This is a genomic window from Hyphomicrobium sp. 802 (genome assembly GCF_000526135.1).
Taxonomy (GTDB): domain Bacteria; phylum Pseudomonadota; class Alphaproteobacteria; order Rhizobiales; family Hyphomicrobiaceae; genus Hyphomicrobium_B.
Window position 1 is genome coordinate 3,755,670 of record NZ_JAFM01000001.1, and the last position, 115,343, is coordinate 3,871,012.

The 115,343-nt window shown below is 60.5% G+C and carries 101 protein-coding genes, 1 pseudogene and 1 riboswitch (2 of these 103 cut by a window edge); of the genes and pseudogenes, 47 read left to right on the forward strand and 55 right to left on the reverse strand.

The annotated features are described in order from the left end of the window. From cydD to cydX, 5 genes are all read left to right on the forward strand, one after another. Positions 1-472, forward strand: the end of a protein-coding gene (gene cydD, locus HYP802_RS0119165; RefSeq protein ID WP_024276347.1) for a thiol reductant ABC exporter subunit CydD. Its footprint begins 1,238 nt before the window's first position; only the last 472 of its 1,710 coding nucleotides appear in the window; the start codon falls outside the window, past its left edge; the stop codon is at positions 470-472. Next, positions 469-2,157, forward strand: coding sequence for an amino acid ABC transporter ATP-binding/permease protein (locus tag HYP802_RS0119170; RefSeq protein ID WP_013949336.1), 1,689 nt, complete (start codon positions 469-471; stop codon positions 2,155-2,157). The genes cydD and HYP802_RS0119170 overlap by 4 nt, the downstream gene beginning before the upstream one ends. A 73-nt stretch (positions 2,158-2,230) precedes the next feature. Next, complete coding sequence (locus HYP802_RS0119175) at positions 2,231-3,808, forward strand: cytochrome ubiquinol oxidase subunit I (RefSeq protein ID WP_013949337.1); 1,578 nt, start codon at positions 2,231-2,233, stop codon at positions 3,806-3,808. A gap of 4 nt (positions 3,809-3,812) precedes the next feature. Further along, positions 3,813-4,970: a cytochrome d ubiquinol oxidase subunit II gene (gene cydB, locus HYP802_RS0119180; RefSeq protein ID WP_013949338.1), complete on the forward strand. Its 1,158-nt coding sequence runs from the start codon at positions 3,813-3,815 to the stop codon at positions 4,968-4,970. A 24-nt stretch (positions 4,971-4,994) separates the two neighbouring features. Further along, positions 4,995-5,138, forward strand: a complete 144-nt coding sequence (cydX, locus tag HYP802_RS23365) for a cytochrome bd-I oxidase subunit CydX (protein WP_081741001.1) — start codon at positions 4,995-4,997, stop codon at positions 5,136-5,138. Here the strand turns inward: cydX and HYP802_RS0119190 are convergent. The 6 genes from HYP802_RS0119190 to efeU form a co-directional block, all read right to left on the reverse strand. After that, positions 5,126-6,217, reverse strand: a complete 1,092-nt coding sequence (locus HYP802_RS0119190) for a TonB family protein (RefSeq protein WP_013949339.1) — start codon at positions 6,215-6,217, stop codon at positions 5,126-5,128. The two genes, cydX and HYP802_RS0119190, sit on opposite strands and share 13 nt — an antisense overlap. Before the next feature lie 105 nt (positions 6,218-6,322). Then, positions 6,323-8,626 (reverse strand): TonB-dependent receptor, encoded by a 2,304-nt coding sequence (locus HYP802_RS0119195; protein WP_013949340.1) that lies wholly within the window; start codon positions 8,624-8,626, stop codon positions 6,323-6,325. A gap of 319 nt (positions 8,627-8,945) precedes the next feature. Next, complete coding sequence (gene efeO / locus HYP802_RS0119200) at positions 8,946-9,767, reverse strand: iron uptake system protein EfeO (RefSeq protein ID WP_013949342.1); 822 nt, start codon at positions 9,765-9,767, stop codon at positions 8,946-8,948. Positions 9,768-9,805: 38 nt separating this feature from the next. Next, the gene (gene efeB / locus HYP802_RS0119205; protein ID WP_013949343.1) at positions 9,806-11,137 is read right to left on the reverse strand and encodes an iron uptake transporter deferrochelatase/peroxidase subunit; all 1,332 of its coding nucleotides are present in this window, start codon (positions 11,135-11,137) and stop codon (positions 9,806-9,808) included. Next, positions 11,127-12,329, reverse strand: coding sequence for an iron uptake system protein EfeO (efeO, locus tag HYP802_RS0119210; protein WP_013949344.1), 1,203 nt, complete (start codon positions 12,327-12,329; stop codon positions 11,127-11,129). Before efeO (HYP802_RS0119210) ends, efeB begins: the two co-directional genes overlap by 11 nt. Further along, positions 12,316-13,173 carry an iron uptake transporter permease EfeU gene (efeU, locus tag HYP802_RS0119215; protein ID WP_013949345.1) on the reverse strand — a complete coding sequence of 286 codons (858 nt, stop codon included), beginning with the start codon at positions 13,171-13,173 and terminating at the stop codon, positions 12,316-12,318. The genes efeO (HYP802_RS0119210) and efeU overlap by 14 nt, the downstream gene beginning before the upstream one ends. A 508-nt stretch (positions 13,174-13,681) precedes the next feature. On the opposite strand from efeU, the gene HYP802_RS0119225 reads away from it, so the two are divergent. Genes HYP802_RS0119225 through HYP802_RS0119235 form a run of 3 tightly spaced genes read left to right on the forward strand, consistent with a single transcriptional unit; the run spans position 13,682 to position 16,217 of the window. Continuing rightward, positions 13,682-14,434 carry a metal ABC transporter ATP-binding protein gene (locus tag HYP802_RS0119225; protein ID WP_013949346.1) on the forward strand — a complete coding sequence of 251 codons (753 nt, stop codon included), beginning with the start codon at positions 13,682-13,684 and terminating at the stop codon, positions 14,432-14,434. Beyond that, positions 14,431-15,303: a metal ABC transporter permease gene (locus HYP802_RS0119230; protein WP_013949347.1), complete on the forward strand. Its 873-nt coding sequence runs from the start codon at positions 14,431-14,433 to the stop codon at positions 15,301-15,303. Before HYP802_RS0119225 ends, HYP802_RS0119230 begins: the two co-directional genes overlap by 4 nt. A 14-nt stretch (positions 15,304-15,317) precedes the next feature. Next, entirely contained in the window at positions 15,318-16,217 is a 900-nt protein-coding gene (locus HYP802_RS0119235; RefSeq protein WP_024276348.1) for a metal ABC transporter substrate-binding protein, read from the forward strand. 61 nt (positions 16,218-16,278) lie between these two features. On the opposite strand, the gene HYP802_RS0119240 is transcribed toward HYP802_RS0119235, so the two are convergent. Then, positions 16,279-16,788 carry a hypothetical protein gene (locus HYP802_RS0119240; RefSeq protein ID WP_024276349.1) on the reverse strand — a complete coding sequence of 170 codons (510 nt, stop codon included), beginning with the start codon at positions 16,786-16,788 and terminating at the stop codon, positions 16,279-16,281. 161 nt (positions 16,789-16,949) lie between these two features. Here HYP802_RS0119240 and HYP802_RS22610 point away from each other — a divergent pair, with 161 nt between their 5' ends. Both HYP802_RS22610 and HYP802_RS23055 read left to right on the forward strand, forming a co-directional pair. Beyond that, positions 16,950-18,137, forward strand: a complete 1,188-nt coding sequence (locus tag HYP802_RS22610) for a nickel/cobalt transporter (protein WP_024276350.1) — start codon at positions 16,950-16,952, stop codon at positions 18,135-18,137. A 91-nt stretch (positions 18,138-18,228) separates the two neighbouring features. Continuing rightward, positions 18,229-19,158 (forward strand): ankyrin repeat domain-containing protein, encoded by a 930-nt coding sequence (locus tag HYP802_RS23055; protein ID WP_013949351.1) that lies wholly within the window; start codon positions 18,229-18,231, stop codon positions 19,156-19,158. 15 nt (positions 19,159-19,173) lie between these two features. On the opposite strand, the gene HYP802_RS0119255 is transcribed toward HYP802_RS23055, so the two are convergent. From HYP802_RS0119255 to HYP802_RS0119265, 3 genes are all read right to left on the reverse strand, one after another. Then, on the reverse strand, positions 19,174-19,773 hold the full coding sequence (locus HYP802_RS0119255; RefSeq protein ID WP_013949352.1) for a c-type cytochrome: 600 nt from the start codon (positions 19,771-19,773) through the stop codon (positions 19,174-19,176). Positions 19,774-19,855: 82 nt separating this feature from the next. Further along, positions 19,856-21,574, reverse strand: a complete 1,719-nt coding sequence (locus HYP802_RS0119260; protein ID WP_024276352.1) for a PQQ-dependent dehydrogenase, methanol/ethanol family — start codon at positions 21,572-21,574, stop codon at positions 19,856-19,858. A 263-nt stretch (positions 21,575-21,837) separates the two neighbouring features. Then, on the reverse strand, positions 21,838-22,398 hold the full coding sequence (locus HYP802_RS0119265) for a histidine phosphatase family protein (RefSeq protein WP_024276353.1): 561 nt from the start codon (positions 22,396-22,398) through the stop codon (positions 21,838-21,840). A 26-nt stretch (positions 22,399-22,424) separates the two neighbouring features. After that, a riboswitch (cobalamin riboswitch) is annotated at positions 22,425-22,565 on the forward strand. A 38-nt stretch (positions 22,566-22,603) separates the two neighbouring features. On the opposite strand from HYP802_RS0119265, the gene HYP802_RS0119270 reads away from it, so the two are divergent. From HYP802_RS0119270 to HYP802_RS0119285, 4 genes are all read left to right on the forward strand, one after another. Next, on the forward strand, positions 22,604-22,831 hold the full coding sequence (locus HYP802_RS0119270; RefSeq protein WP_013949355.1) for a CbtB-domain containing protein: 228 nt from the start codon (positions 22,604-22,606) through the stop codon (positions 22,829-22,831). A gap of 21 nt (positions 22,832-22,852) precedes the next feature. Further along, the gene (locus HYP802_RS0119275; RefSeq protein WP_024276354.1) at positions 22,853-23,569 is read left to right on the forward strand and encodes a CbtA family protein; all 717 of its coding nucleotides are present in this window, start codon (positions 22,853-22,855) and stop codon (positions 23,567-23,569) included. 96 nt (positions 23,570-23,665) lie between these two features. After that, positions 23,666-24,535, forward strand: coding sequence for a DUF1289 domain-containing protein (locus tag HYP802_RS0119280; protein ID WP_013949357.1), 870 nt, complete (start codon positions 23,666-23,668; stop codon positions 24,533-24,535). Between the two features lie 148 nt (positions 24,536-24,683). Then, positions 24,684-25,109: a hypothetical protein gene (locus HYP802_RS0119285; protein ID WP_013949359.1), complete on the forward strand. Its 426-nt coding sequence runs from the start codon at positions 24,684-24,686 to the stop codon at positions 25,107-25,109. Between the two features lie 3 nt (positions 25,110-25,112). Here the strand turns inward: HYP802_RS0119285 and HYP802_RS0119290 are convergent, their stop codons facing one another. Beyond that, a complete protein-coding gene (locus tag HYP802_RS0119290; protein WP_013949360.1) occupies positions 25,113-26,033 on the reverse strand; it encodes a LysR family transcriptional regulator in 921 nt (306 codons plus the stop codon). Between the two features lie 118 nt (positions 26,034-26,151). On the opposite strand from HYP802_RS0119290, the gene HYP802_RS0119295 reads away from it, so the two are divergent. From HYP802_RS0119295 to HYP802_RS0119305, 3 genes are all read left to right on the forward strand, one after another. Beyond that, positions 26,152-26,709, forward strand: coding sequence for a peroxidase-related enzyme (locus tag HYP802_RS0119295; protein ID WP_013949361.1), 558 nt, complete (start codon positions 26,152-26,154; stop codon positions 26,707-26,709). A 241-nt stretch (positions 26,710-26,950) separates the two neighbouring features. Then, the gene (locus HYP802_RS0119300) at positions 26,951-27,199 is read left to right on the forward strand and encodes a hypothetical protein (protein ID WP_013949362.1); all 249 of its coding nucleotides are present in this window, start codon (positions 26,951-26,953) and stop codon (positions 27,197-27,199) included. A gap of 74 nt (positions 27,200-27,273) precedes the next feature. Continuing rightward, a complete protein-coding gene (locus HYP802_RS0119305) occupies positions 27,274-27,522 on the forward strand; it encodes a hypothetical protein (protein ID WP_244420917.1) in 249 nt (82 codons plus the stop codon). Positions 27,523-27,580: 58 nt separating this feature from the next. On the opposite strand, the gene dxs is transcribed toward HYP802_RS0119305, so the two are convergent. Next, entirely contained in the window at positions 27,581-29,527 is a 1,947-nt protein-coding gene (gene dxs, locus HYP802_RS0119310) for a 1-deoxy-D-xylulose-5-phosphate synthase (protein ID WP_013949364.1), read from the reverse strand. A gap of 244 nt (positions 29,528-29,771) precedes the next feature. Here dxs and HYP802_RS0119315 point away from each other — a divergent pair, with 244 nt between their 5' ends. Continuing rightward, entirely contained in the window at positions 29,772-30,407 is a 636-nt protein-coding gene (locus tag HYP802_RS0119315; RefSeq protein WP_013949365.1) for an ABC transporter substrate-binding protein, read from the forward strand. A gap of 260 nt (positions 30,408-30,667) precedes the next feature. Here the strand turns inward: HYP802_RS0119315 and HYP802_RS0119320 are convergent, their stop codons facing one another. Next, a complete protein-coding gene (locus HYP802_RS0119320) occupies positions 30,668-31,711 on the reverse strand; it encodes a VacJ family lipoprotein (protein WP_013949366.1) in 1,044 nt (347 codons plus the stop codon). A gap of 132 nt (positions 31,712-31,843) precedes the next feature. Here HYP802_RS0119320 and hpnI point away from each other — a divergent pair, with 132 nt between their 5' ends. Beyond that, positions 31,844-32,977: a bacteriohopanetetrol glucosamine biosynthesis glycosyltransferase HpnI gene (hpnI, locus tag HYP802_RS0119325; protein ID WP_013949367.1), complete on the forward strand. Its 1,134-nt coding sequence runs from the start codon at positions 31,844-31,846 to the stop codon at positions 32,975-32,977. Between the two features lie 11 nt (positions 32,978-32,988). Next, positions 32,989-34,416, forward strand: coding sequence for a hopanoid biosynthesis associated radical SAM protein HpnJ (hpnJ, locus tag HYP802_RS0119330; protein WP_024276356.1), 1,428 nt, complete (start codon positions 32,989-32,991; stop codon positions 34,414-34,416). A 7-nt stretch (positions 34,417-34,423) separates the two neighbouring features. On the opposite strand, the gene HYP802_RS0119335 is transcribed toward hpnJ, so the two are convergent. Next, positions 34,424-37,048 (reverse strand): MMPL family transporter, encoded by a 2,625-nt coding sequence (locus tag HYP802_RS0119335; RefSeq protein ID WP_024276357.1) that lies wholly within the window; start codon positions 37,046-37,048, stop codon positions 34,424-34,426. Between the two features lie 351 nt (positions 37,049-37,399). Between HYP802_RS0119335 and ispH the strand changes: the two genes are divergently transcribed. After that, a complete protein-coding gene (ispH, locus tag HYP802_RS0119340; protein ID WP_013949371.1) occupies positions 37,400-38,329 on the forward strand; it encodes a 4-hydroxy-3-methylbut-2-enyl diphosphate reductase in 930 nt (309 codons plus the stop codon). A gap of 46 nt (positions 38,330-38,375) precedes the next feature. Then, positions 38,376-39,524, forward strand: coding sequence for an adenosyl-hopene transferase HpnH (gene hpnH / locus HYP802_RS0119345; RefSeq protein ID WP_013949372.1), 1,149 nt, complete (start codon positions 38,376-38,378; stop codon positions 39,522-39,524). On the opposite strand, the gene HYP802_RS0119350 is transcribed toward hpnH, so the two are convergent. From HYP802_RS0119350 to HYP802_RS0119390, 9 genes are all read right to left on the reverse strand, one after another. Further along, on the reverse strand, positions 39,468-40,151 hold the full coding sequence (locus tag HYP802_RS0119350) for a phosphorylase (protein WP_024276358.1): 684 nt from the start codon (positions 40,149-40,151) through the stop codon (positions 39,468-39,470). The genes hpnH and HYP802_RS0119350 overlap by 57 nt on opposite strands. 1 nt (position 40,152) lies before the next feature. Beyond that, positions 40,153-42,153 (reverse strand): squalene--hopene cyclase, encoded by a 2,001-nt coding sequence (shc, locus tag HYP802_RS0119355; RefSeq protein WP_013949374.1) that lies wholly within the window; start codon positions 42,151-42,153, stop codon positions 40,153-40,155. A gap of 30 nt (positions 42,154-42,183) precedes the next feature. Further along, positions 42,184-43,437, reverse strand: a complete 1,254-nt coding sequence (gene hpnE / locus HYP802_RS0119360) for a hydroxysqualene dehydroxylase HpnE (protein ID WP_024276359.1) — start codon at positions 43,435-43,437, stop codon at positions 42,184-42,186. Continuing rightward, positions 43,438-44,280 (reverse strand): presqualene diphosphate synthase HpnD, encoded by an 843-nt coding sequence (gene hpnD / locus HYP802_RS0119365; RefSeq protein WP_024276360.1) that lies wholly within the window; start codon positions 44,278-44,280, stop codon positions 43,438-43,440. Then, positions 44,270-45,160 carry a squalene synthase HpnC gene (gene hpnC, locus HYP802_RS0119370; RefSeq protein ID WP_024276361.1) on the reverse strand — a complete coding sequence of 297 codons (891 nt, stop codon included), beginning with the start codon at positions 45,158-45,160 and terminating at the stop codon, positions 44,270-44,272. Before hpnC ends, hpnD begins: the two co-directional genes overlap by 11 nt. After that, complete coding sequence (locus tag HYP802_RS0119375) at positions 45,157-46,320, reverse strand: glycosyltransferase (RefSeq protein ID WP_024276362.1); 1,164 nt, start codon at positions 46,318-46,320, stop codon at positions 45,157-45,159. The genes hpnC and HYP802_RS0119375 overlap by 4 nt, the downstream gene beginning before the upstream one ends. Next, entirely contained in the window at positions 46,317-47,318 is a 1,002-nt protein-coding gene (gene hpnA, locus HYP802_RS0119380) for a hopanoid-associated sugar epimerase (protein ID WP_024276363.1), read from the reverse strand. Before hpnA ends, HYP802_RS0119375 begins: the two co-directional genes overlap by 4 nt. Before the next feature lie 35 nt (positions 47,319-47,353). Beyond that, positions 47,354-48,655 (reverse strand): PQQ-dependent sugar dehydrogenase, encoded by a 1,302-nt coding sequence (locus tag HYP802_RS0119385; RefSeq protein ID WP_013949380.1) that lies wholly within the window; start codon positions 48,653-48,655, stop codon positions 47,354-47,356. A 110-nt stretch (positions 48,656-48,765) separates the two neighbouring features. Next, the gene (locus HYP802_RS0119390) at positions 48,766-49,356 is read right to left on the reverse strand and encodes a TetR/AcrR family transcriptional regulator (protein WP_029671113.1); all 591 of its coding nucleotides are present in this window, start codon (positions 49,354-49,356) and stop codon (positions 48,766-48,768) included. 490 nt (positions 49,357-49,846) lie between these two features. On the opposite strand from HYP802_RS0119390, the gene HYP802_RS0119395 reads away from it, so the two are divergent. From HYP802_RS0119395 to HYP802_RS0119415, 5 genes are all read left to right on the forward strand, one after another. Continuing rightward, positions 49,847-51,049 carry an efflux RND transporter periplasmic adaptor subunit gene (locus HYP802_RS0119395; protein ID WP_013949382.1) on the forward strand — a complete coding sequence of 401 codons (1,203 nt, stop codon included), beginning with the start codon at positions 49,847-49,849 and terminating at the stop codon, positions 51,047-51,049. A gap of 48 nt (positions 51,050-51,097) precedes the next feature. Then, positions 51,098-54,313, forward strand: a complete 3,216-nt coding sequence (locus HYP802_RS0119400) for an efflux RND transporter permease subunit (protein WP_013949383.1) — start codon at positions 51,098-51,100, stop codon at positions 54,311-54,313. Between the two features lie 51 nt (positions 54,314-54,364). Further along, positions 54,365-55,114, forward strand: coding sequence for a glucose 1-dehydrogenase (locus HYP802_RS0119405; protein WP_013949384.1), 750 nt, complete (start codon positions 54,365-54,367; stop codon positions 55,112-55,114). Between the two features lie 67 nt (positions 55,115-55,181). Continuing rightward, entirely contained in the window at positions 55,182-56,108 is a 927-nt protein-coding gene (locus HYP802_RS0119410) for an ABC transporter ATP-binding protein (protein ID WP_024276364.1), read from the forward strand. Then, positions 56,105-56,866 (forward strand): ABC transporter permease, encoded by a 762-nt coding sequence (locus HYP802_RS0119415; protein WP_013949386.1) that lies wholly within the window; start codon positions 56,105-56,107, stop codon positions 56,864-56,866. The genes HYP802_RS0119410 and HYP802_RS0119415 overlap by 4 nt, the downstream gene beginning before the upstream one ends. A gap of 12 nt (positions 56,867-56,878) precedes the next feature. Here HYP802_RS0119415 and HYP802_RS0119420 read toward each other — a convergent pair whose 3' ends face one another. Then, on the reverse strand, positions 56,879-58,351 hold the full coding sequence (locus HYP802_RS0119420; protein ID WP_024276365.1) for an aldehyde dehydrogenase family protein: 1,473 nt from the start codon (positions 58,349-58,351) through the stop codon (positions 56,879-56,881). Between the two features lie 35 nt (positions 58,352-58,386). Continuing rightward, complete coding sequence (locus HYP802_RS0119425) at positions 58,387-59,724, reverse strand: aminotransferase class III-fold pyridoxal phosphate-dependent enzyme (RefSeq protein ID WP_013949388.1); 1,338 nt, start codon at positions 59,722-59,724, stop codon at positions 58,387-58,389. Between the two features lie 247 nt (positions 59,725-59,971). Here HYP802_RS0119425 and HYP802_RS0119430 point away from each other — a divergent pair, with 247 nt between their 5' ends. The 5 genes from HYP802_RS0119430 to fabG all read left to right on the forward strand — a co-directional run bounded on the left by HYP802_RS0119430 (position 59,972) and on the right by fabG (position 66,016). Continuing rightward, the gene (locus HYP802_RS0119430) at positions 59,972-62,254 is read left to right on the forward strand and encodes a propanediol/glycerol family dehydratase large subunit (protein ID WP_013949389.1); all 2,283 of its coding nucleotides are present in this window, start codon (positions 59,972-59,974) and stop codon (positions 62,252-62,254) included. Continuing rightward, complete coding sequence (locus HYP802_RS0119435) at positions 62,251-62,679, forward strand: diol dehydratase small subunit (protein ID WP_024276366.1); 429 nt, start codon at positions 62,251-62,253, stop codon at positions 62,677-62,679. Before HYP802_RS0119430 ends, HYP802_RS0119435 begins: the two co-directional genes overlap by 4 nt. A 10-nt stretch (positions 62,680-62,689) precedes the next feature. Continuing rightward, positions 62,690-63,385 (forward strand): cysteine hydrolase family protein, encoded by a 696-nt coding sequence (locus HYP802_RS0119440; protein WP_024276367.1) that lies wholly within the window; start codon positions 62,690-62,692, stop codon positions 63,383-63,385. A 203-nt stretch (positions 63,386-63,588) separates the two neighbouring features. Beyond that, positions 63,589-65,136: an APC family permease gene (locus tag HYP802_RS0119445; protein ID WP_024276368.1), complete on the forward strand. Its 1,548-nt coding sequence runs from the start codon at positions 63,589-63,591 to the stop codon at positions 65,134-65,136. Positions 65,137-65,236: 100 nt separating this feature from the next. Then, the gene (gene fabG, locus HYP802_RS0119455; RefSeq protein WP_024276369.1) at positions 65,237-66,016 is read left to right on the forward strand and encodes a 3-oxoacyl-ACP reductase FabG; all 780 of its coding nucleotides are present in this window, start codon (positions 65,237-65,239) and stop codon (positions 66,014-66,016) included. 45 nt (positions 66,017-66,061) lie between these two features. On the opposite strand, the gene HYP802_RS0119460 is transcribed toward fabG, so the two are convergent. From HYP802_RS0119460 to HYP802_RS0119490, 7 genes are all read right to left on the reverse strand, one after another. Continuing rightward, a complete protein-coding gene (locus HYP802_RS0119460) occupies positions 66,062-67,141 on the reverse strand; it encodes an AraC family transcriptional regulator (RefSeq protein WP_013949394.1) in 1,080 nt (359 codons plus the stop codon). A 129-nt stretch (positions 67,142-67,270) separates the two neighbouring features. Continuing rightward, the gene (locus HYP802_RS0119465) at positions 67,271-68,338 is read right to left on the reverse strand and encodes a phosphotransferase (RefSeq protein ID WP_024276370.1); all 1,068 of its coding nucleotides are present in this window, start codon (positions 68,336-68,338) and stop codon (positions 67,271-67,273) included. Positions 68,339-68,498: 160 nt separating this feature from the next. Beyond that, a complete protein-coding gene (locus HYP802_RS0119470) occupies positions 68,499-69,926 on the reverse strand; it encodes a gamma-aminobutyraldehyde dehydrogenase (protein WP_013949396.1) in 1,428 nt (475 codons plus the stop codon). Positions 69,927-69,958: 32 nt separating this feature from the next. Next, a complete protein-coding gene (locus HYP802_RS0119475; protein WP_013949397.1) occupies positions 69,959-70,777 on the reverse strand; it encodes an ABC transporter permease in 819 nt (272 codons plus the stop codon). Further along, positions 70,767-71,705 (reverse strand): ABC transporter permease, encoded by a 939-nt coding sequence (locus tag HYP802_RS0119480; RefSeq protein WP_013949398.1) that lies wholly within the window; start codon positions 71,703-71,705, stop codon positions 70,767-70,769. Before HYP802_RS0119480 ends, HYP802_RS0119475 begins: the two co-directional genes overlap by 11 nt. Beyond that, complete coding sequence (locus HYP802_RS0119485) at positions 71,702-72,712, reverse strand: ABC transporter ATP-binding protein (RefSeq protein ID WP_013949399.1); 1,011 nt, start codon at positions 72,710-72,712, stop codon at positions 71,702-71,704. The genes HYP802_RS0119480 and HYP802_RS0119485 overlap by 4 nt, the downstream gene beginning before the upstream one ends. Positions 72,713-72,771: 59 nt before the next feature. Further along, on the reverse strand, positions 72,772-73,926 hold the full coding sequence (locus HYP802_RS0119490; protein ID WP_013949400.1) for an ABC transporter substrate-binding protein: 1,155 nt from the start codon (positions 73,924-73,926) through the stop codon (positions 72,772-72,774). Positions 73,927-74,219: 293 nt separating this feature from the next. On the opposite strand from HYP802_RS0119490, the gene HYP802_RS0119495 reads away from it, so the two are divergent. Then, entirely contained in the window at positions 74,220-74,612 is a 393-nt protein-coding gene (locus HYP802_RS0119495) for a LysR family transcriptional regulator (RefSeq protein WP_013949402.1), read from the forward strand. A 7-nt stretch (positions 74,613-74,619) separates the two neighbouring features. Here HYP802_RS0119495 and modC read toward each other — a convergent pair whose 3' ends face one another. The 5 genes from modC to HYP802_RS0119520 all read right to left on the reverse strand — a co-directional run bounded on the left by modC (position 74,620) and on the right by HYP802_RS0119520 (position 79,595). Next, positions 74,620-75,306: a molybdenum ABC transporter ATP-binding protein gene (gene modC, locus HYP802_RS0119500; RefSeq protein WP_013949403.1), complete on the reverse strand. Its 687-nt coding sequence runs from the start codon at positions 75,304-75,306 to the stop codon at positions 74,620-74,622. After that, entirely contained in the window at positions 75,303-76,001 is a 699-nt protein-coding gene (gene modB, locus HYP802_RS0119505; protein WP_013949404.1) for a molybdate ABC transporter permease subunit, read from the reverse strand. The genes modC and modB overlap by 4 nt, the downstream gene beginning before the upstream one ends. Before the next feature lie 39 nt (positions 76,002-76,040). Continuing rightward, a complete protein-coding gene (gene modA / locus HYP802_RS0119510) occupies positions 76,041-76,793 on the reverse strand; it encodes a molybdate ABC transporter substrate-binding protein (protein WP_244421062.1) in 753 nt (250 codons plus the stop codon). Between the two features lie 229 nt (positions 76,794-77,022). Beyond that, positions 77,023-78,150: a bifunctional DNA-binding transcriptional regulator/O6-methylguanine-DNA methyltransferase Ada gene (gene ada / locus HYP802_RS0119515; protein ID WP_085941695.1), complete on the reverse strand. Its 1,128-nt coding sequence runs from the start codon at positions 78,148-78,150 to the stop codon at positions 77,023-77,025. A gap of 59 nt (positions 78,151-78,209) precedes the next feature. Then, a complete protein-coding gene (locus HYP802_RS0119520) occupies positions 78,210-79,595 on the reverse strand; it encodes a PLP-dependent aminotransferase family protein (RefSeq protein WP_013949407.1) in 1,386 nt (461 codons plus the stop codon). 255 nt (positions 79,596-79,850) lie between these two features. On the opposite strand from HYP802_RS0119520, the gene HYP802_RS0119525 reads away from it, so the two are divergent. From HYP802_RS0119525 to recQ, 3 genes are all read left to right on the forward strand, one after another. Beyond that, positions 79,851-80,252: a DUF983 domain-containing protein gene (locus tag HYP802_RS0119525; protein ID WP_013949408.1), complete on the forward strand. Its 402-nt coding sequence runs from the start codon at positions 79,851-79,853 to the stop codon at positions 80,250-80,252. A 75-nt stretch (positions 80,253-80,327) separates the two neighbouring features. Then, positions 80,328-80,984 carry a peptidase C15 pyroglutamyl peptidase I gene (locus tag HYP802_RS0119530; RefSeq protein WP_013949409.1) on the forward strand — a complete coding sequence of 219 codons (657 nt, stop codon included), beginning with the start codon at positions 80,328-80,330 and terminating at the stop codon, positions 80,982-80,984. A gap of 322 nt (positions 80,985-81,306) precedes the next feature. Then, on the forward strand, positions 81,307-83,490 hold the full coding sequence (recQ, locus tag HYP802_RS0119535) for a DNA helicase RecQ (protein ID WP_013949410.1): 2,184 nt from the start codon (positions 81,307-81,309) through the stop codon (positions 83,488-83,490). A gap of 27 nt (positions 83,491-83,517) precedes the next feature. Here the strand turns inward: recQ and hisG are convergent, their stop codons facing one another. The 11 genes from hisG to HYP802_RS0119595 form a co-directional block, all read right to left on the reverse strand. Further along, entirely contained in the window at positions 83,518-84,240 is a 723-nt protein-coding gene (hisG, locus tag HYP802_RS0119540) for an ATP phosphoribosyltransferase (protein ID WP_013949411.1), read from the reverse strand. Then, positions 84,237-85,415 carry an ATP phosphoribosyltransferase regulatory subunit gene (locus HYP802_RS0119545; protein WP_013949412.1) on the reverse strand — a complete coding sequence of 393 codons (1,179 nt, stop codon included), beginning with the start codon at positions 85,413-85,415 and terminating at the stop codon, positions 84,237-84,239. The genes hisG and HYP802_RS0119545 overlap by 4 nt, the downstream gene beginning before the upstream one ends. A 214-nt stretch (positions 85,416-85,629) precedes the next feature. Continuing rightward, the gene (hisS, locus tag HYP802_RS0119550; protein ID WP_024276372.1) at positions 85,630-87,099 is read right to left on the reverse strand and encodes a histidine--tRNA ligase; all 1,470 of its coding nucleotides are present in this window, start codon (positions 87,097-87,099) and stop codon (positions 85,630-85,632) included. A 129-nt stretch (positions 87,100-87,228) separates the two neighbouring features. Then, positions 87,229-88,422 carry a GNAT family N-acetyltransferase gene (locus HYP802_RS0119555; RefSeq protein WP_024276373.1) on the reverse strand — a complete coding sequence of 398 codons (1,194 nt, stop codon included), beginning with the start codon at positions 88,420-88,422 and terminating at the stop codon, positions 87,229-87,231. Between the two features lie 149 nt (positions 88,423-88,571). Continuing rightward, on the reverse strand, positions 88,572-89,339 hold the full coding sequence (gene cobS / locus HYP802_RS0119560; protein WP_024276374.1) for an adenosylcobinamide-GDP ribazoletransferase: 768 nt from the start codon (positions 89,337-89,339) through the stop codon (positions 88,572-88,574). After that, the gene (gene cobT, locus HYP802_RS0119565; protein WP_024276375.1) at positions 89,336-90,382 is read right to left on the reverse strand and encodes a nicotinate-nucleotide--dimethylbenzimidazole phosphoribosyltransferase; all 1,047 of its coding nucleotides are present in this window, start codon (positions 90,380-90,382) and stop codon (positions 89,336-89,338) included. The genes cobS and cobT overlap by 4 nt, the downstream gene beginning before the upstream one ends. Beyond that, positions 90,379-91,743: a glycolate oxidase subunit GlcF gene (gene glcF / locus HYP802_RS0119570; protein ID WP_024276376.1), complete on the reverse strand. Its 1,365-nt coding sequence runs from the start codon at positions 91,741-91,743 to the stop codon at positions 90,379-90,381. Before glcF ends, cobT begins: the two co-directional genes overlap by 4 nt. Positions 91,744-91,769: 26 nt before the next feature. Then, a complete protein-coding gene (locus HYP802_RS0119575) occupies positions 91,770-92,993 on the reverse strand; it encodes an FAD-binding protein (RefSeq protein WP_024276377.1) in 1,224 nt (407 codons plus the stop codon). A 13-nt stretch (positions 92,994-93,006) separates the two neighbouring features. Continuing rightward, positions 93,007-94,479, reverse strand: coding sequence for an FAD-linked oxidase C-terminal domain-containing protein (locus tag HYP802_RS0119580; RefSeq protein WP_013949420.1), 1,473 nt, complete (start codon positions 94,477-94,479; stop codon positions 93,007-93,009). Positions 94,480-95,142: 663 nt separating this feature from the next. Beyond that, a complete protein-coding gene (locus HYP802_RS0119590; protein ID WP_024276379.1) occupies positions 95,143-96,525 on the reverse strand; it encodes a glutamate--cysteine ligase in 1,383 nt (460 codons plus the stop codon). A 100-nt stretch (positions 96,526-96,625) separates the two neighbouring features. After that, positions 96,626-97,372 carry a 16S rRNA (uracil(1498)-N(3))-methyltransferase gene (locus tag HYP802_RS0119595; protein ID WP_024276380.1) on the reverse strand — a complete coding sequence of 249 codons (747 nt, stop codon included), beginning with the start codon at positions 97,370-97,372 and terminating at the stop codon, positions 96,626-96,628. A gap of 122 nt (positions 97,373-97,494) precedes the next feature. On the opposite strand from HYP802_RS0119595, the gene ubiA reads away from it, so the two are divergent. From ubiA to HYP802_RS0119610, 3 genes are all read left to right on the forward strand, one after another. Then, positions 97,495-98,457, forward strand: a complete 963-nt coding sequence (gene ubiA / locus HYP802_RS0119600; protein ID WP_024276381.1) for a 4-hydroxybenzoate octaprenyltransferase — start codon at positions 97,495-97,497, stop codon at positions 98,455-98,457. Positions 98,458-98,727: 270 nt separating this feature from the next. After that, entirely contained in the window at positions 98,728-98,991 is a 264-nt protein-coding gene (locus tag HYP802_RS0119605) for a DUF4170 domain-containing protein (RefSeq protein ID WP_013949425.1), read from the forward strand. Beyond that, positions 98,988-100,799, forward strand: coding sequence for an ABC transporter transmembrane domain-containing protein (locus tag HYP802_RS0119610; RefSeq protein WP_013949426.1), 1,812 nt, complete (start codon positions 98,988-98,990; stop codon positions 100,797-100,799). Before HYP802_RS0119605 ends, HYP802_RS0119610 begins: the two co-directional genes overlap by 4 nt. A 33-nt stretch (positions 100,800-100,832) precedes the next feature. Here the strand turns inward: HYP802_RS0119610 and HYP802_RS0119615 are convergent, their stop codons facing one another. Further along, positions 100,833-101,573, reverse strand: a complete 741-nt coding sequence (locus HYP802_RS0119615) for a sulfur transferase domain-containing protein (RefSeq protein WP_013949427.1) — start codon at positions 101,571-101,573, stop codon at positions 100,833-100,835. A 229-nt stretch (positions 101,574-101,802) separates the two neighbouring features. On the opposite strand from HYP802_RS0119615, the gene HYP802_RS23060 reads away from it, so the two are divergent. Beyond that, a complete protein-coding gene (locus tag HYP802_RS23060) occupies positions 101,803-103,806 on the forward strand; it encodes a glycosyltransferase N-terminal domain-containing protein (RefSeq protein ID WP_013949429.1) in 2,004 nt (667 codons plus the stop codon). Between the two features lie 3 nt (positions 103,807-103,809). After that, the gene (lpxK, locus tag HYP802_RS0119625) at positions 103,810-104,838 is read left to right on the forward strand and encodes a tetraacyldisaccharide 4'-kinase (protein WP_013949430.1); all 1,029 of its coding nucleotides are present in this window, start codon (positions 103,810-103,812) and stop codon (positions 104,836-104,838) included. A 108-nt stretch (positions 104,839-104,946) separates the two neighbouring features. Here lpxK and HYP802_RS0119630 read toward each other — a convergent pair whose 3' ends face one another. Both HYP802_RS0119630 and xseA read right to left on the reverse strand, forming a co-directional pair. Next, positions 104,947-105,192 carry a DUF2093 domain-containing protein gene (locus HYP802_RS0119630; RefSeq protein ID WP_013949431.1) on the reverse strand — a complete coding sequence of 82 codons (246 nt, stop codon included), beginning with the start codon at positions 105,190-105,192 and terminating at the stop codon, positions 104,947-104,949. Between the two features lie 91 nt (positions 105,193-105,283). Then, positions 105,284-106,762, reverse strand: coding sequence for an exodeoxyribonuclease VII large subunit (gene xseA / locus HYP802_RS0119635; RefSeq protein WP_024276382.1), 1,479 nt, complete (start codon positions 106,760-106,762; stop codon positions 105,284-105,286). A gap of 93 nt (positions 106,763-106,855) precedes the next feature. Here xseA and purD point away from each other — a divergent pair, with 93 nt between their 5' ends. Both purD and HYP802_RS0119645 read left to right on the forward strand, forming a co-directional pair. Further along, the gene (gene purD / locus HYP802_RS0119640; RefSeq protein ID WP_013949433.1) at positions 106,856-108,133 is read left to right on the forward strand and encodes a phosphoribosylamine--glycine ligase; all 1,278 of its coding nucleotides are present in this window, start codon (positions 106,856-106,858) and stop codon (positions 108,131-108,133) included. Positions 108,134-108,156: 23 nt separating this feature from the next. After that, positions 108,157-109,137, forward strand: a complete 981-nt coding sequence (locus tag HYP802_RS0119645) for a patatin-like phospholipase family protein (protein ID WP_013949434.1) — start codon at positions 108,157-108,159, stop codon at positions 109,135-109,137. 139 nt (positions 109,138-109,276) lie between these two features. On the opposite strand, the gene HYP802_RS0119650 is transcribed toward HYP802_RS0119645, so the two are convergent. Then, entirely contained in the window at positions 109,277-109,738 is a 462-nt protein-coding gene (locus tag HYP802_RS0119650; RefSeq protein WP_013949435.1) for a nucleoside deaminase, read from the reverse strand. 104 nt (positions 109,739-109,842) lie between these two features. Between HYP802_RS0119650 and HYP802_RS0119660 the strand changes: the two are divergent. Together HYP802_RS0119660 and rsmD are read left to right on the forward strand one after the other, a co-directional pair. Further along, positions 109,843-110,640 (forward strand): annotated as a pseudogene (locus HYP802_RS0119660) (pseudouridine synthase); the annotation flags it as partial. Between the two features lie 89 nt (positions 110,641-110,729). Then, a complete protein-coding gene (gene rsmD / locus HYP802_RS0119665) occupies positions 110,730-111,296 on the forward strand; it encodes a 16S rRNA (guanine(966)-N(2))-methyltransferase RsmD (protein ID WP_013949437.1) in 567 nt (188 codons plus the stop codon). A gap of 4 nt (positions 111,297-111,300) precedes the next feature. Here rsmD and HYP802_RS0119670 read toward each other — a convergent pair whose 3' ends face one another. Both HYP802_RS0119670 and HYP802_RS0119675 read right to left on the reverse strand, forming a co-directional pair. After that, the gene (locus HYP802_RS0119670) at positions 111,301-111,861 is read right to left on the reverse strand and encodes a DUF2239 family protein (protein WP_013949438.1); all 561 of its coding nucleotides are present in this window, start codon (positions 111,859-111,861) and stop codon (positions 111,301-111,303) included. A gap of 72 nt (positions 111,862-111,933) precedes the next feature. Then, positions 111,934-113,226: a sugar MFS transporter gene (locus tag HYP802_RS0119675; protein WP_024276386.1), complete on the reverse strand. Its 1,293-nt coding sequence runs from the start codon at positions 113,224-113,226 to the stop codon at positions 111,934-111,936. Positions 113,227-113,542: 316 nt separating this feature from the next. Between HYP802_RS0119675 and HYP802_RS0119680 the strand changes: the two genes are divergently transcribed. After that, complete coding sequence (locus HYP802_RS0119680; RefSeq protein ID WP_013949442.1) at positions 113,543-113,878, forward strand: hypothetical protein; 336 nt, start codon at positions 113,543-113,545, stop codon at positions 113,876-113,878. Positions 113,879-114,031: 153 nt separating this feature from the next. Next, entirely contained in the window at positions 114,032-114,520 is a 489-nt protein-coding gene (bfr, locus tag HYP802_RS0119685) for a bacterioferritin (protein WP_013949443.1), read from the forward strand. 239 nt (positions 114,521-114,759) lie between these two features. On the opposite strand, the gene mutL is transcribed toward bfr, so the two are convergent. Continuing rightward, on the reverse strand, positions 114,760-115,343 hold the 3' end of the coding sequence (gene mutL, locus HYP802_RS0119690) for a DNA mismatch repair endonuclease MutL (protein ID WP_024276387.1). It continues 1,243 nt past the right edge of the window; the window shows 584 of its 1,827 coding nt (coding positions 1,244-1,827); the start codon falls outside the window, past its right edge — the gene reads right to left on this strand; the stop codon is at positions 114,760-114,762.

Here is a 115,343-nt window from a genome sequence, read left to right on the forward strand (position 1 = left end):
ATTGATCGACGGCCAAGGTCTTACCGACAATACCGCCGCAAACCTGCGCTCCGGTATGGCCTGGATCGGTCAGCGGCCGCACATCTTCGCCGGAACGCTGGCAAGCAACGTCGCGCTCGGCCGGAAGATTGATAGGGCGCACATCGCCGACGCATTGAAATTCGCAAAGCTCGGCGCGCTCGCCGTCGCGCGGGGCGCACATGCCATCGGCGAGAACGGCGTCGGCCTTTCCGGCGGCGAAGCTCTCCGGCTCGCCATTGCCCGGATCGCCGCTCGCCCTAATGCCGGGATCATCCTTGCCGACGAGCCGACGGCGCATCTCGACGCCGAAACAGCAAACGACATAGCGGACAGCCTGATCGCACTTGGCCGCGGCAAGACAATGATCATCGCGACACATGATCTGACATTGGCGCGGCGCATGGATCGCATCGTGCGCTTGGGTAACCGGCCGCTGGAGAGAGCGGCATGAGCAGAGTTTCGCGGGACCTAGCGCCTATACTTTCGCTTTTCTGGCGTGGACCGCGTGGCAAGCTTCTGTTCGGCTTGGGCCTCAACGCCGCAACCACATTGTGCGGTCTGGCGCTGCTTAGTCTTTCCGGCTGGTTCATCACGGCAACGGCGATTGCTGGACTGAGTGCAGCGACCGCTTTGGCCTTCGACGTCTTTTCGCCCTCTGCCGGCATCCGGTTCTTCGCATTGGCGCGGACGGTGAGCCGATATGGCGAACGCCTCGTTACGCACGACGCGACGCTCAGCGTTTTGGCGGAACTTCGCGAACGGCTCTTCCGCGGCTCAGCGGCCATGCGGGAGGCGGAAAAGTTGCGTATGCGCCCTGCGGCACTCTTGTTTCGTCTGACGCAAGATATCGATGCGCTCGATTCTCTTTATCTACGCGTGGTCGTTCCGGCCGCCGCCGCCATCGCCGCCGCATTGGCTATCGGCTTGTGCTTCGGCGCGATCCTGCCCGCCGTCGGCATTGGTTTTGCCGTCTTTCTTGCCATGGCCGGGCTCGGCATTCCGCTGATCGCCGCGCGCGTTGCCGAACGCCCCGCACAACGGCGCGTTCTTGCGCTTGAAGCGCTGCGATCTCGCGTTATCGATTTGGTCTTGGGGCAAACCGACCTCGTCATGTCCGGGCGGATTGGAGCACAGCGCCGTGCCATCGCCGAGGCGGATCGGAAGCTCTCGGATGCCGACAGCGAGCTTAATCTCGCTGAGGTCGCGTCCGGTGCAGCGCTTGGCATCGTCAGCGCCACTCTCATCGCCTCGGCGCTTTTCGTCACGCTTCAGCTTGCCCGGCATGCCGAAATCGGTGCGCCCATAATGGCGCTCGCTGTCCTTGTCACGATCGGGGCTCTTGAGCCGTTCGCTGCCTTGCGTCGGGGTGCCATCGAGCTTGGACGGACCTGCGTTGCCGCGCGCCGTGTCGCAGTTCGCCTCGAACCGCCTCCCCATGCTTCTGTGGCATCGCCACCGTCAGGCACCGCATGCGCGCTAGATACGGCCTCGGTCCATTACGGGCATGCGGACCGGCCTGCGATCCAAAATATCACCCTATCACTCCGGGTTGGCGAACGCGTTGCTCTGATCGGGAGCAGCGGATCTGGAAAATCGACTTTGATATTCGTCATAGCGGGCGAACTTTCTCCCGATCATGGTGCGGTTCGAAGTGTCCCTTCGACGCTTCTCACACAACGCACCGAACTTTTCACCGATACCCTTCGCAACAATCTTCGACTTGCGAATGCCACCGCCGATGATGATTGCCTGAGACGCGCCATGATGTCCGCCGGACTAAAGCCTTATCTCGACGCCCTTCCGAACGGTCTCGACACGCGCCTAGGCGAGGACGGTCTCGGGCTTTCGGGCGGCGAGGGGCGCCGCTTGGCGTTGGCGCGGCTTTTTCTTCGGAAAACACCACTTTGGCTTTTGGACGAACCGACCGAAGGCCTTGATGACGCGACGGCACGTGACGTCCTTGGGCGGCTGTCGGCAAACGCGGCGCAATGCACACTGCTCATTGCGACGCATATCCGCAGGGAAGCCGAAATCGCCGATCGTCTTATTGCAATGAAGGACGGACGGGTGATCGGTCAGGCATCGCGCGGAGATTCTCAATTCGAAGCCCTGCTCTCAACCCTGAGACAGGACTGACGACAATTGTTCCGGCGGCGTTTCTTCAGCGCCGTCATTTCGGAAGGAGGCCGACCGGGAGTCGGGAAAGCAGATGGAACTTGACATAGTGGCGCTCTCGCGCCTGCAATTTGCGACGACGGCGCTTTATCACTTCTTGTTCGTCCCGTTGACGCTTGGACTTTCGATCATCGTCGCGATCATGGAGACGGTCTATGTGATGACCGGCCGCCATATCTGGCGACAGATGACGAAATTCTGGGGCACGCTGTTCGGCATCAACTTCGTTGTCGGCGTCGCGACCGGGCTTGTCATGGAATTCCAGTTCGGAATGAACTGGAGCTATTACAGCCACTACGTCGGCGATATCTTCGGCGCGCCTCTCGCGATCGAGGGCCTGATGGCCTTCTTCCTGGAAGCGACATTCGTCGGTCTCTTCTTCTTCGGCTGGGACCGCATGTCTAAGGTCGGCCACCTTGTCGCGACGTGGTGCGTCGCAGCCGGATCGAATTTCTCGGCGCTTTGGATTTTGATTGCAAACGGCTGGATGCAGAATCCTGTCGGCGCGGCATTCAATCCGCAGACGATGCGCATGGAAGTCACGAACTTCTTCGATGTCGTCTTCAATCCGGTGGCGCAAGCAAAATTCGTGCACACGGTTTCGGCGGGCTACGTGACGGCTTCCGTCTTCGTTCTCGGTGTCTCCGCTTGGTACCTGTACAATCGTCGCCATGTCGCGCTCGCCAAGCGATCCATGACGGTCGCTGCTTCGTTCGGTCTGGCGGCGGCGCTTTCGGTCGTCGTCCTGGGCGATGAAAGCGGCTACCTATCGAGCGAACATCAGAAGATGAAGCTCGCAGCCATCGAAGCGATGTGGGAAACTGAGCCCGCTCCCGCGGCCTTCACGCTGTTCGGCTTCCCCGACCAGAAAGCCCGCGAGACCCACTTTGCCGTCCGGATCCCGTGGGTCATGGGCCTGATCGGCACCCGCTCTCTGACGACGCAAATTCCGGGCATCGACGCACTCGTCAACAGCGCCAAAACGCGGATCCGCAATGGCATCCTGGCTTACGATGCAGTTCAGCAAATACGCGCGGCTGGAGATCCGTCCAAGATTCCCCCGGCAGCGCGCGACGCACTTGAGAAGAACGGCAACGATCTGGGTTATGCGCTTCTGCTGAAGCGCTATGTCGATGATCCTCGCAAAGCGACCGATGCGCAGATCGAACAAGCCGCCATTGATACGATACCAAGCGTGCCGACCTTGTTCTGGGCGTTCCGCGTTATGGTCGGTTTGGGCTTCTTCTTCATCGCGTTGATGGCGACGTTCTTCTACCTGTCGGCGCGCAGGCGGCTTGACCATTACCCCTGGCTGCTTCGCATCGCGACCTTCGCCATCCCGCTGCCGTGGATCGCGGCGGAATTCGGATGGGTCGTTGCCGAGTTCGGGCGGCAACCATGGATCATCGAAGGTATCCTGCCGACCGCCGCCGCCGTTTCGAGCCTCGGTGCATTCACCGTACTCCTGACGCTTCTTGGCTTCATTGCGGTCTACTCGGTTCTCTTCATCATCGAGATGGGCCTGATGATCCGTGCGATTCGTTCCGGTCCTCAACCTGACGACGAGCCGGAAGCTATTCTTGTTTCTCCCAATCTCGTCGCTGCGGAGTAGATCAATGATCCTGCATCAGTTCATAGATTACGATACGCTTCGTATCATTTGGTGGCTGCTGCTCGGCATTCTGCTGATCGGTTTTGCCGTCATGGACGGTTTCGATCTCGGCGCCGCGGCTTTGTTGCCGTTCGTCGCCAAAACAGACGTTGAACGCCGTGTGGTGATCAACAGCATCGGACCGACTTGGGAAGGTAACCAGGTCTGGCTGATCCTCGGAGGCGGTGCAATCTTCGCCGCTTGGCCGCCGCTCTACGCGGTTTCGTTCTCCGGCTTCTATCTTGCGATGTTCGCCATTCTGTTCGCGCTGATCTTGCGGCCGGTCGGCTTCAAGTACCGCTCGAAACTCGAAGGTACGAGATGGCGCGAAACGTGGGATTGGGCGCTGTTTGTCGGCGGTGCCGTTCCGGCGTTGATCTTCGGCGTCGCGGTCGGCAATGTCCTGCGCGGCGTGCCGTTCCACTTCAACAGCGATCTTCGGATCTTCTACGACGGCACGACGCTGTTCGAACTTCTCAATCCGTTTGCCCTGCTCTGCGGATTGGTCTCCGTCGCCATGCTCGTAATGCACGGGGCCGGGTGGATCATATTGAAGTCGGAGGGTCCGGTCGCTGACCGTGCCCGCAGCTTTGGAAGCGCCGCCGCACTTGCGACCATTGCTCTCTTCATTATCGGCGGTGTCGTGCTGTGGCTCGGAATCGATGGTTATCAGATCACGAGCACGGTCAATCCAGTAGGACCGTCTAACCCGCTGGCAAAGACCGTCGCCAAAGCGTCGGGGGCGTGGTTCACTAACTATGGCTCGTATCCGCTTACGATCCTAGCGCCCGTACTTGGAATAATCGGCGCCGGCGCTACCTACGTCTTCATGAACGCCCGACGGGAAATCGCGACGATTTTGGCGTCGTCACTCTCCATCGCGGGAATCATTACGACGGTTGGCGTTTCGATATTCCCATTTCTTCTGCCGTCTTCGATCGACCCGCGGTCGAGCTTGACGGTTTGGGATGCATCGTCGAGCCACCTGACGCTCTTCATCATGCTCGTCTGCGCGGTGATCTTCGTGCCGATCATCATTGCATACACGACGTGGGTCTATCACGTGATGTGGGGAAAGGTTGACGAGAAAGCGATCCGTGACGACCACGGCCACGCTTACTGAGCCACTGGAAAGGAGAGAACTATCATGTGGTATTTCGCTTGGCTTCTCGGCCTTCCGCTGGCAGCCGCTTTCGCCGTTCTCAACGCCATGTGGTACGAGCTGATGGAAGATTCAGCCGCCGCTCGTGCGCAGACGGCGCCGGCCAAAGGATCGGCTCAGCGGAAATAAAACGGAATGACGTAGGCGAGCTGCGTTGGCGTCAAATCCGCCGGCGGCTCGCCGAACGGCGCCGATTTACGAATAACAGTCAGCGCGGCGGCATCGAGTGTTGCGCTGCCTGAAGACTCCGAAATCTTGAGATATCGAATGCCGCCGTCAGCGGCGATACCGAATGAAACGCGGACCGTGCCGCGGACGCCAATGCTTGTTGGCTTATTGCGCGCCAGTTGTGCGCGGACACGCGCACCATAGCTTAAAGCATTTCCCCGGCTCGCCGAGACCCGGCCACTTACCGAAGCTTGAGATGCATTAGAGCGCGAAGTGGAACTGCCAGCGACCTGCGCATGCGACTCCTGCTGCGGGGTCTTCTTTTCCTTTTCGACTTCCTTTTTCTTTTCTGCCTTCGCGGGGCTGTCGTCTTTCGTTTCGACCGCCTCCGGCATTTCCTTGACCTCGATCTCAGCGATCTGATCGGCCTTGATCTCGCTTACCGCTTGCTCGATACCCCCACCGCGAATAACCGGCAGCGGATCGTCCGTCGGCGTCAGCGCGGTCGGCGTGACGTCGGCAACATCAATCGGCTTCGGCGGCGGTTCATCTGAAAGCGGATCGTTCTCCAACTCCGCAAGCTCTTGCGGTTTCGATTCCGCGGCTTGGACGCTCCCGGCCTGAGACGCCGCTGCAGAGGCTGATGCCATCTGCACGCTTTCCGTCGAGATCGACTCGAGAACGACCGACTGCTCCATTGAGAGGCTGAAGGTGTCGGTGTTATCCAAAAGCGTGCCGAATTGCTCGCCAGAGTTTCCCATAAACATCGAGGCAATGACTCCACCGTGCAATACAGTCGAAATTGCGATGGCTGCAACGAGAAGCTTTTGGGAAGCACTCTTTGCCGTGTCCAATGGCTTTTCGATCTTGAACGGCGGAAGCACCACCGCTCGTCTGGCGACGTTTTCCGCCCGACTGAGCGCCTTGGCAAAGTCGAACGCGACGATATTGGATCCGGCCGAGGCATCGAGCGCGCGGCCCCCACCCGTTCGCGAACGTTCATCGCGGCGCGGGTGGTCATTGCGTTCGATGAGCGTCACGTTCGCTCGCCTCCGGTTACAACAAACTGGCTTTTGTCATGATGGCGTCGGCGAATTCCTCCGCCGACGCCCGAACTTCTTCTCCGTGCGATCGCGCCCCGTGGTCTAGAACCTCGCCTTTGTCGTGAGCAGGAACGTGCGGCCGCGACCTGTTTCGACCGGCGCATCGCCAGTGGCAGGAGCACTGAGCGCAGGCGTGTAGGCGACGTCCGTGAGATTTGTCACGTTGAGAGAGACGTCGATGTCGTCGGTGACCTTGTAGCTCGAGAAGAGATCGTAGGTCGTATAGCCCTCGTAAGTCAGCACGCCGTCGGAACCAACGTTCACATCGGCCTTCTGACTGTCGGAAACGATATTCGCTCTTGCACCGACCGTCAGACGCTCAGCAAAGAAGCGAAGGCCACCGGTGACGGTCGCAAGATCGCCAGGCAGATAGCTGTGCAGTCCCAGGCCATCCATCTGCGACGGAAGCGTCGTATGGTTATGGCTATAGCTCAGACCCGCGAAGAGATAACCCGCATCGTACGTGCCTTGCAGTTCGACACCTTCGACTTTCGAAGTGCCTTGGTTGTTTATGAACGTGCAGATAATTCCGAAGTCGTCGCACGCGGCCGTAATGTAGTTGTCCACGTCCATCGTGTAGTAATCGCCTTTGAAGCGGAACTGATCGCCGGACTGGAAGATATTGTTGATCTTTGAATTGAAGCCAAACTCCCACCCCTTCTGTGATTCAGGCTGAAGAAGAGGATTTGGCAAAAAGTTGGGCTCGAAGACACTGCCTGGATGCGTGCCGTCGAGAAGCGTTTCCGAGATGGTTGGAGCGCGGAACGAATTCGACCAGGTCACATACGGCTGGAACCATTCGACCGGCTTTGCGGCAAGCGTCAACTTCGGACTGAAACCACCGTCGCTTTTGTCGACCTGGTACGGTCCGAGCGAAAGACCATTCGGTAGCGCCGGCGTGTATCCAGGCGGCAGGTAGGGAAGCAAGTATGGCGGAATATGGGGCTCCGTCACGTCCCCGTGGCCGTTCAAGTTATAGTCGTCGTAGCGCAGACCAACGATAAAATCGAAGATGCTTTTTGAGAAGGTTGTTTCAGAAAACGCGCCACGGATCGTTGAATTGCCGGACGGATTGACACCGCCACCAGCGCTCGGATCTAGCGCGTTTGAGGCGTCAACTTTGTCATGAAAGTATTCGTAGCCGTAGTTCGATTTGACGTGGATGCCACCAAGATCAAATAGCGACGTATTCTGCAGGGTGAAGCCCAGACCAAGATCATTGATCTTACGGCCTTCGGCAGCAGAGGCGCCATCGATACCGCTCCCGTACTTCATCGTCAGGTCGCTGCCAGAGAAATTGGCGCGAAAATGTACGAAATCATTGCCGATGGGGTCGTAGGAATACTGGGCAGTGTAGATCTTCGAATCGATATTCTGATTGTAGGAATTTGCGGTGAAGTCGTTGTTGTATAGCACTGTGCCGAACGACAACCGCTGTTCCGGATCGATCTGGATGTGTACTTTTGCCAAACCAGAGATCAGGTCTTGATCGGTGTAGGGCACGCGCTGACCCAAACCGTTATCGTAATCGTCCTGATCGTGCTTGCTGATGGCGCCGATAACGCTGATCGCCCCGCTGCGGATGGCTCCCGCACCCATCTCGGAGAATCCGACGCCATTACTTCCCCACGAGGAAAGGACTGTCGCGCCGTAGTTGCTCCCCGGCTTCAGCACATCATCGACATCAAGCGTTCGCATGTCCGCTGTACCAGCGAGAGCGCCTGCACCGCCCGCTGTCGAAACCGAGCCGCGCTGTACCTCGATGCTCGCCAGAAGTAATGGATCGACATAGGCAAAACCCGATGCCGTATGGCCAGTGAATCTGAAATTCTGCCGCACACCGTCGATCGTCATATTCACGCGGCCTTCGCCTTCGAAGCCGCGTATGTTGACTGCGATGCCGGGATTGTTCGGATCGTCGCCGGTCGAGACCCCGGACATCGAACGAAACACATCTTGAAGATTGGTCTGCCCGAACGTCTGAATTTCGCTTTGACCCGCGACGCTCACACCAGCCGGCGTGCTATAGGGCGAGTCAATCAATCCGGCTTGATTGCCGCCTTCGCTCGCCGCCGGCGGAGGCGTCGCCGAATTAGCAGTCTTCTGGACTGGAGCAGCCTGTGGCTTCTTTTTCGGAGCGCTGCTTTTCTTCGCTTGCGCGGATTGAACGTCGATGCCCGGCAGCGGTGTTTCTTGTGCGAATGCCGTTCCGGCCAACGTCAGCGCTGCGGCCGACACGGTCAGCGCCAAGGCCGCCTTGCCAAAGCTTTTGCAAGCGGGAACCTGATGCAATCCCACCGCGATCAAACGCGCATTACTCGAATCATCAACGCCGCGCACAGCCATCCTATCGTCCCCCGTTATTCCGTGTTGATACGGGGCTGGCTGGCTAGGCGCTTAAGCGCACAATGGCGGGCTTGCCTCCTCTTTGCGAAACCCTCCCCCGGAGGTGATCGCAATGAAGATCCCGACGTTTGCCGGGTATACGACTGAGAATATGAAAGTCTACATTATTAGTCAACAATAAGACGCCGTTTAGTTGTGTCTTTTCAGCGACAAACATGCCGAGTTTCGCAGAAATGAATGCAATTACGGCCCCGGTCGCAAATCCGCACGAGGCGAACGTCGACCGAGGCCGTAGTCAGATCAAAGCGACCGGCGCTTTTCAGTTCAAACCGAGCTTGCCGCGAAGCGTTGAAAGTTCGGTCGCCAGAGCGTTGACCTTGGCTGACAGAACCTTGCGGTCTTCGTCCGACAGCTTGTCGTAAAGCTCGTAGCCGTCAGCCGTCTTGTACTTCTCCAGCGTGTCGTCGACGACCTTGAAGTCACCGTCGACCTTCTTCACGAAGTCAGGGTGATCCTTCTCGATGAGCGGCCGGACAAGATCGTAGATCTTCTTCGAGCCGTCGAAGTTCGCTTTGAAGTCCCACAGGTCGGTATGGCTGTAGCGATCTTCTTCGCCCGAAATCTTGGTCGCGGCTACCTCTTCCATCAGGGCTGCAGCACCGCCGACAACGGTCTCCGGCGGGAACGTCAGATTCTCGATGCGGTGATTGAGATCTTTGACGTCAGCAAGAAGCTGATCGGCATAAGGGGCGACGTCCTTCGTGCTTTTCTGTTCCCAAAGGCCGTATTCGATGCGGTGGAAGCCCGAAAATTTCGGATCTTTTTCCTTGGCCTCGAAGTCATCCGCGCGAGCGTCGATCGTGTGATCGAGATCGGAGAAGAGTTCGGCGATCGGTTCGATCGTTTCATAGTCCATGCGCGTCGGCGCGTAGAGTGCCTTGGCTTTGGCAATGTCGCCAGCCTTGACGGCCTCGGTGAACTTCGTCGTGTTTTCGAGAAGTTTCTCTGTGTGATCGGCCACAAAGCTCTTGTATGCGGCGAGCGGCTCAACGAGTTTTGAATCGTCGTCTTCGGCATATGCCAAGCCAGCATATCCAAACGCCGCTGCGAGCGCAGTCGCAGCCAACAAGTGTCGTTTCATCGGTCGTCCCTCCGGTGCTTAATTGGGTAAGGGGTTTTCTAGGAACGTGTCGACGGATCCGCCGTCGCGGCCTCGGCCAACTTTCGGCCCAGATAGTCGCCAGCTTCCCGCGCCCCTGGAAGAACGAAGAAATAACCGCCACCGATTGGCTTGATGTATTCCTCTAACGGCTCGCCATCGAGCCGCGACTGCACGGCAATGAACCCCTTTTCGAGGTCTGATTGGTAGGCAATGAACAGCAGCCCCTGGTCGAGCTGGCCGTTCTTGGTGATGCCGTTCGAATAGTTGAACGGCCGGCGTAGTATAAGGTTCTTTCGCGTTTCGGAAGTTCGTGGATTGGCAAGCCGGATGTGCGCATCAAGGCGCGTGATTTTTCCATCCGGATCTTTCGTGTAATTGGGGACGTCGGTCTCCTTGACACCATCCATCGGCGCACCGGACATCTTCTTGCGACCGAAGATGCGCTGTTGCTCGCCAAGTGGGGTGCGATCCCAGCGTTCCACGAAGTTACGGATGATGCGGACGGCCTGATACGTGCCGCCGACAGCCCACTCAGGCTCATCGTGACCTTGGCCGACCCAGACGATCTCGTCCATCATCGGCTTGTCATTGGAATTCGGGTTGGCCGAGCCGTCCCGGAAACCCAAGAAGTTGCGTGCGCTCGGTATCGATCCATCCGCTTCGGGCAGTACAGTTGGAACGCTACCTTCCTGCTTCCAGCGCGGAACGAGGTATTCGGGCATGTTTTTCAGAATGTCGCGCAGCGCATGAATGTTCGTATCGGCCGTGTTCGAGCAGAACTGCAGTGAGAGATCGCCGTGGCACAGCTCAGCGTCGAGAGCATCATTCTTGAATTGAGTCATCTGCTGGAGATGACGCGGCTTCAGGCGTTTGAGCCAGGGGCGCGTCTCGAACATTGAGTTGCCTAGGCCGACCGTGATCGTCAAATTGTCGGGCTGAATTTCAGGACCAAGAATGCCTGAATCGGCCGGCGGCAGTTTGGGGTCTAATTCCGGTGGGGTGCCACCCTGCGTCAGAAACACGATGCGTTCGGTCAGCTTACGCATCATTTTCTCGAAGTCGGCAGGAGTATCGGTGATCACGTCGAGTGAAACCAACATGCCATTGGCCGGCCGCGGCGTGACAACGCCAGCCTGGTGGAGGCCGTAGAACGGAACTCTCTGCTCGACGTCTGTGCGATGACTTTCGGGCGCGTCAGTCACCTGCTTGTCGTTCGCGCGCGCTTCCTGAACGGCGAGGCCTGATGTCAACGCGCCGCCAGCAGCAACACCGAGACCGAGCAGAATTTTCCGGCGGTCGGTGCTTACGGATCTGTGCTGATCAGTCGGGCTTTTTTGATCATGTACCATTGGAATTCATCCCAATAGCGGACGGTAACTCATTGAGTGCGTCCGCGAGGTTTGTGAAAGCCGCCGTCAGCTCCTTGCGTTGACCCGGGCTGGCAGACGTCGAAGAGGCCGTCGCGGCGTCGCTCTTCTGTTTGGCGACTTCGTCTTTCGTGGCGGTCAAAGTAGCGTCGATCTTGTGAGCGAGGTCCGGATTGACCGGCTTCACAACCGGCCGAAGCAAACCGACGATCTTGTCGATGCCATCAAGGTTGGCTTCGAGATCGGTCATGTCGGTTTCGGCAATGCTGTCGTTTTTCGCGGGCAGGCGATCACGCGATAGCTGCGTGGTGAAATTGCCCGCGCTATCGATGAGAATGCCCGGCGTCATTTTCATCGCCTTCAGACGCTCATTGAGCGTCGTGAGATCGGCGACGAGACGGTCGGCAATGGGGCTAAGACCATCCAGGCTTTTCGTGACGAAGAGCCCGCGTTCGATGCGATGATATCCAACGAATGCCGGATCGTTCTCGCGCTTCTCGAAATAGTCTGCGACCGGGTCGATCGTATTCTGCAAATCCGCAAAGCGATGCACGACCGGTTCGATGCGCTTATAGGGCTGCCGCGCTATGATATAGAGAGACTGGGCCTTGGCGAGGTCGCCGGTCTTGATGGCGTCGGCAAGTTCCTGGGCATCGCGCAATGCCGCCGAACTCTGACGGCCGAGGTAAAATTTATACTCGCCCATCGGCCCAAGAAGCGCGCGCATCGTCGCCTTCGGAGGCTCGGCGTTCGCTTCCTGCGATGGGGTGACATGCAAAGTCCCACGCGGGTTCGACAGTAGTCCGCAGGTGACTTCGTAGGTGCCCGGGGCAAGACGCACTTTCAGCGTCTGCTTGAAGCCCGGCGCAATGTTTTCCCGCTCTGCCAGGACCATCACGCCGTCAAGGACTTCCCATTCGACGGGACGTTCCGACTTGTTTGAAATCTCGAACGTTCGCTCGCCGGCGGGAACCGAAAGCGAATTGGGCTCACATGCTTTCGACGTCACGGCAACGGACACGGCAGCGACGTTATCGTGGCGGGTTTGCTTGGTCGCCACGTAAAACGCAGCACCCGCGACGAGTACGAGAACCGTCGCCCCGGCAACACCAAGATACATAATGCCGGACGATGGGGCTTTCGGCTTTCCTTGGCGGGTCTCAGGCGCGGACATTTTTATTGTTACCCTGGTATGCTTCGACTGAGACGCTGCCCGGACGAACAGGCCGCAAATAGAGATAGAGAACGATCGCCAGGAACCCGAGGTAGACGATGACCTCGCCGACTGTCGGATTTTCCTGATAGCTGAAGACGCCGGAAAGAATGGTTCCGAGGACACTCGAGATCGGCAAGACCGCGCTCATATCGTAGGCGGGCTGCTGCAGGCCGTTCCAAAGTCCGGCTTCATGCAAGGCGCCGACCGATGAAGAGAGGATGCCGGCGGCGACGAAAATGATGAAGACGCCAGTCCATTGGAAGAAGCGACGGAGATCGAGCCGAACGCCGCCGACATAGATGATCAAGCCGACGACAACAGCGGCCGCGATACCCGCAAGAGCGCCAAGCGGAGCTTCCAGGCCGTTGCTCTGCTGAAAGATCGCAAGCAGAAAAAAGATCGACTCGAGCCCTTCGCGAGCGACTGCGAAGAATACAAGACCAATGAGCCCCCACGTCCCACCGTGCGACGAATGAAAGGCCGCTTCGACGGAATGCTGCAGCTCGCTCTTGATAGAGCGTGCGGCCTTGCGCATCCAGAACACCATCGAGATCAGCACCGCGACAGCAATGAAGCCAACGATCGCCTCGAACAGCTCTTGCGCCTTCTGGGGAAACTCGGCGCTGACGAATAGAAGCGCGGCACCGGCGAAAAGAGAGACGGCTACAGCCAGCAGCACACCCATCCACACCGCAGGCATCCATTCGGATCGCCCCGTCTGAGCGAGATAGGTTGCAACGATACCGGTGATGAGCGCTGCTTCGATGCCTTCGCGAAGCATGATCAGAAACGGAGCGAGCACGCTCTCTTCCCTTCACTTTTGGTCTCAGGGTATTGCCGCTTGAAATAGGAAACTTGACTTCTAAAATCAAGTTTCCATATGTCGCAATCGCCCTTGATCAAAATCAATTTTTCGCAATGTTTGCCGCGCGTGACGGGCGGCATAGGCCACTTGGCTAAGCCATTGCTTTTCCTATTCGTGTGAGCGGCGCCGCGCTCTCAAATTCCCCACGACCTTATCCCGCGACGGCCGTTTCGCACGGCCGCACGCGCCATCCTCTCCGTCATGCCGGCAACCCCACCTCTTGATATCCACCCAACCAAATCCGAGACCCACAATTCCGCCGTAGTCATTCGGCATTAAATGTTATAATATACGTTCTGGTGCGAGGCGGATAAATCACGACCATGTCGAACAGAAATCCATTCGAGCGCTCCTTGATGGCGCAGCCCGCTTACCGACGGCTGATCGGCACGGGCGGCGTCCTGGTTGTGCTGTGGATCGCAATTTTTTGGGCGGTGGCTCTTCCATGAGGCAACCATTGATCAAGCTTCGAGACGTGACGGTGGCCTATGCGCGTCACCCGGCGCTCCATCATGTATCGGGAACGTTCGACGAAGGCAGTATGACGGCTATCACCGGCCCTAACGGCGCGGGTAAGTCGACACTGTTAAAGGCGATCATGGGTGAGCTGCCTCTAGCAGAAGGCGCCATCGAGCGGCCGGGTCTCGCAGCATGCGATTTCGGGTATCTGCCGCAAGCCGCCGAGATCGACCGGCAATTTCCGATGTCTGTCGCCGACACGGTGATGCTCGGCGCTTGGCACCGAAGCGGTTCATTCCGACGCGTCGATTCCGATGCGACGGAGAAAGCACGAAAAGCGTTGACGGCTGTTGGCTTGGACGGCTTTGGCGGCCGCATCATAGGCTCGCTCTCGGCAGGGCAATTCCAGCGCGTGTTGTTCGCGCGGCTATTGCTTCAGGATGCGAAGATCATCGTTCTCGATGAACCGTTTACTGCGATCGACGCACGCACCACGCGCGACCTCTTGGATATCGTCTGCCGCTGGCACAAGGAGGGACGGACGATCATCGCCGTCTTGCACGATTTCGATCAGGTCCGCGCCCACTTTCCCGACACTCTTCTTCTCGCCCGCGAGGCCATCGGGTGGGGGCCTACAAGCGTCGCGATGTCGTCGCGGAACCTGCTGCGCGCCCGAGCGATGGCGGAAAGCTGGGACGAAGGCGCTGAGGTTTGCGAGAAGGATACGGCCGCCGCATGAGTCTGCATGCCATTTTCATCTCGCCGTTCGTCGATTATGGCTTCATGCGCCGCGCGCTCGTTGCGTGCTTTGCCCTGGCGCTCGGCTCGGGGCCTGTCGGCGTGCTTTTAATGCTCAGGCGCATGAGCCTTGTCGGCGATGCCATGAGCCATGCGATCCTTCCCGGCGCGGCGGTCGGCTTCTTGATTGCTGGCGGTCTTTCTCTGCCGGCGATGGGCTTCGGCGGCCTGGTGGCAGGATTGAGCATCGCGCTTCTATCCGGCGTTATCAGCAGGACGACCTCGCTTCGTGAAGATGCGAGTTTCGCTAGTTTCTATCTGACATCGCTCGCGCTTGGCGTTTTGATCGTTTCGCTGCGAGGCTCGAACATCGACCTGCTGCATGTCCTGTTCGGGACGATCCTGGCGATCGATTCGAATGCGCTTTATCTCGTTGGCGGCATTGCCTCGCTGACAATCATTATCCTCGCGGTCGTGTACCGGCCACTCGTCGCCGAATGCTTCGATCCCGGATTTCTGCGGGCCGTTGGGGGCCACGGCTCCCTCTTTCACTTTCTGTTTTTGCTGCTCGTCGTGATCAATCTGGTCGCGAGCTTCGAAGCGCTTGGAACGCTGATGGCCGTTGGCCTGATGATGCTCCCCGCGGCCGTCGCGCGTCTTTGGGCACAATCACTTCCGGCCATGTTCGCCGTCGCGGCGGGGACGGCCGTCGTCTCAGGCTATCTCGGTTTGGTCGCGTCGTTCCATTTCGCCGTGGCCTCCGGGCCGACGATCATCCTTACCGCAAGCTGCATCTACGGCGTCTCGCTCATTCTCAGCCCTTCGGGCATGGCGCGGCGTCTCTATTCGCGTCCTCACCTCAAAGCATAGACAGGAGATTGATCATGAGGGTTTCTAATCTCGTCCTCGGACTACTGGTGTCTTCCGGCGTCGCCGCCGGCTTCTCGGCGGCCGCGTCGGCAAAGACGCTGAATACTGTGGCCAGTTTTACGGTGCTCGCCGACGTCGTGAAGCAAGTCGGCGGCGACCACGTGAACGTGAAAAGCCTTGTCCCGCCGAATGGCGATCCACATGAATTCGAGCCTTCGCCTGACGATGCGAAATCTCTGAAAGAAGCGGACATCACTTTTATCAGCGGCGAAGGCCTTGAAGGCTGGTTCGAAAAGCTGGTGACGGCATCTGGCTACAACGGCAAGCCAATCGTTGTATCGAATGGCATCAAGACACGAACCATGGAAGAGGACGGCAAGACCGTCACCGATCCGCACGTCTGGAATAGCCCGGTCAACGTCAAGGTCTGGGTCGTCAATATCGAGAAGGCGCTTGCCTCGGCCGACCCGTCCGACGCCGCCGACTTTAAGGCCAATGCCAGGGCCTATTCCGAGAAGCTCGATGCGCTGAATACGTATGCTAAATCCGTTCTTGAAACGGTGCCGAAGGATCGGCGCAAGATCCTGACCAGCCACGATGCATTCGGCTATTTCGGAAGGGAATACGGCGTGACGTTCCTTTCGCCTATTGGCCTCTCGACCGAAACTGAAGCATCTGCCGCCGACGTTGCCAAGCTGATCGATCAGATCAAGGCGGAGAAGGTCAAAACGTACTTCTTCGAAAACTCGAACGACTCTCGCCTCGTCAAACAGATCGCGAAGGCCACGGGCGCGCAACCCGGCGGCGAGCTGTATGTCGAATCGCTGTCGAAGGCCGATGGCCCGGCCCCGACCTACGCGAAGATGTTTCACTACAACGTCGATCAGTTGTCGAAGGCCTTCGCGGGAACCTGAGCGGCAGCGAAAACCAACCTCCAACGATCTTGCGGCGAGCCTCAAAAGCTCGCCGCTTTTTTTAGTGCACGTTGGAGTCGGTGTAGCAGGCGCGCATGGCTTCGCAGCGATGTGGCCCGGCAAAGTGCATGTTGTCGCCCTTGGCGGCGCTGATGAAGTCGCACACCTGGTTCAATCCGTCTTCCGTTAGCCACCCTTCCCTGCGTCCGCGCTGCACACCGAAGCAGTCGGCGGTTTGCTCATCGGGTCCGCGGAACTGATGTCCGCACTCGTGCGAATAGATCCAGAGTTCGACTGGGCGCGGCAGCTTGTCGAGCAAGTGCGTGTTGAGAATGATGAAGCCCGGATAGGCCGCACCATAATCGTCAAGCTTCTCGTCAATTACGGTCGGACGGTCGCCGCATTGGATGCGATATCCCTTGAGCCTGAGTTGGCCGACGGGGACGAGATACGCCGAGCCGTTTGTATAGCCGATGTATTCTTCAGCGGTGGGACCCCCGTCGGAAACGCCCGCCAACGCCAGGGCCGGCGCGATAACACAAAGACGCGCAAGAAGTTTCAATCGATTCATATTGGCGATGGTCCATTCTCCGAAGGATTTGATTGCGGCCAATCCGACGCGCGCTGCGGCCGCCTCGGTCCGGTCATAATCATACGGTGTCTATCCAATAATATAACATACGCATCAAGCGGCCAAAGTTACATTCACGCATTGCAGTTTCGGGGGGTCCGATGGGACATTGGAAGAGCAGCCGCACGGCCAGCCGTCGGCTTGGCAAACGAGCCGCATGGGCCGCGGCCTGGGCTGCAGGAATTTTCACCATGGTCATGTCGCTCGGTTTGGCTGCGCACGCTAACGAGGCGCCCACAGGACCGAAATCCGCGTTTGGATTCGCTGGCGCGATGCAGGCGCAGCCTGTTCGCGAACCTTCGATGATTACGCAGGCCATGGATGCCGCGTGGTCCATCCTTCTCTTCGAACAGCATCGCTTTACTCAAAACATGACTGGCGCGGTGCGCAATCTGAAATCGACGACCAACGTCATGGCCGCAACCGGCGCTCTTGTCGTGGCGAGCTTCATTTATGGCATCCTTCATGCTGTCGGGCCGGGACACGGCAAGGCGGTCATCTCATCCTACATGCTGGCGGACAAGGAGACGCTACGGCGCGGCATATTCCTCGCGTTCCTATCGTCCCTGATCCAAGCGCTGTCCGCAATTACGCTGATCGGCGGACTGTACGTGGCGGCCCTGGCCACGGGACTGCAGACAAAGTGGGCGGAGGCCTGGCTTGAAACGTTAAGCTGGGGTGCGGTGGCGTTGCTCGGGGCTTGGCTGATGTTCAAGCAGCTTTGGCCGATGTTTACGTCTCGGCGCCAGCCCGTTCGCGCCGATCACCTGCATGGCGACGATCACGGACATGGGCACGATCACGGATGCAGTCATGATCACCACGGCCAAGCCGCGCCTGCGTCATGCGGACACGATCACTCACACGATCACTCCCATGGTTGCGGGCACGATCATGTTCATGACGAGCACTGCGGTCACGCCCATCTACCGGGTCCGGACGAGTTAAGAGGCAAGCTGTCGTGGAGCCGGGCGCTCGCCATTGCGTTCTCGATCGGCATGCGGCCGTGCACCGGAGCTTTGCTCGTTATCATCTTCGCTGCGACGCAGGGGATGATCTGGGCCGGCATTCTGGCGACATTCGCGATGGCGTTTGGAACAGCCTTAACCGTATCGGCATTGGCAGCGGTATCGGTCGGCTCGCGTAATCTTGCGATCATCCTGGCGGGCGCCGAAAGCCGATGGGGCGACTTCGTCGCGCGGAGCGCCAGCGTTGTCAGTTCGGCCGCAGTCTTCGTGCTCGGGACGGTTTTCTTTTTCGCGTCGTTCCACGACGTCCGCCCGTTCTGAAAGGCTACGAACTCACGCCGCGTCGGACTTCCGTACCTATGGAAATCCTCGATTATCGGCATAGAATGATCGATAATGAAGGAGCCGATGCTTGATTAATCCTGCTCGTATTTCGGCTGTTGCCATTGTCGGCTCAGCATTCTGCACGATCGCGGCGACGGACGCTGCCGCCGCGAAGATGCGCATCTGCCAAGAACAAGACCAGCATTACGAGGAGATCAAACCATCGGCCGGGCCACTGGAGATCAACGCAGCGCTGTCGGCCGCTGCCGATAAAGGGTGCTTGAAGCTTGCTCAGCGCCTTCTTGACGATGGCGCGTCACTGGGATCGCGCGACCGCCAAGGCGCGATGCCCCTGTCGCACGCGGCGAAGGCGGGACAAACCGACATACTGAATCTGTTCATTGCGCACGGCGCCATTATCGATGCGCGCAATCTCGATGGATCGACCGCGTTGTTCCTGGCGGCGGAACAAGACAACCAACCGGCCGTCGAATCCCTTGTTGCACATGGCGCAGACGTCAATCTCGCAGGCCGCAGCGGACTGACGCCGTTAGAAGCCGCCGCCTACATGGGAAATGAAAATATCGCGACGCTATTGCTCGCCAAGGGTGCCGATCCCAAGCGCACGGACGCGACAGGAAAGGGACCGATCTGCTACGCGGCCGCCCGCGGCTTCGCTAAAGTTGCGGGCATTCTGCTCGATCATTCCGTCGACGTGAACGCTCGCTACGGCAACGACCTGACCGCGTTGATGTGGGCAGCTGGACACGAAGACGGCGCGGGAACGAGCGATGTCGCGGACGTCCTGGCGTTGCTTATCGCGCGCGGCGCGCATCTCGACGACCGGGACAATCGCGGGCGGACGGCGCTTATGATCGCAGCTTCGCTTGGCCACGAGCGCGCCGTCGATGTACTCCTCGCACACGGTGCGAGCCGGACCTTGCGTGACAAGTCGGGAAAGACGGCAGCAGACCTCGCCTCAAACGACGAACTCAAAAAGAGGCTCGCGGCGAGTTGATGGAGGTGGGAGCGGCTACTGTCCGCCGCCGCCAATCACCGTCAAACTTGCAAGATACTGGGCGATTGGGTCGAGATCGGCCGGCTGGGCTGCATTCATGAGATCCGACATGCCGGGATTGTTCGCCCGGCTGTGATCGCGAAAATCCGTCATCGTTTTGAGGAGATAAGCGGCCTGCTGGCCGGCCAGCCGTGGCGTCGTGCTGTCACCCTGATACTGGTCGAGATGGCACGACGTACAGCCGATTGAGCCAATCACGGTGAGCGCGTGCTTGGTGACGTCTTTGGAAGGCGACGGCTGTTGAATACTCGGCCACTTGAGCCCAGAGAAATGCGCGGCCAGCGCTTTCATGTCGTCTTTGCTCAATCCCTCAGCGATTGCCGACATCTGATCGTTCTTGCGCGCACCTCTCTTGAAGTCGCGAAGCTGGATGTAGAGGTAGCCCTGGTTCTGCCCCCAGATGACAGGGGTCGTCTTTTGCTGCGGGACGCCGTTTTCGCCGTGACAGCCTGCGCAAAGCTGAATTTTGTCAGCGATGTCGTCGGCGAATGCCGAATGACTGCCGGTCGAGATTGCGGCAACGAGCAACCCCAATCCAATTACTGCCTGCCGCATATCGAAACTCCCGGTCTTCGACGACGATTAAAATAAAAGTCGGAAAAGGAGCACGCGCGCTCCTTTTCCGACGTCCACATAATCAGTTGAGCGTGAAGGCAATGATGTTATTGCCGCGCTTGAAGTCAATCTGCGTGTTTCCGCCGGCGCCGACGACAATGTATTCCTTGCCGTCGAGCGAATACGCCGCTGGCGGAGCGTTGACGCCTGCGCCGCACTGGAACGACCACAGGATCTTGCCGCTCTCGGCGTTGTAGGCGCGGAACCAGCCGTTGGCTTCTCCGGTGAAAACGAGATCACCCGCGGTTGCAAGCGCGCCGCCCATCATCGGCTCAGGCGTTTTGACCTGCCATTTGATTTTGCCGGTGTTGTAGTTGACCGCAGTGACGTTTCCGAACGAAGCCTCGGTCGGAATGACCTTAAAGGCGCCGCCAAGCCACAGCTTTCCATCGGGATAGGGGCTTGACTGAACCTGATAGGTCATCGGCTGGTGCAAGTTGACAGCATAGGTCAGAGCGAGTTTCGGGTTGACCGCCATAGGCGACCACTCAACGCCACCGTTTGCGCCAGGAAGCATGCGCGCGCCTCCCGGTGTCGGCAAGGTCCACATGTTCTCCTGCGCGACCATCGGCTCAGAGAAGCGGATCAGGCTGCAATCCTTGCGGTTGTGAACATAGACAAAACCGGTCTTGCCGCCATGGATGACGCCCGGAACGACCTTGCCGTCCTTGTCCTTGACGTCGACCAAGATCGGCGGACTGACAGCGTCGAAGTCCCAAACATCGTGCGGGATATACTGAAGGTGGCAGACGTATTTGCCGGTATCGAGATCGATCGATACGAGCGAGTCCGTGTAGAGATTGTCACCCGGACGCAGCGAACCGTCGAGGTCCGGCGACGGATTGCCGACCACGAAGAACAAGCGATTGAGTTTGAGATCAACCGCCGGATTTTGCCAAACGCCGCCACCCAACGTCTTGTAGGGATCGCCAGTCTTGGCGAACTGAGCTTTCTCGGCTTCGATGTCGCGGTGCAGATCCTTGCCCGTGGCATCCTTCGTGGCCCAGACGCCGACCGTGTTTTCCGGCACCGTGTCGAAATTCCAAACCTGCTTGCCGGTTTTGGCATCATAAGCGCGGACGAAACCGCGGATGCCGTATTCGCCACCGTTGGTGCCGATGATGATCTTGCCGTTAACGGCTGTCGGCGCCATCGTTTCGCTATAGCCGTCTTCGGGATCGGCGATTTCCGTTTCCCAAACGAGGCTGCCGGTCTTGGCGTCGAGCGCGACAAGCTTGGCATCAAGCGTCGCGAGGTAAACCTTGTCGTCGTAAACCGCGACACCGCGATTGTTCGGGCCGCAGCAATATGTCGTGATCGGCCCCATCTTGTGCTTGTAGTGCCAGTATTGCTCGCCGGTCTTGGCGTTCAGCGCGTAGACATGATCGAACGATGTCGTCACGTACATCACGTCGCCGACGATGATAGGCGTCGTCTCTAGCGACTCTTTTACGTCCATCTGAAAGATCCACGCCGGACGAAGCTTTGCAACGTTGCCGGTGTTGATCTGTTTGCCGAGGTAATACCGCGTCTGGTCGTAATTGCCGTTGGTGTGAAGAAACTGCTTGGTATCTTTCGCAGCGTTCGACAATTCTTCCTGCGTGACCGCTCGCGCAGGAGCTCCTTTGATCGCCTCTTTGGATTTGTGCTCGATTTCCTGAGCGCCGAGGGGAGCAAATGCGGAAAACGCAAGCGACGCTGCGAGCGCCGCCGCGGTCGCGCAGCTTTTTATACCGACCATGTTGTCCTCGCTTACTTGAAGTTCAAACCGGCCGCCAACACCGGAGGGGGGCGTCAGATCCGTTGTCTGACATTGGCATAGTGTACCCCCGATTTTTTCCCGGCAATAGGGTGAACACTTCTAAAGTATCAAATCCATTGCCGCTTTCCGCATTCCGAGACAACGTGGCGCGGAACTACAAAGGCAAAACGAGGACCAGCAAATACAAAATACAAAATGAAATGTATGCGAATTGTCTTTCCCTGCTGCAATATCGGCGCGTTCTAACTTCGTATGGATTTAAGCGCCCATCGCCGTCCGTTCGATGTCAGTTCGACGACGGAAAGCGGCGCAATATCAATATGCGCGTATGAATTCGCATTTGCCTTGATCGCGGCGACAATCGCCGCGCGCATGACCGCCGGATGCGTCACGGCCAAAATGCGTCCCTCACGCTCCGAAATCGTCTGCATCCAGACCGACGTCCGCGCGATGAGCGCTTCAACTGTTTCGCCGCCATGAGGCGCTACGCCCGGGTCGGAGAGCCAGCCTGCTAATGCGTCGGCGTCGGATTGAGCAATGCTACTCAGGGTGCGGCCTGCCCAGTCGCCAAGTTCGATGTCCCTCAGCGCCGGGTCAATCCGGGGGGAAAGTCCTAAGACAGCGGCAGTCTCCAGCGCCCGCCGGGCGGGACTGGAGAAGACGATGGCGGAATTGCGAAATTCGCCGGCCATTGCGGACGCGTCCCGCCGGCCAAAATCGTCGATGCCTTCGTCGAGCGGGAAGGCCGCGCGCCTTGCCGCCGGGGTCGAGGCGTTGGCAACAAAGGTCAGGCGCGGCGGCATCTTGGCTCAATGGCTTGCGTTGACAAATGCCCGGCCCGCCCTATGGTGAGACGTGCATCCTCACGGGTAGGAAGCCGGTGAAATTCCGGAACGGTCGCGCCACTGTAATCGTGGGTCGCTCCAAGCGTCCACCGAAAGTCAGACCCACCTCGTGATCAGAGCACACCTTGAAACGGGACGCGTAATCCCATGGAGGCTCTTTAAAATGGCTCATTCTTCTATCGTCGCACAATCTCTCGGCGCTCAAGGCGGCTTCGCTACGCCTGTTCCGGTTCGCCAGATTCTCCCCTGGGCGATCTTCGCCGGGTTGCTGTTCCTCCTCGCCATGTATTTCATCGGCGTCGAAGAAGGCGCCACGGCGATTTTCAACGGGATGTACGTGCACGAGTATGTGCATGACGCCCGTCACCTTCTCGGCTTCCCCTGCCACTAACCGCGGCGGAGAATTTCGGATATGGTATCTCTTCTTGTGCGCGGCATGATTGCCGGGCTTCTCGCTGGTATTCTGGCTTTTGGCTTTGCGAAGGTTTTCGGCGAGCCTCAGGTCGATCGGGCGATCGGCTTCGAAGAGCAAATGGCAAAAGCGAGCGGTGAGCCGGAAGAACCGGAAATCGTCAGCCGCGCGGTGCAGGCGAGCTTCGGCCTGTTCACCGGCGTCGCCGTCGTCGGTACCGCGATGGGCGGTCTTTTCGCTCTGGCCTTTGCGTTCTTCAACGGCCGACTTCTCGTCGGCATGTCACCGCGGACCACGGCGATCATCATAGCGGCGCTTGGCTTTCTGGCGATCTACTTCATTCCAAACATCAAGTATCCGGCCAACCCACCTGCGGTCGGGTCACCGGAAACGATCGGCTACAGAACGCAGCTCTACTTCGGAATGATCGTCTTCTCTCTCGCCGCGTTGGCGATCGCGATCAGCGCTGGACGGCAGTTCTTCGCTCAGGTCGGCGGCTGGAACGCCATCCTGATCGGAGGCGGTGTCTACATTGCCCTAACGGCGCTTGCGGGCTATTTCCTGCCGCCGATCAACGAAGTTCCAAATGATTTTCCTGCCGATCTGCTTTGGAAGTTCCGTGTGGTGTCGTTCGGCATTCAGGGCATCCTGTGGATGACGATTGGCATTATATTTGGAATGCTGGTCGACAGATCGAACGAGAAAATCGCTCATTGAACGGCGCACGCGCCGCTCAAAGCCAGCCAGATCGCATTGCGCTTGCTGCTGCGATCTGGCCTGCAATCGCCAAACATCCGAAAAGGCTGTCTGCTAGTGGCACGCCACTCGCCTTGCATAGGAATCTGCAAACTCGACGACACGACGGGCTTTTGCCTTGGCTGCGCGCGCACGGCCGCTGAAATCGGCGACTGGATGGCGATGAGCGAAGCTCGGCGCGACTCCGTCTGGGAGCAACTGCCGGAACGGCTCGCACAGCTCTCGGTGCGCGTTCGTGTGTTGCCGTGGGTTCGCGATGAGCTGATTAACTGGGTCCGCGACACCCTCGTCGCTCGGCAAGGCGCGTGGGTCGTCGGCGTGCCGGGCGCCGTCGCGGAGTTTCCCAGCGCCGATAACACACCGATTGATTTGCACGTCGAGGACGGCGTGATAACCGCACGGCGTGCGGATGCTGCGTTTCGTATCGCGATCAACGATAAGATTCGTGCTTTCGCGTTCACCGATGGCGGCCCGATTGTGCTCGGACTACCGAGAGGACGCGCCGCCATTCAATCTGGTTCGGCACTTCAAGCTGTTGGGCTGGATGCCGGCGCAATCGACGAGACGCATCGCGGCGACGAACTTTTCGATCTCGGAATTGGGCGCCGATATACCCGCTTCTGCGTTCGCACGCGGGACGAGACGCTGACATCGGCGCTATCGGATCATGATCGGCGGCATTGGTCGGACTTCATGCCGGTCATGCTCAATCAATTTGTCGCTTTGAGTCCGCATCGCATCGTTGAAAGCGCTGCGGCGCGCATCGAAATCTTTTCCAGAATTCCAGGCCCCGGCGAGTCGTCACCCAATGGCGCGCATACCCATTTCCTTGCCGAGTTCCTGAAGTCCGGCGACGAGATCGCTCCAAGTCTGGCGCCGCCCGACTATGTTGGCCCAGTCGCGATCTTTTATCCTAATAAAACCTAGGCAAAACGCACTATCGCGCTCGGAAAGTCGCTCTTGTCCCCAGTTCATGGCCGCAGCCGCCCGTTGCTGGGTTGAGAGCCTCGGCGCGCCGTAGTAGTGACGTTTTATTGATTAGCCTGAGGGCTTCGATAACTTGAGAGGGGACGGGATGCGCAGCATCAGCCTTGGACTCGCCTTCGCCACTGCGGCAGCTTTGATTTCGGCTCCAGCCTCGGCAGACGAGCGATTGCAATCTTCGTTCACTGCGCTCGTCGGCAAAGGTTACGAAGTCAAATCTGTGACGCTCATTCCTCTCGAGGTCGCCAAGAGGGTCACGGAAAAGGTCAAGACCGATAACGTCGTCGTCACGTTACAGAAGCAGGAAACGGTTGCCGTCTGCTACATCGCGTTCGCGAATTGGGCATTCATGAACAAGGCGTCGCTCGATTCCGCGACGCTGTGCGAAGTCCGTTCTTCGCCGACCGAAGAGAGCGCGGCACCGGCAGCCGCACCGAGCGAACCGGCGGCACCTGCCGAAGCGACGACGCCTCCGGCCGAGGCGACAACGCCTGCCGCTCCGAGCACAAACCCTTAATTTCTAGCTGCTCTCGGCGGGCGAAGAGGCTTTGGTCAATTTCGCTTTCAGCCGAGGCATCGCAAAGTCGAGAAATGCCCGAAGCTTCAGCGGCAGCAGTCCGTTGCTGCCGTAAACGAGGCTGACCGGGACCTGGGGTGGCTCGAACCGCTCCAGCACGACCTTGAGCTTTCCCTCTGCAAGCGGTGTTTCGATCTGGTAGGAAAGCAGGCGCGTCAACCCAAGTCCGGCGACCGCCATGTCGACGGCAGACTCCGCCGTGTTGACGACGAGGCGGGAGTGAATGGCGGCAACCTGGGGCACGCCATTGTTCCAGAAGGTCCACGAACGTGACGACATCAGGCCTTCGAAGGTGACGCAATCGTGCGATTCGAGATCATTCGGATCGGCAGGGGTCCCGCGTGCTTCAAGATAATCAGGGCTCGCGCAAACAACGCGGCGAATCAATCCAACGCGGCTCGCAATCAGGCTGCTATCGGGGAGTTCGCCGATACGAAGAGCGACATCGACGTGCTCTTCGAGGATGTTCACGACGCGGTCGGCCAACGTTAAGCGTACGTCGATATCCGGGTAGGCTTTCAAAAACGCGCCGACGATCGGCAGCACATGCAAGCGACCGAAAACGATCGGCGCCGTAATGACCAACTCACCGCGCGGCGCGCGATATTCGCCGGAGGCTGCGCGCTCGGCTTCGACGACGTCTTCCAGGATTCTGCGGCAGGCGGCGACGTACGATTGTCCGGCGTCGGTCAGCTCCAATCGACGGCTGCCGCGATTCAAGAGCTTGGTGTGGAGATGGGCTTCGAGTTCGGACACCTTCCGGCTAACCGTTGCCAGCGGCATGCCGAGCCTGCGCGCTCCAGCCGAGAGGCTACCAGCGTCCGTTACGGCAAGAAGCACCGACATGGCGTCGAAGCGGTCCATTTTTGACTCTCATAATCCGGTAGGGTGGCTGCCAATATTGTCGACTATTTCGTGAAAATGAAAGGACCTAATTCAGGGGCGTCGGCCAATCCCGGCCCGAAGAGAGTAGGAGACGCCCATGTCCCGCATCCTGACCCCAGCCACCATTGCTGATGCTCCCGCCACTGCACAGCCGCTCCTAGAGGCGGTGAATAAACAGCTCGGTACCGTTCCAAACATGTTTCGGCTGATCGCAACAAGCCCCGCCGCTTTGGAGGGCTACCTTAGTCTTTCGGGCGCGCTGGCAAAGGGCAAGCTGCCGCCGCAGACCCGCGAACGCATCGCGCTGGCCGTCGCAGAGTTCAACGGCTGCAGCTATTGCCTTTCAGCGCATACCTACCTTGGGCGGAACCTCGCCAAGCTCGACGACGCTGAAATCACGGCCAATCGCAATGGCGCCTCGAACGATCCGAAAGCCGATGCCGCCGTTCGCTTTGCGATGAAAGTTGTGGAGGCACGTGGCCATGTGAGCGCCGCCGATCTGGCCGCTGTCAAAGCTGCTGGCTACGACGACGGTCAGGTCATTGAGATTGTTCAGCACGTCGCGCTCAACGTATGGACGAACTTCTTCAACGAGACGTTCAAGACCGATGTCGACTTTCCGGTCGTGGCGCCCAGCAAAATCTCTGTTGCCTGAACGGTTTCCGAAACCCTGAAATCTATCGCCGCCGGACGCCTATGCGACGGCGGCGCTTCTTTTTTGGCGTTGTTAACTTAAATGATCCGTCGGCGAACGCGCGTCAGGGACGATAGGCTGGCGGACTGTTACGGACGTGCCTTAGTCTCACCATTGCGCATCGTCATATCGGCGGGCGGTAACACATCAATTCTTCTGTCAGCGAGCAAACGTGATCATCGGAAACTTTTCTAGGACGCGCATGGCATCGGTAGGCGCGCTTATCGTGGCCTTCCTTTGCGCCGGCGCAGAAGCGAGCTTTGCGCACAGCGGCACGGCCGACGAGCAGCAGGCCTGCACGCCAGACGTGTTTCGACTTTGCTCGGCTCAGATCCCAAGCGAAACGCGCATCGTTGCCTGTCTGAACAAGAACATGGCAAAGCTCAGCCCTGCTTGCCGTGACGTGATGAGAGGCGACAAGCCCAAAGCGAATGCGCGCAAGAAGCACTAAGCCCGATCGCGACGCCAACCATTCTTGTGAGGTTCAAGACCGTGCAACGAATATTTCGACTTGGAGCGATGCTGTTGGCCGGGCTTGCAGCGCCGGTCTTCGTGGTTGCGAGCACGCACGGCGCGTCCGCTCACAGCGGTACTGCCGAAGAACAATCTGCCTGCACGCCCGACGTTCTGAGCCTCTGCTTTTGGCAGATCCCTAACGAAGATAAGATCGTCGCGTGCCTCAATAAGAATATCAATCGGCTCAGCCCCGAGTGCCGTAAGGTGATCGCGGGCGATGACGACGACAAAAAGAGCAGCAAGCGCTCAAAGAAATAAAACCGCCGCCAATTGCGTGACCGAGATCACGGAAATGGCGGCGTGATGAATTGCCAGATCAGCAGGCGTGGCCACGAGCGGCTGTCTTCGAGGGCGCTCTTTCGAGCTGAATAGCGTCGCAGACCGTCTCGACGATGCCCTGAGCGCACAGCCCGGCGCGCTGGTTCATCACTTCCGGCTTATCCTGATCGACGAATTCATCCGGCATCACTTTCGATCGGACTTTGAGACCGCGATCGAGCAGACCGTTTTCAGCCAGATAATGGAGCACGTGGCTGCCGAAGCCGCCAATCGAGCCTTCTTCGACGGTGATCAGCACGTCATGGTTTTCGGCGAGGCGGCGGATCAGATCGGTGTCGAGAGGCTTCATGAAACGCGCGTCAGCGACCGTGGCTGACAGACCCAGCGCAGCCAATTGATCGGCGGCCTTCAGTGTTTCTTGAAGGCGCGTCCCGAGCGAGAGAAGCGCAATCGTCGAGCCTTCGCGCAAAATGCGACCCTTGCCGATTTCGAGGGGAATGCCCGTCTCGGGAAGCGCCACTCCTGTACCTTCGCCGCGCGGATAACGGAACGCGCTTGGACGGTCGTCGATCGCCGCGGCAGTGGCGACCATGTGCTTGAGTTCGCATTCATCGGCCGGAGCCATGATGACCATGTTGGGCAGACAGCCGAGATACGCGAGGTCGAACGATCCGGCATGCGTCGCGCCGTCAGCGCCGACAAAACCAGCGCGGTCGATGGCGAAGCGCACCGGCAGGCTTTGCAGCGCGACGTCATGCACGACTTGATCGTAGCCGCGCTGCAGGAACGTGGAATAGAGCGCGCAGAATGGCTTCATACCTTCAGTTGCGAGACCGGCTGCGAACGTCACGGCGTGCTGCTCGGCGATGCCGACATCGAACGTGCGATCCGGGAATGCGCGGCCGAAAACATCGAGACCCGTGCCGTCCGGCATGGCCGCGGTGATGGCGACGATCTTGTCGTCCTTCTTAGCTTCGTCGATGAGGCTATCGGCGAACACGCGCGTGTATGACGGCGCCGAGGCCGGAGCTTTCGTCTGCACGCCGGTGACGACATTGAACTTCGTGACGCCGTGATACTTGTCGGCGGAAGCTTCGGCCGGAGCGTAGCCCTTACCCTTTTTCGTCACGACGTGTACGAGGATCGGCCCCTGCTCGGCATCGCGGACGTTGCGCAAGATCGGCACGAGCTGGCTGAGATCATGACCGTCGATCGGACCGATGTAGTAGAAACCCAGTTCTTCGAACCAAGCGCCGCCATGCCAGAGGCTGCGGGTATATTCTTCGACGCGCGCGGCGCGCTCTCCCCAACTTTTCGGAAGGCGCTTGGCAAGCTGCTTCGCGAGATCGCGAACATAAAGATAGGAATCGCTCGATGTCGTGCGGGCGAGATAGGACGACAACGCACCTGTCGGCGGCGCAATCGACATCTCGTTGTCATTCAGGATGACGATCAGCCGTTCGCTGCGCGCGCCGGCATTGTTCATCGCCTCGTAGGCCATGCCCGCGCTCATTGCACCGTCGCCGATGACGCAAACGACGTTGTTCGTGCCGCCCGACATCTCGCGGGCAACGGCCATGCCGAGGCCAGCCGAAATGGACGTCGAGGAATGCGCGGCGCCGAACGGATCGTATTCGCTCTCGGTGCGCTTCGTGAAACCGGAAAGACCTCCGGGCTGGCGAAGCGTGCGAATGCGATCGCGGCGACCGGTCAGAATTTTGTGCGGGTAAGATTGGTGGCTGACGTCCCAGATCAGACGGTCGCGCGGCGTATCGAAGAGGTAATGCAGAGCAACCGTCAACTCGACGACGCCAAGACCAGCGCCCAAGTGGCCGCCCGTCTGCGAAACGGCTTCGATCAATTCCGTGCGAAGCTCGTCCGCGAGCTGCGGTAATTCGCTTTCGGACAATTGCTTGAGATCGTCCGGAGTATCGACTTGATCCAAAAGCGGTGTTTTGGATGGCCGAGTGACCCTTGCATCCATGACCGAACTCCCCCAACTGCCGCTCGAGTCCCGAGCTCGATGGCAAATTATGAACCTATGACACGTCGCAAAAAATGGATCATACAGCGCAGACTGGACTCTGCGGGGATGTGTTGCAGCCAAGCCTCACAAATTAGAAGGATGGCCGACTAAATACCGCCATTGTAACTGCCTAGGTCCTTATAGCCGAAACGCTGATAATGGCGGGGCTAAGGCATTCATTGAAGATATCGAGGGAGGGGCAATGCTCCTGATCAGGAAATTGCAGGCGTTTGGGTTATCGTTGGCAGCATTCGTGATGGTATCCGTCGCGGCCGCGTCATTTACGACGGCGCAGGCGGCCGATTCTCCGGAAGCGACGATTGACGGCCTCAACACGGCACTTCTGGACACCATGAAGCAGGCTCAGTCCCTGGGCGTGCAGGGGCGCTATCAAGCGCTCGCACCGGTACTGTCGAAGATTTACGATACACCGCTGATGACGCGCTTGGCCGTGGGCCAAACGTGGGGATCTCTGTCGCCTGCACAGCAGGCGTCCATCATCGATTTGTTCCGGCGCATGATGATCGCGACCTACGCGAAGCGCTTCGATGGATTCTCGGGGGAAAGCTTCCGGATCGTCGAGATTTCCAACCGAGGCGCGGCTGACAAGATGGTCAAGACGCAGATCATCCAGAGCAACGGCAAGCCTGTCGCGATCAACTATCTCATGCGGAAATCGGGACCGGACTGGAAGATCGTCGACATCTATCTCGACGGCACCATCAGCGAACTGGCGAGCCGGCGCTCTGAGTTTTCATCCATCCTGAAGGCCGGCGGACCGGATGCGCTCATTGCGTCCCTGAAGAAGCAGGGCGACAAACTGCTCTCGGGCAGCTGAGGGAGAGATCACCCGTCTCGATAGCTCGGATATTTTGAGGGCGCCGTATCAATCGGCGCCCTTAATTTTTTGACCGGGTGAAAGCCGTTATAGGAGCCGACGTCGGCGGATCATGGCCATAGCTTCACGGCTCTCGTGGCTCGTGAACAGGGCGCTTATTCGCGGCTATCGGGCCAAGCCCGAATCATTCGTGCGGTGGCAAAACGTCTGACTGTACGGATTTCGAGATCGCGACGCGCGGCATCATGATCAACTGCGGATTATTCTTCGGCAGGCGATTTTTGCTCTTCGGCCGGAGACGGCTGTTCTTGCGCCGGAGACATTTCTTCGGCGGGAGACGCCTGCTCCTCGGCTGGCGACGCCTGAACGGCGGTCGGCGGTCCGACAACGACGAACGGCCTGCGGTCGGCGGTACGCGTCATCTTTGGAACGTCGGTGACCCGGCGATCTTCGAGCATCATCGGCGATGAGACGAGTTCCGTCACCGGTTCGATCGCATTGGGATCGCGGACCGGCGGGTTGGTGCTCGTCAGGACACTCGTGTTTATGGCTTCATCTAGTTCGGCCTGCCGCTTCTGCTGACTGACACTGCGAAGCATCGAATAGAAGTCGATCGAGCTGTCTTCCAGCGTCTTCATGTCCTCAGCCTTGCTGAGGTTCGAGAGCGGGCTGGTCACGGTTCCGGCGAGATCGACCCGGCTTGCGAGCGTCGCGAATTTCGTCGGGATCAAAGCCGCAGCAGGTAAGGACGCACCGAATTCAACCCCACTGCCGACCGCATCTCGCACCGTCGTCGGACCCAAAACGGGGAGATAGACATAGGCGCTGTCGCGATACCCCCAGACGTACATCGTCTGGCCGAAGTCACCCGATTGATGCGTCATGCCCTGTTCAGCCGCGACATCGAACAGGCCACCCAGGCCCAATGTCGAGTTCAGCGCGAAACGCCCAAGCGTCGTCACCGCGGCCCCAGGGCGAAGCTGCAGCACGTTGTTGGCGAACGTCATCGGCTCGGAAAGGTTCGTCGTGAACGCATCAATGCGATCACGGACGCTTTCCGGTACGTTGTTATTATAAGCTTCCGCCGCCGGATAAAGAACGTTGTGGTTGAAGTCCTGGCTGTTGTCGAACATCTGGCGGTTGAACGCCTCGTTCGGATCAGACACCGGCTTCGGTGTGGTGTCGTCGCCGGTGGCTGCAAGATGCTGGGGCTCCAGCGCAGGCGGTGACGTGCTGGCGCAAGCCGAAAGGCCCACACCAACGAAAACGCAGCCGACCCAATTTAGGATGGCGCTGACTTTCACGTCCCGATATTCCCCCTGCTTGGCCCCACCAGCCGAGCAATTCCAGATCTACCGTAATCGCGCACGAGGCGCTAGCCTTCCTGCCACTGCCGACAGGCTTGCTCCCAACTCAAACCAGAAAGTAACGTCCGAATGACGTCCTGTCTGTGGCTTGTATGCACCCTCATTGCCTTAATCGGCTGCATCTACGCTCTGTTTGCGACTTTTTTGGTGGCACGATTTGCCCGTGAACCCAAGCCTAAACTGGAACGCTTCGAAAATGTCACGCTGATAAAGCCGCTCTACGGTGCAGAAACCGGCCTTGACGTGAGTCTCGCCTCTTTTTGCGCGCAAAATTACCCGCGCGATCTGCAGATGCTGTGCGGGGTCCAGGACCCGGCGGACCCGGCCATCGCAGTTGTCCACAGTTTGCAACGGCAGTTCCCTTCGCGCGACCTCGAACTGGTCGTCGGCAAGCGACGCGGCGGGGGAAATCCGAAAGTCGAAAACATTGCCAACATGTTTCCGGCTGCGAAGCATGATTTTCTTATTCTCAGCGACAGTGACATGCGCGTTGCTCCCGACTATGCGCAGCACGTTTCAGCGATCTTGCAGCAACCCGGAGTTGGGCTCGTCACGTGTCTCTACCGCGGCACGGCGCTCACAGGCTTTTGGTCGCGGATGGCAGCCTCGGCCGTCGATCAGCACTTTCTTCCGAGCGTGCTTGTCGGCCTTGCCGTTGGACTGGCAAAGCCCTGTTTCGGTTCAACGATCGCGCTGAGGCGAAGCACGCTTGAACGAATCGGCGGCTTCGAGGCCTTCGCTGATACTCTTGCTGATGATTACGCGATGGGGGACGCCGTCCGCCGTCTCAGTCTGAAGGTCGAAATTGCCCCGTTTACGGTCGGGCATACGTTTTCGGAAGCGTCGTTTAAAGAGCTTTGGGCGCATGAACTCCGTTGGGCGCGGACGATTCGTCTTGTCGACCCCATGGGGTACGCAGGATCCATCGTGACGCATCCCCTGCCTTTTGCACTGGCAGCGTTGCCGCTCAGTGGCTTCAGCGCCATAGCGTGGATGATCCTCGCAGGGACGCTTGCCTGCCGCCTTTTTGTTCCGATACAAGTTGAGAAGTTGGCGGGTGGGGGCAAGAGCACGTGGTGGCTCAGTCCGCTGAGGGATATGCTGAGCTTCGCAGTGTTCGTGGCGAGCTTCATGCCCGGAGCCGTCAGCTGGAGAGGCCGTCGCTATAGCGTCGGCTCCGATGGAACCGTCACGCCGATATGAAAGGCGCCAAAATGCGCACACTCTTCCTGCAGGCTCCTTCGTTCGACGGCTTCGATGGCGGAGCCGGTTCGCGCTATCAGGCGCGCCGAGAGATCCAATCGTTCTGGTATCCGACCTGGCTGGCGCAGCCCGCCGCGCTCGTCGAGAACTCCAAGCTGATCGACGCGCCGCCTCACCGCACAAGTCTTCAGGACGTGCTCAACCAAGTTCGCGATTACGATCTAGCGGTGCTGCACACCTCGACGCCATCATTCGATTCCGACGTCAAGGTCATCGAGGCAATGAAGGCGACGAACCCGAACCTAAAGGTTGGGTTGATCGGCGCTAAGGTCGCGGTTCAGTCCGATGAGAGCCTGAAGGACGCGCCGATCGTCGACTTCGTGGCGCGTAACGAGTTCGACTTCACCATCAAAGACGTCGCCGACGGCAAGGCCTGGAGCGACATCAAGGGCCTATCTTATCGCAACCCGCAGGGCGTGATCGTGCACAACGAAGACCGCCCCGTGATGCACGACATGGACACGCTTCCCTTCGTTACGCCGGTCTACAAACGCGACCTCGTGATGGAGAATTACTTCATCGGCTATCTCAAGCATCCGTACATCTCGTTCTACACGGGTCGCGGCTGCAAAAGCCGCTGCACGTTCTGCCTGTGGCCGCAGACGGTCGGCGGCCATCGCTACCGGACCCGCTCCGTTGGGCACGTCATCGAGGAAGTGAAATACATCCTCAAGGCGTTCCCGCAGATGAAAGAGCTGATGTTCGACGACGACACCTTCACCGACGACCTGCCGCGCGCGGAAGCGATTGCGAAGGAACTTGGCAAGCTCGGCGTTACGTGGTCGTGCAATGCCAAGGCGAACGTGCCGCGCGAAACGCTGAAAGTGCTGAAAGACAACGGCCTGCGCCTGCTTCTCGTTGGCTACGAGAGCGGCAATCAGCAGATCCTGCACAACATCAAAAAGGGTATGCGGGTCGAAGTTGCCGAGCGGTTCACCAAAGACTGCCACGAGCTTGGCATCAAGATCCACGGCACCTTCATCCTCGGTCTTCCGGGCGAGTCGAAGGAGACGATCCAGGAGACCATCAAGTTCGCGACGCGGATCAATCCGCATACGATCCAGGTCTCGTTGGCAGCGCCCTATCCGGGGACGTTCCTTTACAAGCAGGCGTCCGAGAACGGCTGGCTCGATGTCGACAACGCCGAACTCATTAACGACAACGGCATCCAGATCGCGCCGCTGCACTATCCCGGCCTGTCGCACACCGAAATCTTCAACTCGGTCGAGGACTTCTATCGCAAGTTCTACTTCCGGGTGCCGAAGATCGCCGCGATCGTCGGCGAGATGGTTACACAGCCCGACATGATGAAGCGCCGCCTTCGCGAGGGCGTGGAATTCTTCCAGTTCCTGCGTGAGCGCCGCAGCGCCGCCGCTTAGAGCTCACTTAAGGCTCAACGGCCTCTGGAATTTTGTTGTCCTGAGGGCTCGCTACCGTACGTGGCGGGCCCATTAATATGGGCTGGAATAGAACGGCAGCCGCGAGCGTCGTCACCAGCGAAAGGGCGAGCAATTCGCCCATGCTTGACGTGCCGGGATGGCTTGAAAAGAACAGACTTCCGAAGGCCACCGCCGTCGTCATCGCGCTGAACATGACAGCGCGCGTCAACGGCGATGCAAGCAGGCTCGTTTCACCCGCGCGCCATGCCAGCACATAATAAATCTTGAACGCCACTCCGACGCCGAGCAGCACCGGCAGCGCGATGATATTTGCGAAATTGAGCGGCAGTTTCAGCAGCACGCAAAGCTCCAGCGTCACGACACCTGCGAGCAGCAGCGGCACGAGCGTCAACAGCACGTCCGTCACTCGGCGCAGCGCGACGAACAGAATGATCGTGATCGAAACGAACGCCAGCAGCCCCGCCTGAATGAAGGCACGAACGACCGTCTTTGCCGATTCCTGGATCAGGATCGGGACGCCGGTTGCGTTCGGATCGACGGCGAGAACAGCAGATGCGAACCGGCGCAAATTGGCGTTGTCGTTGCCGTCACCCTTCGGGCCGACTTCGACGCGGGCACGGCCGTCGGCTGTCACCCAGTCGGCGACGATTTCGGGCGGCAGGTTTTTCAACGTGATCGGTTCCGCTTTAAGAGCGGCGCGGATCTGTGTCAGTCGCAGTTTCATGCCGTCGAGCAATGCGGCGCCGATTTTGGCGCGGACATCAGGGGTTGCATCGGCGAGCTTGCGCAGCGTGCTCGCCATGTGCGCGGCGAGCGGCGAAGCGCCAGGCAATTTGCTGACGTCCTCGAAATCCTTGGCGGTATCGAGAAGCGTCTGCCTCGTGTCGGCGTCTGTCGGGGCGTCCGCGACCTCGTCCGGCTCGATTGTCGGGCCGATCAAATCGTAGCAATCGCGGATGAGCGCCAGCTTTTCATCCTGATGATCGGGAACGAAGCTTGCGAGCGTTACGGTGCGGTCGACCTCGGGCAGCCTGTCGAGTTTCGTCGCGAGCGCTTTGGCATCGGCGAGGTTCGGTGTCAGAATTTCGATCGTGTTCGGCGCGGTGTTCGGATCGCGCATCAGGTCATTGAAGGTCGAGACGGATTCGACTTTTTGGCTGCGCAGATTGATCGGATTGAAGTCGAATTCGAGCTTTGCGAGCAGCGGCAATCCAGCCGCCACGCCAACTGCAGTGAGCACAAGAATGATCTTGCGATGCCGGGCCATGAAGCGATCGACCGGCTGCAGCGAGCGGTAGCCGACATCGTGCAACTCACCGGGTGGGTTCAGCACCTCCAGAAGCGCCGGAAGCAGCGTTATGCTGGTTAAAAACGCGACGATCATGCCGCTACCGGCGATGAGACCTAGTTCGGAAACGCCGACGTAATCGGTCGGCAAGAAGGCATAAAATCCAGCGGTTGTGGCCGCGGCAGCGAGCGCCAAGGGCTTGCCCGCATTGCGTCCGGCCGCGACGAGTGAATCCCGAAGCCCTTGTCGGCTGAAGCGTTCGTGCCGATAGCGCACGGCATACTGGATGCCGAAATCCACACCGATGCCGACGAACAAGACCGCAAAAGCAACGGAGATGAGATTGAGCGCGCCGACGAGATAGAGACCGAGCGCTGCCGTGATCGCGAGGCCGGAAAATAGACCGACAAGCACGGCAAAGATGATCTTGCCGGATCGCAGCGCCAGCCAAAGAATGACCAGCACAGCAGCAATGGTAAGCGTAGTATTGAGTGCTGCGCCTTCCGCGACCGTGCCGAACTCCTCATCCGCCATTGGGACTGAGCCGGTGAGACGGACCCGAACGCCATTCTCAGGGGTCAACCCCAGCTGTTTGGCCGTCGCGCGAATGAGAACGGTCGCTTCGGCACCGGGTTCGAGATCGGAATAATTCAAAACCGGTTTTACTTCGAGAAAGCGACGTAGCTCCGACGGGCTCGGCGCGCCGCCAGTCAGCAACTGCCCCCATGAAAAGTACGTCGGCTTGCCGGCCAGCATGCCGTCCATGGCATTGGCCATCACACCCAAAGGCTTCTCGAAATCGATCCACTTCGCCCGATCTTCTTTGATGCCGAGCGGGACGAGCGCCAATGCTTTCGCCAAGCCATTGAGGGTCGGATCAGCCGATAGCGTGCCGAGCACCGGCTGTGCCTTGATGAGGCCTGCCGTAATGTCTTGTACCTCGGGCAGCGACAGATAGAGCAAGCCGTTCTTGTCGAAGAACGGTCCGCCATCGCGTCGGCGCACGATCTGGAACGGGTCTGGTTTTGATTTGCTGAGAGCGGCTGCGAGCTCGGCGGCGGCGCTCTCTGTCAGCTCCGGCGTTTTACCGTCGATGACTATATCGATCGTGTCGGTGTGCTGGGAAAACGCAGCGTCGAACTGGCGTTCGCGCTTACGCCAATCAAGCTCCGGCGAAATCAGCTGACTCGTGTCGGTGGTAATCGCAAAATTATTGACGACGTAATAAATCGCGCCCGCAGAGACAGCGAGGCCAAGCAAAATCGTCAGCCATGACAGCCGCACCGAGGCTGCAACAATGCCGGCAACGACGCGCTCGATCATGCTTCGAGCACCGTCACGTTTGGGCGGCATTGCGGAGTGTCGTGTTTGGCCATTCTGCGGCGACTCTTCCTGTTCGTAAGCAAAGGGCATCCCTCCCAACCACTGCACTCCGGACGGCCGTCATGTCGAGCCGCTAGGGGGAGGAGCATGCGATCTGTGTTGCTTTTGAGACACGTCATACCGCCAGCGTGAATGGCGCGACGCTGGCTTTGCTGCCCCGCACAGCGTTCGCGCGTAAGGTCAGAGATATTCAAGGGTGGGCACGTCAAAGCTATCAGTCTTTGACGTACGGATTTAAGGCTGAAGCCCGCAACGGCGATGCCCGGTTGGCAGAAAACGGGGGGTTTCTGCATGAAAGTGATTCTGGCACAGCCCCGGGGATTTTGCGCAGGCGTCGTTCGTGCGATCGACACCGTCGAGCGCGCACTTGCTCATCGTGATGGGCCTGTCTATGTGCGCCACGAAATCGTCCACAACCGGCACGTCGTCGAAGATCTGAAAGCCAAGGGCGCCCGTTTTGTTGAGGACCTAGCGGACGTGCCGAACGGCTCCGTCACGATCTTCAGTGCGCACGGCGTTTCCCATTCCGTCGAGGACGAGGCGCGCCTTCGCCGTCTCAATGTCGTCGATGCGACCTGCCCCCTCGTCTCGAAGGTCCATAAGCAGGGCCAGCGCTATTCGTCACTGGGCAGAACGATCATCCTGATCGGGCATGCTGGGCACGTCGAGATCGAAGGGACATTGGGGCGCATCTCCGGTCCCGTTTACCTTGTGGAAAACGGCGAGGATGTCGCGAAACTCGATATTCCGGATGATACCCCCGTCGCCTACATCACCCAGACGACGCTCAGCGTCGATGATACCCGGTCGACGATCGAGGCCGTCAAAAAGCGGTTCACGGACGTAATTGGGCCGGAAACGCGTGACATCTGCTATGCCACGCAAAATCGGCAGACGGCAGTGCGGGACCTTTGCCGGCATGTCGAGCTTTTGCTGGTGGTCGGAGCGAGCAACAGCTCGAACTCGAACCGCCTGAGGGAAATCGGGTCGGAATGTGGGGTTCCAAGTTATCTCGTCGCCGACGGCAGCAAAGTCGATTTGGCTTGGCTCGCCGGAGTTGCGACGGTCGGCGTAACTGCGGGTGCCTCGGCGCCCGACGTCCTTGTCCAGGACGTATTAGCTGCGATAGGTAAGGCGGGGCCAATCGAAATCGAGACGCTTGACGGCGTCGAAGAAAAGATAACCTTCCGCCTGCCGCCTGAATTGCTCGAAGCATCATGACGGGTACTCATGTTGCCGTGAGCACCACTAGAAGGAGCCCGTTGGGGTGGGAATTCCATTAAACCAAGCTTTGTCTGTGGGTGCCTACGTCATCGGACAGCACCTCAGGGGGAACAAACGCTATCCGCTCGTGCTGATGCTCGAGCCGCTCTTTCGCTGCAACCTCGCGTGCGCGGGCTGCGGCAAGATCGATTATCCCGACAAGATTTTGAACCAGCGCATTTCCGTCGCCGATGCTTTGCATTCGATGGACGAATGCGGCGCGCCGGTCGTCGTGCTGGCTGGCGGCGAACCATTGCTGCACAAAGAGCTGCCGGAGATCGTCGAGGGTGCACTCAAGAAAGGCAAGTTCGTCACGGTGTGCACGAACGCGCTGCTGCTTGAGAAAAAAATTCATCTCTACAAGCCGCACAAGAATTTCAACTGGTCGATCCATCTCGACGGCGACAAGGAGATGCATGACCGTTCCGTTTGCCAAAAGGGCGTCTATGATCGCGCTGTGGAAGCGATCAAGGTTGCCAAGGCAAAAGGCTTCCGCGTCAACATCAACACGACGCTGTTCAGCGATGCCAAGGCCGAGCAGGTCGCGAAGTTCCTCGACGAGATGAAGAAGCTCGATATCGGCGGTGTCACGATTTCGCCCGGCTATGCCTACGAGCGCGCCCCCGATCAGCAGCACTTCCTCAACCGCACGAAGACGAAGCAGCTGTTCCGCGACATCTTCAAGCTCGGCAAGGGCGGACGGGCCTGGCCGTTCTTCCAGTCGGCGCTGTTCCTCGACTTCCTGGCCGGCAACCAGACTTACAATTGCACGCCGTGGGGCAACCCGACGCGTACCGTGTTCGGCTGGCAGAAGCCCTGCTATCTGCTCGGCGAAGGTTATACGAAAACCTTCAAGGAGCTGATGGAAAGCACGGACTGGGACAAGTACGGCACCGGCAACTACGAGAAGTGCGCCGACTGCATGGTGCATTCGGGCTTTGAAGCAACTGCGGTCATGGATGCCGTCAAGAAGCCGTGGAAGATCGCGGCGGTTGCGCTTCGCGGCGTCAAGACGGACGGTCCGATGGCGCCCGAAATCGCACTCGACAAGCAGCGTCCGGCTGAGTTCGTGTTCTCACGGCATGTCGAGAACAAGTTAGCTGAGATCAGCGCAGCCGAGGCCCGGGCCCAGAAGCCGGTGGCAGCGGAGTAAGCTCTTCATCGCGCGACGCGTCGCGCCGGCTATGCGGATGATGTCCCATAGCTGGCTCGGTTGCGTCGCGAGCGATTTTAAAACGGCCGTAATGTTCGGCGACCCGTCCGGATTGAGACCGTTGACGGCTGCGGGTGGCAGGCCCAGCGTCGACGGGTCGGCTATCACTCGCAGGACCGCAAACGGTAGTCCTCTCTCGGCCGCCATCTGCGCCACGACGTGACTTTCCATATCGGCCGCAAAGGCACCAGATTTGAGATAGATCGCGTGCTTCTCGTCGCGATTGGCGATGATCGTGCTCGAACCTGTAACCGGACCGCTTTCGGCGTTCGGTAGAGCCTCGAACAGCCGATCGCTCCAGCGCGCGTCTGCTGGATATATCCTGCCGCTACTGTGCAGTACCGACGTGCCGACGATGATTGTGCCGGGCTTCAGTCCGGGCCGGAGCCCGCCCGCTATGCCAAAGCTGATAAGGCCGCGCGTGCTTTCCGTCAGTCCTTCTTGAAGTAGCGTTGCGAGGCGGTCTTCGCGGCCACCACCGATAACGGCTTTCACGTGTCCCGGCCGCTCAGCGATGCGCGCCTCGGCCTTCAACCCCGTTGCGGCGATGACGAAGCCTAGAGCCACCTTACATCCCGACGAGCACGGCCTTGGTATTCGAGGCCTTCAGGTTACGGTAGCGTGCGAGTGCCCACATCGGGAAGAACTTCGAATAGCCGTGATAGCGGAGATAGAAGACGCGGGGAAAGCCTGTCGCCGTAAAACGCTTCTCATTCCAGAAGCCGTCCGAGGCCTGAGTCGACGTGAGATAGGCGATGCCTTTTTTCACGGCCGGGTTGTCGATCTCGCCGGCGGCCATCAGACCCATCAGCGCCCAGGCAGTTTGAGACGCGGTGCTAGGCGCCGCTTCGTAACCGCGATAATCGAGCGTGTAGCTTTCGCTGTCTTCGCCCCAGCCGCCGTCCTTGTTCTGAATAGCGAGCAGCCAATCAACGGCCTTGCGCACGACGCTCGAAGACGGCTCGACACCGGCAACGTTGAGCGCACACAGCACTGACCACGTGCCGTAGATATAGTTCATACCCCAGCGGCCGTACCAGCTGCCGTCCTTTTCCTGGGTGCGCTTGAGATACGCGATGCCCCTATCGAGTTCGTAGCTGTTCCCGGGACGGTCACCGAGCTGTGCCAGCATGGAGAGGCAGCGCGCGGTGACGTCTGCCGTCGGCGGATCGAGCAGCGCGCCGTGATCCGAAAAGGGGATCTGGTTCAGATATTCGTAGGTGTTATCGGCATCGAATGCGCCCCAGCCGCCATTCTTGCTCTGCATGCCGACGATCCACTCGCGGGCGCGCGAAATGGCTTCGCGATACGTCGTGTCAGGCTGCTGGGTACGCCCCAGCGTGCGGTCCATCGCCATCGCGACGACGGCGGTATCGTCGGTGTCGGGGTAGTGCGGGTTTGCATATTGGAAGGCCCAGCCGCCGGGACGGACGTTCGGACGCGTCGCGGCCCAGTCGCCCACGGTGTCGAGTACCTGCAACGGCTTCAACCACTGCAACGCGCGGTCGGAGGCAGCCTCGGTTTCAGCGTCCCCGACTTCCATCAGAGCATGGGCCGACAGCGCCGTATCCCAAACCGGCGAGAGGCATGGCTGGCAGTAGGCTTCGTCGTCGTTGACGGTAACAAGCTTTTCGATCGAGCCGCGCGCGGTCTGATAGTTCGGATGATCCTTGGAATAACCAAGCGCGTCGTAAACGAGCAGAGCGTTGACCATCGCCGGGAAGATCGCGCCGAGCCCATCCTCACCGTTCAAACGCTCATCGACAAACGCGACAGCCTTATCGATGGACTTCTTGCGCAGCGACTTCGGGAAGTGTGGTTCGGTGAAGCGCAAGACGCGGTCGATGGCGCCGAAGATTTCGGACCACGGCGATTTCTGATGCGGCCCCTTTGGCCAGACCTTCACCTCGTCCGGCGGAATGGTGAAAAGCTCGGCGATGCCGACGCCAAGCGGATTGCGCGCTTGTGGCTTCAGGGCGTTCAAGACCGTCAGCGGAACGACGACGGTGCGCGCCCAATAGGAAATCTTGTCGAGGTGAAACGGAAACCAGCGCGGCAGCACCATGATCTCGACCGGCATCACCGGGACGCCTGTCCACGGAATGACCGCGAAAAGAGCGAGCAGGTTGCGCGTAAAGACGTTGCTGTGTGAGGCGCCGCCTTGCGACAGTATCCAGCCGCGCGCCTTCTTCATGTACGGCTCGTCGATGCCGACGCCGATCATCTTCAGAGCGAAGTAAGCCTTGACGCTGGCACTGATGTTGGACGCACCGTCGTGAACCAGCGGCCAGCCGCCGTCCTCCGACTGGATGCGGCGAAGATAGTTGGCGATCTTGCCTTCGAGTACGGCATCGACCGGCTCAGCAAGATAATGGCGCATCAGAACGTATTCGGCGGGAATCGTCGCGTCGGCTTCAAGCTCGAAGACGAAATGTCCGTCATCGCGCTGAAGCGCCAGGAGAGCATTTTTCGCCGCCGCGATCGCGCCTTCGATCTCTGACGGCGTCAACTCACGTGCCGTGATCTCAGACGCCAAGCGCGTGGATTGCGATGTGGATTCGAAAGTCATTTCGGGCTCTCCAGAAGTCCGAGCGTCGTATCAGAGTTGTGTCGCCATCGCCAGTTTGGCAGCGGTTTCGCCCGACCTTATCGCGCCCTCAATTGTCGCGGGAAGGCCGGTGGCGGTCCAATCTCCGGCAAGAAAAAGGTTTTTCCAGTGCGTTTGCGCGCGAGGTCGCAGGGCGTTCTCGTCCGGCGTTGCCGCAAACGTCGCACGGCGTTCCTTGACGATCTGCCATCGCGGAAGGTCAGCGTCGATCCCGGCGATTGTCGCAACCTCGGACCAGATGCGGCGGGCGAGTGGCTCGCGCTCGGCTTCGTTGAAGCGATCGGCTGAGCTAACCGTTACCGATAGCCTGTCGTCGAAGGCAAACAGCCATTCCGTCGTAGCATTGATGACGCCGGTAATCTTCGGCACGCCTTTCGGCGATGGATATGCGAAGTGGGCGTTGAAGATCGAACGGTATTTGGTCGGCACGCGCAATTCGGGGACAAGCGTTTTCGCCACCCAGGCCGGTACGGCGAGGACTATGCGATCGTCGCGACCAAACTCGACCCGGCCGTCGTCGAATTGCAAGGCGCGAGCGCGCGCGTCCTGCCATTCGATGGCGCGAAGAGAATGATCGAAGCGTACTTCGCCACCGTCTTTCTCGATGAATGAAATTGCCGGATCGACGAGCGCGGGTCCCAGACCATTGGCGGCGAACAGCGGACGGCAGGCCTTGCCGCCCCGCCCGAGCGTTTCGCGAATGACGGCAGCTGCGAGTTGCGCCGACCCTTCCTTAGGATCGCAATTCAACGCCGCAAGCAGTACCGGCTCCATCAGCCGCTTATAGAGCACCGAGTTCGAGTCGATCTTTTCCGTGACCGTTTCGCATGGTGCGGCCTTCAAGAGGCGGCCGAGGCGAAGATAGTCGCTCGCCCGCGTCTGCGGCACGCGGCGGTCCTTGCTGAATATCCACCACGGCACAGGGCCGTCGTTCGGCCGCAACACCCAGCTGTTTTTGGCAGCGAGGTCGAAGAAATGGAATTCGGCGTGCTGCGGCTCACCGAGGAGATGCCTGCCGCCGACTTTGTCGAGAAAGGCAAGCGCGCTGGCGTTTCCCGACAGCAGAAGATGATTGCCGTTATCGATCGTCATTCCGAGCGCCGGCTCGAAATAGGATCGGCAGCGGCCGCCTGCGTGGCGCGCGAGTTCGTGGACGACGACCTTTTGTCCTTGACCGACCAGCGCAACCGCCGCCGAAAGGCCGGCGAGACCGGCCCCGACGATGTGAACGGTGCCGTTCGTCATTCAGAAGATGCCGTCACGCAGAACCGCCCAGATGACTGTGCGCTTAGAACGACGCACGTCCACGCGCGGCGCTTTCCAGCCACGGGCGATCAGCTTTTCGAGAATCCCGCGATAGACCGTCGCCATCATGCGCGGCGACCGCACAGCGCGACGCGGCGCGGCGGCCATGATCGCTTCGGAGCGATCGTAATATTTCCGTGTGATCTCGGCGATGCCGCGACAGACACGATCCAATGCCGGATTGGCAAGAATGGCGTCAATCGATGTGTCGTCGATGCCGGCATCACGCAGCGCTTCCTTGGGCAAATAGAGGCGGCCCATCGCGGCGTCTTCGTCGATGTCGCGCAGAATGTTCGTCAACTGCAGAGCACGGCCAAGATTGTGCGACAGCTCGATCCCCGGCTTCTCATCCATGCCGAAAATGCGCACAGACAGACGTCCGACCGCAGAGGCGGCGCGATCGCAATAGAGATCGAGAACTTTCCATTCCGGCGCGCGTAGATCGCGGAGGATGTCCATCTCCATGCCGTCAATGACCGCGATGAAATCGTCCATCAGAAGACCATACTGCCGGATCGGCAGGAGCAGATCGCGCGTGCGCGGCGTCGTGCGGCCGGTAGCGTACAATTGCTCAATGTCGGTGCGATAGCGTTCGAGGTCGGCGTGGCGCACGTCGCGCGAGCCGCCGTTGTCGGCGACGTCATCGACCGCCCGGCAAAAGGCGTAGACGTGATACATCGCATCCCGTTGCGAGCGCGGGAGCACCCGCATCGCGGCATAGAATGAGCTGCTTGCCGCTGCCGGAACGTCTTCGACACTCAAGGTATCAACTTCAGCGCTCATGCGGCATCATCCCCGTCGACTTCGAAAACGCGAAACGTGCAAGAGCCCGGCTCGCGACCGTAGCAGCTGTGGCGCGTGAAGCGACCATCGCCGCCTGCAATTTTGACAGATGCACGTGCTCCGACAATGGATCGCGCGTTTTCAAAATGGCAATCAGCTTGCGCGCGAGTTCAACAATGACAGACGTCTCGGCGGCAAGACGAAGATCGGAAACGCCCGGCGGAAGCAACGCGGCATCGGGCATCAGCGTCTCGGTTCGCTCGGCCAGAGCGTGGATACACGCCAGAAGCGCGGGAGATGCCTGCGGTTCCGCCAACGCTTCGACACCGATGCCATGCGCGGCGAGATCCACTCGCGGAATGTAGACGCGGTCGATATTGCGATAGTCCTTCGCGCAGTCCTGCAGATGATTGATGATCTGCAGTGCCGCGCACAACGCGTCCGATGCCGGCCACGTCGACTTGGACTCGCCGTGGACATCGAGCACGAAGCGGCCGACCGGCATCGCCGAATAGCGGCAATAATCGAGAAGTTCTTCCCACGTCTCGTAGCGGAGCTTCGTGACGTCCTGGCGGAAGGCTTTCAAAAGATCGAGCGCATGCTGCGAGCTGAGGTTTCGAAGCTGCAGCTGCTCGCGCAGCGCGATCGCATCCGTTGCAGCATCGGAACGACCGAGTAGCGTGTCTTCAAGTGCAGCAAGGATCGAAAGCTTCGATTGCGGATCGAGCGTCGGATGGTCGGCTGCGTCGTCAGCGGCGCGAGCAAAACGGTAGAACGCCAGGATCGGCGCGCGATGGCGCGCAGCGACGATACGCGAAGCGACGGGAAAGTTCTCGTCACCCTCCGACTTGCCGGATTTGTACTTCGTATCGACTGTCATTGCCGCCCTACTTCGGCTTGAACGCGGCCCTTCCACAGACCGCCTCGACCCCGTACATGCTGATACGCCGAATCTAACGTGAAACCCACATACACCGTCGCAATAAGTGGTAGCGCCAAGCCCCAAAGTGGCGAACGGTTGTAAAAGCGCAACGTCGGCTGATATGCGATAAACATCAATAGGTACGTTACGGCAGCGAGCATATTCGCTGGATAACCGGCGAGTACAGCCAGAGCGGGCGGCGCAACATAAATTGCGAGCATCGCGAGGACCGTTCCGACCAGCAAAACCGGCGAATAACGCAACTGGGCGTAAGCCGATCGCGCAACCATTCGGCGAATATCTTCGAAGGCCTCATAGGGTCTGAGGCTCAGGACACGGTCGGAAAGTCCAAGCCAAATCGGGCCCTGCGTTTTCAACAGTTTTCCGAGTGCACAGTCGTCGATAAGGGCGCCTCGGATGGCAGCGATGCCGCCGGCGCGCTCAAGTGCAGTGCGTTCGACAAGCATGCAGCCGCCGGCTGCTGCGGCCGTGCGATCAGCGCGCCGGTTGACGCGACGAAACGGGTAAAGCATCTCGAAAAAGAAGATGAAGGCGGGAACCAGCCACCGCTCGGCGAGGCTGTCGCATTTGAGCTTAGCCATCACGGACGTCATGGCGCGGCCATTCGCGGTCGAGCCAACGACCAGCGATTTCAGAACATCGGGACGATAGCCGATGTCGGCATCCGTCAAGAGCAGGTATTCCGGCGGCGCGTCTCCTGCCGATGCCGTCGCGATGCCTTGATGCATGGCCCAGACTTTGCCGGTCCAGCGTGGCGGCAGCGGTGCGCCGTTGACGATGGTGATCTCGCGGTTCGACGCCGCGGCAATGGCGCGAGCGACGTCGGCGGTCCCGTCGGTGCTCTGGTCATCGACAAGGACGATCGAAAAGGCGCCGGGATAATCCTGCTTAACGAGCGACGCTAGAGATCCTGGCAGCATATCGGCTTCGTTACGCGCCGGGATAACGGCTGTGACGCGCGGCCAAACTTTGGGTTCAGGATATTTGTTCTGCTCAGCTTCCTCGCGTTCGCTGCTCAGCCAGAAGCCGCCGTTAAAAAGGAGAAGATAGAGCCACGCGGCGAGGCCGATACTTGCGATGACGGTCAGCGCGGTCACTTGAGGTACCCCGCGCGCTGAAACCAATTGAAGGCTTCCGCCAAAGCTTCGCGTGCCGGACGCGCCCGATAGCCAAGCTCGCGCTCCGCCTTCGCGGAGGAGAAGAACATTTTGTACTTCGCCATGCGCAAGCCATCGACAGTCGCGAAAGGCTCGCGGCCCGTCACGCGGGCGGCGAGTTCGGCGCCATAGGCGATCGGATAGATCAGTTCACGCGGCAGCTTGATCGTCGGCGCGCGGCGTCCGGCGAGTTGCGCGATTTCAGCGAGCATTTGCCCGAGCGTCATGTCTTGGCCCCCCAAGATATATCGCTCGCCAATTCGCCCCTTCTTCAAGGCGGCAACGTGACCTTCCGCGACATCATCGACATGGACCAGGTTCAGGCCCGTCTCGACGTAGGCAGGCATCCGGCCCACCGCAGCCTCGACGACAATGCGGCCGGTCGGCGTGGGCCGCACGTCGCGGGGGCCGATCGGTGTGGAGGGATTAACGATAACCGCGGGCAGGTTGTCGTCGGCAATCATGCGTTCGACGAGACGCTCGGCCAGCACCTTGCTTTTCTTGTAGGCGCCGATGGCGTCTTCTGCCTTGAGCGGCATCGTTTCGTCGGACGGCGTACCATCGCCGGCCAAGCGCAACGTGGCGACGCTCGATGTGTAGACGATCCGTTCGGCGCCGGCCGTCTGCGCAGCACTCATGATGGCGCGCGTGCCTTCCGTATTCGTTCTGACGATCTCCTCAGGATCGGGCGCCCACAGGCGATAGTCGGCGGCTACGTGGAAGACGTAACGCGCGCCCTGCATGGCCTTTTCGACGAGAGCCGCATCGCGGATATCGCCTTCGACGACGTCGAGCGGAATGTCTGCGAGATTAGCGCGATTGCTGCTCTTACGAACCAGCGCGCGCACCGCAAACCCATCGTCGAGAAGTTTGCGCGCGACGGCCGAGCCGACGAAGCCCGAAGCGCCTGTCAGGAACGCGATGTCTTTTGCTGCCAAGTCTCCGCGCCCCGCTCGCGAATACGATTTAAACGTCAGCCTTTGTAGACGATCCGCCAGATGCGACCGGCAGCGTCGTCGGCAACGTAAAGCGCACCGTCGGGACCGACTGCAAGCCCTGTCGGACGGTGCTCGACGCCTGTTCCGTCTCCGTTCCGGAAGCCATCAGCAAAAATGATATACGGGCCAGAGGCTTTGCCGTCCTTCAAGGGCTGGAAGACGACATTATAGCCCTGCTGGCCGCCCGACGTCCGATTCCACGAACCGTGGAAGGCGATGAATGCGCCGCCTTGATATGTGTCAGGAAACTGCTTCGCCTTATAGATTTTCAGATCGTTCGGCGCCCAGTGTCCTGGGTAGGCGGCAACCGGCGGGAGTTTGTCGGCGCAGCGCCCAACGGCCTTGCCGCCGTCACCGCCGTATTCCGGTGCGAGAACCAGTTTTTTCTGAAAACCGTCATAATAACAATATGGCCAGCCGTAGTCGCCGCCGTCGCGCACTTCGACGAGTTCTTCGGCCGGAAGATCGGAGCTTTGCTCGGATGAGTAAAGCTTCGGCCAAGTTTGATAAAGCTGATCGCGCCCGTGCTGGGTGGCGTAGAGGCGGCCGTCTGCGCCGTAGTCGATGCCTTCGGCGTTTCGCAGACCTGTTGCGTAACGCTGAGCGGATGAGAAGATCTGGCCCGGCGTATCGGCATCGAAACGCCAAATACCGGCGCGCGTTTCAAGCTCGGTGCACGGGTCGATGCCGGGAGACCCTTTGGTGCGGTTGTCTTCCTGACAAGAATTCGTCGCCGAGCCGAGATCGACGTACATCTCGCCTTTAGGCGTGATTGCAAACGGGCGCGGCCGGTGATCGCCGTCGATAGGCAACTGCGAAATAATCGCCTCTGGCTTGCTGGTGGGAACGATTTCGCCGGGTTTCAACTGATAGCGAACGATCTCATCACCGATCTCGGCATAGAGCCAATTCCTGTAAACGCCGATGCCCGTGCCGCCCTCGCCGGCCGGTCCGAATTTTTCGATGACATCGGCGTGCCCCACACCCTTCGTGTCTTTAAGCGCAAGCAACGATTTCTGGTTATTGGCGTAAACGACGTTATCAGCGGAAACGGCCAAGTGGCGTGGTGAGCCGACATTGTCGGCGAAAATCGTGGCGCAAAATCCTTTGGGCAGCTTGAGGCCCGCATTGCGGTCAGGACAGGTCTCGTCGGCCGACGCGCGATCGACTGCCGACAGCGGCGATATCGCCAGCGTGGCGAGGACCAAAGCTGCTGCGTTGAAACCCGCTCGGCGAGATCGGTTTCCGATAAGACGCGTGATCAACCCATTCGCCATAAGCGCATGCTCCGCCGATTATTTTCAGTTGTGAAGAGTCGTGGCCGTGCCTGGCGCGACCTACAAGACCTGGCCGCCGCAGGCAAGCGCGGTTCGCGGCATGTCTGCCATCAGGCCGGCCAGGCCTTCAGGGCCATCTCCGCGACGGCAAGCAGCTCATTGCGAGAGGCACCACCCGAGGCCTGCACCGACATGCCCTGGGTCACGGTCGAGACGTAACGCGCGAGGGCGGCAGGATCTGAATCGGCGCCAAGATCGCCCTCTGCCTTGGCTTTCTCAAAGCGACAGCGGAGATTTTCCTCAGCTTCGGAACGGCGTTTGCAAAGCTCTTGCTTGATCGATTCAGCGGCCGAGCTGCATGTCAGCGCGCCTTGTACGGCAAGGCATCCGGCAGGATTACAGGGGTCGGTCAGCGACATCACGACCGAATGCAGAAGATGTTCGACGACCTTTCTAGAGGTCGGTTCCGCCAGGGCTTCCGACTGGATCGCGCCTGGGCCCTTTTCGGCGTAGCGGTCAAGAGCGCGGCGAAAAAGCTCCTCTTTGTTGCCGAAGGCCGCGTAGAGACTTGGGCGACTGATGCCCATGGCCTCCGTCAGATCCGACAGGGAGGCGCCCTCATAGCCATGCTGCCAGAAGACGTGGAGCGCCTTGTCGAGCGCCTTGTCGACGTCGAACTCGCGCGGGCGGCCTTTATGCACCGCTTCTTTTTGCACCGCTTCTCTCCCGAACTTCGTTTTCTTCGCCGACCCACTATACATTTACGTACTCATCAGTACAAATAGTAGTTGACAGCACCTTACCGCGACCTATATCCGTACCGCTCGGTATATATAGGGAACGCGCTCGTTATGAAAAGCTCTCTCACTTTTTCGACCGCAGCGGCCCTTCGGGGTTTGACAGGATGGTTCGCAAGTCGCGCCGGCGAGCCAATGGCCGACGAGGATCACGTCCCGTTTGTTGTATCCGCCTGTGGATATCGCCGGGCGCCGACGCCGACTGAATTCAGCGAGCGTGACGACCGTTGGCATCCGGGGCTCAGCCTCGACAATTTCTCCTGAAGCTGTCCGAGAACGGCAGCCGGCGCAGCGGCTGGCGTTCTCGCTCCCCAAATTTTCGCGCGCACGGCCGGTCCGGCAAGGGTCGGTCTTGGGTCCGTGCGACCAGCAAACCTCGAAGAGATCGACGATCATGAGCAGCAAAACACGATCCAAATTTTTGAACGGCCTAGCGGCGTCAGCAGTCGCGATAGCACTCGTCGGCGTGCCGTTCGACGCGACTTTCGCGCAAGAGGCATCAGTTCACGCCCCGGTCGCCGTTTCGGTCGCAACCGTCAAGGCGCGCGAGGCAAGCGTCTGGGATGAATTCTCAGGTCGCCTCGAAGCAGTCGAGCGTGTCGATCTGCGCCCCCGCGTCGCCGGGCAGATCGTCGCCATTCACTTCCGCGAAGGCGCGATGGTGAAGGCTGGCGACTCGCTGGTGACGATTGACCCGGCGCCTTATGCAGCGGAGGTGGACCGGCTGAACGGCGTCGTCGCGGCTGCACAAGCTCAGGTGGTCTTCACCAAGGCCGACGTTGCGCGCGCACGGCAGATCATCGGCGATGCGCTTTCCGAACGCGAACTCGATACGCGCGCGAACGCCTACGATGCGGCCGTCGCCAATCTGAAAAGCGCGCAAGCGGCGCTGCGGACTGCGAAACTCAATCTCGAATGGACGGAAGTGCGCGCGCCGGTTTCCGGGCGCGTGGGGCGTCGAGAGATTACAGTCGGCAATCTTGTCGAGGCTGGGCCAAACGCGCCGCTGCTGACGACGCTCGTGTCCGTCAATCCGATCTACGCGAGCTTCAATGCCGATGAAAACGTCGTCGCGCGCGCCCTTGCGACGCTCTCGCCGGAAGCCAACGCGACGGCGCACGTTGAGAAGATCGCCGTCCAGATGTCGACCGCCATCAACGAAGGCGCCTGGCAGCCGGGCGCGCTTCAGTTCGTCGACAATAAAGTCGACGTCGGGAGCGGCACCGTGCGCCTGCGCGCGCGCTTCGACAATAGCGATGGGCGGCTGATTGCCGGGCAATTCGTTCGCGTCCGGCTGGCCCGGTTCCAACCCGCGCCGGTGGTCGCGATCAGCGAACGGGCGATCGGAACGGACCAGGACAAAAAGTACGTGATGATCGTCAACCCGGACAACAAGACTGTCTATCGCGAAGTGAAGCTCGGCGCGATGACGGACGATCTGCGCATCATCACGAAAGGCCTCAATACGGGCGATCGCATCATCGTCGCGGGTCTTCAGCACGTGAAGCCTGGCGACGAAGTGGCTCCGGAGTCAGTGGCAATGAACGGCCAGCCGCTGACGGAAGAGCACGCGTCCGCCGACATTCCTCAACAATAAGCCTCAACACAGCAAGGCTTCATACCAACCTCGTCAGGCACGCTTGTCATGAATATCTCGAAGTTCTTTATCGACCGTCCGATCTTCGCGGGCGTGCTGTCGACGTTAATCTTTCTCGGCGGCCTGATTTCGCTGCCGGCAATGCCGATCTCGGAATATCCAGAGGTCGTCCCTCCGCAGGTCGTGGTACGCGCCAACTATCCGGGCGCCAACCCAAAGGTGATTGCGGAAACCGTTGCGACTCCAATCGAGGAGCAGGTCAACGGCGTCGAAGGCATGCTCTATATGAGCAGCCAGGCGACGACCGACGGCTTGATGACACTCACGGTGACGTTCCGTCTGGGAACCGATCCTGACAAGGCGCAACAGCTGGTACAAAACCGCGTTGCACAGGCGGAGCCGCGCCTGCCTGAAGACGTACGCGCGCTCGGCATCACAACGGTAAAAAGTTCGCCCGACCTGACGATGGTCGTGCACTTGCTGTCGCCAAACAACCGCTACGACATGACGTATCTGCGCAACTACGCGGTGATCAACGTCAAGGATCGCCTGGCGCGCATCAACGGCGTCGGCGACGTGCAGCTATTCGGCTCGGGCGACTATTCGATGCGCGTTTGGGTCGATCCGGCGAAGGCTGCGGAGCTTGGCCTTTCTGCGATGGACATCGTCAACGCCGTGCGCGCCGAAAATGTGCAAGCCGCCGTGGGCGTCGTCGGCTCATCACCGTCGCTTCCGAACCTCGATTTCCAGCTTTCCGTCAATGCGCAAGGACGCCTGACGACGGAAGAGGAGTTTGGCAACATTGTCGTCAAAGCAGGTGATAACAATCAGGTGACGCGCCTGCGCGATGTTGCGCGCATTGAACTTGGCGCCGCCGATTATTCGCTACGCTCGCTGCTCGACAACAAGCAGGCTGTCGCTATTCCGATTTTTCAGTCGCCCGGCTCGAACGCCATCGAGATCTCAGACAACGTCCGCGCGACGATGGCGGAACTGAAGAAGTACATGCCCGAAGGCGTCGATTACCAGATCGTTTACGATCCGACGCAGTTCGTGCGGGCGTCAATCGAGGCCGTCATTCACACGCTGCTCGAAGCGGTGGCGCTGGTCGTTCTCGTTGTTATTCTGTTCCTGCAGACGTGGCGTGCGTCGATCATTCCGTTGATTGCCGTTCCGGTGTCGATCATCGGCACTTTTGCGGTGATGCATGTGTTCGGATTTTCGATCAACGCGCTGACCCTGTTCGGGCTGGTGCTCGCTATCGGCATCGTGGTGGACGACGCGATCGTCGTCGTCGAAAACGTCGAACGCAATATCGAGAACGGCCTGTCGGCGCGCGACGCGAGCATCCAGGCCATGCGCGAGGTGTCCGGACCGATCATCGCCATTGCGCTTGTGCTCGTCGCGGTGTTCGTGCCACTGGCGCTCATCACAGGTTTGACAGGACAATTCTACAAGCAGTTTGCGCTGACGATTGCGATCTCGACGGTGATCTCGGCCGTCAATTCGCTGACGCTCTCCCCTGCTCTCGCCGCCGTTCTGCTCAAAGGACACGATGAGCCGAAGGACTGGCTGACGCGCGGCATGGACTTCGCATTCGGCTGGTTCTTCCGACGCTTCAACCGCGCCTTCAGCTGGGGCTCTGATGCCTACAGCGGCGGCGTCAAACGCATCCTTGGCCACAAGGCGCTGGCGTTTTTCATCTATCTCGGCTTGATCGGCGTAACCTACGGTCTGTTCCAGTCGGTCCCCGGCGGCTTCGTGCCGGGACAGGACAAGCAGTACCTCGTCGGCTTTGCGCAGCTTCCCGATGGCGCAACGCTCGATCGGACGGAAGACGTCATTCGCAAGATGAGCGACATCACGTTGAAGACGCCGGGCGTCGAAAGCGCGGTGGCGTTCCCAGGTCTGTCGATTAACGGCTTCACCAACAGCTCGAACTCCGGCATCGTCTTTGCGACGCTGAAGCCCTTTGCCGAGCGGCGATCGCCCGATCTCAGCGGGCCGGCCATCGCGGGTAAGCTCAATCAGGAATATGCGGTCATCAAAGATGCGTTCATCGTCATGTTCCCGCCGCCGCCGGTGCAGGGGCTCGGAACCATCGGCGGTTTCAAGCTGCAGGTCGAAGATCGCGCAGGCTTGGGATACGACGCGCTGACCAAGGCAATGACGGATTTCACGGCGGCCTTGAACAAAGCGCCGGAACTTGCCGGCATCTTCACGTCCTATCAGGTGAACGTGCCGCAGCTTTACGCCGCCATCGACCGCACGAAAGCGCGGCAGCTTGGCGTCGCTGTGCAAGACGTGTTCGATACGATGCAGATCTATCTCGGATCGCTCTACGTCAACGACTTCAACAAATTCGGACGCACGTATTCGGTGCGCGTGCAGGCGGACGCAAAGTATCGCGCGCGGCCCGAAGACATCGGCTTGCTGAAAGTCCGTTCGAATTCCGGCGCGATGATCCAGCTTTCGGCGTTGCTCAACATCAAGCAGATTGCCGGACCGGAACGCGCCATGCGTTACAACGGTTTCCTGACGGCCGACGTGAATGGCGGCGCGGCGCCGGGGTATTCATCAGGGCAAGCGAAAGCGGCTGTCGAGCGCATCGCGGCGCAGGTCCTTCCCAAAGGCATCGGGTTCGAGTGGACTGATCTCACGTATCAGGAAATTCTTGCCGGTAACTCCGGCATCTGGGTCTTCCCGCTGTCTGTGTTCCTGGTCTTCCTGGTGCTCGCGGCGCAGTACGAAAGCCTCGTGCTTCCGCTGTCGATCATCTTGATCGTGCCGATGGGTTTGCTGGCGGCGATCACGGGCGTCTACCTCTCGCACGGGGACAATAACGTCTTCACGCAAATCGGGTTGATCGTGCTCGTGGGCTTGTCGGCGAAGAACGCCATTCTCATCGTGGAATTTGCACGAGAGCTGGAATTTGCCGGACGCAATCCGGTGCAGGCCGCGATCGAAGCAAGCAGGCTCAGGCTGCGACCGATCTTGATGACCTCCATGGCCTTCATCATGGGCGTCGTGCCGCTTGTCACTTCCATCGGAGCGGGCGCGGAAATGCGGCGTGCCATGGGCGTCGCCGTGTTTTCCGGCATGATCGGCGTGACGGTATTCGGCATATTCCTGACGCCGGTGTTCTACGTCATCCTGCGCAAGCTCAGCGGCAACAGACCGCTGAAGCATACGGGCGATGTCTCGGCTCCGGTGGCGCATTCACCCCAATCGCACGGTCACCCTTCGGCCGCCCCGGCCGAATGATTCGGGATCAATAGTTTCACAATTGCGACAATCCAAAGCAGGAGAAAGCATATGGCCAGCTTACAAGGCAAGGTCGCCATCGTTACCGGCGCGTCGAAGGGCATCGGCGCTGAAATTTCGCGAGCATTAGCGGCGGCGGGCGCGTCCGTCGCAGTCAACTACGCTTCGAGCAAAGAGGGTGCCGACCGTGTGGTCGCGGACATTACCGCCAAGGGCGGGAAGGCAATTGCCGTCAAGGGCGACGTCGCCAAGGCAGCGGATGTCGAGCACATTTTCGCCGAAACAAAAAAAGCATTCGGTTCACTCGATATCCTGGTCAACAACGCCGGGGTCTATGCTTTTCAGCCTCTTGACGCTCTGACCGAAGAAGAGTTCCACCGTCTCTTCAACATCAATGTCCTCGGCACCATCTTAGCAGCGCGAGAAGCACTCAAGAATTTCGGTCCGAACGGCGGCAGCATCATCAACGTTAGCTCTGTTGCGAGCACTGGCTCAATGCCGACGTCGGTTTCGTATTCGGCGACCAAAGGGGCGGTCGACGCCGTAACACGCGTGCTTGCCGCGGAACTCGGTCCGAGAAAAATCCGTGTCAACGGCATCGCTCCCGGCCCCGTCGAAACGGAAGGCGTTCATACGCTGGGCCTCATCGGTTCCGATTTGGAGAAACAGATGGTTGCGGGAACGCCTCTCGGCCGGATCGGACAACCCGATGATGTCGCCAAGGTCGTGCTATTCCTCGCTTCGGACAATTCCGGCTGGGTCTCGGGCGAAACTATCCGGGTCGCAGGCGGATACCATTGACAACATGCTCGCCGTGCTGCGATCCCCTCCCGGCGCTCGCAGCCAAAACAGCAGAACAGTCCTGAATATGACAACGATCATTCGCGTTGCCGATCTCTCGAAAACCTACGCCTCCGGCTTCACGGCCCTGAAAGATATCAATCTTGAGATCAAGCAGGGCGAGATCTTCGCTCTGCTCGGTCCAAACGGCGCGGGCAAGACGACGCTGATCAGCACGATCTGCGGCATCGTCAATCCTTCAGCCGGAAAGATCACCGTAGATGGCAAGGATATCGTCACAGACTATCGCGCCGTTCGCGCGATGATCGGCCTCGTGCCGCAGGAACTCTCGACCGACATGTTCGAGACGCCGTGGGCGACCGTCAATTTCAGCCGCGGACTGTTCGACAAGCCACGCAATCCGGCGCTCGTCGAAAAGGTGCTGCGCGATCTTTCGCTGTGGGACAAGAAGGACGCGCGCATCATGACGCTTTCCGGCGGCATGAAGCGGCGTTTGCTCATCGCGAAAGCGTTGGCGCATGAACCGCGCATTCTTTTTCTCGATGAGCCGACGGCCGGCGTCGACGTCGAACTTCGCCGCGAAATGTGGAACATCGTCCGAGAGCTGCGCGCAACGGGCGTCACCATTATCCTGACGACGCACTACATCGAAGAAGCCGAGGAGATGGCTGACCGCGTCGGCGTCATCGCCAAGGGGCAGATCATTCTTGTCGAAGAAAAGAACGAGCTGATGCGCAAGCTCGGCAAGAAGCAGCTTAAGTTACAGCTGTCCGCTCCCGTCGACGTTATTCCGGAAACGCTCGGTGCATATGGCCTGCAGTTCGGCGCCGACAAGAGCGAGCTGATCTACACCTACGACACACGCGCTGAGCGTACCGGCATCACTGCGCTGCTGAACGACATGCGCGCGGCCGGCATCACGTTCAAGGATCTGTCGACGACGCAAAGTTCGCTGGAAGATATTTTCGTCGATCTCGTGAAGGAAAAGCGATGAACATCGAAGCCGTTCGAGCCATCTATATCTTCGAGATGTCGCGGTGGAAGCGGACATTCATGCAGAGCGTGATTTCGCCGGTTCTTTCGACGTCGCTCTATTTCATCGTGTTCGGCGCAGCGATCGGCTCGCGGATATCGAACATCGAGGGCGTCAGCTATGCGGCGTTTATCGTGCCGGGGTTGATGATGCTGTCGTTATTAACGGAAAGCACGTCGAACGCTTCGTTCGGCATCTATTTTCCGCGCTTCACCGGGACGATCTATGAGCATCTGTCGGCGCCGATCTCGCCGTTCGAAATCGTGCTCGGTTATGTCGGCGCGGCGATGACGAAAGCGGTCCTACTGGGGCTGCTTATTTTAGCGACGGCGAGCCTGTTCGTGCCGATTCATATTGCGCACCCGTTCTGGATGCTGGGCTTTCTGATCCTGACGGCCGCGACCTTCAGCATGCTGGGGTTCGTCATTGGCGTCTGGGCGGACGGCTTCGAGAAGCTGCAAGCGGTGCCGCTTCTCATCATCACGCCGCTCGTGTTTCTGGGCGGCACGTTCTATTCGATCAAGATGCTGCCACCCGCTTGGCAGACGGTGACGCTCTTCAATCCGATCGTCTATCTCATCAGCGGCTTTCGCTGGAGCTTCTATGAGATTTCGGACGTAAACGTCGGCGTCAGCGTGCTGATGATCTTTGTGTTTCTCGCGATCTGCATGAGTATCGTCTGGTGGATCTTCAGGACGGGCTATCGCCTGAAGGCGTGACGGCGAGAGCCGTCAGCCTTTCAGATACCAGCCCCAAGGATCGCTGCTCAGATATTTCGTGATCTGCTTGGGCTCCAAAAAGTTGTTAAGGCCCCACGTTCCGAGTTCGCGGCCAATACCGCTTTTCTTGACGCCGCCCCACGGCGGCTCAAGGAAGTTCGGCTGCGAGCAGTTGATCCAGACGACGCCCGCTTCAAACGCATCGGCGATGCGCTCGGCGCGCTTGTGATCCTGCGACATGACGGCGGCGGCGAGACCGAACTCGCTGTCGTTGGCAAGCTTCAAGGCTTCGTCTTCGGTTTCGAACGTCGAAACGACGAGGACGGGGCCGAAGATTTCTTCGTTCCAGATGCGCGCGCTGGATGGCACGTCGGCGAAAATCGTCGGCTCAAGGAAGTAACCCTCATTGAGATGCGACGGCCGCGCGCCGCCCGTCACGAGCGTCGCCTCGCTCTTGCCGACATCGATATAGTTCAGGACCTTGTCGTATTGAGTCTTGCTGACGAGTGGTCCAAGCAGCGTGCCCGGCGCCATGCCATCGCCGATGGTGATCTTCTTGGCTTCTTCCGAAAGGCGGTCGATGAGTTTTGGCGCGATGCCTTTCTCAACGGTCATACGCGAGGTGGCGCTGCAAACCTGTCCCTGGTTCCAGAAAATGCCGAACATGACCCATTCGACGGTCTGCTCGATATCGGCGTCATTAAATACAACGATGGGTGACTTGCCGCCGAGTTCGAGGCTCACGCTTTTCACATCGCGGGCGGCGGCGGATGCCACGGCAATGCCGGTCGGCACCGAGCCGGTGAAGGCCAGCTTGCGCACGTCTGGATGCGTTGACAGCCGTGCGCCGGCGGTAGCGCCGTAACCCGTAACCACATTCAAGACGCCGTTGGGCAAGCCGACTTCGGCGGCGATACGGCCGAGTTCCAGCGCCGTTAAAGGCGTATATTCCGATGGCTTCAAGACGACGGCGCAGCCGGCGGCAATCGCTGGCGCAACCTTCCAGGCGGCCATCAACAGCGGATAGTTCCACGGAACGATGAGACCCGCGACGCCGGCCGGCATATATTTCACGCGCGACTGAAAGCGCTCGTCCGGCACGCCGATGACTTCGCCCTGGCGACCATCGAGCTCTTCGGCATAGGTTGCATAGAGATTGAAGCAGTAAGCGGCGTCGCCCACGTCCCAAAGTGCTTCGGGCAGCGGCTTGCCGTTATCGCGGACTTCGATTTCCGCCAGTGCCTGCTTCTGCTCTTCGATTTTCGCTGCGATGGCGCGGAGATATCCGGCGCGATCATGGCCGGAGGTGCGTGACCAAGGGCCGGCCATTGCGGATTTGGCAGCGACGACTGCGGTGTCTATATCCGCCGCTGTTCCTGCTGCGCACTTGTGAAACACGCGCTCATCGGCGGGATTGATGACGTCGAGCGTGCCGCCCTCACGGGCGTCGGTCCACTTTCCGTCGATGAAAAGCTTCGATTGCATTACGGCTCCTGCTTGAAACGAAACACGGTGGGGCGTCAGGATGCGTCGGCCAACGCGCCCCTCAATCCGTCGAGAAAGATATCGGCGTGCTCGCGATTAAAGCAGAGCGGCGGACGGATCTTCAAGACGTTCCCATGGCCGCCTGCTATGCCAATCAGGATGTTGCGGTCACGCATGCCGTTGACGATTTTCTCGGCAGTGTCGCGATCGGGTTCGTGCGTCTGCGTGTCCTTGACGATGTCGACGCCGATATAGAGCCCGGCACCACGAACGTCGCCGATACAGCCTCCCTCGGAACCGGCGATGCGAATTTCCGAGCGCAGATAGGCACCCGTCTCGAAACTGTTCTGCTGCAGGCCTTCGTCTTTCAGCACATCCAAAACGGCTATTCCCGCGGCGGCTGCGACCGGATTGCCGCCAAACGTGTTGAAATAGCCGGACGTCTCACCGAAGGTCTTCAGCAGGTCGGGCTTGATGGCGACACCACCCATCGGAAAGCCGTTGCCCATGGGTTTGCCCATGATGACCATGTCCGGCACGAGGCCGTGCCGGTCGAAGCCCCACATTTTTTCGCCCGTGCGGCCAAATCCCGGTTGCACTTCGTCGGCGATGTAAACGCCGCCCGCAGCATGCACGGCTTCCAACGTTTCTCTCAAGAATCCGGGTTCGCCGGGAAAGACGCCGTCGCTCGAAAAGATGCTGTCGGCGATGAAGCCCGCAAAGCGTATGCCGATGGCATTCATTTTTGCGATGGCCGTGCGAACGTCTCGCGCCAAGCGCCGCCCGACGGCTTCGGAAATCTCGCGATAGGTGTCGGGTGCGGGTACGACGAAAACGTACGGCGGGCGAGGCTCGGCGCTGGCGGAGGATGGCGAGATTTCAGTCACGGCCGAGGTGTTGCCGTGATAGGCGTTGTCGGTAACGATGAAGCCGGTTCCACCAGTCACCGCGCGGGCGACGCGAAGGGCAAAGTCGGCGCTTTCGCTGCCGGTACAGGTGAAGACGATATTCGAAACGGCGGCCGGCATCGTCCCGAGCAACCGCTCCGCATAGGTGTAGACGTTCGAATAGAGATAGCGCGTGTGGGTATTAAGCGTGCCCATTTGACGGGCAACTGCCTCAACGATGCGCGGGTGGCAATGACCGACGGACGGCACATTGTTATAGGCATCGAGGTAACGCGTGCCGTCGGCATCGTGAAGCCACACGCCTTCGCCGCGCACGAGGTTGAGCGGCTTTTCGTAGAACAGCATGGAGGTCGGGCCGAAGGTCGCCCGGCGTCGGCCGATCAGCGTTACCACCTCCGGCGAGAGCCCCGCGGCCGCGTTCATGTCGAAGGCGTTGAGCTCGAGGATTTTTTTTGTGACTTCCATGCGGACCTCGGAGAGGCTCCTTCATAATGCGGTGCCGTTTGGCACATTCCCAATGGCTATATAGGCGTCCCGCGGTCTTGCAGCTTGACCGTCAATTGCATTGTCTGTTCAGTTTGCCGGCTTGGTCGCCGTTGGCCTTGCCTGCAATACGTCAACTTCAGGGCGGCTAAGGTCAAATCCCGGCGCGGATACCGGGGTATCGTGACTGCGATTCAATTCGATGCCGCCATCGCAGAGAACAGACGCCATGACCGAAGAGTCGCACGTCCGCGCCAATCGCTGGAAGCGGTTTTCCGACTGGGACGAACGACCGCTGCGTCTCGACAAGTTCGCCATCGAGGACGCGTCGAGCGGCTTTGCCGCTTTCAACAGTCCCGACGATCCCAAGCCCGGTCTTGCGATGGGGAAAGGCGTCGTCGAATCCATGGATGGCGTCGCCGTCCGCGATTTCGATATGATCGACATCTTCATATCGAAGTATCATCTCGATCCTGAAATCGCGCCGGAAGCGATGGCCATGCCGTCGATCGAGGTGGCGCGCATGCTCGTCGATATGAACGTGCCGCGCAGCACGCTCGTCAGGCTGGCGCACGGCATGACGCCCGCGAAGCTTGCCGAAGTCGTTGCGCATCTGTCGTCGCTGGAGATCGCGTTCGCCTACGGCAAGATGCGGGCGCGGCAGACGCCGGGGAACCAGGCGCACGTCACGAACGCCAAGGACGACCCGCTGCAAATGGCGGCAGACGCCGCAACGGCCGTCGCGTTCGGCTTCGACGAGATCGAGACGACGATGCGGGTGGCGCGGAATTCATGGTCGAATGCCGTCGCCTGCGCGGTTGGAGCCTCGGTCGGGCGTTGGGGCACGCTGTTTCAGTGTTCGAGCGAGGAAGCCGAAGAGCTGAAGATCGGCATGGCGGGCTTCACCTCGTATGCGGAAACGCTGTCGGTTTACGGCACAGAAAAGAGCTTCATCGACGGCGACGATACGCCCTGGTCGAAGGCGTTTCTGGCTGCGGCTTACGCGTCGCGCGGTATCAAGATGCGATGCACGTCCGGCGCCGGGTCCGAGTTATTGATGGGATTTCACGAGCGCAAGTCCCTGCTTTATCTCGAAGCCCGCTGCCTTTGCCTGCAGCGCGCCATGGGCGTGCAAGGCACGCAGAACGGTGGCGTCGATGGCGCGCCGGTGACCTGCACGGTTCCCGGCGGCATGCGCGAACTGATGGCGGAGAACCTGATTGCTGTCTGGCTCGACCTCGAATGCGCGTCGGGCAACGATGCGCGAGCGACCGAATCCGAAATTCGCGTCGGTGCGAAAATTCTGCCGTACTTGATCGCCGGGTCGGATCTCATCTGCTCGGGCTTCGGCTCGATCCTGAAGTACGACAACTCGTTCAACCCGTCCCTGCTCAACGGCGAAGAGCTGGAGGATTATCTGGTCCTGCAGCGCGACTTCGAGGCCGACGGCGGCCTGACGCCCGTCGGCGAAGCGCAGATCATGGATCTCCGCGCCCGAGCGGTGGACGCCATCAGCGCGGTTCTTGAAGAGCTGGGCCTCGCCAAGCCGACCGCCGACATGAAGCAGAGCGTTATTGCTGCATCCGGCTCGGACGAGACGCGGACGTTCTCGGGCCGGGAAGTCGGGCAGATCAGCGAGACGATCTTTGCGCGGTCGATCACGGTCATCGACGTCATCAAGGCGCTGGCGGCCCGCGGCTTCCGCGAGGAAGCGGAAAACCTGTTAAAGCTGGTGCGCCTGCGGGTCTCAGGTGACTACCTGCAGACCTCGGCTGTCGTCCGCGACGGCAAGATCGTCAGCGCCGTCAATGATCCGAACGAGTACCAGGGGCCAGGCACGGGCTACCGCGTCAGCGAGGCCCGGCGTGAGGAACTGGTCGCCATCCGCGATGTGCTGACCCGGCAGGAAGTGCTCCGCGGCGAAGCACAATATCGTCCGGCCGAAGTGACCCGCATCGCCTATCGTCCGGTCGGACCGGCGGCGGTGACCGGCAATCCGCGCGAGGTCGTCATCGGCATCAGCCCGGCGTTCGGGGTGAAGCTGTTCCAGACGGTCGCGGGCCATCCGCTGTCGGCCATTCTGCGGGTGTTGATCGCCGGGATCACGGAAGGCGGCTGCACGGCACGGGTCGTGCGCATGCTGCATACCGCCGACACATCATTTCTCGGCCTCAGCGCGGCTCGGCTGGCGGGGTCCGGCGTCGGGATCGGGATCCAGGCGAAAGGCACGGCGGTCATCCACCAGAAGGACCGGCTGCCGCATAACAACCTTGAACTGTTCTCGAACTCGCCGATTACCAAGCTCGACCATTACAAGCGGATGGGCCTCAACGCGGCCGCCTATGCGCGCGGCGAAATGCCTGAGCCCGTTATCGTGCCGACGCGCGGTGAGGCCATGGGCTCCCGCTACCACGCCCGCGTTTCAATGATTTACGCCATCGAAACCGAGATGACATCGGAAGGCGCCGAGCCCGAAGAGATCGACATCAAATTCCTCGGAGCGGCAGCATGAGCGACAAACCTCTTTCCGTTGCCGATTATCCGCTGGCCGAGCGACGCCCGGACATCGTCGAAACGAAAACCGGCAGAACGCTCGACGACATCAGCCTCGACGCAGTGTTGACCGACAAGGTCGGGCTTGAAGATCTACGGATCACGGGCCGGGCGCTGCGGCAACAGGCCGAGGTCGCGAAAGCCGCCGGGCGGCCGACACTGGCGGCCAACTTCCGGCGCGGCGCCGAGCTTGTGGACGTGCCGCAGGACGTAATCATGCGGACTTACGAGCTGCTGCGCCCCGGCCGAGCGGGGTCGAAGGACGAACTGCTGGCGGCCGCCAAGGAGCTGCGGGTGGTCTATGGCGCCAACGGCGTCGCGGCCTTCATCGAGGAAGCCGCAGACGTTTATGAGCGCCGCTCTCTCTACAAGAAGCGATATTGAAAGGTCACGCATGAGCTGGAAGACAGCCTACCGGTCCATTTATTACGACGGCGCGCCGGAGCCAGCCGATCCCGACCTTTCCAAAGCCCACACCGCCCTCCTCATCATCGACGTCCAGAACACATACCTCGAACGGCCGGACCGGGCGTCGCTTTCGGCCGAAGACCAACGCCGGTACGACGCCTGGACGCCTTTCCACGACCGCATGCATCAAACCGTGCTGCCGCGAACCAAGGATTTGCTCGCGACCTTCCGCAAAAACGGCATCGAATGCCTGTTCGCCCGCATCGCCTGCCACACCAAGGACGGGCGGGACCGGTCGCTATCGCAGAAGATGCCGGGCTGGAACAACCTGCTGCTGCCGAAAGACGAGCTGCCGTCGCAGATCGTGCCGGACCTTGCCCCTGTCGGCGATGAAATCGTCGTGACGAAGACAACGGATAGCGCACTGACGGGAACGAACCTGCGCCTTATCCTTACCAACCTCCGGATCAAGACCGTCGTCTGCTGCGGGATCTTTACCGACCAATGTGTCTCATCGACGGTGAGGAGCTTGGCGGATGAAAGTTTCGCTGTCGTCGTGGTCGAGGACTGCTGCGCGGCTGGCTCGGACGAGCTGCACCATAAGGAGCTCGAGATCATGAATATGATCTACTGCCACGTCATGTCGAGCACGGAACTCAAACAGATCATGGGCCTGGGCTGAAGTAGGTCAAGTTTTGACAGCGCAATGTCAAACCTTGCACTGCGCCGCACATATACGCTCGTCGACTATGTGCGCACTGCCTGGAATACCTGATGCATGGCGATCCGCCATGAATCACCGCCGGATAGTACGTGTACGATTTAATATCGCGCCGAACAGATCCTGGATGTTCGGCTGACCACAACCCAGGGGGAGTAGCCAACGTGACATCACCAAACACCAGTACTCTCGAAGCCACAGAGAGCTTCGATGTAAGTAAGGATGGGTCGGTCGACAAGTTGCACGCCAAGGCCATCGGCTTGATTGGCGTGTTATTCTTGACGGTGACCGGCGCCGCACCCGAATCCGCCATGCTCGGCAACGTGCCGTTCGCAGCGGGCTTCGGCAACGGCATTTATGTTCCAGCGGCGTTCCTGCTCGCCACGATCGTGCTGACGATCTTTTCCGTCGGCTATGCTGCGATGGCGAGCAAGGTCTCCTCAGTCGGCGGGTTCTATTCCTTCATCAGCTTGGGTCTTGGTCGGGATGTGGGTATGGCGGCGGGCATTGCGTCGCTGGCGTCCTACAGCGTGTTCGAAGCCTCGCTGACGGGTCTGTTCGCTTTCTTCGGCAACTCCTGGCTCCAATCCCACTTCGGCATCAATGTGCCGTGGATCTATCTCGCTCTCTTCGTCGTCGTGCTGACTTCGATTCTCTCCTATCAGGACGTGCAGCTTTCGGTGAAGGTCTTGGGCGCGGCCCTGGTGTTCGAAGTCATCATGCTGACGATCTTCGACGTCGGCGTGTTCCTCGCAAAGGGTCCGGGCGCATTCAACCTTGAATCGCTCAACGTTCTCCACGTCATGACCCCGGTGGTAGCTCAGAAAGTCGGCACGGTTGATATCGCAGCCGGCGCGGCGGCGGTCGGCGTCTTCATGGCGTTCTGGTCATGGGTCGGCTTCGAGATGGCGCCGAACTATGCGGAAGAATCGGTCGACCCGAAGCACATCATCCCGCGGTCTCTGTATTATTCCGTCATCGGTCTCGGCATTTTCTACATCATCACAAGCTGGTGCGCGATCTCGGCCTATCCGACCGAGGGCGAGATGCTGGCGAAGGCGGTAGGCGATTCCGGCAACTTCTTCCTGTCGCCGCTGACGCAGTTTGTCGGACAGTGGGCCAACGAAGCGATGGCTCTTTTGATCCTGACCAGCTCGTTCGCCTGCAGCATGGCGTTCCACAATACGGCAGCCCGCTACATGTACTCGCTCGGCCGCGAGGGCGTGTTGCCGGGCGTTCTCGGCAAGACGCATCCGACGCACAAGAGCCCCCACGTGGCATCCGTCGTCCAGACAATGCTTGCTGCCCTGTGGATTATCTTGTTCGCCTACTTCACGGGAACCAATGACCCGAACGCGCAGGCATATCTCGGCGTGTACACGATGCTCGCTGTTCTCGGCACAATGCTCCTGCTCATCCTGCAGGCCGTCGTCTCGATTGCGATTATCGTCTACTTCCGAGCCAACCATCCTGGTGAAGTCAACGTCTTCGCCGGCCTTATTGCACCCGTCATCTCGTTCATTTCGCAGGTGTATCTTGTCTACCTGCTGGTCGTGAACCTTGAGACCTTCGGTGGAACGGGCGGATTCGGCGGCCGCATTCCACTGATCGCATTCATCATTCTCGGTATCGGTCTGGTCTGGGGTCTGGCGCTGCGGGTGATCTCTCCTGCCGCACACGCCCGCATCGGCCGTATGGTCCTGAACGATTAGTCGATACGTTCATATAAAACGAAACCGAAAAAAGGCGGACGCTGAACCTCGGCGGCCGCCTTTTCATCAAGTAACCGCACGAAAAAGGGGAGCAAGCCCAATGCTCACATCTATCGCAGGCAAGTCGGTCATCGTGACCGGCGCCAGCAAAGGGATCGGCAAAGGTATCGCCAGCGTGTTCGCGAAGAACGGCGGCAAAGTCTTCGTCGTGTCCCGCCATCTCGACGAAGCGGAGGCGACGGCCGAAGAATTCCGCAAGGCCGGCGGCATTGCGAAAGGCTTCGCAGCCGACATCACCAGCATGGGCGACATGCAGATGCTCGCTGAAGCGGCAGCGAGCGCTCACGGCGGCGTCGACATTCTTTGCGCCAATGCCGGGATCTTCCCGCAGACCAAGATCGAAGACCTGTCGCCGGAAGACTGGGATTTCGTTTCCTCGACGAACCTCAAGGGCACGTTCCTACCGATCAAGGCCTGCCTGCCGTATCTCAAGAAATCGGACCAGGGTCGGATCGTCATCACGTCGTCGATCACCGGACCGGTCACCGGCTTTCCGGGCTGGGCGCACTACGGTGCAACGAAAGCCGGTCAGCTGGGCTTCATGCGCACGGCATGCATCGAGTTCGCGAAATACGGCATTACCGTCAATGCGGTTTTACCGGGCAACATCAAGACGGAAGGCCTGGCTGCACTCGGACCCGACTATGAGAAGTCGATGGCGGCATCGATCCCGCTCAACAAGCTCGGCACCGTGGAAGACATCGGCTATGCGGCGCTGTTCCTTGCTTCGAAGGAAGCCGCTTACATCACCGGACAGACGATCATCGTCGATGGCGGCCAAATTTTGCCGGAGAGCATGGATGCCCTCGCACAAGCTTGAGTCGGTGCAGGGTTAGATTAAGCGCCGCGAGCGCGTCGCCGAAGATCAACCGTGGTTACGGAGAACTTCGGCACGTAGCGCTCGCGGCGACAGCCCCGTCCAGCGGCGGACCGCACGACTGAAAGCGGAAAGCTCGGAATATCCCACCAGAAAAGCGATTTCGGAAAACGACAACTGGCGCTGGCGCACATAAGATAACGCGAGATCGCGGCGCGTGTTCTCGACCAGCGTGCTATAGCTCAGGCCGTCGTAATGAAGTTCGCGTTGGATGGTCGAGAGCGGCAGTCGCAGCTCGGCAGCGACGCCTTCAATCGGCGGAAACCCTTCAGGCAGCTTGGCGCGGACGGCGCTCCGGACACGGTCAGTCACGCTAAAGCGGACATCCTGGCGTTCAGACAGCCGTTCGAGACAAAGCTTCATCGCCGACATCAGCCGCGGATCGGCGGCCGGCATGATGTGCCGCAAAATCTGCGGGCGGAAGACGATGGCATTTGTCGGTTGGGCGAAGAAAGCAGGTGCCGCGAAAGCGCGTTCATGCTCGCGCCACTGTTCCGGCTTGGGATGCTCGAAATGGACTTCTTCGGGCGCCCAGCTCTGCCCCATCGCCTCGCGAATGAAATTCAGGAACATACCGAGCGACAGCTCGGCATCCTGGCGGCGCTCGACGATTTGAGGAGCATCGACCCGGTATTCCAGCCGCATCAGGCCTTCTGGCGACATCTTGAGCGCCATCGAGGACGACTGCTGGTGCAGCGGAAAGAGACCGACGAGAGTTTCGAGCGCCGCGCCTACCGTCGGCGCCGACAACGAGGCGTAGCCCCAGAGACCGAGATCGCGCGGATCAAAAGCGTGGCCGAACCACAGTCCGAAGTTATCGTTGCGCGTGATACGCGCGCTTTCCTCAAACAGGCGGCAATAGGAACTGAGGCTGAGCTGAAGCGTCGGCGATCCGGCCATTTCCGGCGAGATGCCGGCATTGCCGAAAATGCGATCGACGTCGCCGCGCTGGCGTTCGATAAACTTGACAATGCCGGTTGCGGCGGACGCAAGGACCGAGGGATCGGCACCTCTGCCAATCGCGCTGCCGGCGTCCGACGCCATTGTATCGCCAATACTGGTTCCCATCGGTTCCTGATGAGAAGATGCCTATCTCGAAGAGAAAAAGGCTATCAGATGCCGCCGCGTGGTCAACCGGCGCGCACGCTGAATTATTCGGCATTCAATACTAGCAACTGCACAATTGCGCTGCAGCAATCAGCCGAACAGGCGACCAAGAACGCCTTTTTTGGGGACTGGCGCCGCAACCGTGCTGACGTTGGGCCGGCCGTACGCTGAGAGATATTTTTCGCAAAGCGGTATCGACTCGCGCGTGTAGTCGACGCCCATAGACTGCGCCAACTCTGTCTCCGAGTGCGAACCAATCCAGGCGACGAGCAGCAGGCGGCGCAGCATCACGAATGTCGCGATTTCGTTCTCTTCCTCGGGACTTAAGGCGCCGACGCGGCGATAGCCACGCACCCAAGCCTGCAAAAGCTCTGGCACCTCCGGTGTGTGCTCGAAGAAGGAGACAGTGGTGGCGCAATCGTAAAGCAGCCAGGAGAAGCCGCTATCATCGAAATCGATCACCTTAACGGTGCTGCCATCCATCAGGAGGTTGGCAAGGCGCATATCGCCATGAACGAGATTGAAACGGTCGGGCGATTTGCCGAAGGCTTCAAGGCGCTGCTCGATCAGGGCGACGGTTTCGGTGAAGGCTTCCATCGCCTCCGACGTCATGCCCATGCCGTTTTTCCAATAGCCCCAATGCGGGCGGCTGCCGAGACTGGTCTCGAAATCCCAAGAATGACGTTCGAACCAGACAGGGCGGCGCCATTTGCGGACGTGGGCGTGCATGCGCGCGGCCGTCTCGCCCAAAAGCTCAAACCCTGCGACGTCCGTGCGCTCGGGCTCGGCGCCATTTTCCCAATCGAAGAGCACCACATTGCGCGGATTGGGCAGGCCTTCGCCTGCAACGGTCTGGATGTATTCACCGTCAAGGCCGCGGACAGGCACCGGCGTGGCAACGCCGCCGGTTTCGCGCAGCGATGCAAGCCAGGCCAGTTCCGACGCAATCGCCGTGCGCGAATGATATCCCTCGCGGTGGACGCGCAGCGCCCACTTGCGGCCGGTGCCGTCTTCGACCTTGTACGTTGCGTTTTCGGATACGTTGATGAGTTTGACGGGGACACCGTCAGGCAGCCCAAACCTCTTTACCGAGCCTTCGGCCACACTTTGCAGGCGTTGCAGCAGCTCTTCGTGGGTTAGTTCGGCGGCGCCCGTCATTGTCGTTTCGAAATCCCGTGTGTTCCCGTGCGATCCGTCTCGTCGACCACACCAATTTCCGTTGAGAGCACACTATGAAGCGACGGCAAAGAGGACTTGACCCCTTCGCCGCCGCAGTTGACAGGGCAGCGCATCGTGCTGCCGCGCAATATTTACAGGATCAGAGCTTCACCATCACGTGACGCGGCACGGTGTAATCCTCAAGCGCGTACATCGAGAGGTCTTTGCCGTAGCCCGACATTTTGAGACCGCCGTGGGGCATCTCGCTGCAAAGCATGAAGTGCGTGTTGACCCAGGTGCAGCCATACTGCAGGCGGGAGGCGACCTTCATTCCCTTGGCGATATCCGACGTCCAGACCGAGGATGCGAGGCCGTAGTCGCTGTCGTTCGCCCAGGCGATGGCTTCCTCCGCGTCGTCGAACGGCGTGACCGAAACGACCGGGCCGAAGACTTCCTTGCGCACGATTTCGTCTTCCTGCTGCGCACCGGCAATAAGCGTCGGCTCGAAGAAGAAGCCTTTGCCCGTTGGCGCCTTGCCGCCAGCCGCAACGCTGACATGGTTCAACTGCGACGCACGCTCGACGAAGCCCTGCACACGGCCCTTCTGAGCTGACGAGATCAGCGGGCCGAGATCGTTGTCGTCGTCATTCGGTTGGTTGAACTTCAGGCTGCTAACGGCGCTGGCGAGATCGGCGACGAGATTGTCGTAGACCTTCTTGCCGGCGTAGATGCGGCAAGCGGCGGTGCAATCCTGACCGGCATTGTAAAAGCCGAAGATCTTCACGCCTTCGACAACGGAAGCAATGTCGGCGTCGTCGAACACGATGACCGGAGCCTTGCCGCCGAGTTCGAGATGTGTGCGCTTGATGTTCGAGACCGCAGCTTGAAGCACTTTCTGGCCGGTCCCGATGCTGCCCGTCAGTGAAACCATCGCGACCTTGGGATGGTTGATGAGCGCCGAACCGGTGGTCGCGCCCTTGCCGACGACGATGTTGACGACGCCTTCGGGGAAGATGTCGGCGATGAGCTTGCCGAGTTTCAGCAGCGTCAGCGGCGTCTGCTCGGACGGCTTCAGCACGATGGTGTTGCCGCCTGCGAGCGCGGGGCCGAGCTTCCAAGCCGCCATCATCAGCGGGTAGTTCCAAGGTGCGATCGAACCGACGACGCCGACGGGATCGCGGCGGATCATCGACGTGTGTCCGGCGAGATATTCGCCTGCGACGGGGCCGTGCATATTGCGAACGGCGGCGGCAAAGTAACGGAAGCAATCGACAATCGCGGGCATCTCGTCCTGAAGAACCCGGATACGCGGCTTGCCGGTATTCAGCGCTTCGAGCGCTGCGAAGGCTTCCGATTCCTTTTCGACCGCATCGGCGAGCTTCAAGAGCAGGGTCGAGCGTTCGGCGGGCGTCGTCTGCGACCAGGTCTTGAAGGCCTTTTCGGCAGCGCTGACGGCCGCATCGACCTGCGCGACGGACGCGTCAGGAAGATTGGTGATGACCTCTTCCGTCTTCGGGTTGACGATCGGTTCGGGCGCGTCGGTTCCGGCAACGAAGTCCGAACCGATCAGCATGTTTGTTTCGAGCATGGTTTTCCTCCAATGATCGCTCGGGCGCCTCGTTACTTCGAGGAGCCGCCAGTGTGTTCGCCTTCCCGCGTCAGGTAGTAGGCCGCGAGAATGGGCAATAGTGTTACGAGAAAGACGAAGACGGCGACGACGTTCGTCACCGGCCGCTGCCGCGGACGGATCAGTTCGGACAGCATCCAGATTGGCAATGTCGTCTGTTGTCCGGCCGTGAACGTGGTGACGATGACCTCGTCGAACGATAGCGCGAATGCGAGCATGCCGCCTGCGAGCAGCGCGGTGCCGATTTGCGGCAGGATGACATAGCGGAACGTCTGGAAGCCGTCGGCGCCGAGGTCCATCGATGCCTCGACAAGATTGCCTGACAGCCGCCGGAAGCGTGCCACCGCGTTATTGTAAACGACGACGATGCAGAACGTGGCGTGACCGAGCATGATCGTCCAGACCGAGAACGGTATGCTCATGATGTCGAAGGCGGAGCGCAGCGCGATACCGGTGATGATGCCGGGCAGTGCGATCGGCAGCACGAACAACAGCGAAATCGTTTCGCGGCCGAAAAATTTCGCGCGGGAGAGTGCAGCAGCCGCAAGCGTGCCGAAGATCAGCGCGAGAATGGTCGCGATAGCCGCGACTTGCAGCGACAGATAGAGCGGCGGCCAGATATCGGGCCGTGAATTCCAGGCGACGCCGAACCACTTCGTAGTCAGCCCCGGCGGCGGAAATTCAAAGCTCTTTTCCTCGGTCGTGAAGGCATAGAGGAAAATGAAGAACAGCGGCAGGTGCAGGAACAGCAGTCCGGCAGTCGCCGAGATCCTCAGCCCAAGAGGCGATTTCGTCTTGCCGTTAGAGGACATCGAAGGCCCCCATGCGCTTTGCCATCCAGAGATAGAAGGCCATGATCACCATCGGCACGACGGTGAAGGCGGCAGCCAGCGGGATATTTCCGGCCGTGCCCTGAAGTGTATAGACTGCCTGGCCGATCATCAGGCGGGAGTTGCCGACGATCTGCGGGATGATGTAGTCGCCGAGCGTCAGCGAAAACGTGAAGATCGAGCCGGCGACGATTCCCGGCAGCGCCAAGGGAAAGATCACCGTGCGGAACGTCTGTCCGGGCTCAGCGCCGAGATCGGCTGAGGCTTCGATGAAATTCGCCGGAACGCGCTCGAGCGCAGCTTGCGTCGGCAGGATCATGTACGGCAACCAGATGTAGACGAAAACCAGGAACGTGCCCAGATAACTAAACGACAGCGACGGGCCGCCAATGACAGGCAACGCCAAAATGCCGTCGAGCAGCCAATTGAGATGCAAAATCCCGGCGAACCAAGTGATGACGCCTTCTTTCGCGAGGATGAGCTTCCAGGCATAGACCTTGACGAGGTAGCTCGACCACAGCGGCATCATCACCGCCAGGTAGAAGAGCGCCTTCATCCAGCCCCGCGCGTAACGGGCGGCGTAATAGGCAATCGGAAAAGCGATGAACGCGCTCGCGATCGTTACCAGCGCCGCCATCGTGACCGTGCGCACGATGATCTGGACGTTCGAGCCGTCGAAAAGCTGCTCGTAGGTCGAGAGCGTAAATTCGTGGACCACGAGGCCGGAGAAATCGTCGAGCGAATAGAAGCTTTGCAGGAGCAGCGCAAACAACGAGCCGACGTAGACGATGCCGATCCAGAGCAACGGCGGCGTCAGCAGCAAGAACGTCAGTAGCTGCGGGCGGGAGAAGAAAACGTCCGATATGGCGCCGGCAAACCCGCGCCGCGTCTCCTGGGCGACCACCGTCACGCGCCGTCTCCCATCGCGATCATGGCTGCCTTCGGCCAGACCAGCATGACGCGCTCGTCTTTGTGGAGTGTTGCACCTGCCGGGATCGTGGCGATCAAAGGCAGTTTTTCGGTCACGACGGTGACGCGGGTCACTGCGCCTTGATAGCTGACGGCGCTGACCGTGCCCCTAGCGGAGGCATAGTCGGCAGCGACGGTGGCGCTTTCCGGTACGACGTCGATCCGTTCGGGACGGAGGCTCGTCCAGGATGACGCGCCGCCATGAGCGGCGGCGAATTCCGGCGGCAGCACATTCGAGGAACCTACGAAATCGGCGACGAAACGGGTTGTCGGACGCTCATAGACGTCGGACGGCGTTCCGACCTGAACGATCTTGCCTTCGTTGAAAATCGCGACACGGTTCGCCATCGAGAGGGCTTCGCCCTGGTCGTGCGTGACGAAGACAAACGTGATGCCTAGGCTCGTCTGCAGGGATTTCAACTCTTCCTGCATCTGCTCGCGCAGTTTCAGGTCGAGCGCGCCGAGCGGTTCGTCGAGCAGCAGGACCTTCGGGCCGTTCACGAGGGCGCGGGCCAGAGCAACGCGCTGACGCTGACCACCGGAAAGCTGCGCCGTGCGGCGCGTCTCGTAACCGGCGAGCTTGACGAGGGCGAGCGCATCTTTGGCTTTCGCCTCGCGCTCGGCTTTCGCAACGCCCTTGATCATCAGGCCATAGGCGACGTTCTCGCCGACGGTCATGTGCGGAAAGAGCGCGTAATCCTGGAAGACGGTATTGACGTTGCGGCGATAGGGCGGGACGCCCTCTGCGGTTTCGCCGAAAATCTCGATGTGGCCTTCGTCAGGCTGCTCAAACCCGGCGATCAGCCGGAGGCACGTCGTCTTGCCGGAGCCCGATGGGCCAAGGAGCGCGAAGAATTCGCCCGGCTCAATGTCGAGCGAGACGCCGTCAACGGCACGCACGGAGCCAAAGCGACGCGATACGTTCTGGAAGCGGACTGCTGGAGACATGAAACTCTTTTGGGTCGTGCGGCCGGCCGTCAGATGGCCGACCGCAGGACGTGTAACCTTTATTTACCGAGGATCGCGATGAAATCTTTCGCCCACTGGGAATAGGGGACGCAAGAGCTTTCCTTTTCACACTTCGCCGTCGGTGTACGCCAGAACCAGATCTTTTCGAAGTTCTCAGATCCGTTCGTTTCGCAGCCCTTGTCGCCAAGCAACGCATTGCCCTTACAGGCGGCGGGAACGGTCGGGACGGAACCGAACCAGGACGCCAGATCGCCCTGCAGCTTCGGGTTCAGTGAGTGCTCCATCCATTTGTAGGCGCAGTTCGGATGGGCGGCATTCACATGCATCATGGTCGTGTCGGCCCAGCCCGTGGCACCCTCTTCCGGAATGGTCGAGGCGATGGGCTTCTTGTCAGCCTGGAGAAGGTTGACCTGATACGGCCACGACGACGAGGCAACGACGCCTTCGTTCTTGAAGTCATCGACCTGGACGGTGGCATCGTGCCAATAGCGGCCGATCAAGGCGCGCTGCGACTGCAACAGCGCAATGGCTGCGGCGTACTGCTCCTTATTCAGCTCGTATGGGTTCTTGATGCCAAGCTCGGGCTTCTTCTTGCTGAGGAAGAGCGCAGCATCGGCGATATAGATCGGGCCGTCATAGGCCTGAACGCGGCCTTTGTTGCTCTTGCCATCCGGCAGCGTCTGCTCTTCGAACACGACCGACCAGCTCTTCGGCGGCTCCTTAAAGACTGTCGTGTTGTAGGCGAGGACGTTCGGGCCCCATTGGTACGGGACGCCGTAATGGACGCCGTCGACGGTGTGCCATGGCGCATTCTGAAGGCGCGGATCGATGGTCTTCCAGCTCGGGATCAGGTCGATGTTGATCGGCTGGACTTTCTTGCCCGCGACGAGGCGAAGTGAAGCGTCTCCCGATGCCGTGACGAGATCGAAGCCGCCCTGGTTCATCAGGGTGACCATTTCATCGGACGTCGCTGCGGTCTTCACGTTGACCTTGCAGCCCGTTTCCTTTTCGAAGCCCGTGACCCAATCGTAGTTCTTATCGGACTCACCACGCTCGATGTAGCCGGGCCAAGCGACGATATCGACCTCGCCCTCGCCCGGTCCGATGGATTTCAAAGGCTCGCCCCAAGCGGAGAAGCTGCCCAACAAAAGAATCGCTGACGATGCTACTAGTGTCTTCCGGGTGGGCGTCATGTGTGCTTACTCCTCCGATTGCACGCCGCGACGAAGCGGCGGGCACCAAGAGCCGCCCAAACCTCTTCGCCGGTTATACCGGAAGGGATGTTAGTTCAGGATTTTCGGACACGCCAGAGAGGCCTGAAGCGACTCGTTTGCTGAGCAGATGCGAAAATGTCCTGTGGTCGCAATTGGTTGTCACGTAGGATGCGCCAATGCGCTCTTAACGGAACATGCTTCCTGCCGGATTGGCCAAACGATGAAAGACCGGCGAGCTTCAGCGCCTCTCCGAAAATACGACACGGTGCGAAATGACAGTCATTAAGATCCGGATCGACTTCGACGACGACCGCTACATCGGTCATGGGCGGATTCAGCTCTTGGAGCTGATCGGCCAACATGGCTCCATCGCCAAGGCAGCGAAGGCCATGGACATGTCATACAAGCGCGCCTGGTATTTGATGGACGCGTTCAATTCGATGTTCGCCGATCCGCTGATCGAGCGCCAGCATGGCGGCAAGGGCGGTGGGGCCGCGAAGCTCACCCCGTTCGGCGCCGAGCTGGTCCGTCAATACCGGGAAATGGAAGCCAGAGCGTTGACCGTCTTCGCGAAACCGCTCTCGGCGATGGAGAAGCATCTGGCGGAAGTCGAAAAGCCAGCAGCCAAGCCACCGAAAAAAGGATCGCAGCCAGCGCGGACGTGATCGCGAGCTAGCGGCTCAACACCTCGGCGGGCGTGCCCACGGCGACTACTCGGCCATCTGCAATCTTAATGACGCGCGACGCCAGTCGGTGCACCTCGTCTGTGTTGTGCGTCACAAAAACGATCGGCACCTTAAATTCATCGCGGACGCGCTCGATCAGGGTCATGATTTCCATGCGTCGCGCGTCATCGAGGCCCGACAAGGGTTCGTCCATCAGCAGAATGCGCGGCGAGGACAAAAGCGCCCGCGCCATAGCCACACGATGCTTCTCGCCGCCCGAAAGCGTTGCGGGTCGTCGCTTCAAAAGGTGGCCGATACCAAGCACGGCGATAATCGCGTCTTCGGGCAAAGCGTTGCCTTCGCTCCGCCTGAACCATTGCCCGAACTTGATGTTCTGCCGGACGGTGAGATGCGGGAAAAGCTGGGCGTCCTGAAAGACCAGCCCGACGCGGCGGCGATGGCTCGGCACGAAGATGCCGGCTTCGATATCGGTCAGCACGTGACCAGAAACAACGATGCGGCCTTTGGCAGGCCGGTGAACGCCAGCGATCATATTCAAGACCGACGTCTTGCCCGAGCCGGACGGCCCGAAGAGCGCCGTCAGCGGACAATTGCTCTCGAAGGCGATGTCGAGGGTAAAACCGTTTCGCTTTTGAAATGCCCAGACGCTGAGTGCCGGCTCTATGCTCGTCATTCGAATACGGCAATCCGCTTCTGGATGCGGCGGTTCAGCATTTCGGACACGATCAACGCGACCATCGCGATGAAAATCGAGACCGCCGCCAGCCGGAGAGCCTGATAGTCGCCGCCCGGCACTTGCGTATAGGTGTAAATCGCCGAGGGTATCGTTTGTGTTTCGCCTGGGATGTTGGAAACGAAGGTGATCGTCGCGCCGAATTCGCCGAGCGCCTTCGCGAAACAGAGAATGGCGCCGACCAGGATTCCGGGCAGCGCCAACGGCAGTGTCACAAGTGTGAAGGTCCACCAGGCATTGGCGCCGAGCGTAGACGCCGCTGTTTCGAGGCGGCGGTCGATGGCTTCAAAAGAAAGCCTTATCGCACGCAGCATCAACGGAAAGCCCATGACGCCACATGCGAGCGCGGCGCCGGTCCACCGAAAAGAAAAGGTGATGCCGAAAAGGTCATAGAGCTCCCTGCCCACCGGCCCCTGGCGGCCGAACGTCAGCAGCAGAAAATAGCCGGTAACGACGGGCGGCAGGACGAGCGGCAAGTGGAGGAACCCGTCAAGAATGACCTTTCCGGGAAACCGCCACCTCGCGAGAACGTAGGCCAGAAAAAGCGCGATCGGCAGTCCGACAAGCGTTCCGACCGTTGCGACGCGCAGGCTAAGCAGAATGGCCGTCCATTCGTCGGGGGAAAATCCTAGCACCCTGCCTGCCTTTCGTTCGCAATTCCGCGGATCGTTTCGCTATTTGGTGAGAACGGTGAAGCCTTGCTTCGTGAAGAAGGCCTGTGCTTCTGGCGTCTTCAGATAGTTGACGAACGCCGTATCGGCGTCTGCATTCTTCGATGCGGCGATGATCGCAATGGGATAGATGATCGGCGGATGCGTGTCGGCGGGGAACGCGTCGACGATCTTAACCTTGGGCTCGGCAGCGGCGTCCGTTTCGTAGACGATGCCAAGCGGCGCTTCGCCCTGCGCGACGAGCGCCAACGCGGCACGGACGTTGTCGGCTTGCGCGACTTTCGGCTCGACGTCCTTCCAGACGCCCAGCTTTTCAAGGGCGGCGTGGCCATACTTGCCGGCCGGAACCGCTTTGACGTTCGCCATGGCGATGTGATTATCGCCGAGGGTGGCGGCGAGTGGGAAATCCTTCGCGATCTTGAGGTCAATCTTGCTGTCCTTCGGAGCGATCAGGACGAGGCGGTTGCCGAGCAGGTTGAAGCGCGTGTCAGTCTTGACCAGATCTTTTTTCTGGACGTAATCCATCCAGTCGAGATCGGCCGAAATGAAGATGTCGGCAGGTGCCCCCTGCTCGATCTGCTTAGCGAGCGCGGATGAACCCGCGTAAGAGATGACGATCTTGTTGCCGGTGCTCTTCTCATAGGCCTTGACGGCGTCGTTGAGCGCGTTCCTCAGACTGGCTGCGGCGAAGATAGTGATGGTTGACGTATCGGTCTTTTGCGCCTGGGCGTCGGCCCAAAGCGTTGAAACCAACATGAGGCCGGCAAGGGCCATACGCAGAGATAGACGTGACAGAATCGACGCCGCGAGCATTTCCAGACCCACCCTGATGATCGATTGCGATATAGTCGCAAGGATATCTAGGACGTGAGCGTTTGCAACGGGTCGTTTGGAAGCATAATCCAGACTTAGTTCAAACTTCGACGCCTAAAGGCCGTCGCCGGGATACGCGACACATGAGGTTCAATCGACCTTCGGTGCGCCATTAACCGCGCGGCTTTGGCTTTTTGGCGCTACCGGCTTCGCGTGCGATCAACATGCTTTTACGCTCCACGCCCCAGCGGTAACCAGCCAGGCTGCCGTCAGCACGAACGACGCGGTGGCAGGGAACGGCGATCGCCAACGGGTTGGTTGCGCAGGCCCTCGCGACGGCCCGGACAGCTTTGGGACGGCCGACCCGGTCAGCAATTTCCGTGTACGTGGCAGTTGCGCCGAGGGGTATGTCCCGGAGCGCCTTCCAGACGCGCTGCTGAAATGCCGTGCCGCGAATATCGAGCGGCAGGTCAACCGGCTGTTGCGGATGCTCGACCAGACCGACGACGTCCGAGACGATTTTTTCGAACTGGCGATCTCCGGCAACGCGTTCGGCGTGGGGAAAAATAGTTTCAAGGTCTGCGATCAGTTGCTCGCGGTCGTCACCGATCAGAATGGTAGCAATTCCCTTCGCGCTGGCAGCGACGAGAATGTCGCCCAAAGTGCTGCGCCCGAATGCGAACGTCAGCACCTCGTTTTTTCCCCCGGCACGAAACGCTTTCGGCGACATACCAAGTGACTCGGCAGCGTTTTCATAAAAGCGCGCGCTCGAATTGAAGCCAGCATCGTAAATTGCTTCTGTCACGGACGTGCTCCTCTGCAATTCCTTGCGAACGGCTTTGCGGCGATGCGCGAGTGCATACTCTTTCGGTGTCACGCCGACGATGTCCTTGAAGATCCGATGGAAGTGAAACCGGCTGAGGCCGCTCGCCTTCGCCAGTTCGTCGAGGTTCGGAACATCGCTGCCGTCCTCCAGCGCACGGCATGCGGCAGCGATGATTTCGGCGCGACGCGCAACCAGCGACATCTCATCGGGACGACAACGCTTGCAGGGGCGAAAGCCTGCGGCTTCGGCGGCCGCCGGCGTTGCATGAAACGCTACGTTCTCGCGCTTAGCGCGACGCGATGGGCATGACGGCCGGCAATAGACGCCCGTCGACTTGACGGAGAAAAAAAACGCTCCGTCGGCGGTTCTATCGCGCACAAGGACGGCGGCCCAGCGCTCTGCATCCGGGTCGGCCGCCTCAGCGGATTTATGTGTAGCTTTATCTTTGCGGGCCATTGCGGTTCGGGATGTCATGGTGCGCGCATCGTAGCGCGAGGCCCATTTCAATACATCCCGAACCTTGCTTTCAAATTTCAGACGATCGCCTTTACGGCGACTGCCGGTTGCGAGATGATGGCCGCGACCTGCTTTAGCGCTTCGACCAGCGACTCGCGGTCTGGTGCGACACCGAGCGAGAGCCGCAGCGCTTCAGGTTCTTCGGTGCCCGTCGCAAAAGCGGAACTCGGGACAACAGAAATTCCTGATCGGCCTGCGTGATCGGCGAAATCCGCAGCACGCCAATGCACCGGCATTTTCAGCCAGATGTGATGGCCGCAGCGGTCAGCTGCGATATTGGCGTCGCCTAGGACTGTTTTTGCCAAACGCTGGCGGGCGATATTTTCATCGCGAATGGCAACAGTCAGATCGTCGACGATGCCCGTCGAAATCCAGCGCGACGCGACAGCGGCATTGATCGGCGGCACCATCAGGTTGACGGCGCGGATGACACCCGCCAGCCGCATCGCCTGGGCTGCGCCGGGCGCAACGACGTAGGCGATACGCAGCGCCGGTGTTGCGCACTTGGACAAGGTCGCAATATGCCATGTCAATTCCGGCGCCAAAGCCGCGAGCGGTGCCAGCGGCTCGAACTGCAGTGCCGAATAAGGATCGTCCTCAATGATCGTCACGCCGTAGCGTCGGGCGATAGCGACGATCTCGCGGCGGCGTTCTTCCGGAAGGGTTGCCGTCGTCGGGTTGTCGATGGACGGGATGACATAGAGCGCCTTCGGCGGCCGTTTCAGGCAGCAGGCCTCGAACGACTGCGGAACGATACCTTTGTCATCCATTGCCAGCGGATACAAAACAAACCCGCGCTGCTGTGCGACTGCCTTCAGCCCAGGATAGGTGACGCAGCCGGCGGCAATCGTATCGCCTGGAGCGAGCACGCATTCGCAAATGGCGAAGAGCGCGCTCTGGGCGCCACTCGCCAACACGATCGACGATGGCCGAACCTGATTGATGCGACGCCCAAGCCATGTTGCCGCCGCGGCGCGATCGGTGTCGCTGCCGGTGCTCTCCTGATAGTGCAGGTGGAGCATGCCATGTTCTTCGGAGAGGAGATTGGCGACGGTCTCTGGAATCAGGCGCTTGAGATTCGCACTCGTCGGCTGTGGGGGAATATTCATGCTGAGATCGACGGCAGGCGGTGATCCGAGACCCAACATGCGGCCATCGTCAATGCGGCGGCGAATAAACGTCCCGCGTCCGGCATTGGCTTCCACAAGTCCTCGCCGCCGCGCCTCGTTGAACGCGCGCGTAACCGTCGTGAGGTCGACCCCCAGCACCTCGGCGATCGTTCTTTGCGGCGGCAGCCGATCGCCGGGCTGAATGTGCCCTTCCTTCAGGTCCGCCTCGATGGCTTCGACAATGCCGCGGTATTTGAGCTGGCTACCTTCAACCAGCCAAGGCTTCCAAGACATTTCCGATATCCTTGAATACAAAAGACATACATTGTTTCAAAATGTATGGCAAATACGCGGAGGTGTAAATCATACAGTGTCGCCACCGTTGACTTCCGAGTCTGACGAAAGTAGCTATTTACTCGTATCTTCTCGTGTTTTGAAGCCTTTTAGACCAAATGACGCATGAGCCATACAATGGCTATCATGTCCGGCCCATAAGCCATACATTATGCGTACACGTGGTCTGAAACTGACTAAAAAAGGATTGTCATCATGTGTGCGGAACATAAATGGCCGGAACTTCCCCCAACGAAAACGGGGCTGTGGGGCCTTTGCCCGCGCTGCGGCAAGGGCAAGATTTTCGACGGATTTCTGACGCTCAAGAGGGCCTGCCCCGTGTGCGGACTGGATCTGTCATTTGCCGATCCGGCCGATGGCCCGGCATTTTTCGTAATGTGCTTCGCTTGTATTCCGAGCGCCTTGTTCGCAGTCTGGCTGGAGGTCGCGCATTCCCCTCCGTACTGGGTGCATCTCGTCACCAGCCTGCCGTTGATCCTGCTGACGTGCATTCCGCCGCTGCGCCCGCTCAAGGGATGGCTCATCGCGAGCCAATACTTCAACAAAGCTGAGGAGGGCCGGCTGGTGTTCAGCAAGGAGCCTCCGAAGACGCCGTGAAACTCCGATCGGGAAGGCGTGAGACATGCGATCCCGGCCGTTTAAGGGGTAACAGACAGCCGCTATAGTCGGCAGATGCCCAATTCCGACAAGCTCGGTTCATCTCCCACGGTCCTGCTGACGGGTTTTGGCCCATTTCCGGGTGTACCGGTCAATGTGTCTGGAGAACTTGTCAGGGTCGTCGTTCGCCTTGCACGCCGGGCATTTCCGGCATTTCATTTCGTCGCCGCGGTGCTGCCGACGGAATGGCGGCGCGCGCCTGAACTCGTCGCGACGCTACAGGATCGCTTTCGTCCGTGCCTAGCGCTGCATATCGGTGTGGCATCCGGTGAGCCGAGCATTCGGCTTGAAACATGCGCGGGAAATGCATGCCGGGCCGCACCCGATGCTGCGGGGTTATTACCGCTCGCAACGTCGCTCTGCGCCGACGGACCGTCGGAACGCCGCGCCAGCATCGATAACGCCGCGATTGCAGCCGCCTTGCGGGCACGTGGCACAACCTGCACGATTTCCGACGACGCGGGGGGCTATCTCTGCAATGCCGTGCTCTATCAATCGCTCGCGAGCGCCGAAGCGCGCGGATCAGGAGCGGTAGGGTTCGTCCATATTCCCGCAGATCTCGGTTCGGCCGGAGCCCTCACCATGGATGAGGCCGGAGCGGCAGTGCTCGGCATTATCGGAATCGCCCTCGGCGTGACGGACGCAACAGCCGCCACACCGGCTTCGGCATAGGCCCTAAGATTCTGATTTTCCGTGAGGATTAGGCTGCGGCCCGACCAAGCGGGGAAGACGGGGGGATGTCTTGGGGCTCGGTCGGGCTCAGCAGCATCTGGTGCGCACGGGGGGAGGTGTCGACACCAGCTTGAGGAGCAACATAGCCGGGAAAACATGAACTCATCCTGAACGCAGGGTTAAATAGTCGCAACCTTTGGGCATCAGGGAAGCCCTCAATAGAATCAACGACTTTTTGAGTTGCACGGGCCATGAGCGGAGACCCCGGCCCTCGAATCAGATTAGCGTTCTGGCTTCGATCGTTCAGTTCAAAGGTCTTCGAATGCCGGCCCGCGCCGCGCCGCTTTCCCTTCCGCTTGCGCCAACCACGGACAGCCAGATGGAGGCCGCTCGCGCGACCCTTGAAAATGTCTTCGGCTACAAGGGTTTCCGGTCTCACCAAAGCGACATCATCCGGACGATGCTCGGCGGTGGCGATTGCCTGGCGCTGATGCCGACCGGCGGCGGCAAGTCGCTGTGCTATCAGATCCCTGCCCTCGTCCGACCCGGCACCGGCATTGTCGTCTCACCGCTCATCGCCTTGATGCAGGATCAGGTCGATGCCCTGCGCGATCTCGGGGTGAAGGCGGCGTTCCTCAACTCGACGCAGGATCGCGCAACCCAAGATCAGATCGAGCGGCAATTCGCGGCCGGTGGGCTCGACCTGCTCTACGTCGCTCCCGAACGGCTCGTGCAGGAACGCACGCTCAATCTGCTGGAACGCAGCGACATCGCGATTTTTGCCATCGACGAGGCACACTGCGTTTCGCAATGGGGACACGACTTCCGGCCGGAGTACCGGCAGCTAAAAATCCTGGCGCAGCGTTTTCCGAACGTGCCGCGTGTGGCGCTGACGGCGACGGCGGACGAGCGCACGCGGCAGGACATCATCTCAGAGTTGTCGCTCGAAAACGCGGCAACATTCATCGCAAGCTTCGACCGGCCGAACATTCGCTACACGATTGCCGAGCTCGGCAGCGTCAGCTCGCGCGAGCGGCTGTGGCAGTTCATCGAGAGCGAGCATCCGACGGACGCGGGCATCGTCTACTGCCTGTCGCGCAAGTCGGTGGAAGAGACGGCTGCGTGGTTGTCATCGAAGGGGCGCAAGGCGCTGGCCTATCACGCTGGCCTCGATGCGCACTTGCGGGCAGCGGCGCAGTCGAAATTCCTGACGGAAGACGGGCTTATCATTGTCGCCACGATCGCGTTCGGCATGGGTATCGACAAGCCAGACGTGCGGTTCGTCGCGCATCTCAATCTGCCGAAGTCGATCGAGTCCTACTATCAGGAGACGGGCCGTGCCGGGCGCGACGGCGAAGCGGCGAACGCATGGATGGCCTATGGCTTCCAGGATATCGTGCAGCTTCGGCAATGGATCAATCAATCCGAAGGTTCAGACGCCTTCAAGAAGGTGCAGCGGCAGAAGCTCGACGCGCTGATCGGGCTGGCGGAAATGCCGGGCTGCCGCCGTCAAGCATTGCTTGCCTATTTCGGCGAGACGCGTTCGGAGCCGTGCGGGAACTGCGATAACTGTCTCAATCCTCCCCACACCGAAGACGGCACGGTGTTGGCGCAGAAGGCGCTCTCCGCCGTCTATCGCACCGAGCAGCGTTTCGGCGTTACCTATCTGGTTGACGTTCTGACCGGCGGCGTCGATGAGCGGATCATTCGTAACGGCCATGACCGACTTTCTGTTTACGGCATCGGCAAGGACGTGCCGCAGGCGACGTGGAAAGGGCTTTACCGGCAGCTCACGGCGCTCGGCTATCTTTCCATCGACGAAGAGGGCGTCGGTTCGCTCGTGCTGACCGAACGGTCACGGCCTTTGCTGCGCGGCGAGGAGCGTTTCCTTTTGCGCGTGACGCGGCAGAGCGCGAAATCGTCGAAGCGTTCGGCATCGGCGAGCCCCAAAGTCGCGCGCGAAAACCAACCGCTGTTCGACGCGCTGCGCGCGATGCGCCAGAAACTTGCGGCGTCTGCGAAGCTGCCGCCTTACGTGGTCGCGCAGGACAAGACGCTGATCGAGTTATCTGAGAAGCGGCCGACGACGGAAAGCGCTCTGCACGACATCATGGGCCTCGGCGCCAGCAAGATCGCGCGCTACGGCGCTGCGTTTCTTGAAGTGATCTCGCAATTCAAGAAGCATCCGGCGTTGAACAATCGCTTATCGGCGACGGTCAACGTAACGCTCGCTGCACACTTGCGCGGGCTCGATGCAGAGACGATCGCGGCGGATCGCGGCATCGAGGTCTCGACGGTTTACGGTCATCTGGCTGAAGCTATCGAAGCCGGTCTCGTCACGGCGGACGATGCCTTGAAGCTCGATCCCGCAGAGCGCGACGAAATCGAAGCGGCGTTTGAGCGGTGTCAGACGCGCGATACCGGCAAGCTCGGCCCCGCGTTCGCGGCGCTCGACGGGCAGTACGATTACGGCATCCTGAAATGCCTGCTTGCCGATAGCGTGTAAACTTCGCTGCCGTACGGCGAAGGCGCGTCAGCGCACCGTCGCTTTTTCCGGGATCGAGGCGGACAGCTTGCCCGTCAGTTCAGCGCAAAGCGCTTCGAGTTCCGGCGTCCATGGCGCGGCGTTCGTCGCGAACAGATTGGCTTGCGATTTCAGGATCACGCCGTCATCCAAAATCTTGAGGCCGTTGGCGCGGAGCGTCTCGCCTGTCGTCGTGATGTCGACGATCAACTCGGCCATGCCCGACGATGGCGCGCCCTCAGTCGCACCGGCACTTTCGATGATGCGATAATCACCGTAACCCTTCGAGCCGAAGAAGCGGCGTGTCAGGTTGATGTATTTCGTCGCGACGCGCGGCCAGCGGCCGTGCTTGCGGCGAAACGGAATGGCGATCTCTTCAAGTTCGGCCACCGTCGAAACGTCGATCCAGCACGTCGGCACTGCAACGACGACGTCAGCGAAGCCGAAGCCGAGCTTGTGCAGGAAACGAATGCGCGTCGCGGCATCGGAGATGTTCTCGCGGATCAAGTCCTCGCCGGTGATGCCGAGGTGGACGCTGCCGGACTTCAAGGCCTCGGCGATTTCGCTCGACGACACATACGCAACATCGACGCCGGGAAGGCCTTCGATTTCGCCGCGATAGCCGCGCACGTGGCCGACCTTGCGCACGACAAGACCTGCCCGCGCAAACATGTCAGTCGTCTGTTCCATCAGACGACCTTTCGAGGGAATGGCGAGAGTCAGCTTGCTCATGGCGTCCCGCCTCCGCAAACGGCGAGCAAGCGCTCGGAATGGATGGCCGCGCCGATGGCCGGTACGTCTTCGTTCGAGCCCGCGGCGCGCATCAAACCGTCGTAACGACCGCCTCCGGCGATGGGGCTTTTGGCGCCAAGTTCCGCGGCATTCACCTCGAAGACGAGGCCCGTGTAGTATGCGAGCGTGCGGCCGAATTCGGCCGAGAACGTCACACGGTCAAGGTCGATTCCGGCATTGGCGAGCAGCGCCAGGCGGCGGTCGTATGTTTCGAGCGCATAGCCCGAACCGTTCGGCGCTTCCTTGATCAGCGCGGAAATCTTTTCACCCGCGGTGATCGCCGGACCGGAGACATTGATGTAACGCTCGATCAACTCGATGGTTTGCGTGTCGAGCGGCTTCTCCTGGCGATCCTCAGCGATGTCGATGAGATGCATGGTGATGTCGGTGAGCGAGCGCGTGCCGATCAGCTCGATGGCTTCCTCTTCGAGATAGACGGCGACCGCGGCTTCGCTTGCCTCCATGTCGTCGCGGCGAAGCGAGGAGAGAACCTCTTCCGGAATGCTCGAAGACGCCGGGCGCACGCTTGCCGCATAGCCTTTCAGGGCTTCACGGAACGAAAGCGGCCGCAGGAACGCATCGTCGAGACGCTTTTTCCAGTTCGGGGACAGGCCAGCGGCATCGAGCACGCTCGAAAACAGGCCGAGATCGCCGAGGCGCATCGTCCAGTCCTTGAAGCCCGTCTTCTCGATGGCCTTGATGATGATCGCGACTGTCTCAGCTTCGGCCACTTCGCGCGACTTATCGCCGAAGCGCTCGATACCGGCCTGGCGGAACTCGCGCGGGTGCGCGGCGGTTGCGCCTTGCGGCTGAAAGCGGAACGCCGGGCCGTTGTAGCAATAGCGCGCGGGCGTCATCGGATCAGCATGACGCTCCAAGTGCAGGCGGCAGGTCGGCACGGTGATGTCGGGCCGCAGACAAAGCTCGGCGCCGTCCTGATCGGCGAAGACGTATGTTCGCGCGCGCAGGCTCTCGCCGATGACGTCGAGAAAGACATCGGCAGGCTGGATGATCGGCGGCGCGACGGCGTCATAGCCGGCCTTGATAAAGACCGACATCATCGTCTGCGCTTGGCTTGCTAGCGCTTCGAGATTTTGGACCGTCTCGGCGGTCATTTTCTGTCTCCCGCGCGCGCCAGCGCTAGGCCCCCCGCCCCTAACCCCTCCCCGCGGAGGGGGAGGGGAACAGAGCGGAGAACGACATCGCTTCCCTCGCCACGTTCGAGAGGGAAAACGGAGTAGTCAGCGAATTTGGCCCCACTTCTCCCCTCCCATTGACGGGGAGGGGGCGGGGGTGGGGTGAACGAATTGAGTGAGATCAGCATCGCGCTCATCCCTGATGCCGCTTGATGAGGTTGTGAACTTCTTGCACGAGGTGCGCTTCGGAAACGGAGAACTGAGCCGGGCGCGCCTCTTTCCATTCCTTGTTGTCCTTGATCGCGGCAGCGGCTTTCGCGCCTTCAATCAAATCCTTGATCGTCACCTCGCCCTTGGCGCGCTCATCCGAACCTTGGATGATGACGCACGGACTGTTGCGCTTGTCGGCATATTTCATCTGCGCCTTCATGCCGGAGGAACCGAGATACATCTCGGCGCGGATACCGGCGTTGCGCAACGCTTGCGTCATTTTTTGGTAAGTCGCGACCTCGCCCTTGTCCATGACGAGGACGACGACGGGGCCAAGCGGTTCAGGCTTCTTTGCATTGATGAGCGAGAGCGCGGCCTGCAGGCGGGAGACGCCGATGGAGAAGCCAGTAGCGGGCACCTTCTCCCCGGTGAAGCGCGCGACGAGATCGTCGTAACGGCCGCCGCCGCCGACGGAGCCGAAGCGCACCGGCTTGCCGTCATCGCCTTTGACTTCGAACGTCAGCTCGGCCTCGAAGACGGGGCCGGTGTAATATTCGAGACCGCGGACAACGGAGAAATCTATTTGTACGCGGTCTTCGTACCCAGCAGCTTCGATAAACGCGCTCAGTTCAACAAGTTCGGCAGAACCGGCAAGATAGAGATCGGACGGCTTGATGCCCTTCTTCGCGGCGTAGTCGTCGAATTTCGGCGAAGAGACGAAGGCAAGCAGAGCATCGATCTGGTCGCTATTAAGGCCCGCGCCCTTGGTAAAGTCACCGGACTCGTCCTTGCGGCCCGGCCCGAGCAGAAGTGCGACGTCCTCCTTGGAAAACTTGTCGAGCTTATCCAGCGAGCGGAGCACGGCTAAGCGGCGTGTATCTTCCGTGAGATCAATGCCGACCGTCTCCAGGATGCCATCGAGGATTTTACGGTTGTTGACCTTAATCCGGTAATCCCCGCGTTTCACGCCCAGCGCTTCGAGCGTGTCGGCGGCGAGCATGCAGAGTTCGGCGTCGGCTGCGACGCTTGCCGCGCCGACTGTGTCGGCGTCGAACTGCATGAACTGGCGGAAGCGGCCGGGGCCGGGCTTCTCGTTGCGGTAGACATACCCGAACGCGTAGCGGCGGAACGGCTTCGGCAGCGTCTGGAAATTCTGCGCGACGTAGCGGGCAAGCGGCGCGGTGAGATCATAGCGCAGGCTCATCCATTGCTCGTCCTCGTCCTGGAACGAGAAGACACCCGCATTCGGACGATCCTGGTCTGGCAGAAACTTGCCCAGCGCGTCGGTATATTCAATCGCGGGCGTTTCGAGCGCCTCGAAGCCGTAGCGCTCGTAGACTTCGCGGATCTTGCCCGTCATGTCGTTGAGCGCCTTCAGTTCCGGCGCTTCGATATCGCGAAAACCCTTCGCGAGCCGCGCTTCGGGGCGCGTGTTGGTGTTTGCTTTGGACATGACGAGGATCGGAGAACCAGGGCCAAATAAAAAAAGTTGCCGAGACACCTTGTCAGGCGTCCGGCGTGCGAGCCCGCCCTTATATCGGATCGACTGGCATGAGGAAAGTCGGGCAGAAATGCCCAAAATTCAGCTTCGCAAGCGGGGCAGCGCCCTCTTGAGCGCCGACGTGAGGCGCGAGGTACCGCGGAGCTGGACGGCAAGCTCGTGGACCAGTGCTTTCGGCACCGCCGCAAGGTCCTGAGCGACTACGAGATCGTAAAGAGGGACTTCCTCGGTTCCGAACCCGTGCTTCAGCGGATTGGCGTTAATGCCCAAGTCGAAGCGGCGGACACCTTGGGCCACCAGATGCTTCACCGTTTCGAGCACGACGAGGCGGCCGGGCGAAAGGTGGCTCCATTGTTCGCCGCCCGTCGAAATTGAGAGCAGCGAAAAGGCGCCCTCATGGGTCAGGCCGAATAGGGTGGCAACGATCCGGCCGCCCGCTTCGAGTGCAAACAGCGAGGTCACGCCGGCGTCGGCACCGTCGAACGCCAGACGCTCGTAAAATTCGCGATTGGACCTCTCGGCGAAAATGTCCTTGGTTCCGCGAGCCGCGTGCCACACGGCCTGCTGCTCCTCCATCGTCGCAAAGACGTGCGCGATCTCATCATCGGTCTCGGCACAGACGAGGCGCGGATTGTCCTCGTTCTGCCAGAGCCGATGGCAGCGCTCCACGTCCTTGCGGTACCTCTTGCCGAGCCCCTGCAGATAATCATCGAAGCTGCCCGTTATGACGAGGCGGTGCGCCGAAGCACGCGACGTAGAACTGCCGAACAGATCAATCAGTGGGTTCGGGCAGCCACCGATCTCGGCGGGCATACGTTCGAGGCGGATAAGATCGACGTCGCGGATGGCGGCACGCAACGCCCGCCAAATATCGCGAATGCGGTCGGGATCGGACAACGGCTCGGGCCCAAGAAGAGGCGCGCCTTGGCCCACGGCTTCGAGAGCGGCGAGGCTCGCAACGCGCAACAGACCTTCCTTCGCGACAACGAGCGGCAAAGCCAGAACAACCTGATCGCTTTTGCTGTCGGTTACGACAGCAAGACGCGGCATGGCGCGGTGCGCGTGCGCGACTTCGTCATAGAAAACGGTAAGCCAGTTGAGCGTTTGAAAGCCCGTTGCGACGAGGCCGCCTTCAATGACTTCGAGCGCTGCCAGCGCGTCGTCGGCACCGTCAAAAATTTCGGCAACAAAGCGGCTTTCGCCCGGCGTCGCCGACCGCGCCTGTTCCCCTCCGGCGCTCAGATAAGCACCGTTCCCCGTTTCTGCCGTCGCCATTACGCACTACACTCTTGGCGTTGCGTGCGGATACTCGCCCCCCATCGCGGCGAGAATGCGCCGTGTGAACGACATTCATTTAAGTGAGAACGGCGGCTTTGCCTCGTGCCAATTTGGATCAGCAGTTCTGCGCGAGGCGGACAAGACGGTCAGCCGGCGCCTGCGATTACGGCAGCGGCAACAGCCAGGAACGCAGTCTCATAGACCTGCTCGACGGCGCCCAGCACGTCGCCGGTGTAACCGCCGATCTTGCGTTGCGCGAGGATCGCAATCACGGCCGCGGCGGCGAAAGCGACAACGGTTGCCGCGAAGAAAGCTGCGATGCTCATAACGAACGGCCCGACGGTGAGGCCTGTCACGATCGCGACGATGAGTTCGCCGCGCGTCATCCGGACCGGCGTGCGGCTGACCTTGACGTTATCGCCGCCGGCATAAGGGAGAAATGCCAGCGCGAGCACGGCGGCGAGGCGGCCACCCGCATAAGCGGCGATCAACGCGCCGATAACGGCGACCGGCCCGATGGCGGCAAGCGACGTTCCTTTCAGTGCGAGAACGGCAATGAGCGCCAGCACACCATATGTGCCGATGCGGCTGTCCTTCATGATTTCGAGGCGGCGCTCGACGTTCGACCCGCCGCCGAACGCGTCGACGGTGTCGGCAAGTCCGTCTTCATGCAGCGCGCCTGTCAGCAGCACCGACGCGACGAGGCCGATGACGACGGCGACCGATGCCGGAAAGACGGCAGTAGCCGCGAGCATGACAAGGCCGACGGTCGCGCCAATGAGCGCGCCGACAAGCGGCATGTATTTCGCCGAGCGCGGCAGCCAATCCTCGGGAAAAGGAATGATCTGCTTTACCTGGATGCGCGTCAGAAATTGCAGAGCGATGAGGAAGAACCGAACCTCATGCGCGATCATTCGGGATGTTCGCCCGGCAGATCGGCCATCTCGCGCAGCATCAATTCCGCGCCGCGAATGATCGGCACGGCAAGGGCCGCGCCTGTCCCTTCGCCAAGCCGCATCTCCAGTTCGAGCAGCGGTTTAACATGCAGATGACGGAGTAATGCAGCGTGGCCCGGTTCAGCCGAGCAATGGGCGAAGACACAGTTGTCGAGCGTGCCCGGATAAAGCGCTTCCGCGGCAATGGCGCCTGCCGTCGAGATAAAGCCATCGACGACGATCACCCGACCTGCTTGTGCCGCCGCCGTCATGGCGCCTGCCATCATGACGATTTCGAAACCGCCGAACTGACGGAGGACTTCGAAGGTGCGGCCCGCTTCGGTCGATGGCGCGATGGCGGCGCGATCAATCGTTTCCTTCAGCACCTGATATTTGTGATCGAGGCCGAGGGCGGGCGCGCCTGCGCCGGGGCCGACCAATGTTCTGAGATCGAGGCCTGTCAGGGCATGCGCGATCAGCGACGCCGAACTCGTATTGCCGATGCCGATTTCGCCGTAGCCGACGATGCCGACATTTTCGGTGCCAAGGCGTGCGTCGAGAATGCGGCCTGCGTCGAGCGCTGCGGTGCATTCCTCAACCGACATAGCGGGCTCGCGGCGCGCGTTTTTCGTGCCGGGGCCGATGCGGCGCTCCGTCAATAATTCATGCGGCGGCAGCGGTTCGAGCAATCCGGCATCGACAAGTTCAACGCCGACGCCAGCCGCGCGAGCGAGCACGTTGACGCCAGCGGAGCCCAAGAGAACGAACTTCGCGATCTCGCGGGAGACGACGGAGGGATATGCCGTCACGCCTTCGGCAGTGATGCCGTGATCGGCGGCGAAGACCACGATCTTTGCATTGCCGAGATCGGGCGCGGTCGATCCGGCGATCAGGCCGATCTGCAGAGCGAGTTCTTCGAGCCGTCCGAGCGAGCCGACCGGCTTGGCCTTGCCGCGGATGTGGGCCTTCAGCTTGTCGCTTAAAAGCTCGCGGGACTTGGTAACTGGGGGTGCGGGGGTCATGCGCCGATATAATCCTCAACTGTGTTCTTCGGCTGCGGAACGTCTGTCGAATACTTTTCGAGCGCTTCGAGGCCTGGCGGAACCGGGCCGCCGTGCGCCCAATCGAGCAGCTCGATCGTATGCACGATCGGAACCTCAAGAGCCGTCCCGAGCTGCGTGATGCAACCGATGTTACCGGCCGCCACAACGTCGGGCTTCAACGACTTGATGTGACCGGCCTTGCGATCCCGCAGCGCGCCTGCGATCTCCGGCTGAACAATATTGTAGATGCCCGCCGAGCCGCAACATAGATGCGCTTCCGGAACGTCAAGCACGGTAAATCCAGCCTTCTTCAATAGCGTTTTCGGTTGCGTCGTCACGCGCTGACCGTGCTGCAGTGAACAGGCGGCGTGATACGCGACTTTAAGGCTCGACCAGCGCTTCGGAGCGCCGATGTCGTACTGATCGAGGAATTCCGTCACGTCCTTCGTCATCGACGAGATGGTTTTGGCGCGCTCGGCGTAGTCGGGCTCGTGCTTCAACAGGTGGCCATAGTCTTTCACCGTCGTGCCGCAGCCCGACGTGTTGATGATGATGGCATCAACGCCGCCCTTGGCGATTTCCTTGCTCCAGGCATCGACGTTGACCTTGGCCGCTGCGATGGCCTTTTCCTCCTGGCCGATGTGCTGGCTCAAGGCGCCGCAGCACGCCGCGCCCGCTGAGACGACGACATCGACGCCGCCACGCGCAAACAGCCGGATCGTCGCGTCGTTGATCTCGGGCCGCAGCACCTGTTGGGCACAGCCTGCAAGCATGATGACACGGCCGGTGCGCACCCCCGTCGGCGACGCTGTGCCAGGACCTTTGAAGCGTCCGGCGTTCGGGCTTTGCTGAGGCGCCAGCTCGACCATCGCGGCGAGTTCGGGAAAGTTCAGCTTGCGCAGCGTCGGCGCGAGACGACGGCCGAGCGGGGCTGCGCGCAACGCCCAGCGGAAGCGGCGCGGATGCGGCAGGATTTCTGTCAAGGCGCGGCGGATGAGGCGATCCTTCAGGCTACGATGCCCGGTCTTCTCGATATGCTTTCGCGCCACTTCAACCAGATGCATGTAATCGACGCCCGATGGGCAGGTCGTCATGCAAGAGAAGCAGGAAAGACAGCGATCGATGTGCGTCGAGATTTCCGGCTTCGCGTCGAGGCCTTTCTCAAGCATGTCCTTGATGGCGTAGATGCGGCCACGCGGGCTGTCGCGTTCGTCGCCCAGCACGACGTAGGTCGGGCAGGTCGCCGTGCAGAAACCGCAATGGACGCAACGGCGCAGGATGCGCTCGGCCTCCTTCACATCCGGATCGTTGAGTTGCTCTGGCTTGAAATTGGTTTGCATCGCGCCTGACTGCCGGGCTTATTTTTCTAGAAACTGGCGTACATGCGGCCGCGATTGAGAAGGCCCGCAGGATCGAACGCCGACTTGATGCCACGTGTCAATCGCTCGATCTCGGGCTTCAACGGCTCGAACACGTCGACGCTGCTGCGAACCTCGGGTTCGGCGCGGACCAAGGTTGCATGACCGTCGCGAACGGCGACGGCGCGGCGCACGTCGGCAGCGCCTGCGTCGGCGGCGGCTGGGACTTCCAGCCAGATCATGCCGCCCGACCAATCGTAGAAGGCAACGGCTGGCATGAATTTCTGAATCGCGAAGACGATCTCGGCGGCCTTCGTCGGTAATGACGAAATACGCCACAACGCGGTCTCGGTCGAGAAAGGCATGATCGACAGCGCGCGAAATTCGCTCCAGAGACCGAACGAATCTTCGGAATCGAGTTCGACTGGCGCGCCGTAGACCTTGAGCGCAGCCTTCAGCTTTTCCTTGCGCTCATCGATGGTGGCCGCAAACGTTTCAAGTCGTAGCAGCGTCAATGACTGGTCTAGGCCTCTCAGCTTCGGCGTTCGGAGGCGCGCGGCACAGTTCTTCGGAAGATGGACGGCGCCGGAAACCTCCAGCGGCGTACTCAGCGCGACGTTCAGCGCTTCGATGGCGAGATCGTCAGGCAGGCCGACAAACGCCAACGTCTGCATCGTTTGCGGGATCGGCGCGACCTTGAACGTCAGTTCCGTCATAACGGCGAGGGTGCCCCAGCTTCCGGTCAGGCCGCGCGCGACGTCCAATCCCGTGACGTTCTTCATCACGCGTCCGCCTGACTTAAACAGCTCGCCGCGACCGTTGACGGCGCGCACGCCCAAGAGGTTATCGCGCGCGCTACCAGCCGAAATACGGCGTGAGCCGGAGAAGTTCGTGGCGAAGACGCCCCCGATCGACAGCGCGCCTCCTGGAGCCCCTGTCGCCGGACCGAGGTCGATCGGCTCAAACGCCAGCATCTGGCCGCGCGCCGCCAACACTGCTTCGATTTCGTAAAGCGGCGTGCCGGAGCGCGCCGACATGACGAGTTCGGTCGGCTCGTAGAGCGTGATGCCTTTCAGGCCCGACGTCGTCAGCACGACATCGGATTTCGCGACGCGGCCGGTGTTGCGAAGCGCGCCATGACCGACGACTTCGATGCCGCGCTGCTCGCGCACGAGCTTGGCGATCATGGATTGCAATTCCCACTCGGCGGCGGGACGCCAAAGTTCGCTCACAGCCAATGATCTCCTAGGCGGCCTCGGGCGCGCTTGCGGCATTTCCGGCGCGCATGACGTCGGTATAGGCGAGCGGGAAAACCTTCGCCTGGTTGAGCCGCCACGTCGGGTCGAAGACGGTTTTAACGCGCATCTGGACCATCAGATCCGTCTGCGAAAATTGCGTCGCCATCAGCTCGCGCTTCTCGATGCCGACGCCATGTTCACCCGTGAGACAGCCGCCGAGTTCGACGCAGAGCTTTAGGATAGCTTCTCCCGCCAGCTCGGCCTTGTCGGCCTGTTCGGGATCGTTGGCGTCGTAGAGAACGAGCGGATGCAGATTGCCGTCACCGGCGTGGAAGATGTTGGCGACCTTCAGGCCGTATTCGGCGCAGATCTGGTTGATACGCGTCAAGCAGTGCGGAAGCTGCCCGAGCGGAATGGTGCCGTCCATGCAAAGGTAATCGGCGACGCGGCCAATGGCGCCGAACGCCGCCTTACGGCCCGCCCAGATGCGGGCGCTTTGCTCGGGATCGGCGCTGATCTTGACTGTCTTGGGATCGAAGCGGGCTGCGATTTCGGCGACGCGGCCCAAGAGGATGCCGATCTCACTTTCGGAACCTTCCACCTCGACGATGAGCAAAGCTTCAACGTCGAGCGGGTAACCGGCGCCCGCGAATGCTTCGCAAACTTCGATGGCCGCGCGATCCATGTATTCGATGGCGACCGGAATGATGCCGGCGGCGATGATGGCCGACACGCAACTGCCTGCGGCTTCCGGCGAGCGGAAGCCGATCATCATCGGACGGGCGCCTTCCGGTGCGGGGACGAGCTTCACCGTCGCCTCGGTTATGACACCGAGCTGACCTTCAGAACCGATGACGTAGCTCAACAGGTCATAGCCGTTGCGTTCGAGCGTCGTGCCGCCGATCTCGACGATGGTACCGTCGATCAGGACCATCTTCACGCCGAGAATGTTGTGCGTCGTGACGCCGTACTTCAGGCAGTGCGCACCACCAGAGTTCATCGCGATGTTGCCTGCGAGCGAACAGGCCAATTGCGACGACGGGTCCGGCGCATAGAAGAAACCTTGCTTGGAGACCTGCGCCGTAATCTGCAGATTGGTAATGCCGGCTTCGACACGCGCGATGCGATTGGCGCCGTCGATCTCGATGACGCGGTTCATCTTCGAGATACAGAGAACGATAGAATCTTCCGTCGGCAGCGAGCCGCCGCAGAGCGATGTTCCGGCGCCGCGCGGAATAACTTTGACGTCGTTTTCGTGGCAAAACTTCAGGATCTTGGAGACTTCCTCGGTGGTGCGCGGCAGCACGACGAGCATCGGCACGCGGCGGTAGGCGGTGAAGGCATCCGTCTCGTAGGCGCGGCGGCCTTCCTCGTCGAGGATCAGAAGGTCTTTGCCGACGCGCGCTTTCAAGCCTTCCACCAGGATCGGCAAGCGGCGGATGACGCCGGCATCGGGCTCAGGCAGCTCGATATGCGGCATCGTCGTTCGTCTCCACGTTGGTCTTCAGGGTGCTGTTTCGAGGTCGCGGACGACAGCCGTTCGGCGCCGCTCAACAGCGTTAAGCATCCTCGCACGTGTGTTCGCGACCGGCAATATGGCCGCACGCCAGCGACCACAGCCATTGATGGGTCAGCGAAAGCTGCCCCAACGCCCGGTTCCGCCGAGCCAGCGCGGACCTCTCGGGTCGCGGAAATCGCGTGGCGGGCCGCGTCGCTCTGGCGGCTCCCTCATTTCCGGCGGCGGAGGAGGGCCACGGTGATCACGGAAATCGTCAGGTCCGCGGCCTTCGCGAATGCCACGATTGAACCGTCCGGCGGAGAAACACTGGCTGATGCAGGCTTGCAGTTGTGCGTCGCAGCGCGGCGTATACAAAAGCTTGGTCGCCATGCGGCAGGCGTTGTGCTGCGAGCGGCAGGCTATGGCACAAGGGTCGGCCTTCGCTGCGTTTCCGGCAAAGGCGAAGAAGATCAGGACAGCCAGAACAGCCATCCCCCCCATCCTCATCGATGCCAACCGCAACCGCGACACGTACCGCCTCCTCAAACCTGGCCTAGGTGCTGGGCGGCTGGTCCTAAGCAAACCGGGGAGGCTAATGCGCCGACCATGAACACGCGCTGAACCGCGCGCTGTCGAGGGGCGCGGTCAGAACGCAAGCTCTTCGAAAATATGATCAATATTGTTCTGCCATTCCCCCGAATAGCGCCGAAGCAGCTCATCAGAAACCGTCTGGCCATTGCCGGCAATTTTCTCAAGCGGTGCCAGATAAATCGTTTCGTCCTGATTCTTAGCGTTGATGCGACGCCGATTTTTGAGACCGGTGCGCGAAATGCGCAATACCCGCAACGCCAACGTCCTTACCGTCTCGGTACGAAACGGGGTCGCGAGCCCTGTTTTCGGAACGCCGACACGCAGAGCTTCGCGTTCTTCTTCGCTCCAATCGCGAACCAGCTCCCAGGCCTGAGCGAGCGCGTCTTCGTCATAAAGGATTCCGGTCCAGAACGCGGGAAGCGCGGTAATCGTCCCCCAGCGCCCACCATCCGCACCACGCATTTCTAGAAAACGTTTGAGGCGAACTTCCGGAAAAAGCGTGGTGAGATGATCCGCCCAGTCGTCGATGGTTGGTAGCTCGCCTTCGAAGCCCTTCAGGCGGCCCGCCATGAAATCGCGGAACGAAGACCCAGCGACGTCGATGTAATTGCCGTCGCGGTAGACGAAATACATCGGCACATCGAGGGCATAATCGACGTAACGCTCGTAGCCCATACCGTCTTCGAATGCGAAGGGCAGCATGCCGGTGCGCCGCTTGTCGGTATCGAGCCAGACGGCGCTGCGCATCGACTGATAACCGTTCGGCTTGCCTTCGGTGAAGGGCGAAGACGCGAACAGCGCCGTTGCGATTGGCTGCAGCGCCAGCGAGACGCGCAGCTTTTTCACCATGTCGGCTTCGGAGGCGAAATCGAGGTTCACCTGAATGGTCGCGGTCCGGAACATCATGTCGAGACCACGGCTGCCGACGGTTGGCATGTAGTGCGCCATGACCTGATAGCGCTTCTTCGGCATCATCGGGATCTCATCGAGACGCCACTTCGGCGTGAAGCCGACGCCGAGAAAACCGATGGCGAGATCTTCGCCGACGCGGAGGACTTCGCGCAGGTGCTCGTCCGTTTCGTCCGCGGTTTCATGCAGCGTTTCGAGCGGCTGACCGGAAAGCTCGAACTGGCCGCCGGGCTCCAAACTGATCGTACCGCCCTTCTCGCCCTCGGGCCGCTTCAAGGCGATGATGTTGTCGCCTTCCTTGATGGCGACCCAACCATAGCACTGGATGAGCGCTTCCATCAGCGCGCGGATGCCATCCGAACCGCCGTAAGGCACCGGCTTCAGCGTGACGGTGCGAAAGACGAATTTCTCGTGCTCGGTGCCAATACGCCAATCGACCTTCGGCTTCTCGCCCGCTGCGATCCAGCGCACGAGATCGTCGCGCGTCTCAATCGCCGCGCTGGCAGCACCTTGTTCTCGTGTCGACATGCCCGAGCGGCCCAGCTTCCTATTCCGACGCGGGCAGACCCGCAGCTTGAGCCTTATGGCGAGGTGCGAGGGGGACGGCAATAGGTTCGGCTGCGTCACCCTAGTCGCGGCGCCAATCCCCAAGTGTGGCATTGACAAGCGCCAGAACTGCGACGGCAGCGGTGTCGGCGCGCATGATTCTCGGGCCGAGCGACAGCGGCGTCACGAATGTCTTGCTGACGAGGCGCTCGCGCTCGCGTGGCGAAAACCCGCCTTCCGGGCCGACCAGGACGGCGAGCGGGCCCGGTTCGAGCTTTTGCAGAGTCGCAATAGGGTCGTTTTCCTGATCCTGCTCATCACAAAACACGATGCGTCGGCTGGCATCCCAGGCATCCAAAACGTCGTCGAGCCTGACTGGCGTCTGAACTTCGGGTACTCGAAGGACGCCGCACTGCTCGGCCGCCTCGATGACGTTGGCCTGCATACGCTCGCTGTTAACCCTCTCGGCGATGGTCCGCTCCGTGATCACAGGCCGCAGCCGAGCGACCCCCATCTCGGTTGCCTTCTGGACCATGTAATCGAGCCGGGAACGCTTTAGCGGAGCGAAAAGATAATCGACGTCCGGGCCGCTTTCCTGTGGCCGCGCTTGGTCGTCAACGGTCAGAGCACCGCCGCGCTTGTGGGTTTCGCTGAGGCTCGCAACCCACTCACCGTGCCGGCCGTTGAAGACCAGGAGCCGGGCGCCGAGCTTCAGCCGCAATACCGCCGTCAGGTAATGGGCTTGCGCGGGCTCCAGCTCGACGCGCCCGCCTGGGGCGAGATCGGCGTCAACAAACAGTCGTTCTGAGGTCAAGTCTCTGATGGCCATGGTGCGGTCTTATCGAAGCCGCGCGCGCAGTCAAATTCATCGCAATCGGATGGTCGTGTTGCTTCAATGACGGAGGCCGGATAGGTCTTGCGGATTAGGCTAAGGAGAAACTGAAGTTGACGATGGGTGCCGCGATTTCGCCCGAGCCGCCAGCAAGTGTTGCCGATGCACCGCCGAAAAACTGGGTCGATCGCTGGGCTCCGGCATCCTGGCGGCCGTTCCTTCGGCTTGGGCGATTCGATCGCCCGATCGGCACGTGGCTGCTGCTTTTCCCCTGCCTTTGGTCGCAAGCGCTGGCGCAGGTGAACTCAGGCGACCACTATCCCGATCTCACCTATGTCCTGCTGTTCGCCATCGGTGCGCTGGCGATGCGCGCCTCGGGCTGCGCCTATAACGATTACGTCGACCGCGATATCGACGCCCGTGTGCAACGAACGGCCAGCCGGCCGCTGGCGTCCGGGCAGATCTCACCGGCGGCTGCGCTTGCGTTCATCATCATCTCGGCCCTCGTCGGCCTCGCCGTGCTCGTGCAGTTCAATAGCTTCACGATCTGGCTGGCGATCGCGTCGCTGCTGATCGTTGCCGTTTATCCGTTCGCGAAACGGGTGACGTCTTATCCACAGATCGTTCTCGGGCTGGCGTTCAACTGGGGAGCGCTCGTCGGCTGGGCGGCGATCAAAGGTTCAATCGGGTTGCCTGCCCTGGCGCTCTATGCGGGCTGCGTGTTCTGGACGGTCGGTTACGACACGATCTATGCGCATCAGGACAAGGAAGACGACGCGCTGCTCGGGCTGGGCTCGACGGCGTTGAAGTTCGGCGAGGACACGGTTTCTTTCGTCGGCGGCATGTATGCGCTGGCGGGCGTGATGTGGCTCGTTGCGGGTGCGCTCGCGGCCGCCCACCTCGTTTACTTCCTCGCCGTGGTTTTGGTTTTCCTGCAGATGTCGTGGCAGGTCTCGACGCTCGATATCGACGATCCGGCCAACTGCCTGCGCCGCTTCAAGTCCAATCGCGACGTCGGGCTGGCGCTGCTCGCGGGGCTTGTCGCGGATATGGCCCTGTCGTGGTTCGCGGGCCTTAGCTGAATGCAAAAAAATAACGCGGCGTGAGAAGGGACACCTCACGCCGCGCTATTCGGTCTCACTGTTGACTTTTCGAGCCGCTCAAGACGGGCATTGATTGTCATACTGGCAGAATTTTCTTCCGATCGGCTTAATAAATAGCGTAAACAAATACTTATTCTGAATTCGCGACTTTCCCGGGCCATGGCGGACGGTTTGCGCCGTTGACGGTCCCGGAACGACGCGGTTTCTAGGAATCTCGCGGGAGCAACCTTCAGGAGTCGACAGCCGTCCATGTCCAAGTCCACATCTTCACCCGAGTCTGCGCCTCAGCTTCTGCACCTCGTGTTCGGCGGTGAACTGAAAACCCTGAACGGCCACGAATTCCGCGAACCCGACAGTCTGGATGTCGTCGGCATCTTCCCCGACTATCCGTCAGCTTACGCTGCCTGGAAAAGCGCGGCCCAGCGCTCCGTCGACAACGCCATGATGCGCTATTTCGTCGTTCCGCTGCATCGGATGCTCGACTTCTCACAGCCGACAACTGCCGCGACGTGACGGATCTCCTGAAGAAAGCCGAGAAGAAACCGCGGCCGAAGCTCCGGCTCGATGCCGCCTCGCGCGCGCTGCTTGCGCGGTTCGTGCGCGATTGGGTATGGCCGCGTCGCTGGCAGCTCGCCTGGACGCTTTTCCTCACGACCTGCCTCGCTGCCGTCACAGGCGGCTATCCGGGCGTCATCAAGAAATCGTTCGATCTGTTGATGGGCGGCAAGCCCGGCGCCCTGCCCTACGTTCTGGTTGCCATCGTCGGAATCACGCTCGCGCGTGCGACGTTGCTGTTTCTGCAGGCGGTTGCGACAAGCCGGTTCGTGCTGCGCATGACCTCGGACATGCAGAAGATGGCGTTCCGTCATCTCATCAACGCCGATTTCGCGCGCCTCTCGCGCGAGACGCCGGGGCGGCTTATGTCGCGGCTGACGAACGACATCGGTTTCATTCAGAGCGCGCTGACGGCGACGCTGAACTCGATCTTCCGCGATACGTTTTCGGTCATCGCGCTCGTCATTGCGATGCTCTATCTCGACTGGGCGATGACGCTCATCGTGTTGGGCGTCTATCCGCTGGCCGCCATTCCCGTTGCCTCGATCAGTCATCGGCTGCGTCGCGTCGCCAAGCAGACGCAAAGTGGCCTCGGCGACATGACATCGCTGCTGACTGAGAAGCTTTCCGGCGCCCGGCTGATCAAATCGTTTCAGCTCGAAAACTATGCCGCCGACCGGCTCGATTCGATGTTCGAGCAGATCTATTCGCTGCGGATGAAGTCCGTCCGGACGCGGGCGAGGATGGATCCGATCCTTGAGGTTCTGGGCGGCGTTGCGATTGCGGGCGTCGTGGGCTTCGCATATTTGCGCATTTCGCAGGGCATCTCTTCGGTCGGCGATTTCATGGGTTTCGTGACGGCGCTAATGATGGCCGCGCAGCCGATCAAATCGCTCGGCAATTTAACGGGGCGCCTGCAGGAAGGCCTTGCCGCCGCGGAAAGTTTCTACGGCCTCATCGACGAACTGCCGTCGATCACGGACAAGCCCGGCGCGAAGACGCTTGCTATTTCAAAAGGCGAAATCGCGTTCCGCAACGTCTCGTTCGCCTACGACAAGACGTCCGAGGAACGGGCCGTGCATGGGTTCACGCTCGACGTGCCGGGCGGATCGACGATCGCGCTCGTGGGCCGCTCGGGCGCCGGAAAATCGACGATCATCAACCTCGTGCCCCGGCTCTTTGACGCGACTGAAGGGCAGATCCTGATCGACGGCCAGGACGTCATGGATGTCACCCTCAAATCGCTGCGCGATCAGATCGCGATCGTCAGTCAGGACATCACGCTTTTCGACGATACGATCGAAGCGAACATCCGCCTCGGGCGGCTCGGCGCGAGCGAGGCCGATATCATTGAAGCTGCGAAGGCCGCTGCCGCGCACGACTTCATCATGACGCTGCCCGACGGCTACAAGACGATCATCGGCGATCGCGGCAGCCGACTTTCGGGCGGACAACGTCAGCGTTTGGCGTTAGCGCGCGCGATCCTGAAGAATGCGCCGATCCTGCTGCTCGACGAAGCGACGAGCGCGCTCGATAACGAGAGCGAGCAGCTCGTGCAGGAAGCGCTGGCGAAATTCACCCGCTCGCGCACGACGCTCGTCATCGCGCATCGGCTTTCAACGGTACAGAATGCCGACGTCATTTGCGTGATGGACGGCGGCCGCATCGTCGAACGCGGCAGGCATTCAGAATTGATTGCGCGAAACGGTTCTTATGCGCGGCTCAACCGCTCGGCGAGCGGTCCGCAGGCGATGATCGCCAATTGATATCGCATAATGCCGATGCCAGTCGGCGCGAAGCTACTCGCGGCGAAGGATGCCATTGACGAGGCGGTTGGCCCAGCCGCGCGCCTTGAACGTCGTGCTGACCTCGCGGGCGTCATAAACGGTGTTGACCCAATCCCAGAAGCCGATGCCTGTCTGTGCCTCGGCTTCGAGATAACGATCGAAGACCGCATCAATCACTCCGGTGTCGGCACTCCGGATGTGTCCGTAGCGAAACGAAAGCTGGTCAACGGCTTCGCGAATCGGAACACCGTCGTGGATATGACGCACCATGACGCTCATCAGGCCGGCGCGGTCGGCACCCGACTTGCAGTGCACCAGAATCGGAAATTCGACCTTTTCCAGCAGATCCTTGATCGACTGGAACTCGGCGCGCGTCGGCGCGGCGCGCGAACGCAACCGCAAGTCCGCGAGGGCGATGCCGTGACGCGTGCACGCCCGCTGCTCCAGCCAGCGCGTCCCGAAAGACTGCTCAGGCCCGCGTAGATTGACGACAGTTCGGATTCCTCGCCGCGCGGCCCAGGAAATGTGGTGCGGAGCAGGTTGTGCGGAACGCCAGACGTCTTTGGAGATGTGATGGCGATTGTTATATAGGATGCGAACGATGCCATAATCGATAAATAGCATCTCAGCGTAACAAAGCGCCGGCGCAAATCTGGAACGCATCCAGGGTGGCGAGGCGTGCACCGCATTATGCAATAGCGCACCGCTCTTGCGTCGCAATCCGCGTTTTGCCTGCTTAAGGAGGCTTGCCATCAGGAGTTGTCTCGATGCTCCCGATTAGCGGGCAGCCCTTCTATAATTTCACCAGCGACGGCTCGGGGGATCATGTTCGTTTACAAAACGCCATAAAAAGCCACGCCCGTTCGCAATTGAACTTGCTAGTTATTCGCTATAGCAACGTGCTGCAAGGGGCTTGAAGAACCACGTCCTGCGTCGCGCACAACCTTCCGCTTACCTCACAATTAAGGCAGCCCCTGCTCGCATGGCCAAAATCAATAAGCAGCTTATGCGGCTAGGCGGACAAACCGCTGCTCGTATCATTCGGCTCGTTGCCAAATCCTCGACCGTTATCCACGAACCGCCGGACCTGATGAAGCGTCTTAGCGAGGCGCATCCGTGCATTGCGGCGTGTTGGCACGGCCAGTTCATGATGGTTGCAACGCTGCGGCCGGAGAATGTGAAAATTGCAGCAATGGTCGCACGCCACGGCGACGCGGAAATCATTAGCGAAACGCTCCAGGCCATCGACGTTCAGCTGATTCGCGGCGCGGGCGCCGGCTACCGAAAAAAGGATCGGGGCGGAGCATCGGCGCTCAGATCGTCGTTGCAGGCTCTTTTGGACGGCTCGTCGGTCGTCATGACCGCGGACGTGCCGCCGGGACCGGCGCGGGAGGCGGGCGCCGGCATCATCGCCATCGCGAAAATGTCGGGACGGCCGATCGTGCCTATTGCGGTGGCAACAAATCGGTTCGCATCCTTCGATACCTGGAGCAGGCTGACGATCAATCTGCCGTTCTCGCGGTTGGCAGCGGTCGCCGGTGATCCTATCATTGTTCCGGGCACAGCGACGGACGAGGATGTGGAAGCCAAGCGTCTCGAACTGGAGACTGCGCTCAATGCCGCTACTCTACGGGCTTACGAACTCGCGGGGGCCGATATCACACGGGCAACGCCACTCGATGTGCTCGCTGCGGAAACACCTCCGGCGCCGGGGATGGCTCTGAAGACCTATCGCCTTGGAACGGCGGTGTTGCGGCCGGCCGTGCCGCTGCTACTGAACTTGCGCGGCAAGCGCGGCAAGGAAGATCCGGACCGGCGCGGCGAGCGGCTGGGCTTCGCAGGCAGGCCGCGGCCCGAAGGCCAGGTCGTGTGGATACATGCCGCGAGCGTCGGCGAGACGAACGCCATCCTGCCGTTGATCGACAGCATTCTCGGGGCAAATCCGCACGTTCATGTGCTGCTGACGACGGGCACCAGGACGTCGGCCGAGATTGCCGCGAACCGGCTGCCTGAGCGCGCCGTGCACCAATACGTGCCGCTCGACGTGCCGCAATACGTGAAGCGCTTTCTCGATCACTGGAAGCCGTCGCTGGCGATTTTCACGGAATCGGACATCTGGCCCAATCTCATTCTGGGCACGTCGGAGCGTCATATTCCGCTGGTGCTCGTCAATGCGCGCATGTCGCCGCGCAGTATCCGCCGCTGGCGGAAATATGCCGCTGTCGGACGGCCGCTGTTCTCGCGCTTCGCTGCCGTGCTGGCGCAGAACTCGCAAATCGCGCGCGCTGTGAAATGGCTCGGCGCGCCGAACGTCATCACGGCCGGCAACCTCAAGATCGATGCACCGCCGCCGCCTGTTGATGCCGCCACACTGGCATCATTGCGCAACGCTGTCGGGCAACGACCGCTGTTTCTCGCAGCGAGCACGCATCCGGGCGAAGACGCGATGATCGCTGCAGCACATTCGCTGATCCGCCGCGAGATCGACGGCCTGCTGACGATCATCGTGCCGCGGCATCCCGAACGCGGCAGCGGGCTTGCCGCTACGCTCGGCGGCCTTGGCCTCAGGACGCAACTTCGCACGCGCTCGGCGGCACCAGAGAGCGACACGGAGATCTATATTGCCGACACGATCGGCGAGCTTGGCGCGTTCTATTCGATTTCGCCGGTGGCGCTCGTCGGCGGATCGCTGGTGGAACATGGCGGACAAAATCCTATTGAAGCCGTGCGGCTTGGGTCGTGCGTACTGACGGGGCCATTCGTCTATAATTTCCGTGATGCTTATTCCGCTCTGTTCCGCGAAGGGGGGGCGGTCGAGGTCCGTTCGTCCGACGACATCGCAAAGCAAGTAACGATGCTGCTCGAAGACCAATCGGCGGCGAAACGCATGCGCGTCGGCGCCGACCTTGCGCTGCAATCGCTGAGCGGCGCGCTGGCAAAAACGCTCGGCGCCATTCAGCCTCTGCTCGAAAAGAAGCAGGCCTGAGCCGTGCCCGTCTCGGAACCGAGATGGTGGTACGGGCGGAGCGAAACGTGGAAAGCATCGCTGCTTTCGCCTATCGCCGCTATCGTCGGCGCCATTGCACGGCAACGCATTCTTAACGCCAGGCCTTACCGCTCCCCGCTGCCCGTCATCTGTGTCGGTAACTTCACGGCAGGGGGCTCGGGTAAGACGCCGCTGGCGTTGCTGCTGGCGAAGATGATCGCGGCCGAGGGCCGCGAGCCGCGGTTTCTGTCGCGCGGCTACGGCGGCAAGCTTGAAGGTCCGCTTCGCGTCGATCCCGAACATCATAGCGCCGACGACGTTGGCGACGAGCCGTTGCTGCTCGCGCGCGCATTTCCGGCTTTCATCGCCCGCGACCGCCGTCAGGGCGCGAAGATGATCGAGGCGATGGCATCCGCCAATGCCGTCATCATCATGGACGACGGGTTGCAGAACCCGGCGCTGGCGAAGGATCTTTCGATTGCCGTCGTCGATGCCCAACGGGGATTTGGCAACGGCCGCGTTATTCCGGCCGGACCGCTGCGCGCGCCGCTGGCCGTGCAAGCACCGCTGGTGCAGTTGGTGATGCTGATGGGCGGCGCGGCGGACGCCGACAATCCCGCCGCGCGAACGATCCGCAAGCTGACGGATGTGCCGATCATCGCCGCACGGACGCAAGCTGACGAAACCGCCGCGCGCTTTCGCGGTCAAAGGGTCGTGGCTTTCGCTGGCATCGCCAATCCGGATCGGTTTTTTTCGACGCTGGAACAGACGGGCGCGGATGTCGTCGCAAAGCGGGCATTTACCGATCATCACCCGTTCAGCGAGGCGGAGGCGCGCGGTCTTCTCGATGATAGAGAGCGTCTCGGCGCCATGCTTGTGACCACCGAGAAGGATCTCGCCCGGCTTAGTGGTCGCTCAGGATTTTGTGCCGATCTCAAAAAGCGTTCGCAAACGCTGGCCATTGCGACGGTGATCGAAGGTGACGGCCTTGAAATTTTGCGGCAATCCTTGCGCTCTGCGCTCGGGCGGTAATGCCGGCGAAGGTCGGCACCCAGTCAAGCATCCGCATGCGCGGTATCTCGATTGCCTGGATCCCGGCCTGCGCCGGGACGACGACGGTGGAGAAACTGGAAAGCTGGCTCAGCCGTTCTGAGCGTCGTCGTTTTCCTTGGCTTTCAGCTCAAGGTAGCGCTGCACCGAAATTTCCGGCGAGGCGTAGGCTTCCTGGGCGTCGACGCTCCAATAACGCAGATCCGGCAGGGTGATCGGCTGACCCGTGACGGCACAGCGCACGAAGTCGCCGGGCGACAGGACTTCGAATTCGCCATCCAGATAGCGAATTTTAGCTTCGTTGCGCAGACCAAAAAATTTCTCGATGCGGTTCATTCGTTTCCGAGCCGTGATCCCATTCTGCCGCCGATATCATCTGCAATCGGATAATCCGGGCGGATGCGAACTATAATCTACTTCAAGCCTTTTAAAATAGTGAGCCTTGCCCGCCTCGCCCACTCGACTTTTGTCGCGGCGTTTTAACTTTGCTCGACGTCGGATTGGAAACGTCAGGCGTTGCGGAGGATACGTCGGAGCCGTTTACCGTGGCGCCGACCCGGCCGTCGGAAAACTCAATATTCAGAACGTCGCCAGCGACGAGAGAGGCGGCTTGACGCACCATATGCCCGGCTTCATTGCGCACGAGGGCAAAGCCGCGAGACAGAACGCTCTGATAGCCCAAGGACTTGAGCAGCGCCGCACGGCCTTCGAGAACGCGGCGGCTCACCGCGACGCGATTGAGTAAAGCCCGTCCAGCGCGGCGTTCCAGGCCATCGAGCCGCTCGGCACATCTGGAATGCTTCTGAACTATCGGTGCAGGCGACAGGCGGCCGCTGACGCGGGCGAGCCTAGTTGCATGGGCGCGGGTGTTGGCCAGCAGCGCGCGTGACAATCGGCGGTCGGCGGCATCGAAACGCTGCCGGGGCAAGGCGACCAAATCCTGAAGCTTCGGCAGGCCACGTGCCGAGGCCTTCAGATGCGTGCGGGCACTCTCGATGGCACGGCGCACGGCTGTCCGCTTGCGCAGCATCAGCTTTTCGACGTTTTCGATCAGCTCGGAATACTTCGGCACCGCCCACTCGGCGGCCTTCGTCGGCGTCGGCGCACGGGCGTCGGCAACGAGGTCGATCAAGGTCCAATCGGTTTCGTGACCGACAGCAGAGATGAGCGAAATTGTGCTTTCGGCAACGGCGCGCACGACGATCTCTTCGTTGAAGCTCCAGAGATCTTCGAGGCTGCCGCCACCGCGCGCGACGATCAGCACGTCGGGGCGCGGGATGGTGCCATCTGCTTCAAGGGCGTTGAATCCACGAATAGCGGCGGCGACCTCCGCAGCGCTGCCTTCGCCTTGCACACGCACCGGCCAAAGCAGGACACGCGTCGGGAAACGCTCGTTGAAGCCGTGCAGCATGTCACGGATGACGGCGCCGGTCGGCGACGTCACGATGCCGACGATCTTCGGCAAAAACGGACGCGGGCGCTTGCGGTCTTCGTCGAATAAACCCTCCGCGGCGAACTTGCGCTTGCGTTCTTCCAAGAGCGCCATCAGTGCGCCAGCGCCGGCCGGTTCCAGCGCTTCAATGACGATCTGATATTTCGATGAGCCGGGGAACGTCGTGATCTTGCCTTGCGCGACGACTTCCATGCCTTCTTCCGGCTTGAAACGCAGGCGGCCGAACGTGCCCTTCCAGACGACGGCCTCGATCTTCGCTTTGTCATCCTTTAGGGCAAAATAGCAGTGGCCGGACGCGTGCGGCCCGCGATAGCCCGAAATTTCGCCGCGAAGGCGCACATAGCCAAAACCCTCTTCCAGCGCGCGCTTGATGGCGCCTGACAGCTCGGAAACGGAAAATTCGGGCGCATTAGCGCCGGAACGGGATTCGCGCGTGTTTGGAATGGAATTCAAGAGTTTACCGTTCTCTTTGGCAGTCTTGCTTGTTTCGCCGCCGATGCTACACGGGGATGCTACACTGACAACCGGATTGCAACAGGCGACCTGATGAATGTCCTTCTTCTCGGCTCCGGCGGCCGCGAGCATGCGCTCGCCTGGGCGTTGAGCGCGAGCCCCCTCTTGACGAAACTCTTCTGCGCACCGGGCAACGCCGGAATTGCTGAGGTGGCGCAATGCATTCCGCTCGATCCTGCGAACCAGGACAGCATCATTGAATTCTGCCGCGATGAGCGCATCGAGCTCGTGGTGATCGGGCCGGAAGCGCCGCTCGTGGCCGGATTGGGAGACGCGCTCGGTGATGCCGGCATCCGGTATTTCGGGCCGACGAAAAGCGCGGCGCAACTCGAAGGGTCAAAAGGCTTCACCAAAGATCTTTGCCGTAAAGCCGGTATTCCGACAGCGGCTTATGGCCGTTTCATGGATCTCGACGCGGCGAAAACGTATCTGGCATCGCAGAGCGTTCCGATCGTGATCAAAGCGGACGGGCTTGCGGCCGGTAAAGGCGTCGTCATTGCGGAAACACGCGCCGATGCCGACGCGGCCGTCGAAGCGTGTCTTGGAGGCGCATTCGGTGCAGCGGGCGCCGAAGTCGTCATCGAGGAATTTCTGGTCGGCGAAGAAGCGAGCTTCTTCGCACTGTGCGATGGCGTCACGGCGCTGCCGCTTGCATCGGCGCAGGATCACAAGCGTGTCGGCGACGGCGACACCGGCCCCAATACGGGCGGCATGGGGGCTTATTCGCCTGCGCCCGTCATGACGACTGAAATGACCGAACGCGTCATGACAGAGATCATCAACCCTACGGTCAAGGAAATGGCTGCGCGCGGCATGCCGTTCAAGGGCGTTTTGTTCGCGGGCCTGATGATTACGGCAACGGGGCCGAAGCTCATCGAATACAATGTCCGCTTCGGCGATCCTGAGACGCAGGTTTTGATGATGCGGCTCAAATCCGATCTGCTTGCCGCATTGCTCTCGACGACGGACGGCGTGCTCAAATCCTTCGATATGCGCTGGAGCGATGACGCGGCTTTGACGGTCGTGATGGCAGCGAACGGCTATCCCGGCACGCCGCAGAAAGGCACCGAGATAAGAGGCCTTGATCTTGCAAAAGCCGTTCCGAATGTCGAAATCTTCCACGCCGGGACGCGCCGCGACGGAGACCGCGTCATTGCCGACGGCGGCCGCGTTCTGAACGTGACGGGGCGCGGCAAAACCGTGAAGGATGCGCGCGACGCTGCTTATGCGGCGATCGCCAAGATTGACTGGCCGGGCGGTTTCTATCGCAGGGACATCGGCTGGCGTGCTTTGGAACGCCAGAAGACGTAAGCGGGATCGGACGACAGCGGGGCATGGCGAAGACACTCGAAACTTCGGCGGGCAACGGTAAGCTCCCTGCGCGCAAACCGACGATCGGGCTGGCGCTCGGTGGCGGCGGGGCGCGCGGACTTGCCCATATCGCCATGCTCGAAGCCTTCGACGAACTCGGGATCAGGCCGAACGTTATCGCCGGAACCTCGATCGGCGCGGTCTACGGCGCAGCGTATGCGTCAGGCATTTCGGGCCGCGATTTGCGTGAGCACACGCGCTATATTCTTTCCCAGCGGTTTGGGCTCATTCGCGATCTTTTCGTGCGTCGCGCGCAGCCGTTCTCGCAGTTTCTGAACCTTTTTGGCGCGCGCAACGCCATTCTCGATCCGCTGGCCGTGCTCGACATGATCCTTCCGAATGAGGTGAAGGAAACATTCGCCGACTGCGAAATTCCGCTGAAGATCGTGGCGTCCGATTTCTACGATCAGGAGCAGAAGGTCTTCACCGATGGACGACTTCGTCTGGCGGTCGCGGCGAGCATGGCGCTCCCGGTTATTTTTCAGCCCGTCATTCAGGATGGCCGCGCATTGATCGACGGCGGGCTTACGAACCCGCTGCCGTTCGATCTGTTGCTGCCCGAAGCCGATATCGTCGTCGCCATCGATGTTTCCGGAGCTCCTGTGCCTGATCCGAGGCGCGTGGCGCCGACGGCATTCTCGGCACTCTTTTCGAGCGCGTTTCTATTCGAGCGGACGATCATCAAAGAGAAGCTCAAGACGCGGCAGCCGGACATTCTGATCTATTCGGGGACCAGCCAGTTCCAGGTGCTCGATTTCCTCAAATGCGACGATATCCTAACTGCCGCCGAGCCCGCAAAAGAGCGTCTGAAGCAACAGCTTTCGCGCGTGCTGTCGGTCGAGACGCTGCCGGTGCTTGAGGGCAGCGACATCGAGGTGCGCACGATCCAGCGTCCTGAACGGCGAAAACGCCGCCTGCTGCCGCGCGTCCGCAAGGAACAGTAGTAAAGCTCTAAAGCTCGCTTCAACACCGTCATCCCGGCGCAGGCCGGGATCCAGACAAATCGAGACACCGCCCTGCGGATACTTGACTGGGTGCCGACCTTCGTCGGCATGACGGTGGGACATGGAGACAAAAGACGCCTCAATCACGCCGGGCGGCGAAGAAGTCTTTCAGTAGCGCGCTCGCGTCGGCCTCGGCGAGGCCGGGGTAAATTTCGGGGGCGTGATGGCACGTGGGCTGGCTGAAGATACGCGCCCCCTGCTCGATGCCGCCGCCCTTGGGGTCGCTGGCGGCGTAATAGAGCCGCTTCACGCGTGCGAAGGAGATCGCCGTGGCGCACATCGGACAGGGTTCGAGCGTAACGTAAAGGCTGCAGCCGATAAGGCGTTCATCGGCCAATTCGGCGCAGGCGGCGCGGATGGCGAGCACTTCGGCGTGGGCGGTCGGGTCGTTCAGCTCGCGGGTGCGATTGCCTGCGCTGGCGAGAATGCGACCGTCGGGCGAGACAATGACGGCGCCAATCGGCACCTCGCCGCGCGCGGCTGCGGCTTCCGCTTCGGAAAGCGCGCGTGCCATATGGCTTACGGCGTCCTTCGATGTCATAAGCTCGCTTCGCTCCTCATAGCTCGAATGTGATGATGTCCAACGCACCACGATCCAGGCCCAAACCCTCCGGACCGAAACCGTCCGGCCCAAAAGCGTCGGAGCCAAAAGCGTCTGGCCCGAGACAATCCGGGCCAAAGCGCTCCAAGCCGCCGGAACCGGCCACCGTGCCTCCCCCCGCGAACCGCGACGGGCCGATGCGCATCGCAAAAGCGATGGCGCGTGCAGGGCTCTGCTCGCGCCGAGAGGCCGAACGCTGGATCGCCGATGGGCGCGTCAGCGTCAACGGCAAGCTGCTGAAGACGCCGGCCATTGAAGTCAAACCCGGCGACAAGGTGATCGTCGACGGCAAGCCGCTGCCCAGCGCCGAGCCGCCGCAGCTTTGGCGTTACCACAAGCCGAAGGGCATCGTCACGACGCATTCGGACCCGGAAGGCCGCCCGACGGTGTTCGACAAGCTGCCTCCCGAGATGCCGCGCGTGATCTCCGTCGGGCGGCTCGATTTCAATACGGAAGGGTTGCTGCTCTTAACCAATGACGGCGCGCTGGCGCGGCATCTGGAGCTTCCGGCAAATGGCTGGGTGCGGCGCTACCGGGTTCGCGCCAAAGGCCGCGTTTCGCCCGACGATCTCGCCAAACTTAAGGACGGTGTCACCATCGACGGCGTGAACTACGGCCCGGTCGAAGCGCAGGTCGATAGCGTGCAAGGCGCCAATACGTGGCTGACGATTGCGATCCGCGAAGGCAAGAACCGCGAAGTGCGCAACGTGCTTTCGCATCTGGGCTTGACGGTGAACCGGCTGATCCGCGTCTCGTTCGGGCCGTTTCAGCTTCTCGATCTACAGCCGGGGGCCGTCGAAGCCGTTCGCCGCAAGGTGCTGATCGCACAGCTCGGACCGCGCACGTCCGAAGCACTCGGGCTGTCGGAAAGCCAGGCACAGCGCAAAGAACGCCACGCACGCGGCAAGGCGGCGAGCGAGGCCGACGACAGATGAGAGTTGTCGCCGGACGGTTTCGAGGCCGGGCTTTGCAGGCGCCGGACGATATGAGCATTCGTCCGACGTCCGACCGGGTGCGCGAGAGTGTTTTCAACATTTTGACCCACGGCATCGAGGGTTTTTCGCTGAACGGCGCGCGCGTGATTGATCTCTTCGCCGGAACGGGCGCGCTCGGCATCGAGGCCGTGTCGCGCGGGGCAGCGTATTGCCTGTTCGTCGAGGACGCACCGGACGCCAGGGCGCTGATCCGCAAGAACGTCGAAGCCATGGGCCTCACTGGCGAGACGCGCATCTTCCGGCGCGATGCGACCGATCTCGGGCCAGCCGGCAATATGGAGCCGTACGAGCTCGCGTTTCTCGATCCGCCTTACGGCAAAGGCCTTGGCGAGAAAGCGCTAGCCGGACTTGCCGAGGGCAAATGGCTGACGCCCGGGGCAATCTGCATGCTGGAAGAACGCGCCGGAACGGACGTTGCTATTCCGGCGGCGTTCGAACTGCTCGATACGCGGACCTACGGCGACACCGACGTGCGATTTTTGAAGTTCGCAGCGGCGGCGTGATCCGTCAGGCGAATGCGCCTTCGGCCAGTCCAAGCGCATACGCGCGGACGTCTTTGGGCCAGCTTTCGATCTGCGCCGCGAAGCGGTCTGCGTCGCCAGCGAAAAGCGCGCGGCTCGCTTCTTCGAAGCCCGGCAGATTACCCGCCATCGCCGACATGAAGCGATAGACGCGCTCCCGTGCCACGCGCGGCGTCTCGGTGGCCGCCGTGGTGCGCCTCGCCTCGTCGACGAGTTTGCGGATTGCAACCGACGCGCCGCCCGGCTGTTTGGCGAGCCAATCCCAATGCCGCGGCAGCAGCGTCACCTCGCGGGCGACGACGCCGAGCTTCGGGCGGCCCGGTCCGCGGCTGATGTCAGCCGCCGGTGCCGACGGCGGAGTTGCAGCGGGCTGCTCGCCGCTGTCGCGCACATCGAAATCGGTCTGATTGCCGGTGGCATCATCGAAGACGAGCAACGACGCGTGCGGCTGGCGTTCGAGGTGCTTCTTGATGGCTTTGATTACGCAGGCGCGCGTGCCAGACGCAAAGCGGCGGCTGCCGTCGAAGGCGCTGAAGGAGTCGGTCATTTCGGTATTCCCAATTACGATTGGGATGAATATTACCCGGATTAAAACTGCCGTCAATATATCCGGATAAAATTAAACGGGTTGGGCTAACGACGCCGCGGATTTCGGCCGCCATCCGGCCACCCCGTAAAACAGGATGTAGAGATAGCTCGGCACGGCCAGCAGCAGGTACGCCAGCTGAAAATCGACGTGCTCCTTCAGCAGACCGAACGCGTAGGGCATCAGCGCGCCGCCCGAGATCGCCATGATGAGGAAGGCCGAGCCGGTTTCGGTGTGGCTGCCGAGACCGCGGATCGCAAGCGGGAAGATCGCGGGCCACATCATGGCGTTGGCGAAGCCCAGCGCGGCAATGAAGGCGACGGATGTGTAACCGCTGGTCAGGTACGCGCCGACCGTCAGGATGACGCCCAGCGCCGCAGACACCGCCAGATAGCTTTGCTGCGAAATGAAGCGCGGAATGACGAGCAGACCGGCGACATAACCGATCAGCATGGCGAAGAGCGTGTATGAGGTGAACAGCCGCGTCGCAGAGATGGGCAGGCCGAAGCCCGCGCCGTAGAGGCCGATAGCATCACCCGCCATCACCTCGACGCCGACGTAGAGAAACAGGCACAGCACGCCGAGCCAAAGATGCGGAACGGCAAAGACGCTGCGCATCTCTCCGCTGTTGACTGCGGGTTCCGGCCGGACATCGGGCAATTTCGAGCGCGCAATCCAAACGCCGAGCAGCGCGAGCATCAGCGCCATCAACAGATAAGGTACGTGGACGCGCGCGGCAAAGGCATCCAGAAGGGCTTCGCGCGCCTGATGTGTCGGCGCCATGGCGACGTCGGTGTCGAATGTCTCGACGTCCTTCAGCACGAGTGCGGCGAAGATGAAGGGCGCGATGACGCCCGCGAACTTATGGCAGATGCCCATCACCGCAATCCGTCGCGCGGCGCTTTCATGCGGACCGATGATGCAGACGTAGGGGTTCGACGCCGTCTGCAACAGCGACAGGCCTGCGCCGGTGATAAACAGCCCCGCCAGCGCACCAGGATAGTCGCGCATCGTCGTGAACTGACCGAACAGCACCGAACCCGCCGCCATGATGTAGAGGCCGAGCGCCATTCCCTGTTTCATTCCCGTTCGTCGCAGAATGGCGGACGCGGGCAGCGCCAGGAAGAAATACGACAGATAGAACGCCATCGGCACGAGGAAAGCGTTGACGTCGTCGAGGGTGAAGGCGAGTTTGACGAAAGTGATGAGCGGGCCATTCAGCCACGTCACGAACCCGAAGATGAAGAACAGCAGGCCAATCGTCAGGATACCTCTGACGCCGCCAGTGCTGCCGTCTGGGGATATCTCCGGACTCCTGTTATTCAAATCCCACTCCAAAGGCCCCTTTTGCTACGCCGACGCCATTCACCAGGGCGTAGCGCTAAGACATGGCAGCAACTTGAGAATCCCCATTTCCCCGTCAAAGTTAGCAGATCCGGCGACGCGGCGCCGCACCTATCAAAGGCGCGAAAATGCACGCATTTCTGTACGGAAGCTTTTGATTTTCACGAACTGGCGTACTATGTCGAACGCATGAAAAAGGGTGCTTGACGAAAGTATACTTTTTCTGAAAACTACTAGCCGATAACCCGACTGGGTATCCGATGCCGGGGCCTTGAACCCCGTTTGATTGGAGCCGCAATTGATCGTTTGTTCGTGCGCCGTAATCACTGATCGCGACATTGATGTTGCGGTTTCCGAAATCATGAGCACGGGTCCGGCCATTCTGCCGACTCCTGGCGTGGTTTTTCGCCATCTCAACAAGAAGATGAACTGCTGCCGCTGCGCGCCGCTGACGGTTTCGGCCATTTATGCCGCCATGGACCGGCTTGAGACGACCACACGCATCTGTCCGTTTGCACTGGCTGAAGCGCGCGCACGCCTCATCCGCATCGAAGAGCGCCGTGAGCGCCGCCAGCGCCGGATCGACGCGGAAATTGCAGAACGTCGTGCGCAGAGACGCCGCGCAGTCGCGTAACACTCTGAAAAATTTGGTGCCTTTGCAAAGGCGCGAGAAATCTCGCGAGCCTCTGGTTAAACTCGTTCTAATCCGCTAGTTGTCTACTTTAGAATGTTTCTGGATTTCCAGGACGGAAGCATTCAGAGACAACATTTGGCACGGAGCGGCGCCATGAAGGGCAATAAAGACGTCATCACCCGTCTCAATGAGGCATTGAAGCTCGAACTGGGCGCCATCAACCAGTACTGGTTGCATTATCGCCTCCTGGACAACTGGGGTTTCAAGAAGCTCGCCAAGAAAGAGCGCAAGGAATCGATCGAGGAAATGGAGCACGCGGATCGCCTGATCGACCGCATCATCTTCCTCGACGGCCACCCGAACCTCCAGCACGTCGCGCCGCTGATGATCGGTGAGAACCTCAAGGAAGTTCTGGAATGCGATCTCAAGGGTGAGAATATCGCCCGCGATCATTACAAAAAGTCGCGCGAGATCTGCCGCGACGTCGGCGACTACGTCACGATGCTGCTGTTTGAGGACCTTCTGAAAGACGAAGAAGGTCACATCGACTTCCTCGAAACGCAGCTCGACCTTCTCTCCAAGATTGGTGTCGAGAACTACGGCCAGCTCAACGCCGAGCCCGCAAGCGACGACGATCACTGATAATTTGGCGCTTGCGACACGTGTTCCGCGCGCCGTCCGCAAGCGCATAAAATCCTCTCCTGTCATCCTCGGCGTAAAGTCGAGGATGACAACGACAGGCACGAAGTCTCCCATACCATCATGCAGACGAAGAGCCTGCCTCGGCGAAGGCCGGAGTCGGCGTCCAGGCAATTGTCAGCACTAGCGCTGTTTTCGGTTCACGAGATCCCGGCCTTTGCGGGAATGGCGTTCGCTGTTGCCTAGCGCCGTCCGAATAGCCGTTCGATGTCGGTAAGTTTGAGCGCGACGTAGGTCGGGCGGCCGTGGTTGCATTGGCCGGAATAGGGCGTCGCTTCCATCTGGCGAAGCAGTGCGTTCATCTCTTCGACAGTCAACCTTCGCCCAGAGCGCACGCTGCCGTGGCAGGCCATGCGGGAGGCCACGCTATCGAGGCGATCCTTCAAAGCGCGCGGCGTGCCATCAGCCCGTATTTCGGCGGCGAGATCTTTCACCAAGCCTTCGACGTCGGTATCGCCCAACAGCGCGGGGGTTTCGCGCACGGCGACCGCGCCTTCCCCGAAGCTTTCCAGCACAAGGCCGAGTTCGGCAAGCTCGTCGGCGCGGTCCGCCAACAACGCAGCATCGTCGGCATCGAGTTCGACGATTGCCGGAATGAGCAGGCCTTGCGTGGCGACGCCGCCATTCGCCAGCGCGGTTTTCAATCTCTCATAGACGAGACGCTCATGCGCAGCATGCTGATCGACGATGACGAGGCCATCACGCGTTTGCGCGACGATGTAATTCTCATGCACCTGCGCGCGAACAGCGCCGAGCGGCTTGTCGA

What these genes read in the sequence shown, in the direction of transcription:
- hpnI (WP_013949367.1), top strand. Translation starts at nt 31,844, where the DNA reads ATGACGTCCTGTCTGTGGCTTGTATGCACCCTCATTGCCTTAATCGGC.
- ispH (WP_013949371.1), top strand. Translation starts at nt 37,400, where the DNA reads ATGAAAGTGATTCTGGCACAGCCCCGGGGATTTTGCGCAGGCGTCGTT.
- modA (WP_244421062.1), bottom strand. Translation starts at nt 76,793, where the DNA reads ATGTTGGTTTCAACGCTTTGGGCCGACGCCCAGGCGCAAAAGACCGAT.
- HYP802_RS0119520 (WP_013949407.1), bottom strand. Translation starts at nt 79,595, where the DNA reads ATGTCTTGGAAGCCTTGGCTGGTTGAAGGTAGCCAGCTCAAATACCGC.
- ada (WP_085941695.1), bottom strand. Translation starts at nt 78,150, where the DNA reads ATGACATCCCGAACCGCAATGGCCCGCAAAGATAAAGCTACACATAAA.
- HYP802_RS0119195 (WP_013949340.1), bottom strand. Translation starts at nt 8,626, where the DNA reads ATGGCTGTGCGCGGCGTTGATGATTCGAGTAATGCGCGTTTGATCGCG.
- bfr (WP_013949443.1), top strand. Translation starts at nt 114,032, where the DNA reads ATGAAGGGCAATAAAGACGTCATCACCCGTCTCAATGAGGCATTGAAG.
- hisG (WP_013949411.1), bottom strand. Translation starts at nt 84,240, where the DNA reads ATGAGCAAGCTGACTCTCGCCATTCCCTCGAAAGGTCGTCTGATGGAA.
- HYP802_RS0119295 (WP_013949361.1), top strand. Translation starts at nt 26,152, where the DNA reads ATGTCCCGCATCCTGACCCCAGCCACCATTGCTGATGCTCCCGCCACT.
- HYP802_RS22610 (WP_024276350.1), top strand. Translation starts at nt 16,950, where the DNA reads ATGGGACATTGGAAGAGCAGCCGCACGGCCAGCCGTCGGCTTGGCAAA.
- purD (WP_013949433.1), top strand. Translation starts at nt 106,856, where the DNA reads ATGAATGTCCTTCTTCTCGGCTCCGGCGGCCGCGAGCATGCGCTCGCC.
- HYP802_RS0119385 (WP_013949380.1), bottom strand. Translation starts at nt 48,655, where the DNA reads ATGGCGAATGGGTTGATCACGCGTCTTATCGGAAACCGATCTCGCCGA.
- HYP802_RS0119290 (WP_013949360.1), bottom strand. Translation starts at nt 26,033, where the DNA reads ATGGACCGCTTCGACGCCATGTCGGTGCTTCTTGCCGTAACGGACGCT.
- HYP802_RS0119175 (WP_013949337.1), top strand. Translation starts at nt 2,231, where the DNA reads ATGGAACTTGACATAGTGGCGCTCTCGCGCCTGCAATTTGCGACGACG.
- glcF (WP_024276376.1), bottom strand. Translation starts at nt 91,743, where the DNA reads ATGCAAACCAATTTCAAGCCAGAGCAACTCAACGATCCGGATGTGAAG.
- HYP802_RS0119420 (WP_024276365.1), bottom strand. Translation starts at nt 58,351, where the DNA reads ATGCAATCGAAGCTTTTCATCGACGGAAAGTGGACCGACGCCCGTGAG.
- HYP802_RS0119410 (WP_024276364.1), top strand. Translation starts at nt 55,182, where the DNA reads ATGACAACGATCATTCGCGTTGCCGATCTCTCGAAAACCTACGCCTCC.
- HYP802_RS0119405 (WP_013949384.1), top strand. Translation starts at nt 54,365, where the DNA reads ATGGCCAGCTTACAAGGCAAGGTCGCCATCGTTACCGGCGCGTCGAAG.
- hpnC (WP_024276361.1), bottom strand. Translation starts at nt 45,160, where the DNA reads ATGACAGTCGATACGAAGTACAAATCCGGCAAGTCGGAGGGTGACGAG.
- HYP802_RS0119260 (WP_024276352.1), bottom strand. Translation starts at nt 21,574, where the DNA reads ATGGTCGGTATAAAAAGCTGCGCGACCGCGGCGGCGCTCGCAGCGTCG.
- HYP802_RS0119595 (WP_024276380.1), bottom strand. Translation starts at nt 97,372, where the DNA reads ATGGCCATCAGAGACTTGACCTCAGAACGACTGTTTGTTGACGCCGAT.
- HYP802_RS0119225 (WP_013949346.1), top strand. Translation starts at nt 13,682, where the DNA reads ATGAGGCAACCATTGATCAAGCTTCGAGACGTGACGGTGGCCTATGCG.
- HYP802_RS0119630 (WP_013949431.1), bottom strand. Translation starts at nt 105,192, where the DNA reads ATGAACCGCATCGAGAAATTTTTTGGTCTGCGCAACGAAGCTAAAATT.
- hpnE (WP_024276359.1), bottom strand. Translation starts at nt 43,437, where the DNA reads ATGACGAACGGCACCGTTCACATCGTCGGGGCCGGTCTCGCCGGCCTT.
- HYP802_RS0119255 (WP_013949352.1), bottom strand. Translation starts at nt 19,773, where the DNA reads ATGCGGCAGGCAGTAATTGGATTGGGGTTGCTCGTTGCCGCAATCTCG.
- HYP802_RS0119545 (WP_013949412.1), bottom strand. Translation starts at nt 85,415, where the DNA reads ATGACCGCCGAGACGGTCCAAAATCTCGAAGCGCTAGCAAGCCAAGCG.
- ubiA (WP_024276381.1), top strand. Translation starts at nt 97,495, where the DNA reads ATGGGTGCCGCGATTTCGCCCGAGCCGCCAGCAAGTGTTGCCGATGCA.
- HYP802_RS0119670 (WP_013949438.1), bottom strand. Translation starts at nt 111,861, where the DNA reads ATGACCGACTCCTTCAGCGCCTTCGACGGCAGCCGCCGCTTTGCGTCT.
- hisS (WP_024276372.1), bottom strand. Translation starts at nt 87,099, where the DNA reads ATGTCCAAAGCAAACACCAACACGCGCCCCGAAGCGCGGCTCGCGAAG.
- HYP802_RS0119525 (WP_013949408.1), top strand. Translation starts at nt 79,851, where the DNA reads ATGTGTGCGGAACATAAATGGCCGGAACTTCCCCCAACGAAAACGGGG.
- HYP802_RS0119465 (WP_024276370.1), bottom strand. Translation starts at nt 68,338, where the DNA reads ATGACGGGCGCCGCCGAACTAACCCACGAAGAGCTGCTGCAACGCCTG.
- HYP802_RS0119285 (WP_013949359.1), top strand. Translation starts at nt 24,684, where the DNA reads ATGCGCAGCATCAGCCTTGGACTCGCCTTCGCCACTGCGGCAGCTTTG.
- HYP802_RS0119275 (WP_024276354.1), top strand. Translation starts at nt 22,853, where the DNA reads ATGGTATCTCTTCTTGTGCGCGGCATGATTGCCGGGCTTCTCGCTGGT.
- HYP802_RS0119605 (WP_013949425.1), top strand. Translation starts at nt 98,728, where the DNA reads ATGTCCAAGTCCACATCTTCACCCGAGTCTGCGCCTCAGCTTCTGCAC.
- rsmD (WP_013949437.1), top strand. Translation starts at nt 110,730, where the DNA reads ATGAGAGTTGTCGCCGGACGGTTTCGAGGCCGGGCTTTGCAGGCGCCG.
- HYP802_RS0119415 (WP_013949386.1), top strand. Translation starts at nt 56,105, where the DNA reads ATGAACATCGAAGCCGTTCGAGCCATCTATATCTTCGAGATGTCGCGG.
- HYP802_RS0119270 (WP_013949355.1), top strand. Translation starts at nt 22,604, where the DNA reads ATGGCTCATTCTTCTATCGTCGCACAATCTCTCGGCGCTCAAGGCGGC.
- HYP802_RS0119590 (WP_024276379.1), bottom strand. Translation starts at nt 96,525, where the DNA reads ATGTCGACACGAGAACAAGGTGCTGCCAGCGCGGCGATTGAGACGCGC.
- HYP802_RS0119435 (WP_024276366.1), top strand. Translation starts at nt 62,251, where the DNA reads ATGAGCGACAAACCTCTTTCCGTTGCCGATTATCCGCTGGCCGAGCGA.
- HYP802_RS0119530 (WP_013949409.1), top strand. Translation starts at nt 80,328, where the DNA reads ATGCCCAATTCCGACAAGCTCGGTTCATCTCCCACGGTCCTGCTGACG.
- cobT (WP_024276375.1), bottom strand. Translation starts at nt 90,382, where the DNA reads ATGACCCCCGCACCCCCAGTTACCAAGTCCCGCGAGCTTTTAAGCGAC.
- HYP802_RS0119265 (WP_024276353.1), bottom strand. Translation starts at nt 22,398, where the DNA reads ATGCCGCCGCGCCTGACCTTTGTTGCCAACGCCTCGACCCCGGCGGCA.
- hpnJ (WP_024276356.1), top strand. Translation starts at nt 32,989, where the DNA reads ATGCGCACACTCTTCCTGCAGGCTCCTTCGTTCGACGGCTTCGATGGC.
- HYP802_RS0119430 (WP_013949389.1), top strand. Translation starts at nt 59,972, where the DNA reads ATGACCGAAGAGTCGCACGTCCGCGCCAATCGCTGGAAGCGGTTTTCC.
- efeB (WP_013949343.1), bottom strand. Translation starts at nt 11,137, where the DNA reads ATGGTACATGATCAAAAAAGCCCGACTGATCAGCACAGATCCGTAAGC.
- cydX (WP_081741001.1), top strand. Translation starts at nt 4,995, where the DNA reads ATGTGGTATTTCGCTTGGCTTCTCGGCCTTCCGCTGGCAGCCGCTTTC.
- HYP802_RS0119645 (WP_013949434.1), top strand. Translation starts at nt 108,157, where the DNA reads ATGGCGAAGACACTCGAAACTTCGGCGGGCAACGGTAAGCTCCCTGCG.
- HYP802_RS0119485 (WP_013949399.1), bottom strand. Translation starts at nt 72,712, where the DNA reads ATGTCTCCAGCAGTCCGCTTCCAGAACGTATCGCGTCGCTTTGGCTCC.
- HYP802_RS0119425 (WP_013949388.1), bottom strand. Translation starts at nt 59,724, where the DNA reads ATGGAAGTCACAAAAAAAATCCTCGAGCTCAACGCCTTCGACATGAAC.
- HYP802_RS0119490 (WP_013949400.1), bottom strand. Translation starts at nt 73,926, where the DNA reads ATGACGCCCACCCGGAAGACACTAGTAGCATCGTCAGCGATTCTTTTG.
- HYP802_RS0119495 (WP_013949402.1), top strand. Translation starts at nt 74,220, where the DNA reads ATGACAGTCATTAAGATCCGGATCGACTTCGACGACGACCGCTACATC.
- cydB (WP_013949338.1), top strand. Translation starts at nt 3,813, where the DNA reads ATGATCCTGCATCAGTTCATAGATTACGATACGCTTCGTATCATTTGG.
- fabG (WP_024276369.1), top strand. Translation starts at nt 65,237, where the DNA reads ATGCTCACATCTATCGCAGGCAAGTCGGTCATCGTGACCGGCGCCAGC.
- HYP802_RS0119315 (WP_013949365.1), top strand. Translation starts at nt 29,772, where the DNA reads ATGCTCCTGATCAGGAAATTGCAGGCGTTTGGGTTATCGTTGGCAGCA.
- HYP802_RS0119555 (WP_024276373.1), bottom strand. Translation starts at nt 88,422, where the DNA reads ATGGCGACGGCAGAAACGGGGAACGGTGCTTATCTGAGCGCCGGAGGG.
- cobS (WP_024276374.1), bottom strand. Translation starts at nt 89,339, where the DNA reads ATGATCGCGCATGAGGTTCGGTTCTTCCTCATCGCTCTGCAATTTCTG.
- HYP802_RS0119400 (WP_013949383.1), top strand. Translation starts at nt 51,098, where the DNA reads ATGAATATCTCGAAGTTCTTTATCGACCGTCCGATCTTCGCGGGCGTG.
- HYP802_RS0119650 (WP_013949435.1), bottom strand. Translation starts at nt 109,738, where the DNA reads ATGACATCGAAGGACGCCGTAAGCCATATGGCACGCGCGCTTTCCGAA.
- HYP802_RS0119170 (WP_013949336.1), top strand. Translation starts at nt 469, where the DNA reads ATGAGCAGAGTTTCGCGGGACCTAGCGCCTATACTTTCGCTTTTCTGG.
- dxs (WP_013949364.1), bottom strand. Translation starts at nt 29,527, where the DNA reads ATGGATGCAAGGGTCACTCGGCCATCCAAAACACCGCTTTTGGATCAA.
- efeO (WP_013949342.1), bottom strand. Translation starts at nt 9,767, where the DNA reads ATGAAACGACACTTGTTGGCTGCGACTGCGCTCGCAGCGGCGTTTGGA.
- modC (WP_013949403.1), bottom strand. Translation starts at nt 75,306, where the DNA reads ATGACGAGCATAGAGCCGGCACTCAGCGTCTGGGCATTTCAAAAGCGA.
- efeO (WP_013949344.1), bottom strand. Translation starts at nt 12,329, where the DNA reads ATGTCCGCGCCTGAGACCCGCCAAGGAAAGCCGAAAGCCCCATCGTCC.
- HYP802_RS0119300 (WP_013949362.1), top strand. Translation starts at nt 26,951, where the DNA reads ATGGCATCGGTAGGCGCGCTTATCGTGGCCTTCCTTTGCGCCGGCGCA.
- HYP802_RS0119440 (WP_024276367.1), top strand. Translation starts at nt 62,690, where the DNA reads ATGAGCTGGAAGACAGCCTACCGGTCCATTTATTACGACGGCGCGCCG.
- HYP802_RS0119580 (WP_013949420.1), bottom strand. Translation starts at nt 94,479, where the DNA reads ATGCCGCATATCGAGCTGCCTGAGCCCGATGCCGGCGTCATCCGCCGC.
- HYP802_RS0119395 (WP_013949382.1), top strand. Translation starts at nt 49,847, where the DNA reads ATGAGCAGCAAAACACGATCCAAATTTTTGAACGGCCTAGCGGCGTCA.
- hpnD (WP_024276360.1), bottom strand. Translation starts at nt 44,280, where the DNA reads ATGAGCGCTGAAGTTGATACCTTGAGTGTCGAAGACGTTCCGGCAGCG.
- HYP802_RS0119475 (WP_013949397.1), bottom strand. Translation starts at nt 70,777, where the DNA reads ATGTCCTCTAACGGCAAGACGAAATCGCCTCTTGGGCTGAGGATCTCG.
- HYP802_RS0119470 (WP_013949396.1), bottom strand. Translation starts at nt 69,926, where the DNA reads ATGCTCGAAACAAACATGCTGATCGGTTCGGACTTCGTTGCCGGAACC.
- HYP802_RS0119240 (WP_024276349.1), bottom strand. Translation starts at nt 16,788, where the DNA reads ATGAATCGATTGAAACTTCTTGCGCGTCTTTGTGTTATCGCGCCGGCC.
- HYP802_RS0119460 (WP_013949394.1), bottom strand. Translation starts at nt 67,141, where the DNA reads ATGGGAACCAGTATTGGCGATACAATGGCGTCGGACGCCGGCAGCGCG.
- HYP802_RS0119615 (WP_013949427.1), bottom strand. Translation starts at nt 101,573, where the DNA reads ATGGCAAGCCTCCTTAAGCAGGCAAAACGCGGATTGCGACGCAAGAGC.
- HYP802_RS23060 (WP_013949429.1), top strand. Translation starts at nt 101,803, where the DNA reads ATGGCCAAAATCAATAAGCAGCTTATGCGGCTAGGCGGACAAACCGCT.
- HYP802_RS0119335 (WP_024276357.1), bottom strand. Translation starts at nt 37,048, where the DNA reads ATGATCGAGCGCGTCGTTGCCGGCATTGTTGCAGCCTCGGTGCGGCTG.
- HYP802_RS0119230 (WP_013949347.1), top strand. Translation starts at nt 14,431, where the DNA reads ATGAGTCTGCATGCCATTTTCATCTCGCCGTTCGTCGATTATGGCTTC.
- recQ (WP_013949410.1), top strand. Translation starts at nt 81,307, where the DNA reads ATGCCGGCCCGCGCCGCGCCGCTTTCCCTTCCGCTTGCGCCAACCACG.
- shc (WP_013949374.1), bottom strand. Translation starts at nt 42,153, where the DNA reads ATGACTTTCGAATCCACATCGCAATCCACGCGCTTGGCGTCTGAGATC.
- HYP802_RS0119235 (WP_024276348.1), top strand. Translation starts at nt 15,318, where the DNA reads ATGAGGGTTTCTAATCTCGTCCTCGGACTACTGGTGTCTTCCGGCGTC.